At 47.1% G+C, this 115,343-nt stretch carries 70 protein-coding genes and 3 pseudogenes (1 of these 73 running past the window's edge); 2 read left to right on the top strand and 71 right to left on the bottom strand.

All coding sequences use genetic code 11. The annotated features are described in order from the left end of the window. The 13 genes from AR442_RS10895 to AR442_RS20740 form a co-directional block, all read right to left on the bottom strand. Positions 1–907: condensation domain-containing protein (locus tag AR442_RS10895; protein WP_157843474.1), on the bottom strand; the 907-nt coding region annotated here is incomplete at its 3' end. Beyond that, positions 897–11,432, bottom strand: a complete 10,536-nt coding sequence (locus AR442_RS10900; RefSeq protein WP_053284977.1) for a type I polyketide synthase — start codon at positions 11,430–11,432, stop codon at positions 897–899. The genes AR442_RS10895 and AR442_RS10900, both read right to left, overlap by 11 nt. 17 nt (positions 11,433–11,449) lie before the next feature. Continuing rightward, positions 11,450–24,862, bottom strand: a complete 13,413-nt coding sequence (locus AR442_RS10905) for a type I polyketide synthase (RefSeq protein WP_053284978.1) — start codon at positions 24,860–24,862, stop codon at positions 11,450–11,452. 1 nt (position 24,863) lies between these two features. Then, on the bottom strand, positions 24,864–39,809 hold the full coding sequence (locus tag AR442_RS10910) for a non-ribosomal peptide synthetase (protein WP_053284979.1): 14,946 nt from the start codon (positions 39,807–39,809) through the stop codon (positions 24,864–24,866). A 39-nt stretch (positions 39,810–39,848) separates the two neighbouring features. After that, positions 39,849–40,598, bottom strand: a complete 750-nt coding sequence (locus AR442_RS10915; protein WP_003154094.1) for a polyketide synthase — start codon at positions 40,596–40,598, stop codon at positions 39,849–39,851. Between the two features lie 9 nt (positions 40,599–40,607). After that, on the bottom strand, positions 40,608–41,381 hold the full coding sequence (locus tag AR442_RS10920) for an enoyl-CoA hydratase/isomerase (protein WP_014417819.1): 774 nt from the start codon (positions 41,379–41,381) through the stop codon (positions 40,608–40,610). Then, entirely contained in the window at positions 41,378–42,640 is a 1,263-nt protein-coding gene (locus AR442_RS10925) for a hydroxymethylglutaryl-CoA synthase family protein (protein ID WP_053284980.1), read from the bottom strand. Before AR442_RS10925 ends, AR442_RS10920 begins: the two co-directional genes overlap by 4 nt. A 51-nt stretch (positions 42,641–42,691) precedes the next feature. Beyond that, complete coding sequence (locus tag AR442_RS10930; RefSeq protein ID WP_014417817.1) at positions 42,692–42,940, bottom strand: acyl carrier protein; 249 nt, start codon at positions 42,938–42,940, stop codon at positions 42,692–42,694. Positions 42,941–43,005: 65 nt separating this feature from the next. Beyond that, on the bottom strand, positions 43,006–45,246 hold the full coding sequence (gene fabD, locus AR442_RS10935; RefSeq protein WP_053284981.1) for an ACP S-malonyltransferase: 2,241 nt from the start codon (positions 45,244–45,246) through the stop codon (positions 43,006–43,008). A gap of 1 nt (position 45,247) precedes the next feature. After that, positions 45,248–46,222, bottom strand: a complete 975-nt coding sequence (locus AR442_RS10940) for an acyltransferase domain-containing protein (RefSeq protein WP_017417808.1) — start codon at positions 46,220–46,222, stop codon at positions 45,248–45,250. 136 nt (positions 46,223–46,358) lie between these two features. After that, positions 46,359–47,228, bottom strand: coding sequence for an ACP S-malonyltransferase (fabD, locus tag AR442_RS10945; protein WP_015417505.1), 870 nt, complete (start codon positions 47,226–47,228; stop codon positions 46,359–46,361). Between the two features lie 314 nt (positions 47,229–47,542). Further along, the gene (locus AR442_RS10950; protein ID WP_053284982.1) at positions 47,543–48,220 is read right to left on the bottom strand and encodes an MBL fold metallo-hydrolase; all 678 of its coding nucleotides are present in this window, start codon (positions 48,218–48,220) and stop codon (positions 47,543–47,545) included. Continuing rightward, a complete protein-coding gene (locus tag AR442_RS20740) occupies positions 48,204–48,353 on the bottom strand; it encodes a hypothetical protein (protein ID WP_223255065.1) in 150 nt (49 codons plus the stop codon). Before AR442_RS20740 ends, AR442_RS10950 begins: the two co-directional genes overlap by 17 nt. A 583-nt stretch (positions 48,354–48,936) precedes the next feature. On the opposite strand from AR442_RS20740, the gene AR442_RS10955 reads away from it, so the two are divergent. Together AR442_RS10955 and AR442_RS10960 are read left to right on the top strand one after the other, a co-directional pair. After that, positions 48,937–49,146 carry a hypothetical protein gene (locus tag AR442_RS10955; protein ID WP_029973446.1) on the top strand — a complete coding sequence of 70 codons (210 nt, stop codon included), beginning with the start codon at positions 48,937–48,939 and terminating at the stop codon, positions 49,144–49,146. A 293-nt stretch (positions 49,147–49,439) separates the two neighbouring features. Next, positions 49,440–50,255 carry a hypothetical protein gene (locus AR442_RS10960; RefSeq protein WP_053284983.1) on the top strand — a complete coding sequence of 272 codons (816 nt, stop codon included), beginning with the start codon at positions 49,440–49,442 and terminating at the stop codon, positions 50,253–50,255. Positions 50,256–50,472: 217 nt separating this feature from the next. Here AR442_RS10960 and AR442_RS20855 read toward each other — a convergent pair. From AR442_RS20855 to dxr, 58 genes and pseudogenes are all read right to left on the bottom strand, one after another. Next, positions 50,473–50,807 (bottom strand): annotated as a pseudogene (locus AR442_RS20855) (HNH endonuclease). Positions 50,808–51,126: 319 nt separating this feature from the next. After that, a complete protein-coding gene (locus AR442_RS10965) occupies positions 51,127–51,789 on the bottom strand; it encodes a hypothetical protein (protein WP_053284984.1) in 663 nt (220 codons plus the stop codon). 18 nt (positions 51,790–51,807) lie between these two features. Beyond that, the gene (locus tag AR442_RS10970) at positions 51,808–52,692 is read right to left on the bottom strand and encodes a hypothetical protein (RefSeq protein ID WP_053284985.1); all 885 of its coding nucleotides are present in this window, start codon (positions 52,690–52,692) and stop codon (positions 51,808–51,810) included. A gap of 378 nt (positions 52,693–53,070) precedes the next feature. After that, positions 53,071–53,415, bottom strand: a complete 345-nt coding sequence (locus AR442_RS10975) for a hypothetical protein (protein ID WP_053284986.1) — start codon at positions 53,413–53,415, stop codon at positions 53,071–53,073. Between the two features lie 162 nt (positions 53,416–53,577). Then, entirely contained in the window at positions 53,578–53,766 is a 189-nt protein-coding gene (locus AR442_RS10980; RefSeq protein WP_053284987.1) for a hypothetical protein, read from the bottom strand. 487 nt (positions 53,767–54,253) lie between these two features. After that, positions 54,254–54,795 (bottom strand): annotated as a pseudogene (locus tag AR442_RS10985) (tyrosine-type recombinase/integrase). Position 54,796: 1 nt separating this feature from the next. After that, positions 54,797–54,922, bottom strand: a pseudogene (locus tag AR442_RS20860) (ArpU family phage packaging/lysis transcriptional regulator); the annotation flags it as partial. A gap of 52 nt (positions 54,923–54,974) precedes the next feature. Further along, positions 54,975–56,849, bottom strand: a complete 1,875-nt coding sequence (gene mutL, locus AR442_RS10990) for a DNA mismatch repair endonuclease MutL (RefSeq protein WP_014417807.1) — start codon at positions 56,847–56,849, stop codon at positions 54,975–54,977. Between the two features lie 15 nt (positions 56,850–56,864). Further along, on the bottom strand, positions 56,865–59,450 hold the full coding sequence (mutS, locus tag AR442_RS10995; protein ID WP_053285095.1) for a DNA mismatch repair protein MutS: 2,586 nt from the start codon (positions 59,448–59,450) through the stop codon (positions 56,865–56,867). Positions 59,451–59,568: 118 nt separating this feature from the next. Beyond that, positions 59,569–60,114, bottom strand: a complete 546-nt coding sequence (cotE, locus tag AR442_RS11000) for an outer spore coat protein CotE (RefSeq protein ID WP_003154111.1) — start codon at positions 60,112–60,114, stop codon at positions 59,569–59,571. Between the two features lie 252 nt (positions 60,115–60,366). Next, entirely contained in the window at positions 60,367–60,798 is a 432-nt protein-coding gene (ricA, locus tag AR442_RS11005; RefSeq protein WP_003154113.1) for a regulatory iron-sulfur-containing complex subunit RicA, read from the bottom strand. 2 nt (positions 60,799–60,800) lie between these two features. Further along, the gene (gene miaB, locus AR442_RS11010; protein ID WP_014417805.1) at positions 60,801–62,330 is read right to left on the bottom strand and encodes a tRNA (N6-isopentenyl adenosine(37)-C2)-methylthiotransferase MiaB; all 1,530 of its coding nucleotides are present in this window, start codon (positions 62,328–62,330) and stop codon (positions 60,801–60,803) included. A gap of 143 nt (positions 62,331–62,473) precedes the next feature. Continuing rightward, positions 62,474–63,652: a glycine C-acetyltransferase gene (locus AR442_RS11015; RefSeq protein ID WP_029325912.1), complete on the bottom strand. Its 1,179-nt coding sequence runs from the start codon at positions 63,650–63,652 to the stop codon at positions 62,474–62,476. A 12-nt stretch (positions 63,653–63,664) separates the two neighbouring features. Then, a complete protein-coding gene (gene tdh, locus AR442_RS11020) occupies positions 63,665–64,711 on the bottom strand; it encodes an L-threonine 3-dehydrogenase (protein ID WP_014417804.1) in 1,047 nt (348 codons plus the stop codon). A gap of 257 nt (positions 64,712–64,968) precedes the next feature. After that, a complete protein-coding gene (spoVS, locus tag AR442_RS11025; protein ID WP_003154135.1) occupies positions 64,969–65,229 on the bottom strand; it encodes a stage V sporulation protein SpoVS in 261 nt (86 codons plus the stop codon). A 199-nt stretch (positions 65,230–65,428) separates the two neighbouring features. Continuing rightward, positions 65,429–66,223 carry a TIGR00282 family metallophosphoesterase gene (locus AR442_RS11030; RefSeq protein ID WP_003154137.1) on the bottom strand — a complete coding sequence of 265 codons (795 nt, stop codon included), beginning with the start codon at positions 66,221–66,223 and terminating at the stop codon, positions 65,429–65,431. 60 nt (positions 66,224–66,283) lie between these two features. Beyond that, positions 66,284–67,843: a ribonuclease Y gene (gene rny, locus AR442_RS11035; protein ID WP_003154140.1), complete on the bottom strand. Its 1,560-nt coding sequence runs from the start codon at positions 67,841–67,843 to the stop codon at positions 66,284–66,286. 292 nt (positions 67,844–68,135) lie between these two features. Beyond that, the gene (locus tag AR442_RS11040; protein ID WP_017417799.1) at positions 68,136–69,317 is read right to left on the bottom strand and encodes a serine hydrolase domain-containing protein; all 1,182 of its coding nucleotides are present in this window, start codon (positions 69,315–69,317) and stop codon (positions 68,136–68,138) included. Positions 69,318–69,483: 166 nt separating this feature from the next. Further along, entirely contained in the window at positions 69,484–70,527 is a 1,044-nt protein-coding gene (recA, locus tag AR442_RS11045; protein WP_053284988.1) for a recombinase RecA, read from the bottom strand. 170 nt (positions 70,528–70,697) lie between these two features. Beyond that, positions 70,698–71,948: a competence/damage-inducible protein A gene (locus AR442_RS11050; protein WP_029973453.1), complete on the bottom strand. Its 1,251-nt coding sequence runs from the start codon at positions 71,946–71,948 to the stop codon at positions 70,698–70,700. A gap of 17 nt (positions 71,949–71,965) precedes the next feature. Continuing rightward, a complete protein-coding gene (pgsA, locus tag AR442_RS11055; RefSeq protein WP_007409821.1) occupies positions 71,966–72,547 on the bottom strand; it encodes a CDP-diacylglycerol--glycerol-3-phosphate 3-phosphatidyltransferase in 582 nt (193 codons plus the stop codon). 73 nt (positions 72,548–72,620) lie between these two features. Next, positions 72,621–73,520 (bottom strand): helix-turn-helix domain-containing protein, encoded by a 900-nt coding sequence (locus AR442_RS11060; protein WP_053284989.1) that lies wholly within the window; start codon positions 73,518–73,520, stop codon positions 72,621–72,623. A gap of 18 nt (positions 73,521–73,538) precedes the next feature. After that, positions 73,539–74,330: a DUF3388 domain-containing protein gene (locus AR442_RS11065; protein WP_003154149.1), complete on the bottom strand. Its 792-nt coding sequence runs from the start codon at positions 74,328–74,330 to the stop codon at positions 73,539–73,541. A gap of 128 nt (positions 74,331–74,458) precedes the next feature. Then, entirely contained in the window at positions 74,459–74,716 is a 258-nt protein-coding gene (locus AR442_RS11070) for a DUF3243 domain-containing protein (protein ID WP_003154150.1), read from the bottom strand. Between the two features lie 75 nt (positions 74,717–74,791). Further along, positions 74,792–75,520 carry an elongation factor P 5-aminopentanone reductase gene (gene ymfI, locus AR442_RS11075; RefSeq protein ID WP_053284990.1) on the bottom strand — a complete coding sequence of 243 codons (729 nt, stop codon included), beginning with the start codon at positions 75,518–75,520 and terminating at the stop codon, positions 74,792–74,794. Between the two features lie 59 nt (positions 75,521–75,579). After that, positions 75,580–76,866: an EF-P 5-aminopentanol modification-associated protein YfmH gene (gene yfmH, locus AR442_RS11080; RefSeq protein WP_014417799.1), complete on the bottom strand. Its 1,287-nt coding sequence runs from the start codon at positions 76,864–76,866 to the stop codon at positions 75,580–75,582. Further along, complete coding sequence (gene yfmF, locus AR442_RS11085; RefSeq protein ID WP_012117578.1) at positions 76,863–78,143, bottom strand: EF-P 5-aminopentanol modification-associated protein YfmF; 1,281 nt, start codon at positions 78,141–78,143, stop codon at positions 76,863–76,865. Before yfmF ends, yfmH begins: the two co-directional genes overlap by 4 nt. 151 nt (positions 78,144–78,294) lie before the next feature. After that, positions 78,295–81,414 (bottom strand): MMPL family transporter, encoded by a 3,120-nt coding sequence (locus tag AR442_RS11090; RefSeq protein ID WP_014417798.1) that lies wholly within the window; start codon positions 81,412–81,414, stop codon positions 78,295–78,297. After that, on the bottom strand, positions 81,414–81,869 hold the full coding sequence (locus AR442_RS11095) for a MarR family winged helix-turn-helix transcriptional regulator (RefSeq protein ID WP_003154157.1): 456 nt from the start codon (positions 81,867–81,869) through the stop codon (positions 81,414–81,416). Before AR442_RS11095 ends, AR442_RS11090 begins: the two co-directional genes overlap by 1 nt. Before the next feature lie 106 nt (positions 81,870–81,975). Further along, positions 81,976–83,205: a bacillibactin exporter BcbE gene (gene bcbE / locus AR442_RS11100; protein WP_014417797.1), complete on the bottom strand. Its 1,230-nt coding sequence runs from the start codon at positions 83,203–83,205 to the stop codon at positions 81,976–81,978. Between the two features lie 111 nt (positions 83,206–83,316). Next, on the bottom strand, positions 83,317–84,042 hold the full coding sequence (locus AR442_RS11105) for a GntR family transcriptional regulator (RefSeq protein ID WP_007409813.1): 726 nt from the start codon (positions 84,040–84,042) through the stop codon (positions 83,317–83,319). Between the two features lie 124 nt (positions 84,043–84,166). Beyond that, the gene (locus tag AR442_RS11110) at positions 84,167–86,527 is read right to left on the bottom strand and encodes an FtsK/SpoIIIE family DNA translocase (protein ID WP_032863740.1); all 2,361 of its coding nucleotides are present in this window, start codon (positions 86,525–86,527) and stop codon (positions 84,167–84,169) included. A 134-nt stretch (positions 86,528–86,661) separates the two neighbouring features. Beyond that, a complete protein-coding gene (locus AR442_RS11115) occupies positions 86,662–86,871 on the bottom strand; it encodes a YlzJ-like family protein (protein WP_003154161.1) in 210 nt (69 codons plus the stop codon). Further along, positions 86,868–87,605: a ClpP family protease gene (locus AR442_RS11120; RefSeq protein ID WP_003154162.1), complete on the bottom strand. Its 738-nt coding sequence runs from the start codon at positions 87,603–87,605 to the stop codon at positions 86,868–86,870. Before AR442_RS11120 ends, AR442_RS11115 begins: the two co-directional genes overlap by 4 nt. Positions 87,606–87,720: 115 nt before the next feature. Beyond that, positions 87,721–89,388 carry a ribonuclease J2 gene (gene rnjB, locus AR442_RS11125; protein ID WP_021493672.1) on the bottom strand — a complete coding sequence of 556 codons (1,668 nt, stop codon included), beginning with the start codon at positions 89,386–89,388 and terminating at the stop codon, positions 87,721–87,723. Between the two features lie 178 nt (positions 89,389–89,566). Further along, a complete protein-coding gene (gene dapA, locus AR442_RS11130; protein WP_003154166.1) occupies positions 89,567–90,436 on the bottom strand; it encodes a 4-hydroxy-tetrahydrodipicolinate synthase in 870 nt (289 codons plus the stop codon). Between the two features lie 30 nt (positions 90,437–90,466). After that, positions 90,467–91,681 (bottom strand): aspartate kinase, encoded by a 1,215-nt coding sequence (dapG, locus tag AR442_RS11135; protein ID WP_003154168.1) that lies wholly within the window; start codon positions 91,679–91,681, stop codon positions 90,467–90,469. Between the two features lie 88 nt (positions 91,682–91,769). Beyond that, positions 91,770–92,810 carry an aspartate-semialdehyde dehydrogenase gene (asd, locus tag AR442_RS11140; RefSeq protein WP_014417793.1) on the bottom strand — a complete coding sequence of 347 codons (1,041 nt, stop codon included), beginning with the start codon at positions 92,808–92,810 and terminating at the stop codon, positions 91,770–91,772. 124 nt (positions 92,811–92,934) lie between these two features. Then, the gene (gene dpaB / locus AR442_RS11145; RefSeq protein ID WP_007409809.1) at positions 92,935–93,525 is read right to left on the bottom strand and encodes a dipicolinate synthase subunit B; all 591 of its coding nucleotides are present in this window, start codon (positions 93,523–93,525) and stop codon (positions 92,935–92,937) included. 2 nt (positions 93,526–93,527) lie between these two features. Further along, positions 93,528–94,418 carry a dipicolinic acid synthetase subunit A gene (gene dpaA / locus AR442_RS11150; RefSeq protein WP_014417792.1) on the bottom strand — a complete coding sequence of 297 codons (891 nt, stop codon included), beginning with the start codon at positions 94,416–94,418 and terminating at the stop codon, positions 93,528–93,530. A gap of 156 nt (positions 94,419–94,574) precedes the next feature. Next, the gene (locus AR442_RS11155) at positions 94,575–94,832 is read right to left on the bottom strand and encodes a YlmC/YmxH family sporulation protein (protein WP_003154176.1); all 258 of its coding nucleotides are present in this window, start codon (positions 94,830–94,832) and stop codon (positions 94,575–94,577) included. Positions 94,833–94,910: 78 nt separating this feature from the next. Further along, positions 94,911–96,146, bottom strand: a complete 1,236-nt coding sequence (locus tag AR442_RS11160) for a M16 family metallopeptidase (RefSeq protein WP_014417791.1) — start codon at positions 96,144–96,146, stop codon at positions 94,911–94,913. A gap of 40 nt (positions 96,147–96,186) precedes the next feature. Further along, a complete protein-coding gene (locus tag AR442_RS11165) occupies positions 96,187–97,146 on the bottom strand; it encodes a polysaccharide deacetylase family protein (protein WP_003154180.1) in 960 nt (319 codons plus the stop codon). Positions 97,147–97,258: 112 nt separating this feature from the next. Beyond that, a complete protein-coding gene (gene pnp / locus AR442_RS11170; protein WP_007611468.1) occupies positions 97,259–99,382 on the bottom strand; it encodes a polyribonucleotide nucleotidyltransferase in 2,124 nt (707 codons plus the stop codon). A 174-nt stretch (positions 99,383–99,556) separates the two neighbouring features. Then, positions 99,557–99,826 carry a 30S ribosomal protein S15 gene (rpsO, locus tag AR442_RS11175; RefSeq protein WP_003154182.1) on the bottom strand — a complete coding sequence of 90 codons (270 nt, stop codon included), beginning with the start codon at positions 99,824–99,826 and terminating at the stop codon, positions 99,557–99,559. Positions 99,827–99,991: 165 nt separating this feature from the next. Next, entirely contained in the window at positions 99,992–100,933 is a 942-nt protein-coding gene (gene ribF, locus AR442_RS11180; protein WP_021493677.1) for a bifunctional riboflavin kinase/FAD synthetase, read from the bottom strand. A gap of 19 nt (positions 100,934–100,952) precedes the next feature. Beyond that, positions 100,953–101,882: a tRNA pseudouridine(55) synthase TruB gene (gene truB, locus AR442_RS11185; protein ID WP_012117567.1), complete on the bottom strand. Its 930-nt coding sequence runs from the start codon at positions 101,880–101,882 to the stop codon at positions 100,953–100,955. Between the two features lie 84 nt (positions 101,883–101,966). Beyond that, the gene (rbfA, locus tag AR442_RS11190; RefSeq protein WP_003154185.1) at positions 101,967–102,320 is read right to left on the bottom strand and encodes a 30S ribosome-binding factor RbfA; all 354 of its coding nucleotides are present in this window, start codon (positions 102,318–102,320) and stop codon (positions 101,967–101,969) included. A gap of 16 nt (positions 102,321–102,336) precedes the next feature. Beyond that, positions 102,337–102,615, bottom strand: a complete 279-nt coding sequence (locus tag AR442_RS11195) for a DUF503 domain-containing protein (protein WP_003154188.1) — start codon at positions 102,613–102,615, stop codon at positions 102,337–102,339. After that, positions 102,612–104,762, bottom strand: coding sequence for a translation initiation factor IF-2 (gene infB, locus AR442_RS11200; protein WP_053284991.1), 2,151 nt, complete (start codon positions 104,760–104,762; stop codon positions 102,612–102,614). The genes AR442_RS11195 and infB overlap by 4 nt, the downstream gene beginning before the upstream one ends. A gap of 19 nt (positions 104,763–104,781) precedes the next feature. Beyond that, on the bottom strand, positions 104,782–105,084 hold the full coding sequence (locus tag AR442_RS11205) for a YlxQ family RNA-binding protein (RefSeq protein ID WP_003154192.1): 303 nt from the start codon (positions 105,082–105,084) through the stop codon (positions 104,782–104,784). A gap of 1 nt (position 105,085) precedes the next feature. Next, on the bottom strand, positions 105,086–105,361 hold the full coding sequence (gene rulR, locus AR442_RS11210) for a glucose-induced regulator RulR (RefSeq protein WP_003154193.1): 276 nt from the start codon (positions 105,359–105,361) through the stop codon (positions 105,086–105,088). Between the two features lie 13 nt (positions 105,362–105,374). After that, entirely contained in the window at positions 105,375–106,496 is a 1,122-nt protein-coding gene (nusA, locus tag AR442_RS11215; protein ID WP_003154195.1) for a transcription termination factor NusA, read from the bottom strand. A 39-nt stretch (positions 106,497–106,535) separates the two neighbouring features. Then, positions 106,536–107,006 (bottom strand): ribosome maturation factor RimP, encoded by a 471-nt coding sequence (rimP, locus tag AR442_RS11220; protein ID WP_014417787.1) that lies wholly within the window; start codon positions 107,004–107,006, stop codon positions 106,536–106,538. 239 nt (positions 107,007–107,245) lie between these two features. Next, positions 107,246–111,559 (bottom strand): PolC-type DNA polymerase III, encoded by a 4,314-nt coding sequence (locus tag AR442_RS11225; protein ID WP_014417786.1) that lies wholly within the window; start codon positions 111,557–111,559, stop codon positions 107,246–107,248. A 111-nt stretch (positions 111,560–111,670) separates the two neighbouring features. Next, the gene (gene proS, locus AR442_RS11230) at positions 111,671–113,365 is read right to left on the bottom strand and encodes a proline--tRNA ligase (RefSeq protein ID WP_014417785.1); all 1,695 of its coding nucleotides are present in this window, start codon (positions 113,363–113,365) and stop codon (positions 111,671–111,673) included. Between the two features lie 32 nt (positions 113,366–113,397). Then, positions 113,398–114,666: an RIP metalloprotease RseP gene (gene rseP, locus AR442_RS11235; RefSeq protein ID WP_014721183.1), complete on the bottom strand. Its 1,269-nt coding sequence runs from the start codon at positions 114,664–114,666 to the stop codon at positions 113,398–113,400. Positions 114,667–114,672: 6 nt separating this feature from the next. Beyond that, positions 114,673–115,343 carry the 3' portion of a 1-deoxy-D-xylulose-5-phosphate reductoisomerase gene (dxr, locus tag AR442_RS11240; RefSeq protein WP_003154208.1) on the bottom strand. The gene runs 481 nt beyond the window's last position, so only the last 671 of its 1,152 coding nucleotides appear in the window; the start codon falls outside the window, past its right edge; it ends in the stop codon at positions 114,673–114,675.

A 115,343-nucleotide genomic window follows, 5' to 3' on the forward strand; every position in this document is an offset into this window, starting at 1 on the left:
TCGTCGGCATGCCGACGATGACATCTTCCTGATTCGTATATTGATAGAGCAGTCCTTTGAAAATAGCGAGATACACAACGGATTCATTGACATTATTTTTTTGGGCGCAAACTTTAATCTGCCGGTTCAGTTCATCAGGAAGCAAGCGCTGATACGCCTGCCCCCTGCAAGTTTGAACCGATGATCTCGGATAATCCGACGGAAGCTCAAGCACCGGCAGCGGTCCTTTTAGCTGCTTTTTCCAATAAGACAGATGCGTTTTTCCCGCTTCGCTTTCCAGCAGCTCTTTTTCCCATTTCACAAAGTCATGATAATCTGCGGCCTGCTGAAGCATGACAGGTTCTTTGCCTTCACTTGCTTTTACATAAGCGTCCAGCAGCGCCGACATAAACGTCATAAGAGAGACGCCGTCAAAAATGATATGGTGAATGGTAATTAACACAATCGGCTCCCGCTTCGCCCGCCGGAATACTTGAACACGCAGGAGCGGCCCGGTTTCAAGCGAGAACGGTGCTTTTGCTTTTTCTTTAATAAACGAAAGAGCGTCACGCCCGCTTAATTCGGAAAGATCCATTTCTTCAATCGGAAAATGCCGATCCGTATCTTCTATCTGATACGGAAGGCCGTTTTCCTCTTTTATCACACTGGTCAAAATAGGGTGCTGGCGCTGCACGGACAAAAGGGCGTTTTTGAATGTCTCGACATCCAGCTTTTGAAAACGAAAGCATAACGGAATGTTATATGCGCTCATCTCCGGAAACATTTTCTGAAGCATCCACAAACCTTTCTGGCCTTCTGAAAGCGGACGTTTTGCAGTTGTCCGCTTAGAAGCCTGAAGCTTTTGTTCTACTTCAGCGATGGTGAGCGTTCCTGATCTGTAGGCATCGAGAAGTTCTTTATGATTCATAGGTCTTACTCCCTTCTATGATGTCTTGCACTCTTTTAAAATCTAATGTCCCCTCAGAGACCTGTTTCATCATGGCGATGATCTCCTGATCCGTATACTCCTTGTTATCCGGAGCGGCGGCTTCTGTTTCGGTTTCTTCCGTTCGGTAAAACGTTTCGATCGTTTCTTTATGTTCTGTCAGGTAATAGCTGATGACGTCTCCGAGCGTGGCATAGCTGTAAAATAACGCCGGAGTGACTTCAATGCCGTAATGACTCGACAAAAGAGCGGCAAATTTGGCTAAATAGATGGAATCAAATCCGAATTCCGCCCAGTTTTTATGCAGGACGAGTTTATCTTTAGATATTTTCAGCAGACTGTGTATCAGCTCTTTCAAATCCGCTTCGAGCCGTTTTTCCGCGCTTTCTTCCGAGATGCGGCGGCTCACGGTTTCCAAAAGCGCATCCGTTTTTAATGAATCGTCCCGCCGTATGCCTAAAAATCGTTCGGCACGGCTTCTTTCGCCGGCAATGACAAGGCACTGGGTGTTGTCTTGAGAAATGATGCGCTCAAAAAGCTCAATGCCTTCATCTGTTTCTAACAGGCGCTGACCGCTTGATTTCAGGTACATGCCCGTCGTCTCTTCACCGCCGACGGCCATTCCGCCGTTTTTCCAGACCGGCCAGTTTATGACAAAAGCGTTTCCGCTTTCTGATTGTTCGTTTTTATAGCGGGCATACGCCATTTGGAACCTGTTCGCGACCGCATAATCACAGCAGCCGAAATCTCCTAAAACAGCAGATGTGGATGAAAAGTAGCAGATGAAATCAGGCGTTTCGTTTTTCAGCCACTCGTCAAGAAGCAGGCTTCCGTTTATTTTCGGTTCAAGCGTACTGCGGAAATTCCCGATTTCATTTTCAAAGACGGATGTTCTGCTTTCGATGCCCGCCGCATGAATGACGCCGTGAATGGCTCCGAATCGTTCTTTCGCGCGCTTGATGCAGTCGCCCATTCCGATCGGATCACAAACATCGGCTTCGGCGTAAAGAACACCCGCACCGAGATTTTCCAGGTCTTTCATTTTTTCTTTCTTTTCTTCATTGATCGGCGACCGCCCCGTGAGAATGACATTTGCCTGGTAGTTCCGGGCCAGATGGCGGGCAAATAAGTAGCCGAGCCCTCCTAATCCGCCTGTAATGAGATATGTTCCGCCGGTTCTGATCCTGCTGTTTTCTTTCGTTAGTCCGGTTGGTTCGATGTGATAGACATATCGTTTTCCCTCTTCCAAGAAAACAGTATGGTCTGTTTCAGCTTTCAGCTCGTCCCAAATGGTTCTCACCCAGTCCGTTATGGCCGCACCGGCTTTTCTGAAGTGGCCGGTAACACTTGTTTTCGGGAGAACAATGCCGAGCGAACGCTCAAAGCCGATCCATGATTCCAAGTAGCACCTTTCCAGACCGGATGCATATTCCCCCGCCAATAACAGCCTTTCCGGCTGCAGACCGGTCTCAGCCATTGCTTTGAGAATATGGACGATACATGAATAATCTTCGATGCAGCTTTTATCTTCAAGCGCCCATAAATACAAAATGGCAGAAGCCTCACCGTACTCTTTTTGAATATCCGCAAAAGCGTTCACATATGATTGCGGATCTTCCCGCACCACTTGGCAGCGGCCGGCGGACAGAGCCTCATACCGGTCTCCCTGAGCGATAAAAATAACGTCAATGTCACTGTCATACGATTTGACCACAGAGACGGCTTCCTGCTGCTTCTTCTGATCAGATAAGAAAGAAATCACCGTTTTGACTTGCTTTTCTCCGGCTGCCGGCAGAGCCTGTTCTTTAAGAACTTCTCTAAAAGTCATTACTTCAAATTGTTCCGCCGGATCATTTTCGTCAGCCGGCGCGTTAACGGGCGCGGCCTTGCTTTGTACAGGCTGCTGATGCCAGAAGCGTTCTTTCGCAAACGGATAAGCAGGCAGGCTGATGCGGGCCGGAGGACGGTCTCCGTATAATTTCGCCCAATCGATGTCCAATCCTTTTACCCAAAGCTCAAGCAGCTTAGAATATTTCCGTTTGCTGATCCAAGCGTCTATGATTGTTTCCATATCATCATCCGCCGAAAATACGGCAAGCATCCGTTTGTTTTCTTCCGTGCCGTCACGGTGCAGTCCGGCGCTGTTTTGTCCGGCGATAAATCCATTCAGTTTTTCCTCAAGTTCATGAAGTGAATGAACGATAAAGCCGAGACGCTCTTCCATCGGCACCCGGCCAGTCTGGAGAGTAAAGGCTATGCTCATAAGGTCGCTGCCGCTGTATCTTTTTTCACGGATGGCGTCTCTGAGCTGTTTTGCTTTTTCAGTGAGCCGTTCGCTGTTTTTCGCGGACAGGACGATGATGGCGGACTGATCTGCCGGCGTTTCATCAGGCTCTTTGTCTGCCGTATATTCTTCTATGACGAGGTGGGCGTTTGCTCCTCCCGCGCCGAAGCTGCTTAACCCCGCCCTTCTCGGAAGCTCTCTGCCGCCGATGACGGGACGTTTCCACTCACCGAGCTCCTGCTGAACGGCAAACGGCGTATACGCGAAATCAATATTCGGATTCAGCTGTTCCGCGTGCAGGGACGGCGCAATTTGGCGGTCTTTGAGCTGGAATAATATTTTTGTCAGACCCGCAATGCCCGCGGCGCTCTCACAATGGCCGATATTTGATTTTGCGGAGCCGATGGCGCAAAACTGTTTGTCTGTTGTATCCTCTTCAAATGCTTTCATTAATCCGGCGATTTCAATCGGATCTCCTAATGCGGTGCCCGTACCGTGGGCTTCAATATAACTGACGGTGCGCGCCGGGACGTTTGCTCTTTCGAAAGCTTCTTTTATTAAGGCGGCCTGCGCATTCGGATTCGGAACGGTGTATCCGTTCGTTTTGCCTCCGCTGTTAATGGTGCTTCCTTTAATCACACCGTAAATGTGATCGTTATCGGCAATCGCTCGGTCTAACGGCTTTAACACGACCGCTCCTACCCCTTCTCCGTCGACAAAACCATCCGCGCGGTCTCCGAACGATTTGCACGTGTCGCCTGCGGAAAGCATGTTCATGACTGACAGATTCATATAATGGATCGGGTCGGTCACTATGTTTACGCCACCGGCAATCGCGCATTCGCTTGAACCGCTGTATATGCTCTCAAGCGCCAGATGAATAGCCGTCAAAGAAGAGGAGCAGGCTGTATCAACGGCAATGCTCGGCCCTTGGAAATCAAAAAGGTAAGATACCCTGTTGGCAATGGACCAATAGCCGTAGCCTGTCGGGTAGTTTTTGTTCATCGCGCCGGCAAAAACACCGATTTTTCTGCTTTGGCACAGGTTGTCAGGCGTATAGCCGGCATCCTCGATACTCGCATACGCCGTTTCTAAAAATAATCGCTCCTGCGGGTCCATTCGCTCTGCTTCCAAAGGAGAAATCTGAAAGAACAGCGGATCAAACTTGTCCATATCCTCAATGAAGCCGCCCCATTTCGTATAAATAGAGCCTTCTTTACCTTTCTCTTCATCGTAGTAATCCCGCCAGTTCCAGCGTTCCCGCGGGATTTCTTCTATGCAGTTTTTTCCTTTTTTAATATTAGCCCAAAGCTCAGCCGCTGTTTTTGCCTGCGGGTAGCGTCCTGAAACACCGATGATGGCCACGTCGCGAACCGAACTTTGCCGGACCGTCTCTTTGGCTGCCCGTTTTTCCCTCCGCCGCCAGTCAGTGCGAAGCGGCTTAGCCGGCTGTACAGCCTGCGGTTCTGGTGATGCCTTCCGTTCTTCCTGAACAGGCGTTTGTCCCGTCAGTTTGATCATCGCGTCTTTTTTCGTTTTGATTAAGTGAGCGACGAGCGCCTCAATCGTCTGATATTCAAAAAATAAAGTGCTGCTGACTTGGTCCAATACATTTCGTAACGCGTTTGTCAGCTGTACGACGACGATAGAATCAATTCCGTATTTTTCAAGCGGCGCTTTCGGATCAATTTGAGCCGGCGGAATTTTTAATGTTTCTCCGATTAACGTTTTCAAGTACTCGGTGCTTTTTTCTGTTAAAGACGTGTCGCCTTTTTGCACCGTTGTTTGCGCCTGAAGTTCCGGCGCTTGCGCTGCTTTTGGCGGTGCGGTCCGTTTTTCGGCCCCTGATTTAAGCGTTTTTTGGCGAACAATGCCGTTGCTTTTTGCCGCTATAATCTGATGGCTTAATTCATGTGCCGCTTCCGCCGGGAAGAAGACAGAATGCCAGCCTTCACTTTCTAACACGCGTTTCCAGCTTTCCGGATACAAGCCCGGGCACCCCGGAATACGAAGGGCAGAATCTTCATGCAGCCACCAGCCTTCAAGCAGTCCGAAAGTAATATGCGGGAACAGGCTGTTTCCCGCCATTTCATTTAAGAGCAGCAAACCGTTGTCTTTTAAAACGGCTTTGGCGTTTCTCAGCGTCTGGCGGATGTCTTTCGTCGCGTGAAGCACATTGGCCGCAACGACGATGTCGTATGCGCCCGGCTCTATATCCTGGCCGGCAAGCGGCACTTCTGCGTTAAAAAGCTGATACGTCAGATAAGGATTCCGTTTGCCGTATTCCGTCTCCGCATGCACGAGAAAAGCTTTCGATACATCGGTGTAACAGTATTCCTTTATATGGTTTTGATACGGCCTAAGCTTTTCAAATATGCCTGCGCTTGTGCCGCCTGTGCCCGCTCCGATTTCCAGGATGCGGATCTCGGCTTTTGAATGTTTGCTGATGTTTTCTTTCACATAAGCCGTTAATGTATCTGACAGGGCGCTGTTAAAGTAATCCGCGACTTGGTTGTGCTTATAAATTCCTTCAACAAGTTCCATTGAAGAGTGCGGAAACATGATGTCTGTCGCCGGCACTTCTTCCCGCAGAATGTCCGGCAGTGCTTTAAGCATCGTCTCGGCTAAAACAGTCATCGCTTTTGTATCGGCGTTATTGAGCCATTCCTCTTTTTCCCGCTCCCATTTTTGCCATAGCGAGGCGGTTGTGTTTTCGGCTCGCGCCGACAGTTTATATGAATCCGCATTCCCTTCCAGATAGCCATGTTCCAGAAGGAAAGCGATCGTTTGATTGAGCCATTTTTTAAAGTATTCGTGTTCGGGCTCATACGCTTTAAGGCTTTGCGGCGTCAGCAAGTCTGCTTCTTTAAGCTGGGCGATCAAAAGCTGATACAGAAAATCATCGAGCTCCTGATGTTCAGCCTCTCTAACAAGACGTGCGCCGGGCGGAGCGACCTTCGGCTGTTGTGAAAAGAAAAGCGGCTGAGGCGGATAAACGGAAATCTTTTCTCTTTCATTCATCCCTTCGACTGCGACCGGTTTGGTCGTATGAATGAAGGCCGCCTGATCAATCGGCAGCGTCATAAGGGTTTCAAGCGCCTCCATTGCAGCGTCCGGTTCGATCAATCCCAATCCGATCTGATCCATCAGCTGAATAAAATCATCGTCTTCAGCCGCTTCGCTGTTGCCCCAATAGCCCCAGTTCATCACTTTGACCGGACAATTCCATGTCTGATCAAGTTCCTTCGCAAATGCGTCACTGAAAGCGCATCCTGCGGCATAATGGCTTTGTTTCACGTTATGAATAAATGCCACAAGCGAGGAGAAGAAGAGCGCAAAGTCAAGCGGCTCCCGTCCAAATACCTCCGCCATGGACACACTTACATCGGCTTTTGCCCGCAGCACCGATTTGAACTCTTCTGTCTTCATATTATTTAAGCTTTGCTCAGACAGATCCATTGCCGAGTGGATGATTCCGTTCATTTTTGTGTGGCGCTCTTTTATGAACTGATAAGCCAACTCTAAGGAAGCACTGTCGGCGGCATCGGCGGAAACATATTCAGGCGCCGGGCCGAATGCGCTGAGCCGGTCGAGTTTCGCCTGTATGGAATCATTCAGTGTGCTTCTTCCGATCCAAATGATGCGTGCTTTGTAGCGGCGGATCATGTATTCACTCCATGCCTCGCCAAGATATCCGGCGCCTCCGATCACGGCATAAACCCCGCCTGTTTGGTACAGCGTGCCGTTTTTCGGCATATTGTCAAGCGGTATCAGCTGCCGCTCAAACAGCTGCTGATTGCGGTACGCCCAAATTTGACCGTTTTTCCCGGCAGAAAGACTGAGCGCCTCTTCGATCGGCCAGCTGCCGTCCGTTTCTGTGTCAATCATGCGGATATGCCAATGCGGATATTCTTTCGCCATTGTTCCGGCAAGTCCGCTGACTGCGGCTTGTGACGGGTCGGCGCTGTCTTGATCCGAAAACGGCTGGGCATTTGCTGTGACGATGCACCAGTCCAAACGTTTTTCTCCGTACCCTAAGGCAAGTAATGCTTTCATCAGCTTGAACACATGAAGGACGTTCCTTTCCTGTTCCTTGAGGCTGTCCGCACTCTCAGCCTGCGGAGCAAGCCAAATGATTTGCTTCAGTTCTTTTTGTCCTTCAAGCATGTGCGTAAGAGATGTGATATCATCCGTACCTCTGATCGGATAATAGGAAGCGTTCGGCAGATGTTCTTTTATGCGCGTATGTCTCGAATCCGTTCCGCCGAATACTGCCGTCTGCTTATCCACCGCTGCTTCCCCGGCTTTTTCAAGCGCAACAGGCTCCCAAGCCGGAATCAGCATCGTATGGCCGACAGGCGCCTCCGCGGTTTCTCCGCCCGCTGTTTGGCTTGTGTCAAGCGCCCGGACGGACGCGCCTTTCATCCGGACATAAACCGTACCGGCATCATCACACATATCAATGTCAAATTTTCTTACGCTGTCATCTGCTTTGCTGCCTTCTGTGTACCGGATATATGACCAGATATGTTCAGGGCACGGCCCGAACACTTCCACTTCCTTCATCGCAAACGGCAAAGAAAGCTCGTGGCTGTCTGCATCGTCATGTATTGAGCGGACAAGCAGACCGACGGAAGCGTGAAAAGCGGCGTCCATCATACTCGGGTGAAGCGTATACTGTTCTTTTTTGTCATGTACGGCAGCCGGGAGTGAAATACGGGCCAATAATCGGTCTTCTCCAAGCAGCAACTGCTGTACGCCCCTGTATGCCTCTCCGTAATCCAGACCGATCTTCTCAAAAGCACCGTAACATTCTTCCGCAGTCACGATTCCTAAATTGCAGGAAGCTTTGACAGACTCGATATCTATCTGGGCGCTGCCCTGTTCGGTAATGATCGCTTCACCCTGGCTGTGAATAACCGGTTCCTCGCCGTTTTCTGCCTCACTGTATATTTCATAGGTAATCTCACCATTATCTTCTGGGTAAAGGACAATATGTATTTCTTTCGGTTTATCTTCAATCATGACCGGACGGACCCAAACAACCTGTCTGAGTGTGACGCTATGGCCTTTTTCCGTCACGGCAGCGGCCTTTTTGACCGCCTCTGCGGCCATTTCCAAATAGGCGACACCCGGCAGTATTTTTTGTCCGTTGACGACATGGTCAGATAGGAAAAATTCATCTCCCGTAAAAAGAGACGTGAAGCGCTGCTGCGAAAAATCTGACGTATTTTCTTGTAAAAGCGGATGCAGCACTGTGCCTGACGGGCTTTTCTCCTGTTTTTTCTGCTGCGGAATCCAATAGCGTTCTTTTGCAAACGGATACGTCGGAACGCTTGTTTTACGCGGTTTATATGAACCGTACAGCTTATTCCAATCTACTGTTTTCCCTTCTGCCCATAACTCGGCAAGCCGTATCGGATCATCCGTCTCGGGAGCGGGTTCGCTCAGTTCCGGCAGCTCGGCTTGTCCGCGCCAAAGACCGGGGATGTTTTCGTTTCCTTTTACGAAATCATTCAGCTTTTCTTTCAAGTCGCGGGTGTCATTTACAAGGAAGACAGCTCTCTCCTCCATTGCTTCACGTCCTGTCTGAAGAGTATAAGCCAGTTCAGACAGCACCGTCTTTTCTGAAAGCGATCGGGCTAGTTTTTCCGCATAGGCCAGAAGCCTGTCTTTATTTCTTGCTGACAGCGGGATGAGTTTTGCTGCCTCGTTCTCAGGTGCTGGCGCTTTTTGTTCAGGCTGAATGTATTCTTCTAAAATGATATGGGCATTCGAACCTGATGCACCGAAGGAACTGAGTCCGGCCCGGCGCGGATAATGTGTGACTTTACCGTTTTCTTCGGCTGCCGGCTGCTTCCACGGAGCAGTCTGCTGCTGTACGTAAAAAGGAGATCCCTCAAATTTCAGGTAAGGATTTAATTCCGCAGAATGCAGTGATTTGACAAGCGTTTTGTGATGAAGCTGCAGCGCCGCTTTTGTTAACCCGCTGATTCCCGCCGCTGATTCTGCGTGGCCGATATTTGATTTGACCGAACCGATGGAACAAAATTGCTGATCCTGCGTCCCTTGGCTGAACGCTTTTGACAGACCTTCAATTTCAATCGGGTCTCCTAACGAGGTACCCGTGCCATGGGCTTCCACATAGCTGACGGTCCGCGGGCTGATACCTGCTTTTTTCAGACAGGCCTTAATGACTTCTGCCTGTGCAGCAGGACTCGGGACGGTAATTCCGCTTACTTTCCCGACGTGGTTAACGGCGCTTCCTTTAATGACCGCGTAAATGCGGTCGCCGTCTTGTTCGGCTTTTTCCAGCGGCTTGAGCAAGACCGCACCGACTCCTTCTCCGGAAACGTAGCCGTCCCCGCCCTCGCCGAATGTACGGCAGCGGCCGTCACTTGAGTGCATGCCCACGCTCCCGTAGCTGAGATATTTCGCCGGGTGCAGCGACAAGTTCACCCCTCCCGCAAGCGCGGCTTCACATTCGCCGCGGCGGATGCTTTCAATGGCCAGATGAACGGCGGTCAATGATGAGGAACAAACGGTATCCACCGCGATGCTCGGCCCGTGGAAGTCACAATAATAGGACACTCTGTTGGCGATCTGCGCATAATTCAGTGAAACCGGAAACGGATCAGTCTCAGATAATTGTTCTGCGCCGATTAAGGAATAATCTTTATGCATCACCCCTGCAAATACGCCGATCGGATGCTGTTTCTCTCCTTTATTCCCCAGCGTTTCAGACGTATACCCCGCATCTTCAATCGTTTCCCAGCATGTTTCTAAAAACAGACGCTCCTGCGGGTCCATCATTTCCGCCTCACGCGGTGAGATTCTGAAAAACTGCGGATCGAAGCAGTCGGCATCGTCAATAAAACCGCCCCATTTTGATACTGTTTTTCCTGACGGGGACGTTACGTTTTGATATGTTTTCCAATCCCAGCGGGACTTCGGAACTTCAGTGATGCAATCCGCGCCTGCCTTCAGGTTATCCCAAAACTCCGCCACACTTTTCGCTTTCGGATAGCGGCCGGCCATTCCGATAATCGCGATGTCTCCGGTGTTTTTATGATGTTCTGGCGCGTCCGGTGCTTCAGCTTCAAACCGTGATGGTTCGGCTGCACGTTCCGCACATTCAAATGAAACGGTCTTTTTCAAAAAGGCTGCGAGTTCTTTTATATTTGTATATTCAAAGAGAAGAGTGGGCGCGAGGTCCGCACCCGTCTTTTTACTGATATCCTGTACAATCTCAAGCAAAGAAGATGAATCCAGCCCAAGCTCATAGTAGCCGGCAAGAACGTCCAGCGTCTCCCAGGGCTGACCAAGCTTATCAGCCAAAAGCTTCTTTAAAAACAGAATGATGTCTTTTTCATCTGCGCTTTCCGGCTCAGCTGCAGCCTGTTGATTCTGTTCGGCTGTATTCGCGTCTTCTTCGAGCCGAACCGCTTTTCCCGTAATGTTTTTAAGCTCCGCCACCTTTTGTCCAGATCGGCTGAAGTACTCGATTGTCATCGTTGTGAGTTCTTTTTCCTGACGGACGCCGGAAGCGGCGATACGCGCCGTGCACTCTGATTGCAGCCTGTCGGCGGCCGTGAACGATTCATAATATAAAGGCAGATGAAGCCGGTTTGTTTCAGAAAGCAAACCGCTCGCCCCGATTCCGCTCGCATCCAAAAGGGCCGGATGGAATAAAAAGAAATCCTTTCCTTCTTCGCAAGAAAGCTCAGCCAGCATGCCGCCTTCTGTTTCGTACAATCGTCCGTTCGATTTCATCATGCCGGAATGAACCAAGTCATGATCCAGGCAGCGGTTATACATGTCATCAAGATTCAGAGATCTGCCTGACTGCTTTACATCGCCGAAATCAATGGTTTCGTCAAATGTCACAGCGTCTCTTTTCACCATTTCAGCCGTCGCATATTGTATATTGTCTGACAGCTCGTCACCTTGCTGTTTCTGCCCTGAAAGGGAGATGAGCCACTTTCCATCTCCGCTATCAGAACATTGAATGGTCAGAATGATTGCAGCCGTTTCACTGACGGTTAAAGGCTGATAAATCGTAACGTGCTTCAATTCGAGCTCATTGTATACATAACCGTGTTCCTGAAAAACCTGATAAATCAAATCGATATAAGCAAGACCGGGCAATACCGCTTCACCAAAGACCCTATGGCCCTTCATGATGGGATGATCCAGTGAGATATTGATTTTTTCGGATATCATTCCTTCCCACTCCTCTCTCATTTAAATGCTTTCCAGAACATTTTTTTCGCAGGAAGCTCTTGTTTCTCCGCCGGTGCGTCAGGCTCTTTTACCAGAGCCTTACGTCTTAATGACGGTACCGGCAGCGGCTTTCTTTTCATTCGGGTATCTTTTTCTTCCCAAGCTTCCAGAATGACGTGGGCGTTCGTTCCGCCGTCGGCAAAGCAGTTGATGGCTGCTGACGGTCTGGCTGCATCCCATTCGCCGGCTGTTTTATGGAAATGAAAATCTGTCTTTGTTATATCAAAATGCGGCATCGGTTCGTCTCCTGAGAGAAACGGAACCGTTTGTTTATGCTTCAGCATTAATACGACTTTAATGAAGCTTGCGATGCCTTCTGCGCAAAGCGGATGCCCGATGTTCGGCTTGATTGACCCGATGCCGAGCGGAACATGCTGGCCAGAGCGGTATACGGATTGAATCGCCTTCAGCTCAAGCAAATCAGTTACAGCGGAACCCGATCCGTTTGCTTCGATATAACTGATGTCTTCCGGCTTTTTGCCGCTTTTGAAAAGCGCGCTTTGCATAACGTCTTTTTGCGCCTGCATATTAGGGGCTGACGGGCCTGCCGTTCTGCCGTCATTGTTCATGGCGGCGGCCTTAATGACCGCGTATATCGTGTCGCCGTCTTTTTGCGCCTGGCTTACTGTTTTTAACAGCACCATGCCGACGCCTTCACCGAGGACGACTCCGCCTGAACGCTTGTCAAATACGTGAAATGCCGGTTGTTCGTTTAACAGTCCGCGCTCTTGGAACATCCGGTGCGCCGCATCCGTGTTCAGCAGGCTGACACCGCCAACTACCGCCGCTTTGATATCGCCGCTTCTCAGTGCCTGAACGGCCATGTTCATTCCTGTCAAAGCCGATGAACAAGCCGTATCAAGCACGATGCTCGGCCCGCGCAGATCAAAAAATTGCGAAACGTTTGCCGCTAAATAATTCTGCCCGCCCGCAACGATCGGATTGCGGGTATTCGCAAGACTTTCAGGATCAGGCTGGTGCTGGCTGCGGCCTCCGATATACACACCGGCTTCTATGCCCTTGATTTCTTCACGGGTATAGCCGGCATGGCACCAAAGTTTCAAGCTCTCTTCCAACACCGCCAACGCCTGAGGGTCCATCGCTTTCGCGTCGTTTTCCGGAATGAAAAAGAATTCGGAATCAAAGTGATCCATATTGTCAATCAATCCCGCAACGTATTGATTTGCATATCCGAAACGTTCCGCCGGGACGGAGCCGATTGCGGACCTGCCGCTTCTCAGCAAGTCCCAATATTGGTCTAACGATTCCGCTCCCGGAAAACGGCAGCTCATTCCGACGACAGCAATGTCTTCAGTTACGGCATCACGCTTTTGTTCAGTGTGAACCGTTTGTACGGCAGCCGGAACCAAGATTTCTGTATCAGGTTCCTCCCTTTCTGCAAGCAGCGGCTGCCCATTGGATACAAGCCATTCGGCAAACGCGTCGATCGTCGGATGTTCATATAAAACAGACGGATCTAAGTCCTCTTTGAGCGCTTGATTCATTTGCTGTAAAAGCTGCGCTAAAATGATCGAATCAACCCCGTAATCCTGAAACGGTTCGTCTGTTTCCAGTTCTTCCGGAGCGATTTTCAGCTCATCGGAAAACAATTTCACAAGCCACGCCTTCGTATCAAGAAGCAGGTCTCTGTCTGAATGTTTTTCCGCGGCTTTGCCGTTTATTTCGGCTTTTTGTGTTTTCACTTGACAGAGCAGCCTGTCAGGATGCCATTCGCTCCGATCAACGATAGCCGGCAGAACGGACGGGCGGATGTTTTCAGATAAAATGCGGTCCAGCAAGTCAAGTCCTTCCGCGTTGGACAGTCCCAGCAGCCCGGTCTGCTTCAGGCTTTCTGTGCGGACTTCACCTAATCCGGTTTCCTTCCAGTTCGGCCATTGAATGCTGACCAGCGGATATTGATGCTGATGAGCCGCCGCGAAATAATCCATGTACGCATTTGCCATCGCATAATCCGACTGTCCCGCCGCGAGCGCCGGAACGACTGCAGATACTGAAGAAAATAAGACAAAAAATTGCAAAGGATCATTTGTGAAAAGGCTGCTTAATGTTTGAAGCCCGGCGACTTTCGGTTCAAGCACTTCTTGTATGTCGTCGGCAGTCTTTCTGATAAACGCCGGATTTACTGAATTAACCGATCCCGCACAGTGAATGACGCCGCCTATCGGTCCCATCGTGCGCCGGATCGTTTCAATTTCCGCTGCCGCCGCATCATGATCAGACAATTTCAGACTGATCACCGCCACTTGCACTCCTTTTGCTTCAAGCTCTTCAATCGCCCGTATCTTCTCTTTCAGCCTTGTATTAACGGCTGACCGTTCATGGCGGGGAGGAATCGGCTCCCTGCCTGTCAGCACTACTTTTTTCACGCCGTGTTTTTCTGTGAAATGGCGGGCGCATAAGAGACCCAGTCCCCTCGTTCCTCCGGTAATGAAAAGCACATGGTCTTCAGGAAACGGTGCGGGCTTATGTTCTGCTCGCTTCCCGCTTGGAATCTCCCTGAATAAAGCACGGTATCTCTGTCCGTTTCGGCGGCAGATTTCCGGTTCTGTGCTGTCCGCCGAAAATTCATCTGCAATCTGTTTGGCAAGCGTCTGCTGATCCGTATCTGTATCGGCATCCATGTGTCTTGACGTCACGTTTTGATACTCATTTTGAAGCATTCTGTACAGGCCGCTTTTTGCCGCTCCTGCAAGATGAATCGTTTTCTGCTGAAATGGCTCCAATCCTTTTGTTACATATAGCAGCGTCAGCGGCCGCGCTTGCCGGCGGCTTGTATCAATCAGAGTCTGGAGCCGGCTGATCCCTTTCAGTGAAGGGTCTTCGTCTCCGCATCCCGTCAGATCGATTGCGCCATCTATGTGATTCCAATCGCTAGCTGCAGTATCAGCAGAATCGACCGGGAGAATGAACGAGTCAGTGAAATGCTTCGCAGTCTCTTCGGCTAGCTCCGCTGTTCTTTCATCAGCCAGAATCATGACCGTCCTGCCGCTTTTCTCACCGGCCGAATCGATCTCACACGGAACCCATTGCTTTTCTAAAAGCACAGCCTTGCGCCGGTCTTCTGTTTCCTGCGGTACGGCTTTCGGCTCAGGCAGCCAGTACGGCTCCTTCGCAAATGGGTAAGCCGGCAGACTGATTCTGCGGGGTTTTTCGCCTTGATAGAGTCTGTCCCAGTCCATCTGAAGCCCTTTAGCCCACAATTCCGCTATTTTGGCGTATTTTTTCTTATTGAACCATGACCTGACAAGCTGCTTCAGGTCATCGTCCGTTTCAAATGCTTTAATTTCTTTTTTAGCCGTTTTGATATGGGCTTCATATATCCCTTCACCCGTATTTCCGTTTACAAAATCGGTTAAACGGCTGATCAGTTCTTCTCTCGAACCGGCTGTAACCGCAAGACGGTAATCCTTCGCATCACGCCCGGTTTGAAGCGTGTACGCCATATCTGAAAGATTGATATTCTGATTGGCTTTTGCAAATTCGATCACAGACTCGGCATAGGTTTTTACCTGGGGCGCTTTTTTCGCCGACAGCACAAAAATGTTTGTCTCATCAGGCTTACGGCTTCCCCGGTCTTTCGGCTGATACTCTTCGATAACGAGATGAGCGTTTGTGCCGCTGTAGCCGAATGAGCTGACACAGGCCCGCCGCGGTGCTCCGCCTGTTTCCCAAGGTTTGAGTTCGGTATTGACAAATAAAGGCGAGTCATCGAAATCAAAATGTTCATTCGGCGTGCTGAAATGAAGGGTCGGCACAAGCTGCTGATGCTTCATCGACAGCAGAACCTTCTGGACGCTTGCTACACCTGCCGCCGCCGACGTATGCCCAATATTCGATTTAACCGAACCGATGGCGCAAAATTGTTTGCGGTCCGTTTTTTCCTTAAATACAGAAGACAGGGCTTCTAATTCAATCGGATCCCCCTGCTTTGTGCCGGTGCCGTGCATTTCCGCATAGGTGATGCTCTCAGGGTGGATGTTGTGCGCTTCATACACTTGGCGCTCTAAATCCATTTGGCTTTTCGCGCTTGGTGCGGTAATGCCGTTGGTTTTTCCGTCCTGGTTAATTCCAGATCCGATAATGACTCCGTAAATATGGTCTTGATCGGCTTCCGCATCTTTCAGCCTCTTCAAAACGAGCGCCCCCGCGCCTTCGCCGGGCACAAATCCGTTCGCACTGTTATCAAATGCTTTACATTGGCCGTCAGGAGACAGCATTCCGGCTTCACACATGCTGATGTATGATTCAGGCGTTAAATACAAGGTGACGCCGCCGACAAGCGCCATGTCAATTTCATGATTCAACAGCGCCTGACGCGCCAAATGAGTCCCGACAAGAGATGAAGAGCATGCCGTATCGATCGGAATGGCCGGACCTTTCAAATTGAGATAATAAGGCAGGCGGGCCGCCGCGATGCTGAAACTGTTGCCCGTCGCACTTCCTCCTGTCTGATGTTTGTTTAACATCATGCCGTATTCATTGTTCATAATCCCCAAATAAACGCCGCAATTTTTCCCGTTTAATTCTTTTGAACTGTAACCCGCATCTTCAAAGGCTTTAAAACCTTCCTGTAAAAATATCCGGTGCTGCGGGTCCATAAGTTCCGCTTCAGACGGAGAAATATTAAAGAACAGCGGATCAAATTCTTCAATGCCGTCAAGCATACCGATTGATCTGCAGTATACTTTGCCCTTCTTGTTTAAGGCCGGATCATAGTATTTGTCTACATCCCAGCGGGAAAGCGGGATGTCGCGAATGGCATTTTTCGCACGGGCTAAGTTGTCCCAATACGTCTTTAGGTCCGGCGCATCCGGGTACTTGCCCGACATGCCGACGATGGCTATCGCGTCCGCTATCTCGTCTTTAGGCTCCCGTTTGGCCTGCACCGGTTCAGGTTCCTTTTGAACCGTTAATCTCTCAGGCTCGGCAGGTGTTTTCTCCTGCAGGGCGTGTTGCTGTGTAAGCGGCTTTGGACGTACGGGAACCGCCTGTTTTTTTCTGCCGCGGACGGACGGCTGCGTACGCAGAAAATCGGCAAATTGGCGGATTGTCGGATAATCATACACTTTCGTTACGTTACAGTCCGTGCCGTACCGTTTATTGACGGCCTTTATCCATTCAAGACCGGTAATCGAATCCATACCCAAGTCAATAAAGGCCTCATCAATATCTACTTCATGACGCTCCATGTACAATACATCAGCCAGTGCTTTTGATAACTCGTCATGCACTGCTTCAATCGGTTCTTCCGGTTCGGCGGAAGCTGCCGTTTCAGACATCGCCTCCAGAATATCCGCTTCTGCTTGTGTCACATGCTGCTTATGAGCGTTTAAAGGCTGCAGCATTATGTTTGACGGTTTTTTCACGGCCTCTGTTTTCTGCGGTTCGGTTGCTTCCTCAAGGATCGGTTCTGTCCCGAGCTCTTTTTGCAAGAAAGCCGCAAACTGGCGAATTGTCGGATAATCATATACTTTCGTCACCGTAAGGGACGTGCCGTATGCTTTATTAACAGCCTTTATCCATTCAAGACCGGTGATTGAATCCATGCCGATATCAATAAATGTGTCGTCTGCGTCGATATCGTCGGCATCCATATATAAAACGTCTGCCAAACTTTCGGTCAATACGGCACTTACTTTTTCAACGGAAACCGCCGGACGGGAAACAGACTGTACGGTTCTTTTCGGTTTCGCGCCGCTCAAAGGCTGCAATGAAATGTTTGACGGTTTTTCTTTGGCAGTCTCCTCGTGAAGAGTTGTTACTTCAATGACCGGTTCCGGGGCGGCCGCCGGTGCGATCGGCGCAGACTGTGTTTCGCCCGGTCTTTTGACAGCTGCATCTGCTGATATGTCGATCCAATAACGGTCTTTTGCAAACGGGTAGGCCGGGAGACTGATTTTTTGCGGTCTGCCCATTTGATACAACTTATCCCAATTCAGCGGAAGACCCTTCACCCAAAGCTCTAATACCTTTGCGGCTTTGCCTTTTTCAAGCCACGCCTCAATGGTTTTTTCCATGTCCTCATCAGCCGCAAACAGCGCCATCGTGTCTTTATTCTGTTTGACTTGTCCGCGGTAGAGCTGGTCAATTGACTCCTTGCCGCCCGTAAATTCGTCAAGCTTTTCTTCAAGCTCGCGCAAATTGCTGACAATCATTCCGAGACGCTCTTCCATCGGTTCACGGCCGATTTGAAGCGTATATGCGATCCGGCTCAGATCCGCTTCCCGGTAACGCCCGCTCCGCAGCGCATCAAGAAGACGTTCCGCCCGTTTTTGAAGCCGTTTCTCATTTTTCGCGGAAAGGACGATCATCGACGGATGAGGCGCGGCAAAAGCCGTCTCCTTATCCTCATCAGCTGAATATTCTTCGATGACGATATGAGCGTTGACACCGCCGGCTCCGAATGAGGAAAGCCCCGCGGTTCTCGGCAATTCTTTATTTATTCCGTTTTCATTTATGACCGGTCTTTTCCACTCTTCAAGCGTCTGCTGCACTTTAAACGGCGTAGCGAGAAAATCAATATTAGGGTTAAGCGTCCGGGAATGCAGTGACGGTGCGAGCTGCTTATGTTTCATTTGCAGGAGCACCTTCGTCAGACCCGCGATGCCCGCCGCGCTTTCACAGTGCCCGATATTGGATTTCGCTGAGCCGATGGCGCAAAACTGTTTATCTTGTGTTTGTTCTGAAAAGACTTTTGTCAGACCCGTGATTTCAATCGGATCGCCGAGTGAAGTTCCGGTGCCGTGGGCTTCGATGTAGCTGACCGCCCTCGGATCGGTTCCCGCGTCTTTTAACGCCTGTTTGATCACCGCGGCTTGGGCGTTCGGATTCGGTACGGAATACCCGTTTGTTTTTCCATCATGGTTCACGGCCGTTCCTTTGATCAGGCCGTAAATATGATCACCGTCCGCTTTTGCTTTAGAAAGCGGCTTAAGGAGTACGGCTCCCACTCCTTCACCGGGCACATAACCGTCCCCGCCTTCTCCGAAACTTTCACATCTGCCTTTGCTTGATAAAAATCTGTTCTGGCCGAGCATCAAATATTTATTCGGATGAACGGATACATTGACGCCCCCGGCAAATGCTGCTTCGCATTCCCCGTTCCGCAAGCTTTGGCATGCCAGATGAATGGCTGTTAAAGAGGAAGAGCACATCGTATCCAGAGCCATGCTCGGACCGTTAAAACCGAATACATAGGAAGCCCTGTTCGCAATTGATGACGGATTTCCGGTCAGCGCAAGCGATTTTCCGCGCGCCTGTTCTTCGGCTCCGTAAAGCTGATATTCCTCATACATGACGCCGACGTAAACACCGACATTGGCGCCAAGCAAATCACCCGATTTTTCCGTGAGCTTTTTGCGCGTGTAACCGGCATCTTCCATCGTTTCGTAGACACACTGCAGGAATAACCGCTCCTGCGGGTCCATCAATTTTGCATCCCGGGGCGAAATAGAGAAGAATTGCGGATCAAATTTGTCCACGTCTTTCAAAAATCCTCCCCATTTTCCGTACGTCTTGCCTTCTTTATCTTTATCAGCGTCGTAATAAAGACTGTGATCCCAGCGATCGTTTGGAATTTCGGTTATGCAGTCAGTGCCTTCACTCAAGTTCTTCCAAAATTCCTGAAGATTTTCGGCCTGCGGATATCGTCCTGACATACCGATAATCGCGATATCTTCACGCTCCGTCACTGGATTTTCCCGCGTGTCTGGACGGACTTGCGCAAAGCCTTTTTTGCCTTCATTCCGTTTGAAAACGGGCTTTACTTTCGCTTTCTCAGACAGCGCCGGTTTGGCTGCAGGGGTTTCTTCTGTTTTCATCCCGGTCACTTCCAGCAGCGTGTCCCGGTGTGCTTTCATAAAATACTGCGCCAGCGATTCGATATTCTGATATTCGAAAAACAATGTTTTTGACAATGAACCGAAGCTCTTTTCCAGCCGGCCCGTCAAATGCATAATCATAATCGAATCAATACCGTAGTCTTCCATAGGCGCCTTGGCGTCAATTTTGCCGACAGGAAGTTTGGTCACTTCCGAAAACACTTGTTTCAAGAAATGCTCCGTTTTTTCTGCAAGCATGTTCTCTCCGCCCGCTGTAAGACCTGCCGTTTCTTCGGTTTCGCTGCCCTTATCCGGCTGTTCCGCTGATTTTTTCAGAAACGCCCGGATTTTTGCGGCGTAGCCTTCCGTCACCATGACTTGGGATGTGTTTGCCGCCCACCCGCGGTACAAAGCCTGAATGCCGTTTTCTGTTTGCATAGGGACCATGCCGCTTTCTTTTGTCAGCATGGCTTCCGTTTCAGCATCAACCGTCATGCCGCCATCTTTCCAAAGCGGCCAGCAGATTGAAAGGGTGTGTCCATAGCGTTCATTTCGGGCTTTTTTACGGTTTCTTTTTTCACTGAAGGCGTTCATAAACGCATTGGCCATCGCATAATCAGCCTGACCCGCGCTTCCGGCGCTTCCGGCTCCGGAAGAGAAAAGAATCAGAAAATCCAGCTCAATGTCCTTTGCCGCTTCATCCAGATGAACCAGTCCGGAGACTTTCGGCGCCAGTACATCACGGATCTCATCTTTGTGCTTTTTCAGAATATAGTTGTCTTTTATCGTTCCGGCGCTGTGTATGATACCGTTTAATCCGCCGTACTGCCGACAGATGTCCGCTATGAGCGATTGAACTTCTTGTTTTTCCGTCATGTCCGTTTGTTTGTACACGGCTTGCGCGCCGAGATCGGACAGTTCTTGAAGCTGGGTTTTTTTACGGTTATCCAACAGAGAACGCCCCGTTAAAATAAGAACGGCGTCTTTTGCATGCCGGGCGATTTCTTTGGCGAATAAAAATCCTAGACCGCCCGCACCGCCTGTGATCAGATAAACACCTTTATCCTTCCACGGCTTTTCGGCGCCGAACTGTTCCAGCCCTGTTTCCTGCCATTGTGCCGTATAGCGATTGCCGTTTTCATAGCGAATATGCTTGTCATCAGGATGAGCGCTGCATTCTTTTACATATCGGGACAGCGTGTCTGCCTTGACGTCCGGCTCCGCTTCAATCAGCTGGCCGGTCAGGTTCGGGTTTTCAAGCGCCGCTGTTTTCAAAAGCCCCGTTAAGCCGCAAAGGAGCTGCGTATCCGCTTCTTGAGGCACGACAATCTGAATGAGCTCGCGCCCGCCGGAATTTGAAGCGAGGATTTTCTTCACTTCTTCGAACGCCTGAAGCGCACAAGCTTCAAACCGTTCGTCTTCACTCTTATGCTGATCACGGAGCACATGACAGCTGAAGTCTGTCTGTATGCTGTTCATTTGGTCCGTAAACCGGTCAGATATCATCACGTGACGGGCTTTGAAATGGATCGGCGCTTTTTCATGTACAGCGGCCTTCTCTTCCCATACGTGTTCAAAAAATAGTGTATCTGTTTTATCCGTTTCAATTTCCCGTGCGGAATAACCAGTCATTTTCACACATACATTGCCTTGTTCGTCACACAAATCAATATCCAGCTTCTGCACAGCATCTTCAGGCTTGCTTTCGCCGCTGTACGCAATGGATACCCACATATCACTTTTACAGCTTTTCAACACATCAATCTGTTCGAGAGCAAACGGCAGCATCGGCCGTATGTCAGTCCCGTCTCTGTCAAGCATTAACCCGATTGTCGCGTGGAAGGCCGCATCCAAAAGGCTCGGATGGAGGACAAACTGATCTTTTGTATGAGAAATAGATGACGGGAGTGAGAGCTTTGCGAGCACTTTGCTGTCGTTTGCATAGATTTCCGTGACCGCTTTGTGAGCATCCCCGTATTCAATCCCCATCTGTTTGTATGCCTGATAGCAAGCGTCAGGTGTGATCAGACGGCGTGACTCTCTTAATTTGTCAATCTCGATTTTGGCCGGTTCGCCCGCTCGGACAAATGCCGCGCTTCCTTGCGCATAGAGAACGGGCTCTTCTTCCGAGGAAGCCGATTCACTGTAAACCGTAAATCCCATCTCCCCATTTTCTTCGTCATAAAGGCGGAGATACAGTTCCGCGGACTCATCCGCCGCTGTAAACGGACGTATCCATACGACATGTTTCAGACGGACTGTTCCTTCTTCCTTCGTTTCTGCCGCGTGTTCAACGGCCGCCCGGACCATTTCCAGATAAGCCGCGCCCGGTAACGTCCGCTCGTTTTTGACGACGTGATCTTTCAGGAAAAATTCTCCGCCGCTAAAAGAGGACCGAAAACGGACGCCTGACATGTTTGATATATTTTCATGAAGGAGCGGATGCAGCATGCCTGCCCTTTTTTGCGGCAGCGATTCTCTTTTCTCCGCCTTCGGCACCCAATACCGGATTTTTTCAAACGGATATGTCGGCAGGCTGATCCGATTCGGTTTGTTTTCACCGTACAAGAGATTCCAATCCATCGTTCCTCCGCCGGCCCACTTTTCGGCAATCATCCCCAGACTCCCGGAGGAAAGCCATTTATGTATCAAGTCCGGAGCAAGCTCTGCCTGTTTGCTTTTATCGGCTCGGTTCCGCCAGCACCCGCTGACCGTTTTACCCGCCAGAAAGCCCTCCAGCCGCTCTTTGAGCTGTGTCATATTCTGAGCGGTGAACGCAACCCGCTCCTCCATCTGTTCACGGCCGATCTGAAGTGTATACGCCGCATCCTCAAGCGGCAGGCCGGGATGAATAAATGCAGACAGCTTCGCAACATACTCTTTTAGCCGTTCTTCATTCCGGGCTGAAACCGGAAAAATGAATGTCTGTTCTTCTGCCGGTTCAGCCACTGTTCCGTGTGATTCTTCAGGGATAAATTCCTCCAGAATGAGATGCACGTTTGAACCTGTCGCCCCGAAAGAACTGATGCCTGCACGCCGGGGATATACGGTCTCATTTCCGTTTTCCGTCACTGAGGGCTGATGCCATTCTTCGGTATGATGCTGGACGTAAAACGGTGATTGTTCAAAATCTAAATACGGATTCAGCTCCTCGGAATGAAGAGACGGCACCAAAGTTTTATGGTGAAGCTGCAGGGCAACCTTGCTTAAGCCGCTGATGCCCGCCGCCGATTCCGCATGGCCGATATTGGACTTCACTGATCCGATCGAACAGAACTGTTTGTCCTGTGTGTACTGGCGGAACGCCTTGACAAGGCCTTGAACCTCAATCGGATCGCCGAGAGAAGTTCCCGTCCCGTGCGCCTCAATATAACTGACCGTGCGCGGATCGATGCCCGCTTTGTCCAGGCATTCTTCAATCAAATCAGCCTGCGCGACAGGGCTCGGCACGGAAATTCCGCTCACTGTCCCCACGTGATTGACGGCACTGCCCTTTATCACCGCATAAATCCGGTCTCCGTCTTTTACCGCCTCTCGCAGCGGTTTTAATAAAACGGCACCGATTCCTTCAGCCGGTACATAGCCGTCTCCGTCTTTCCCGAATGTATGACAAACCCCGTCTGTTGAAAACATGTCCCATAAACCGTATGTCAGATATTTATTCGGATGCAGCGACAAGTTGACGCCTCCGGCAACCGCCGATTCACATTCCCCGCGCCGAATGCTTTCCGCAGCAAGGTGAACCGCAGTCAGCGAAGATGAACAGACCGTATCGACCGCCATGCTCGGCCCGTGAAAATTGCAAAAATATGAAACTCTGTTTGCGATTTGCGCATAATTAAGAGAAAGCGGGAATACATGATCTTCAGAAGAAGCTTCAGCCCCGACCAACGTATAATCCTTATGCATCACCCCTGCGAAGACGCCGACGCGCTGTCTCTTATTCCGTCCGCGCGCCTCTGCGAGCGACTTCGGCGTATATCCGGCATCCTCAATCGTTTCCCAGCATGTTTGTAAAAACAGCCGTTCCTGAGGGTCCATTGTTTCAGCTTCCCGCGGCGTAATCCGGAAAAATTGGGGATCAAAGCAATCCGGATCATCAATAAATCCGCCCCATTTTGAAATGCTCTTTCCGGAAGGCGACTTTACATTTTCAAACCGGCGCCAGTCCCAGCGAGACTCCGGAATTTCGGTGACACAGTTTTTTCCTTCTTTCAGGTTTTCCCAGAATTCATGAATATTTTCGGCCTGCGGATAGCGGCCGGCCATGCCGATAATGGCGATATCTTCATCTTGCGGAACACTGCTTTTCCGTCTTCTCTCTGTTTGCGTCTCAACCGGCTTCTCCATTTTTGCCGGAGGCGCGCTGAAATGGCTCCCGTACTGCTCAGTCAGGAAAGCTGCCAGCTCTGCTGCCGTCGTATATTCAAACAGCAAAGTCGGAGAAAGGGTTTCGCCGATTTTTTCGCTGATCGTTTCGACGACGTCAAGCAGTCCGGACGATGTCAGCCCCATTTCATAGTAGCCGACTTGAGAATCAATCTGTTCAAGCGGCTTGCCGATTTTTTCAGCCATCAGATTCATGACATACCGTTCTGCTTCCTCATGCGGGTGTCCGCCTTCAAGCGATGCCGCAACTTCCGGTAAACCGGCTTTTTCAGGAGACTTCTCAGCAGGCTTACGGTCTGTATTGATCAGCTCGGCATCCCGCACGAGCTTGCTTGTGAAATCTTTCAGCTCGGCTACTTTCCGGCCGGATGCGTTAAAAAACTCCAGTGTAATGTAAATGAGCTCCTTTTCCTGCCGAAGCGACGAACGTTTGATTCTCGTGATGCAGCCGGCCTGCAAAGGTTCGGAAGCTGTAAAAGATTCGTAGAAAAGAGGCAGAAACAGCCTCTTTTCCCCATTTAACAGCGATGAGATCAATAGGTTTGCGCCGACGCCGCTTCCGTCAAGAAGAGTCGGATGGAACAAAAACCCCCCGGCCTGTCCCATCGCGTCTTTTCCGAGCGATACATCAAAGGTGACGCCGTCCCGCTCCTCAAACACTTCTCCTTCTGCTTTCATATATCCGCTGTGAACCAATTCCTGGCTTCTGCATTGTGCATACAGCTCATTTAAATCGATGGTGCGTTCCGCCTCGCGTTTGACAGAGTCAAGATCAAGCGTGTCACTGAAAACTGCGGGTGCCGTCTCGTGCATTTCCGCTTTGACGTAAATACGTTCTTCCGGCTGTACGCGTCCGCCGCTGACCTCAGCCCCTTTTGCGGTAAGTTTCCAGCGCCCTTCTTTTACCTTTGTACATTCAACCGTAAGCTTGACGGCGCTATCTTCTTTCGCAATAAGCGGCTGATATATGGATAAATGGCGCAGCTGAAGCCCGTCGTATGAATAGCCGCGCTCTTTGAAAATCTGATAAAACATATCAATATAAGCCAATCCCGGAAGGACTTTTTGTCCGTAAACGTCATGATGTAAAATAAACGGATTTTTCAGCGATAAAGTGATTTGCTTATTGAAGTTCTTCACGTTAAACCTCCACTTCATAGGTATCCCAGATGTTTGCCGCAGCTTTTTCGTTCGTTTCTTCTTTGCTGTCCGGCGAAATCAGCCGCTTATTTAATGCAGGCGGTGTTAAAGGGTGGCGCTTGATTGGGCGCCCTTCGTCTTCCTGCCACGCTTCCACAATGACGTGGGCGTTTGTTCCGCCGTCGGCAAAGCAGTTAATTCCTGCCGCCGGTATTGGTGACGGCCAGTCTGCCAGAGTGCGGCTGAACTGAATATTGGCCTTTTCTCTATCAAAATGTGTATTTTCATGCTCGCCTGATAAAAACGGGATAAAGCTCTTTTCTTTCAGCATGAGAACAACTTTTATGAAACTTGCAATTCCTTCCGCGCAAAGCGGGTGCCCGATGTTCGGTTTCACAGATCCGATTCCGAGCGGGCCGGCGTCTTTTGAACGGTAGACGGATTGAATGGCCTTCAGTTCTAACAGATCCGTCACGACCGTGCCTGAACCGTTCGCTTCAATATGAGTAATGTCTTCCGGCTGTTTTCCGCTTTTTTCAAGAGCCTTCTTCATGACGGATTTTTGCGCTTCCAGACTCGGCGTAGCCGGGCCTGCCGTTCTTCCGTCATTATTGACGGATGCCGCCTTCACTACGGCATAAATAGAATCTCCGTCTTCAATCGCCTGAGACACGGTTTTTAAAAGAACCATTCCGACACCCTCGCCCAGCACGACTCCATCGGCGCGTTCGTCAAATACATGGAACGACTGCGCTTTACTTAATATGCCGCGCTGTTCAAATAATTTATGGGTTTCTTCTGATTCAAACAGGCTCACCCCGCCGACGACGGCCGCTTTTATTTCTCCTGTTACAAGAGCCTGCACGGCCATATTCATGCCGACTAAAGCAGAAGAACAAGCCGTATCGAGGACAACACTCGGGCCGCGCATATCAAAATATTGAGAGAGATTTGCGGCCAAATAATTCTGGCCCAGCGCGACGATCGGGTTTTTCGCATCCAGCAGTTTCTCTTCACCCGGTTTGTGACGGCTGCGTCCGCCGAGATACACACCTATTGCTTCTCCCTTTATCTCATCCGGCGTATAGCCAGCGTGATACCACAGGTTAAGGCATTCTTCCAGAGCGGCCAAAGCTTGAGGGTCCATTGCCTTTACATCTTCTTCAGCCAGTAAAAAGAAGTCCGGATCAAATTGATGAATTCCATCAAGCATTCCCGCGTAATAAGGCGTCTTCAAACCCCATCGCTCAGCCGGAACAGGACCGATAGCCGAACGGCCTTCAGCCAAGAGCGACCAGTACGCCTCTAAAGAATCCGCCCCCGGAAACCGGCAGGACATGCCGACGACCGCGATATCTTCCCGGTGAATCTGTTTTCCGGCCGGCTCTTCTTGCACCTTAACGGCTTGTGTTTCAATCACCGGCTCAGCCGGCTTCTTCTTAACAGGCTCCGCCGCCAAATCAAACCGTTCTGACAAAACTTCTGTATATCCTTCGAGAAGCCAATTTGCGAAAGATTGAATCGTCGGATATTCATACAGAATGGACGGGTCAAGCGATGCCGAGAGATTCCGGTTGATCCGCTGCAGAAGCTGAGCAAGGATAATGGAGTCCACTCCGTAATCTTGGAATAATACGTCTGTCTCAAGCTGATCCTGGTCAATCCGCAGCTCTTCAGAAAATAATTCTATCAGCCATTCTTCTGTTTTCCTTGTTAATTGAGCGTTGTCTGCGGCATAAGCGGTTTTTTCCGCCGGTTTTACCATAGCCGGACTCATTGGCTGATCCTGCCTGCTCCGCCGCAGGAATCGCTCCGGCTTCCACAGCTTAGGATTCAGAACGGCCGGCAGCACCGGGCCCCTTGCTGATTCAAGAAGTAGACCGTCAAGGAGCTGTAATCCTTCTGCATTCGTGATGCTGTATAGCCCGCTCTCTTTATAAGCTTTGTTCGTTACTTCGCCCATTCCGGTTTCTTTCCAGTTCGGCCACTGAATGCTTACGATCGGCAGCTGCTCTTTGTATGAGTTTGCAAAATAGTCCATATACGCATTGGCCATGGCATAGTCGGCCTGTCCTGCCGAAAGCGCCGGTATCGCAGCTGACACGGAAGAGAACAAGACGAAAAACTTCAGCGGCTCTTCGCTGAGCACACTGTATAACGCCTGAAGCCCGTCTACTTTCGGCTCGAGCACGCGCTGTATGTCTTCATCGGTTTTTCTGATGAATGCGAGCGTCTCTTTATCGGTCACACCCGCGCAGTGAATCACGCCGCCGATAGGTCCGAGCGTCTGTTTTATCTGACTCAGTTCCTGTCTCAGCCCGGCTTCATCAGCTAACGGGACTGACAATACCTTCACTTGTACACCTTTGGATTCCAAGTCGAGAACAGCTTCAATTTTCGCTTTTACAGAAGCCGTCACCCCATTCAGTCCGCCCGTCCACTCACTTCGCGGCGGAAGGGTCTCACGGCCTGTAAGCACCAGTTTTTTCACTCCGTAATGTTCGGCAAAATGGCGTGCGCATAAAAGGCCGATCCCCCTCGTACCCCCGGTGATCAGAAGCACATGGTTGTCCGGAAAATCAATTCTTTCACCTTTCATATCCATGTTTTCTGAGCCGCTTAATACAGCACGGTAACGCAAGCCGTCCCTCCGGCAAACTTCCGCGTCATCAGTACGGGCATGAAACTCATCGGCAATCTGCTTCGCCAGTTTGTCATCAGAAAGCCCTCCTTCAAGGTCGAGATGCCTTGAAGACAGATGACCGTACTCGCATGCCAGCATTCTGTACAGACCGGCCCGTTTTGCTCCTGTTGTTTGATTGGCCTCTTTATTTAATGACTCAAGGTCTTTCGTGACACAAAGCAGTGTCATCCCTTCTTTATGCCCATGCTCAATCAATTGCTGAAGCCATTTGATACCGGCCATGTCTTGAGAATCTTCTTTCGCTGCGCCGAGGAGGTCGATGACTCCGCCAAACGCCTGCCAGTCATATTCACCGGCAAGGTCTGATCCTGTGATGATACGGTGATTCGGCATATGCGCTGCGATCTCTTCTGCGAGATTGACCGTGTCCCCGCCTGTCAAAATCGCAACGGTACGTGCACACGGTTCACCCAGTTCGAGCGGGCTCGGTTCCCATTGTTTCGTCAGAATACGTTTCATCCGTTCCTCTGTATGGACCTTCTTTTTGTCAGGATTCTCAGGCACCCAATACGTGTCTTTTGCGAACGGATAAGACGGAAGACTGAGTAAACGCGGCGTACCCTTTTCATACAGCCGGTTCCAATTCAATACGCCGCCTTTCACCCATACCTCTGCCAGCTTGGCGAATTTGCCTTTTTTAATCCAGGCGTCAATGACGATGTCCATATCTTCATCTGCCGTGAACAAGGCAAACGTATCTTTATTGCGGTGAGACTGGCCGGTATACAGCCCGGCGATGTTTTTCTCATTTTTCGTAAATGCTTCCAGCTTTGTTTCCAATTCCGCCATCGTCGCTGCAAGAATGGCCAAGCGCTCTTCCATTTCGTCCCTTCCGGTTTGCAGCGTATAAGCGACGCCCGCCAAGTCTTGATCTGTATACGGCGTTTGACGGATCGCTTTTTGCAGCTGCTGCGCCTGTTCAAACAATTTTTCTTTTGATTTGGCGGACAAAAGGATGATTGCCGGATTTTCCGGACTGTGCTCAGGCTGAGCGGCTGCTTTCGGGACATACTCTTCAATGACGATATGGGCGTTGACCCCGCCGATGCCAAATGAGCTGACCCCGGCCCGGCGCGGAATGGCATTTCCGTTTCTATCTTTTGCTGCCGTCCATTCCTGATTTTCCCGCACGATGTAGAAAGGACTGTCATCGAGCTGAATGTACGGATTGATCGTCTCGCAATGCAGGCTTTTCACCAGCGTTTTGTGCTTCATTTGCAAAAGCACTTTCATGACGCCTGATACTCCCGCGGCAAGCTCTAAATGGCCGATATTGCTTTTGACCGAACCGATGCCGCAGCGGTGACCGAAGACTTCAGGCTCTTGATTTGTTTTCGCCAGCTCGTGAAACGCCGCTTTCAAACCGTTTATTTCAATCGGGTCGCCCAATTCCGTTCCTGTACCGTGCGCTTCAATATACGTGACGGTGCTCGGGTCCACTCCCGCTTTCCGGTATGCTTTCACCAATAAATCAGCCTGCAGTTTCGGATTCGGCGAGGTTAACGTATTCGCCCGGCCGCCGTGGTTTTCAGCCGTACCGCGGATCACGCCGTAAATCGGATTGCCGTCACGTTCTGCATCTGTCAGTTTCTTCAGCATCAGAATTCCCGCGCCTTCACCTCTGACATACCCGTTGGCATCTTTGGAGAAGGTTTTGCATTTTCCGTCTTTGCTGAGCATGCCTGCTTTGCTGTAGCTGATATGCGCTTCTTCCGTCAGAATCGTGTTGATTCCTCCGGCAATCGCCATGTCGCATTCTCCGTTTTCTATAGCGGATACCGCCCGGTGAATCGCCACAAGCGAGCTTGAACATGCCGTTTCAATCGGCTCGCTCGGCCCGTGAAGATTTAACAAATAGCTCAAACGGTTCGGACCTATGGAAGGAATCATGCTGCCTGTCGCCGCATGTCCTTCCGCCGCAAGACCTGCCCTTGTGAACAAATCTTTATAACCGGTATTTCCGGTGCCGATAAAGACGCCCGTATTTGTGCCGGAAAGGCTTTCCGGCTTACAGCCCGCATCTTCTATCGCCCGCCATGCATAAGTCAATAACAGCCGCTGCTGCGGATCTAAATATTGGGCTTCCCGCGGTGAAATCCCAAAGAACAGCGGATCAAATTCAGCTATTCCGTCGATAAAGCCGCCCCACTTGATATTCGTTTTGTTCCCTTCAAGATTCGGGTCGCCATCAAACGCTTCCCAATCCCAGCGTTCTTTCGGAATGGTTGTGATCGAATCCTTTCCTTCTTTCAAATTGCGCCAAAATTCCTCTATATCCTTCGCGCCCGGGAATCGGCCGCTGATTCCGACAATGGCAACCGTATCCAAGCGGCGCGGCTCTTGTGTCGCTGCCGCAGCGTTCATTACCGTTGCGAAGCGCTTTTTCCGCTGCATTTTCGATTTTTGGGCTTTTGGCTGCTCTTTTTTCGGAGACTCTTTCTTCTTTTCGCCGAAACGGCCCGGATGCTCTTTTGCCAAATATCCGGCGAGACCGCTGATCGTTCCGTACTCAAAGAAAATCGTCGGCGCCAGCTCCAGCTGATACGCTTCATTTAATTGATTCGTAAAGACGGTAAACGATACGGAATCAAAACCGTATTCACTCAATTCCGTATCTGTCTCAATGTCCTCACGGTCAACTTTTAAAATGCCGCTTACCATGGCTGTCAAAGCGGTGTGAAGCGTTTGAAGAGATTCTTCTGCATCGTGTTTTTCTTCCGGCTGAGAAGGAAGGCCGGCTTCTGCCTCATCCGTCAAATACTCTGCTAAACTGCGGATCGTCCCGTGTTCGAAGAAGATCGTCGGCGCCAGTTCCAGCTGATACGCTTCATTTAATTGATTCGTAAAGACGGTAAACGATACGGAATCAAAACCGTATTCACTCAGTTCCGTATCAATATCAATCTCGTCTTGGCCGACTTTTAAAATTGAACTGACCAATCGGATAAGCGCACCGTGCCATTTGTCTCCCGAAACGGCGGATACAGGCTCTATTTTCTCCACCTGCGGCTTTTCAGTTTCAGAAACGGATAGGAAGGACTGTTTTAATTTTGCTGCGTGTCCTTCAGCTGCTAAAAGCTGCGGCTTTTCCTGAGCCATTCCTTCATAAAAAGCAGCCAGGCCTGACGCCTTTTGAAGCGGAACCATGCCGAAAGCTTTTTTCATCATTCTCTCCGTCTCGTCTCCCGCCTGCATACCGCCATCTTTCCACAGCGTCCAGTTAAAGGCGACCGTTTTTCCGTGCCGAAGGCCATTCTCCGTAAGGGATTGCCTGTAAGCGGCGTACGCATCCATAAACGCGTTGCCGGCGGCATAATCAGCCTGCCCGACATTGCCGAGAACGCCGGAAACACTGGAGAACAATACGAAAAAGTCAAGATTGCAGTCTTTGCTGGCTTCATCTAAATAAGCGGTTCCGATCACTTTCGGATCAAGCACTTCCCTGAACTCTTCCTTCGTTTTTTGCAGCAGGAAGCGGTCTTGTATCACTCCCGCAGCGTGAATAATTCCGTTAAGCTTTCCGAAATCCGCCGTAACCTCTTTTATCAGCGCTTCATTTTCCCGCCGGTCTGCCGCATTCATCTTTTTGTAGACGACATTTGCGCCTGAGTGCTGAAGCATAGCAAGCTCACGCTGTTTGGCTTCTGCCAGATTTGAGCGGCCGGTCAGAATGATTTTCGGGTGTTTAACGCGACCTGCGATTTCTTTTGCGAACATCAACCCCAGGCTTCCTGTCCCTCCGGTTATCAGATATACGCCTTCGTCCTTCCAGACGGCGCCGCCCCCTGCGGGATGCATTTCTTCCCAAGCCTTCACATACCGTTTGTCTCCTTTATAACGGATATGTTTATCATGCGGCCGATGACTGTCGTTTTTCAGTTTTTGAGCGACAGCCGGCATTTCACCGATTGATTCCATTTCGATGAGCTGACAGTCAAGTTTTCCGTATTCCAGCTCGGCTGTTTTTAACAAACCTGTTAACCCCGCAAACAATTGCTGGCTGCCGTCTGCTGAAATAACAGTCTGAATCAGAATGCGGCCCTGCCTTTTTTCGCTGATGATCCGCCGGATGTGTTCAGCGATTGTCTGCGCGTAGCTTTGGAAGCGTTCAGCGGCTGTTTCACCCTCACCTTCTGCAATCAGCAGTTCGGCGTCTTTCAGGCCGGATGCCGCTTCATCTTTTATACGGCAGGCATCTTCACAAAGTATGATCAAATGCTCATCAGCATGGACAGAGGCTTTCTCGGATGCGGCGGCTTCTTTCCAGACCGGTGCAAACAAGACCTTTTCCGAGCCTGATAGCCGCTGAGCCGATTCTGCATCGCCTTCAAGCACTCTCGTAGAAAATCCTCTCACCTTCACGCAAAGCGCTCCTGTTTCGTCGAACAGGTCAATGTCGGCTTTCTGCACGGAATCACCGGTTTGATATCCTTCGCTGAAGCGTGCATGCGCCCGCATAGTCGGCGTGCATGCTTTGACGACTTCAAGATATTCCAGCGCAAACGGCAGAATCAGCTTTTGTCCGGGAAACTCCTGCATAATGCAGATCGTTGCCGTCTGAATAGCTGAATCAATGATGCTCGGATGAAGCGTAAATTGTCCGTTCGTGTGAGAAACAGAATCCGGAAGCTGTATGTCCGAAAGCACTTCTTTCTCGCCGATAAAGGCGGACGTAATGCCTTGGAAGGCTTTTCCGTGGAACATCCCCCTGCTCCGGCCTTCCCGATAAAAGGCCGCCGGATCAAGAATGTCCGCTGTGCATCTGTTTTGTATGGCAGAAAGGTCGGCCTCAGGCTCTCGTTCAGCCTTTATGATTTCGGCCCGCCCTTGGCTGTGCAGCACTTCTTCGCCGTCAGCGTTTACGCTGTAAATGTCATATGAGATGATGCCGTCCTCTTCAGGGAACAGCGCAATATGGACCTGGCGCTCTTGTTCGTGAACGACGATCGGTTTCATCCAGACGGTATGATGGAGCGTTATTCTGTCTTGGTCTTTTAATAAGCCGCCAAGCGCCCGTTTTACCGCTTCATATGACATTTCCAAATATGCCGCTCCCGGCAGCACAGCTTTTTCCCTGACCACATGATCCTTCAGGAAAAATTCTGAGCCTGTAAACCGTGAGCTGAACCGCTGAACGGCCAAATCTGACGTATTTTGCTGCACGAGCGGGTGTAAAACTGAGACTCCGGTGTGTGCGGCAGATGTTTTCTTTTCTGCTTTTTTCGGCCAGTACGGCTCCTTTGCAAACGGGTAGACCGGCACGCTGATTCGTTTCGGATGCTTGTCTTTGTAAAGCTTGTGCCAATTAATGGTGACACCTTTACTCCACATTTCACAGAGCTTCGTTCCTTTTCCTTTCGCAAGCCATTTCTCAATGAGTTCAGCGCTGTCATCATCATCAGAAAGCCAGGCAATATCTTTCGCCTGCTGTTTTTCTCCTCTGAAGCAGCCTGTTACAGCCGGCTTATCATTGATAAAATCGGCAAGCTGCCGCTTCAGCTCCGCAATGCCGCTTGTGATAAAGGCCGCGCGCTCTTCCATCGCTTCCCTTCCGACTTGGAACGTGTAGGCAAGATCAGCGAGGTCGGCGTCCGTTTTTCTTTCCAGAAAAGCCAGCAGCTGTTTTGCGTACTCCTTCAGACGATCTTTTTTTCTGGCAGACAACGGAATGATGAAAGGACCGGCAGCGTCTGCTGCCTCAGATGCATCCGGATATTGTTCAAAAATCGCGTGTGTGTTTGTTCCGCCAAGACCGAAAGAGCTTAAAGCCATGCGGTGCGCTCTGTTCTCACGGGTTAACTCTTTCTTTTCTTCCGCTACGTAAAACGGAGAGTCTTCTAAATGAAGATTCGGGTTCGGCTCTTTGTAATTGATGCTCGGCGCGATTTCCTGATGATATAAGCTCATGACAACCTTGATGCAGCCCGCCATTCCGGCCGCTGTATCCAAATGCCCGAGATTTGTTTTGACTGAACCGATGCCGCAGTATTGTTTTTTATCTGTATATCGGCCGTACACCGATTGAAGTGCGGACAATTCGATCGGATCGCCGAGTTTTGTTCCCGTGCCGTGAGCTTCGACGTACGCAATCGTTTCGGGATGGATGCCCGTCTGATCAATGACCTTCTGAATGACCTCAGCTTGTCCTTTGACGCTCGGCGCATAAAATCCGACCTTATCCGCTCCGTCATTATTGACGCCGATTCCGCGCAGCAGCGCATAAATATGGTCGCCGTCCTTAACGGCATCAGACGCTTTTTTTAAGAGCACGGCGCCGGCTCCCTCACCGCCGATCATTCCGTCAGCATCCGCGTCAAACGCTTTAATATGCCCGTCGCTTGAAAAATTCAGCCCCGGCTGATGAACATATCCGGCGCTTGATTCCGTATGAAGGGTCGCACCGCCGACAAGGGCGTACTTGGCTTCGCCGGACTGCAGGCTTTGAAAAGCCGAATGCAGGCCGATTAACGAAGATGAGCAGTTGGCATGGACAAAATAGCTCGGCCCTTTCAACCCGAGTTTATGAGAAATCATCGTCGGAATCGTACCGCTTTGGGCAAGCACCCATGACACGTAGCCATCCGGCGTTTCCAGCTGTGCTGTCGTCTCCTCCGGCAGCAGGCTGCGGTAAGAGTTAGTGCTGGCAGACATATACACGCTTGTTTCCGGAATTTCTTTGGAGATATATCCCGCATCCTCGATTGCCTTCCATGAATGGAGCAAAAGCATTCTCAGCTGAGGGTCCATATATTCCGCATCTTTCGGTGAAAAGCCGAAGAAACCGGGATCAAACATTTCTTTCCCCTCTAAAACTGATTTAGCCGGAACGAAGCCGGGATGATCAGCCAGTTCTTCAGAAATACCGAATCGGCGGAGCTCTTCTTTTGAAAAGAAGGTGATGCTTTCTTTGCCTTCTTTGATGTTATTCCAAAATTCATAATGATCTTTCGCTCCCGGAAACTCACAGGATATACCGATAACCGCAAGGCTGTCCTCGTAATAATCGGGAAATTCTCCCGCTGGGTGTTCCCGGTCTTCTGTATTCACTTTCTTTTGCGGCACAGGAGCCAAAACGGCTTCTTTCGGTTTTTGTTCTATGATGTACCGGCTGATGTCTTTTACCGTCGCGTATTCAAACAGCTCCGTTACGCTGAATTCACAATCCAGTTCCTGCGTCATCCGGTCAGTGACAGTCACGGCAAGAAGCGAATCTCCCCCCGCATCAAAAAAGCGGTCATCAAGCTCTATATCTTTGCTTTTCAATACATCCTGCCAAATCGCCAGCACCGCCTGCTGGATATGAGATGATGAAAATGTTTGTGTGTCCGGCTGCTTTTCCGTCAGATCGCGCGCAGCAAGAAGCTTGCGGTCCACTTTTCCGTTCGGTGTGAGCGGAAGCTCTTCAAGACGGATAAAAGAAGCTGGCGTCATATAGGCCGGCAGCGCTTGTTTCAAATGATTGCGCAATTCCTTTGCAGACGGAAGCGGCTCTCCGTTTTTCAGAATATAAAACGCGCAAAGCTTTTCATTTCCGGAGTGATTGTTCACAACCACTACGCTTTCCTGTACGGCCGGATGGGCATTCAGCCGGCTCTCAATATCTCCGGGTTCAATCCGGTAGCCGCGGATTTTGACTTGGGTGTCCATCCGTCCCATGTATTCAATGCGGCCGCCGGGGAGAAAACGCGCCATATCGCCTGTTTTATAAAGCTTTGATCCCAGTTCGAGCCGGTGGCTGACGAAAACTTTATCTGTCAGCTCAGGCTTGTTGAAATACCCTCTTGCCAATCCGTCTCCCGCAATACAAAGTTCTCCCGGCACCCCTTCTAAAACAGGGTTGAGACCGGAATCCATAATATACACACGGGTATTGGCGATCGGGCGCCCGATCGTAAGCGCGCTCTCATTTTCCGTGATACGCTGCACCGCGGACCAGATTGTCGTCTCTGTCGGCCCGAACATATTCCAAGCCTCACTTTTCGTATCGAGAAACTGCTGCTTCAATTGTTCGCTGAGCGCCTCTCCGCCGCAAAGGATTTTCACTTTTTCTTCATTTGACCATCCGGAATGAAAAAGCATTTTCCATGTAAACGGCGTCGCCTGCATGATCGTCGGTTTGTACTCTTGAATCAGCTCTTTCAGCTTCCGTGCGTCTTTTGTGACTTCTGTCTTACAGATGTTGCACTCCGCTCCTTTGATTAAAGGAAGGTACAGCTCCAGTGCCGCGATGTCAAAGCAATATGTCGTGACGGCAAGCAGTTTGTCTTCGGACGAAAGCCCCGGTTCATGCGCCATCGAGATTAAGAAGTTGGTCAGCGCCCGGTGCGGAATCATGACACCTTTTGGTTTGCCCGTGCTGCCCGACGTGTAAATGACATACGCCAGATCGTCAGGTGTCACTAACCGCTTCAGCGACGTTCTTTCCGCGGCTGTACTTTCAATATGAGACCAATCGCGGTCAATGGCAGTTGTCTGCACGCCTCCCCAGTTCAAAGAGTGCTCTAAATCAGCTGTCGTCAGGCACATTGAAATCCTGCTGTCGGTGATCATATATTCCAATCTGTCAGCGGGATAAGAAGGATCAAGCGGCACATACGCTCCCCCGGCTTTTAAAATGCCGAGAAGGCCGACAGCCATATGCAATGAACGGTCTGTATAAATGCCGATGAGATCATCAGGGCCTGCACCGTGCGCCTGCAAATAGAGCGCCAGCTTCGTGCTTTTTTCATCAAGCTCACGGTACGTCAGCCTTTGCTGTTCATACACGACCGCACAAGCGTCCGGTGTTTCTGCCGCCTGACGTTCGAATAATTCATGGAAGCAGGCATCCGGATATTCACGGCTTGTCTCATTCCAAGTCTTAAGAATCATGTGCTCCTCTCTTTTTGTCATGAGAGAAACGTTCTCAAGCGGCATATCCGGATTCGCCGTCAAAGCTTCAGCAGCCTGTACAAATTGGCTGAAAAGCCTGGCCGCCCCTGCTTCGTCGAATAATTCGGTGCTGTATTTAATCGTAAGATCCATGCCTGATGCTGCTTCCCACATTTCAAAAACAAGATCATATTCCCCCTCCTGATGAATGTCTTTTACAAACTCACAGGAGAATTCCTTGTATTCATCAAGCATCGATTGATAGCTCGAATGCTGCAGAAAGTTCTGATAGAAAAAGGTATTGCTGAAAACAGGCGAACCGTTCTGCCGGGGTTTCGCATGCACATCACGCACCATTTTCGGAAACGGATAAAATGAGTGATCCAGTCCGTCCAGAACGGCATCCTGCACCTTTTGAACAAAGTCAGCAAATGTTTCTTTTCGTCCGGCTCTGTTCCGTATGGGAAGCATGTTGAGGAAATGGCCGACCACTCCGTCAAAGCGTTCTTCGGGTCTGACCATTGCAGGCATGCCTGTCACAATATCTTCCTTATCCGTATATTTGCTTAAAAGCACCATGTAACAGCTCAGCATGACGGTAGACAAATGAATCGAACGGGATGCGGCAAACGCCGTTATATTATTCAGCAGCCGTTCGGGAAGACGGCGTGTCAGCGTATCTTCTGTAAACTCCGGAACACTGCTGTCCGTGCGCATCGGCGGAAGCTGAAGGTCAGGCAGATCGCCCCCGAGCTGTTTCATCCAGTAAGCGCGGGCAGCTTTGCTTTCTTCCCCCGCTAAATACCGCTTTTCCCAAGCCGCGAAATCGGGATGAATGCCGGGAACGGCGGCCGTAAACTCTTCTTTTCCCTCCAGCAGCGCCTGATAATGATCCAGCAGACTGTGAATAAATGTAATGGATGAAATGCCGTCAAACACGATGTGGTGAATGACCGTCAAAAGATAATGTTCCGCGGCGGATTTTGAAAGCAGCTGCACGCGCAGCAAAGGCCCGCCTTCTTTGACAAACGGCTCTTTCACTTTTTTCCGTATCAGAGCGGATATTTGTGATTCATTGACGTCAGAAATATCTTCTTCCGAGAATACAAAAGGATTTGCCGCTTCTATGAAATAAAACCCGCCATCTGTTTCATTCACCGCGCTTTTGAGCATCGGATGCTGCTTTAATACGAACTGAAACGCCTGTTTCAGTTTCTCTTTGTCGATTCCGGATGTGAATCGGAAACAGAGCGGGACATGGTATGCAGTCGTTTCAGGCGACATTTTATGCAATGTCCACAGCCCTTTTTGGACTTCTGAAAGCGCTGGCGCCATTTGCCGTCTCTCCCGTTCTGCCGGCGGTTCGGCTTTTTGGGGATGATGCTCCGCTGACATGTTTGCCGCTTTTTCTGCAGTATAAGCCGCTAAAGCGCCAATCGTCGGGTTTTTGTGCAGCTCTCTTGCCGTCAGCCGGATGTGATACGTTTTTTCAATTGATCTGGCGAGTTTCATCATCTTGATGGAATTGACGCCAAGACTTTGAAACGGCGTATTTGGATCAACGAGCTCATCTGCGATGGAAAGTTCCTCTTTCAGAAAACGGATAAAATCCCGTTCAATATCTTTCTCTGCAGAAGCCGTGTCTGAATTGCCGCCTTCTTGCCTGCTATTATGTAATGAATCAAATTGCCCTTGTTCGAATGAATGTTTCAGCTGAGTGCGCTGGATTTTCCCGATCGCCGTCTTAGGAATGTCTTCTTTTGCGACCGGAAGCAGATAATCAGGGGTAACGCCGATTCTCTGTGTCACGTGCTGGTGAATGTGATGAAGAAGCTTCGTCATGCGGTTCTCATCCAACGGAACAGATGTCACAAAGAAAATCGCCAGCTCATCTGTCGTGCTTTGATTCGGCCGGACGGCGCATGCCGCTGTATAAGATGTTTCAATTTCCGGCAATTCCTCAACGGCTGATTCAATGGCGTGGCTGTAATAATTAACACCGTTGATAATGATGGCATCTTTCGTGCGCCCCGTTATCGTCAGGCGGCCTTCACGCAGAAATCCGAGATCTCCCGTTTCAAACCAGCCGTCTTCTGTAAAGACACTGTCATTTAAGTCCGGGCGCTCATAATATCCGCTCGTTACAGTCAGACCGGACACTTGGAAGCGGCCGATTTCTCCTTCCTCCACCACTTGATTGCGGTCATCCGTAATTCTCATATTAAATCCCGGGATCGGCAGACCGATCTCGACGAAACGATCGTCGTCACTCGTGTTTTCCAATGTAAACTCATCTGAGAAAATAACGCCCGAAGACGTTTCGGACATTCCCCATGCGGGACGGATGGCATTAGCCGGCAGACCGTGCGGCTCTAAAAGCTCCATAATTCTGCGTCCGACTTTCGCAACCGCGGCCTCCCCGCCGTTCAGCATGTAACGCATGGAAGATAAGTCCCATTTCCGCGTTTGAATCTCTTCTGCAAAATCGGCAAGCAGTCCGAAGGCAAAATTGGGGGCCCACGTGACCGAAGCGCGGTAATGATCAATCAGGTCGAGCCATTTTAAAGGGTCCATCAAAATGGATTCGCTCGGTATGTTGATTTCCTCACATCCGAGATAAACATCACGCAGATGAAGCATTCCGATGCCGCCGACGTGGTCAAAAGGCATCCAGTTAAACGTGACATCCTCACTTGTATAGCCCTGCATCTGAATATTTCCTTTGACCATGCAGACGATGTTTTCATGGCTGAGCATCACGGCTTTCGGCGTGCCCGTGCTTCCCGAGGTCAAAAGCAGCATCGCCAAATCTTCCGGACGGGGATGATGACAGTCCGTGTCCATTTCATGCGCACTGAGATCTTCTGCCGCCAAAGCGCAAAACCCGGAAAGCTCCTGCTCCTTCGCCCATTCAGTCATCTCCGGCAGCACGTCACGGCTTGTGATGACATACGGCTGATTCAACAGCATCCAGGCGTCTTTCAGTTTTTGCGTCCCGCTGTTCATTTCTGTATAAGCCGGAGCGGCCGCAAGCGGAACCGGGATCGCTCCTAAAAAAACACAGCCCCAAAAAGCAGGAATCAGCTGGGAATTGTCACTGAGCTGTAATATGACTTCATCCTGAGCCTTCACTCCTGATTGGCGGAGCCCTTTCACAATCGAAAGAGCGATCTTTTTCAGGCCGCTGTAAGTCTGGTACACTTTGGTGCCGTCAGGCTGTATATATGTGATGCCCTTTTGATCTCCCGCTGCCGCGGCGGTTTTGTGCAGGACTTCAGGAATCGTCATCGGCTGATCCGCTGAAAGCCGCAATGATTTTCCATAGCTGACAGATGGCTTGAGTAACCCGCTTGCCTTCATATCACTTTTCATAGAGCTGCCTCCATTTCATCTGTATGTAAGATGTATGTCTTATACTCCGTACATCGTCGTGATTCGTTTTTTCACTTCATCATCATGAAACGTCTCATCGTGCATGATTAACTCCTTCTCAATGACGGCCGGAAGCTGCTCGCGAAACGGCGTCACCAAGTGCCTTTTCAATGTAATTAAAGAGTTTCTCGGTTTTTCCGCAAGCTCACGGGCCAATTCCTGCGCATAGTCTAGTACTTCCTGCCGCGGAAGCACCGGAAAAGGCACCCCTCTTTTCTCCAAGTCACCGCCGCGGTAGTGGCCGCCGTTTAACAGCATTTCATGGCCGAGGCTTGCCCCAAGCTTCTCCGGAACGATAAAGGTAGCGCCCATTCCGGGGGTGAAACCGTATTTCATAAAGTTTGCGGTATACACGCTTTCTTTGCTTAAAATGACAAAATCACTGAAAAGCCCCATGACAAACCCGCCTCCGATTCCGTGGCCCTGCATGGCGGAAATGACGGGGATATCACATTCCAGCGCCAAAGAGTACATGCGGTCTTCCGTAAACTTCGTGATACCCTGCTGAATCCTGAGCAGGCCTTCCTGTGTGCCTCCGGAAGCAAAGTAATGGCCGTATCCTGTTAAAATCACAGCTTTATAGACTGACGATTTTTTTATACGGGTGAATGCTTCCATCAATCCATCCGTCAGTTCTTTGGAGAAGGCGTTTTTATGGGCTTTATCCTGCATTGTCACTTGGATAATATCCGGTTCAATTTCGAGCAGTTCAACTGCGGCGTTCGGCATGATATCCTCCTAACTGTTCTCCGTTTCCCAAGGAAGCCGCCCCGTTTCTGCATAACGGAAGATGGCTGATTGGTTATCCGGATCTGAAAACATCGCTTGATTTTCGGCTAGAGCAATGGATTTCGAACGATGAACAAGGTCGTTTAAGGAATCTATGTATTTTTTATAGCGGATGACTGCTTTTTTCGACAGCGGACGAAGGCGCAGCAAATGCTTTCTCAGCTCTGTTGCTGAGTCCGGGACGCATACGTCACAAAGTCCCCATTCAAGCGCCTGGCGTGCCGGCACGGGCTTTGTCATGATCGTCATATAATGCGCCTTTTGAAATCCGATTCTTTGAATTAAAAACGGCAGAACGCAGGCCGGATAAAGTCCGAATAACAGTTCAGATAAACTGAACGAAGCACTCTCCTCTGCAATGACGATATCGCACGCGGCGGCAAAACCGACACCTCCCGCATTTACTTTTCCGCGGACGCGGGCGATTGTGATGTACGGCCCGGATTTTAATGCCAGCCACAAACGGTAAAGCGGCTCCTGCGATTCAGCATGCTGCATTCCCTGCCTCATTTTCCGGTACATCTCATCAAAATCCGCCCCGAAACAAAATACCTCCGGCTGCCCTTCAAGCACTACGGAGGTCACGGAGTCTTCACATTCAGAAAGAACGTGCAGGCATTCCTCCACTAAACGCTCATTAATCGTATTGTTGGCTTCAGGCCGATCAAAGGTGATGAAGCAGACATTTTGCTGAAAACGGACGTTTATCGTTTCATAGGTCACGATATCCACCTGTATTTCCGATGAAATTCCGTGATTTCTTCCAAATACAAACGAGAGCTTCCTGTATGATGGTCTAAAATGTTCGGAATCATATTCATATCCAATTTGACATTCCGGGTTCCAAACTTCACCAAACCGCTGCCTTTAAACAGTTCTTCATACTCTTCCATGGACAGCCTGTATCTGTTGTTCAGATGCTCTTCTATTTTGAAAGAATGCTGCCGCGTTTGTCCTTCAGGCGTCACAACGCCGCTGTAAAATTCTGAACAGCACCCGGAGCCGTACGAAAAACAGCCGATCCGCTTAGAAGTGTCGAATGCCCCTTGGTCAATCGTGCTTGCAAGAGCCAATAAAGAGGCTGCTCCCATAATATTTCCGACTCTTTGGCAATAGCGGAGCCCCGGCTCTACCCTGGTTTGAAAATCCTGTTCGATTTCAGCGTTTTTCGCTTTTGCAAGCTTGCGCATCATCGTCCGGTGGGCTCCTTTGACCATGCCGCCAAACGGTGTATGGAAGGCAAGATAGTGAAACGTCTCTTTGTAGTCAGCGCCCGGCACACGGTTTTTGTACTCGCGAAATGTCTGTTCACAGCAATCGAGGTAAGACATCAATGACAAATCGGCATCACCGGCTTCACTGTCCGGGATCGGACGGCATGTATCCATCACCTCATAGCCGTAATAGCCGTTGGCGCCCGCATCCGCCTGAAATACGATTGGATTTTCACCGATCAATAAGGCGACGGCACCCGCTCCGGCGCTCGGTTCTGCGTAAGACCAATCCTCGCTTAACGCATCGCCGCCTTCGGCAATTAAAAACCGGGAAATATCCGTCGCGACGACAAGCGCCTTCGCTCCGGGGGATGTCTGCGACAAAATAAAATTAAGCGCCATCTGCAAGCCCGCCGTTCCTGAATAACAGGCTTGCTTCAGTTCAAATAAACGGCAGTTCCGGTTGAGGCCTAAGTAATCATGAATATATGTACTGAGTGATTTTCCGAAATCGATGCCGGACTCCGAGCAGGTAATCAGCAGCTCGATTCTGTCTTTTTCAGCCTCTGTCAATCGGTCGATAATCGGCTTTGCCGCGTTAACGCCGAATGTGACGGGGTCTTCGTACGGAAGAGCCACCGCTTTTTCTTTCATCAGTAAATTCTCAAATCTGGCAGGGTCTAAGTTTCTGTACTCCGCCAGCTGCATGACATCAAGGTATGCTGTCCCGCCAAACACATTTATCGCTTCTATTCCGGCAGCCGCCATGAACTTCGCCTCCAATATGAATTTTGAGTTTCCGATTATTTCACCGTTTTATCAGACAGCCTGTACCTTTTCATAAAGCTTTGCCGCCAATTCGCCGATGTTTGACACTCCCGTCAGCTCAACACGCGGGATCTGCAATGATAATTCTTCAAGCATCATCGTGATAATTTCGGCGCGGTCCACTGAATCCGCCCCCAGATCAACTAACCGGTCTTCCTGTGAAAGCTGTTCGCCTTCTAAATCAGGCAAAACCTCGTAGATTGTGTTCTGCAGCAATTCAAAGATTTTTTCTTTACTCATTGTCAGTTCCTCCCTGTTTCATCTTTTATGAATATTCCATGTTTTCAATCTATCATTTCGTCTTGTCAACACGTTTGCAAAAATGAACCTAACTTCTGATTCAAAAGCGAGGCCGTCTCTTCCATAAGCCGCATGCCGATATCATCGGCATGGCGGTTTTTCCAGGACTCCAGCTCCGTACCTTTCACCCATTGATTAAAGGCGCCTAATGCCGGGCCGCAATGAATCTGGAAGTCTACCTTGGCATCCGGGTCTCCTTTAATCGCCGAAGCAGAACTTTGCCTGAAATACCATTTGAATATGAGCGCCATTTTCTGTTTCGGATTCCGTTCGGCTTTTGAAATGTCTTCATTCGAATAATGAGCCTTCACTTTGTCATAAATACTGCTTACACTTGCCTTAAAATACTTCTCTTCTATTTGTCTGAGTGTCTTTTCATCAATTTCTTCAATTGAGCGATGACGCTGATACAGTTCATGCAGCTTAGAGGCGCGGGTCGGAAAGAACAGCCCTTTCTTTAATACCTGCACCTTGCTGCCTGATTCAAACATATCGCCGGCCGGCGCGTAGGCCGTATCCTGTACATTCATCTGCTGCAGGAGGTCCTTTACGAGGCCGCTCGTCGCTGCCTCAACGGTGCATTGGTTAATAGATCCGGTCACAATAAAATCAGCGCCGAGCATAAATGCGGCCATGGCAGCCTCAGGCGTTCCGATTCCCCCTGCGGCTCCGATGCGGACGGTTTTGCCGTATCGGTATTTTTTCATCATGTCATCTCGTAAACGGATGATCGCCGGCATGAGGCTGTAAGCAACTCCGCCGTCAGTGTGGCCGCCTGAGTCAGCCTCTACGCAGATGTCGTGCGCAACGGGTATTTCTCTCATCAGACTTGCTTCTTCAGCGGTAATTTTGTTTTCGGCTGCAAGTTTCTGCAGAATGTGATCAGGCGCCGGGCTGAGAAACGCTTCCGCTACTTCCGGACGGGAAAGCTTGGCGATAATCCGCTGACGCGCTATTATTTGCCCGCCGGCACCGCGTTTTAACCCCTTAGCGCGAAACCTTACTAAAGCGGGAGTAACCGTTAAAAACGCTGATGCTTCCAAGTTCTGAACCCCATGCTTCAATAAAAGATCAATCATTTTTTCTTCTGAATCTGTATGTTTCATGTTATGTACAACATTTATGCCGAAGGAACCGCCGTCACGAAGCTCATGCTGAATTGACAAAATGGCGTCCTCAACGTGCGCGATGTTCAAACCGCCCGTTCCGAAAAAGCCCATCATTCCTTTTTCGGCCAGTTTGACGACCATTTCCTTCGAAGAAATTCCGCGGTACATGCCGCCGGCCAAGTAGGCGTATTTCAATTGATAATCGCGCTTAAACTCTTCATTTCCTAAAGACGCCGCCGTAATTGAGCTTTTTCCAGTCTCAGCCGGGACTTTGATTTCATCTGTTATCGGCTCCGCTTCAGCCGTAATTCTTTGAATCAGCCCCGTCAGCACTTTTCCGGGACCGATTTCCTCAAAGCTCATGTTCTTTCTTCCCATTAAGAAACGGATACTGTCAGTCCAGTTCACCGATCCCGTTATTTGTCCGGTGAGTGTCTCTTTCAACTCTCTCTGCTCATAGGGTCTTGCCGTCACATTTGAAATGACCGGAATGGACAGCGGCTTAAAATGGAAAGACTCGATAAACCGTGAAAATTCCTCCTTCGCTTCCAGCATGTATCTGGAATGAAAGGCGCCGCTGACATTTAAGCGGTGAACCATTTTTACGCCGTTTACGGCTTCAAAAACGGATGCGGCTTTTTCAATATCTTCTTTAAATCCGGAAATGACAATTTGCTGCGGTGTGTTCATGTTGGCGATATCAATCATATCCAAGTGATTTTCTCTTAAAACATCCGTCACCTGCTCATGAGTCAGGCCGATCACCGCTGCCATGCCGCCTCCTTTTGCGCGGCTCATCAGTTCGCCCCTTTTTTTGACCAGCTGTAAGCCTTCTTCGAAATCAAAGGCGCCCGAAGCGTATAACGCGTTATATTCGCCTAAACTGTGTCCGGCGGTAAAATCCGGTTTCAAGCCGGTTTCTTCTGTTTTTTTCAAATAACTGAGGGCATTGACGACATAGAGCGCCGGCTGAGTGAACTGAGTCTGATTGAGACGTTCTCCATCCCGGCACAGCTCCTGAATGGAATATCCGAGAATGTGATCGGCCTTTGCGGTTAATTCAGGATAGCGGCCGAACAGGTCCTCTCCCATCCCGATTTTTTGCGAGCCTTGGCCTGGAAAAACAAAGCTGATCATCTTACAGTCTCCTTCCGGGCGGTGATAAAATGCTGTCTTCTATTTGCTGCAAATGTGTTTGTTCTTTATGAAACGGCGTCATAATGGCACGGATGCGTTCAGCCGATCCTGCAGGAAGAATCTGTTTGGCAAATGCGGCCAATGTTCCGGAAGGCCCGGCATCGATATACAATCCTTTTTGGCGGCTGTCTGCGAATTGAAGCGCTTCGCGGAATCGAATCGGCTTTCTTACGATATCCCAGAAAAAGTCCGCTTGTATATCGGTCTCAGCCTCTCCTGTCGCACTGGAGATGTACGGTATAAATGGAGTCCGGATTGATTTCTGAGCTAAAAAGCGCTTGTACGGCTGTTCCGCCTGATCAACCAGCGCTGAGTGAAACCCGTAAGATACCGGCAATAGCTGATGAGGAATCTGCTTTTCTCTCAGATCGTCCATGATCCTTTTGATATGCTCCCGCTCTCCTGAGATGACAAAGTGAGAATGATAGTTTACAGATGCCAATTCACTATGTTCGCCGAGCAGCGGATCATCTTGATATAAAGCCGGATCACCCAGTATCGCAAGCATGCTGCCGTTACGGCAAGTTTCCGTAACGATTCGGGCCTGTTCCAGCACGCAATCTAAAGCATCCTCGGCGCTCAGCACGCCCGACACAGCGGCCGCTGCATACTCTCCGAGGCTTGCTCCGATCACATAATCGGGACGTATGCCTCTTTGCTCCAAAGCATATGCAAGTGCGTACTCAGCCATAAAAATGGCAGGATGGCTGAAAAGAAGGCGGTCAAATGGATCAGACAGACGATTGCCTGTATGATACATCTCTTTAAGGACAGAGTAACCGAAACGGCTGACTGCAAAATCGTCCAAGTCAAGCATTTTCTGCCGAAAAGCGGCGTTATGTGCAAACAGCTCTTTCCCCATTTGATAGTATTGGGAACCCTGTCCAGAAAACATGAAAACAATTGGCTGGTTCATTTGTTCTCCTTTTTGCTGCTTATTTTTTTAAAATATTGATTTGTGAGTTTTTCGTGATGTCGTGTGCAGGTGAAGTGGTCGTGATGTTGTATGGCTGGCACTATTGTGTGAGATAAGAATTTTGACTTGCGTTCCGCTACATGGCGGGTGAAGCTTCAGTTTCTTTTTTGATGCGGTGAATAAGCCCTGTCAGCACATGGCCCGGGCCGACTTCTTCAAATTCCATCCGCCCTTTGTCCAGCAGATAGCGGATGCTGTCGTTCCATCGCACTGAATGGTCGATCTGATCGGCCAGAACGGAGTGGATTCCGTCTTGCTCATAAGGTCTGGCATGCACATTAGAAATGACGGGAATTGATATAGCAGAAAAATGAAATGACTGTAAAAATTTTTCGAACTCTTGTTTTGCTTCACTCATATATCTCGAGTGAAAAGCGCCGCTTACGTTTAACGGATGAAACATCGTAACGTCTTTTAATCCTTCGAATACGCTTTTGGCTCTTTCAATGTCTTCTTTGCGTCCGGATATGACAACTTGGTGAGGAGAATTCATATTGGCAATATCAATCGTATGTAATCCGTGCGTTTGAAGGGCGTCTGACACTTGAGCTGCAGTTAACCCCATAACGGCGGCCATTTTTCCGTCAGTGGCCATACTCATTAATTCGCCTCTTTTACGGACAAGCTGCAGGCCGGTAATAAAATCAAAAGCACCTGCTGCAAACAGCGCATTATATTCTCCCAAACTGTGGCCGGCCACATAATCCGGCTTTATGTCATTGTCTTGGATTTTTTTCAAATAGCTTAACGCGTTTACAACATATAAAGCGGGCTGGGTGAACTGAGTCTTATGAAGATTGGAATACGGATTCTCAAGACAAAGCCGTTTCATGGAATATCCGAGTGTTTCATCAGCCTGCTCCGTTAAGTCTTTAAATTCATCAAACAATGAGCTCCCCATTCCCTGCTTTTGAGAACCTTGTCCGGGGAATAAGTATGTGATCATTTTCTCAGCCATCCTTTCTCGGATTCAGATAAGAAGCATGTTCAAGTTGATAGTAACTTCACAAAAATACCATGTCAAGTTAATTTATCCTATGCGAACTCCTGAATAATGCCTATTTTTCCCTGCCGGAAGTCGGGCTCAGGGCTTTCGGAACAGGCGTAAGCAGAATGTCCCATCCGGCCTGCCCGGCGTTCTCTTCCGCAAACTCCCGTTACTCAGCCATTCATCACCAGAAATCTAGTAATAACTACCATTCCATTTCAGAAGTTCCTTGCCTCAAAAGGAAAGCTAGTTAGATAGAACTAAATTACTCATTACTTAAAATGAAACAGCCCTTTTTGATTTTTTCTGTTGCGAAAATTCACGAAATGTTCTTTTTTTTCAATCTGAAAGTAAATATTGTTTTTCAAAAGACTCTCCATTTTTTGACCCGGCTTCTCCCCGAAGGAGTGCCCCGGATACACACGCACATGCGGCGGAATGGAGGCTTTGATCCTCTGTATACTGTGAAACATATCTTCAGCTGAGCTGCCCCTGTCCTCACATATACCGCACCCTTCTGTAAACACGGTGTCACCGGTAAAAAGATGATCAGATAGCAAATAGCACATTCCCCCGGCCGTATGTCCCGGGGTCAGTATACTTCTGATGATAAACCCTCCGGCCGCAAAGGTTTGGCCGTCTTCAAGCGCTATTAAGTTTCTGCACCGGAATTGATAGAAATCGATTTCCGCCGACGACATGTATATATCAGAATGATAGATTTGCTGAAGCGGCTCCGCCAAGTTTACATGGTCATAATGCGAATGTGTTAATAAAATAGCTGATAATTCAACATCCAATTCATGCAGTTTATCGGTTATTTTATCGATTTCCCAGGACGGGTCCACCGCTATCGCAGATTTTTTTGAGCGGTCTGCGATAATATAACAATAGTTGGACCACATCTGGTGATAAGTTTTGATTTGATGCACTTCATATGTATGATCCATTGTCACCATTCCCATTTAAAAGATCCGGGCAGACTGCTGCCGCCGCCCAGCCGACTGTAACCACTTTACCAGATGACACCACGTTTTTCCATGGATTTTCCGGTAAAGATAAAAAACTGTTCAAATCAACCAAAAGAACCAGCCTCCGGTTTTTAAAATTTGTTATCGTAATATATAAGGAAATAAGAATATTCATTTACATGAATACTTTAGGAGATTTTATTCAGAAAATGGAGAATGGTATAATTTTCGGATAAAAAGAAAGAAAAACAAATCGAGTTTTTATTTTGAAAAGAATTGTCGAAGTAGCCTGAGAGGATACTCAGTCTTTAAATGACATTCAATCTAGATTCTTATTTCAATCCTTTTCTTCAAGATAACCTAAACCCATACGGCTTCCTCAAAATATATCAGAATACCTTAGCTCCTTACACCGAATTTCAATGTTATGCTTATGTGTTGGCATTAACACACAATTCAAAATTAGAAAAATACGACGTAATTCACACACAATGATGTTGTTTCTTCACTTTCTTGGAACAGCCGGAGCATTCTCCCCTGAGTAATCTTTTATGCTAGAGTAAAGCATCTTCTGGACCAAACGGCACGTACGCCGCTTATTGGATTACTTAAACTCTTATGTTTCCTCTTTAAACGGGACTATTGTTGGTGATTATCAAATTTAACCTGTGTTAAACTTTAGACGGGAGGTAATTATGGAAAATAAAAGAAACGCTGAACCGAGCCCAAAAGCTATAAGAATTCTAACTTACATCATTCCTATAGTTTTAATAGGGCTTATCCTTGTTCTTAAGAATATTAATACCGCAGCAGCAGAAATTTCATTTTATATTGTTGCTGTCGGTGTGGTTCTCTTAGTGGTTTTCAGTTTGATCAAAAATAGAAAAAACCGCAGGAAGAACTAAATGTAAGGGGGGCTAATTACTAGTCCCCCTTGATTCTTGCACATTGTCCACTCACCAAATTCCAATTTTATTTAAATTCTTCCCCCATCTCTTCCCATGAGAATCATCTTGCTCTTTAAGAGATTTTTCACTAGTAACATTCAATGAAAAATTCGGGACCATACAAAAAGACCCCTTGCTTTTTTATTGTGCTTCCAGGTTCATCTTCAGTGACAGCAAACTCTTGCAAGTATGGAAATCCTTCCTCTTTTGTTTTAAGATGTTTATGTTCAAGGATAGGAGAGGAGATCATTATGGCTTTATTTATTGCATTGTTTGGTGGTTTCATGGTTATAGGGGCATTTATTGGGGTAATATTGCTGGTTCCGGGAAAAACAAGAAGAACTGGACTTCGGCTGTCTCTTACATGTATCGTTATATTACTTTCAATAGGGTTCATTAATAAGCATTTTCTTAAATATGAAGATGAACCTATTGCGACCATTACGCCAGGCGAATATAAAAAAATAAGAGAAGATATGACTTATGATGAAGTCAAAAAAATTGTTGGCGGCAAAGCGAAATCTGAATATAAAATTAATAAATATTCATCACCAGATTATGATTTTGATGGAGAGGACGGCTTGGAAAATGATGCAACGGTATCTCTTCATTTTGTTGATGGTAAGTTAAGCGTCAAAAGTGAATATGGGTTAATTACTAAAAGTGATCAATCAGAATTAGATGACTCACCGTATGTGGATGTAACGGAAAATCCCGAAAATAAAATTAAAGAATTAGTAAATGAACACCTACATAACGTTTCTGTCGAAGATATTGAAGTCAATCAGGATCTTGGAACTAAAGAAAACGGTCAAAACATTGCACTGGTTCACTTGTCCTTTGATTTAAAAAATTCATTAGCAAGAACTAAGAAAATGATTGAATTATATAGTGATGATTTAGCTGCTCGCACAGCAATAGAAGACAAAAGCGTTAGTGAAATCTCTGTATTTTGGAAAGCTCCATACATAGACGAAAACGAAACCTTAGCAAAAGTCTCTTACAAAAGATCCGGTGAAAAGATGAAGGTCAGTGCGAGAAACTATTCTCAATCTTTAAGTTATTAATCAATTTAAATGAAAAAAGCCCTCTCATTAAGGGAGGATTTCATTCCTTCGTGTTACGATGAAATCAACAACAAAACCAGTCGTACCAAGCCCTCTCGGCAGATTTGCTGAGGGGGCTTTCTGCTGTTTTCGGAACTTTGAAAAGCGGTGTTTGTTTGCAGAAGGGAGATCGCCGTTCTCCGTTCGTTTCCCTTTCAAAGATTTGTTAGCGGGAGGGTCACTTGCCCTTGCTGCCGTGAGCCTTGTTGTGACACGCGTTACACAGCTTTCAAGGTTCTTCATGTCTAATCGTTTCGACCAATCTTTCTTTACTTCCACAATGTGATGCACCATGTCAGCCGGAGTGAAGCAATGATCTTTCAAACAACACTGACAGAGATAATTGTCTCGTATCATGCAAGTTGTCTTGTTCGTTTCCAATCTGTTGATTTATAAAAACTTGTTATTGTTTTGTTTCCTCCTGCTGAGCGTTTCTGTGGTCTGGACAATATCCCTCCCTGGTAATTGCCTTACACCACTGGCTTTACATTCCCTCAATGGCTTAAGCGGTATTGGAATCACCTTTTCTTTTTTTCATCAACGTAAAGAGTACAAATACGTCTAAATCCTCCACTATTGTACATGCATAAAATCCTCCTAAAAAGTGGCAGGATTTAATACGAACATACGTTAGTTAAATATTAGGAGTTAGCTGACATGTATCAGTCTGTATATAGTACATTGATCACTGGCACCGTGTGGCGCGAACATCCTCCGTCCCCGACAATTCTCCTCATCACTTTCTCAACTTAATCTATATCCTATCTACCCTTCATTCCTCTCAGCTCCTTTTAAAATAAAAAGACATCCGTTATGGATGTCATAAAAGTGATTATTTATCTTTTTCTTCTTTCTCAATTTCACTTTTTAAAAAGTTTATACCATTAGATGAGGCATTAGTAACGAAAACTTGAAACAAGTTATAAATAACACTTTTCAGCTCAATTAAAAAATTCAATATAAAAGTGATGTAAAAACTAATCAACAACGCAGATATTAATTCATTGGTTTCCTTACTCAAATAGATAAAATACCAATTACTGGATAAATATTTAAAAATAATCATCAACAAAAAATTAATGATTATTATAATTAAATAAAATACTCCCACACCCAAAAAATACAAATTGTATATTTTAAATTTGCTACTGTGCTCTTTATGTTTTACTGCAATTAAGGTTATCATGGTCTGGTCGTTAGCTAGTGCTTGAAAGATAGCATAACCTGTAACAATAATTGTGAAAATAGGGATTATGATCGTATTAACATTTACTGTTATGTCCGATATGATATCAATTGCACTAGCTACATTAAATAGAACAAAATTAAGGAATATGAATACAGCCACAAATATTAAAATCAAAAAGCACAATCTTATGTAAGATAATTTAAAAAGACCGACACTTTCTAAAAATATTTGATTAGAGCTCATTCTTTTGTATTTAAGTAAATCTTTAATATGCTCCTTTATCTGCTCTTTTTTTCCCTCATCCATTTAATCACCTTTTAAAAGCTATTTTTTAAATAATTTATTGTATGCATTTTCAAGTTTTGTATACATTCTATCGTATATTGACCTATTTTCTTCACTAGTTTCATTAAATTCCGTTTTATTTATAACTTTACCAGTAATCTCATCAATATTCTGATTGAAAGTTTCTTCTTCATCTAAAGGTATATTCATTACCTCTGTAAATGAATCATCCTTTAAAGTCCCTGAAGTTCCATTATTAAATTTTACTCTTATTGTAGGTTTCATTAAACCCTTTGTGTCTTTAATAATCGATACCACATTATCTTTATTATCTGGTGTATTGTATGTTATATTCCCTGTTTTTGAACCTAGTTTTTCTAAAGACTCGGTTAAATAATCGACTGTTTCATTGTCAATGATATCACCATTTAAAGGGTAAAATCTTAAGGTTACATTCTTGATTTTTTTTACTTTCTTTAACTCTTCCTCGATTGCTCCTTTAAAAGGGATAGCTACCACATTCAAATTAACATTAGGTAATCTTTCTTCCCTAACTTTATTCTCTTCCCTAATGAAGGTTTTAATTTTATCCCTAGCTGTTACTGAAAAATTCTTTAAAGTTGGACTTCCTTTTTGATTTTTAACTAAAACCATGCGATGGTTTTTTAAATTTATTAAGAAATAAGAGTAAGGATCCGAAGGATATACTTCATTTGTCCTTACTAATTCACCATTGATGATTCTCGACTTCACTTTTAAAGTAGTACTTCTAACAATTAAACCAGCAAGGACAAATTCACCTTTTACATTAGTCAGTTTAACATCGCGGAAAAAGAAGTCAGCATCCTTTTTTTCACTTCCTTTTTTTTGATCTTCTTCTTTTAAAAAAGCCGGTAGTATAATTTCAAAAAAGTAATCCAACATAGGTTGGTTTTATTTTCCAAAAGTACAATTGAAATTTGCAATATAAGATTGTTTGTCTTCTAACAATGAATATTTCCCCCTTTTTATATTTCCAACTCATAGAATTCAACAAAAATAGGGGAATTCCTGCTACTATTTACTCATCATTAATAATACTCGAACAAACGTTCTTGGTCAAGACTTCATTAAGAGAACTTAAATAGGCAATGCAATTAATTAATAAAGAATTTTATCTACATGGTACAAGTTGGGAAATCAATTGGTATATTCTTTCTAAACTACCCCCGTACTCAAGCTGATTCACGCCGATTGTCCATCCTGAGAATTACCGGACGAGTTTACAGAGAACATAAAAAAGCACCCCGTAGGATGCTCTAATTATTTCTTAAATAGTTGTTGATATTTAAGCATATCACCGTATAACTTCTCAAATACTTCTTGCCATCTACCAGAATCAAAAAGCTCTTTGGCTAAAAATTCAACAAAGTGATAATTGCCATTTTGCTCAGGAACAATTTCATACAAAGCTTGTTCAAAGGAACCGTGGTGTACATCCATCTTATTCTCAATACGGGTTCGGTAGTCATCAAAAAGATCATAGATTTGATCTACTTGTTCTTCTGTTATTTTATATTCAAAAAACAAACGTGAAACAGGATCGTCCCGAAATAACAATTCCTGTCTGAATTCAATAAACTTCAATCTTTTCTCTAAATCAGTCATTCTATCACCTCCCACCTTATTATCGGTGAAAGAGCGTAATGAAGGAACTGTTTGCAAAATTTGTCGAACGATTCACTAGAGTTGTTTGCAGAGAACATAAAAAGCGCCCCCCTTATTGGGCGGCGCTTAATTCTCGAAATGAACATTTAGTACACAATTCATTTAGTTATCAAACTGATCATACCCTCTTATGCTGTAACAAATGTCGCCGTGCTTGTTGTATTCATTCTTTAAAGAGGGTTCTTCTTTAGTTGACTTGACTTCTAATATTTGACCAGCGTTAAGAATTTGTTTGATTTTGTCCAGAGCCGCTTCCTTGCAATGTGTGTCCCGCATTACTAAATTCTTCAATGAAATCCCCCCAATAGAAAAAGCGCCCTCCCGATTGGGAAAGCGCCTGCCTGTTTATTACCTATTACCATAATACCTTATCTAAAACAAAATGATGTGCCGTTATCGTGCCATCTTTCTGCCAAAATCTTTTTAGTACATTCCTTTTTGCTCTGCTGCAGTCATCCCGCTCACCCCTTCATTACTTGGTATCGTTCTATCAAACCATGCCTTTCTCTTCTAACGCTGAACCTGTTGCGCCTCGACTCATGCCGCTCACCTCCTGTAACACGATAATATCACGAAAAACGCCCAAATTTTCCATTTATCCACAATATCCACGAATTACCCATGTGTTATATACTGTGCAACTGCCCGAAGTGCCGTCAGCTCTTGCCACCCTTGTTTTCAAGCAATATCCCTAAAATGAATTCCACGTTTGCTTTTTGAAGGGAATCAATAAAAATATACAGAAAAAAGACTCATCTTGTTTATGAGATGAGCCTATTTATATTTTGGATTTCTTCCTGGCGTTGTTCATGGTATCGGTTAATTCCAATGTATCGAAGGGTTGTCCGCTGGTCAGAGTGGTTGAAAATCTCCTGCAGCATATCAACGTCTTTTGCTTGCTTGTAAAAATGGTACCCGAATGTTTTCCTCAGCGTGTGCGTGCCTATATCATCCAAATTGACATACTCAGCAGCAGTCCTCAGCATCTTATAAGCCATCGACCCGGGAAATGGGCTTGTTGATCCCTTCGCGGCTTTTGAAAAGATATTCGTGATCTTCTTTCCCCTCAATATACGCCTTTAATTCTTTTTGAAGAGCCGGCGTCATGTCAATTCTCTTTTTCTTTTTGGTTTTCTTCTCTATAAGGTTGAAATACGGCCGCTTGGCGTCTCTTACTCTCAGCTCCAGTATATCTGATATACGAAGGCCTGAGTTTATACCAGTGACAAATAGCATGTAATTCCGTTCGCTCTGTTCTTTTAAGAACCGTTTGATATAGAAAATGCATTCCGGATCTCTTATCAGCTGAACAAAATTCATTCATTTGCCGCTCCTTTTGAGAAGGCCGGTTAACCGCTCTTTGTATTCTCTTTAAAAACCGTTCCCTTTCAATCTCCCAACCCATGCGTTTTAATGCTGCGTCTTCGGTGAAGGAATGAAGTTCATTCAGATATCAAATTTGCAAGTGAACGACGGGGCACATCCCACACAGAACCCTTCTACATCACACGCTTAAACATCTTCTCCATCTCATACGTGCTGTGGTGGATAATGATCGGCCGGCCGTGCGGGCATGTGAACGGGTCTGTCGTTCGGCGCAGGTCGTCCAAGAGCGCTTTGATTTCGTCGTTTCGCAAATGGCGGTTCGCTTTGATTGAGCCTTTGCAGCTCATCATAATGGCCGCTTCCTCCCGCAGTTTCTTAATATCGATCTGCTTGGCGTCAAGCACCTGCTGAATGATTTCTTCAATCAGTTCAGCTTCTTCCCCTTTTGGAAACCAGGCCGGATGGCAGCGGACGATGTAGCTGTTCGTGCCGAATGCTTCTAAAAATACTCCGACACTTTCAAGCTCATGCTGATGCTGGTCAATGATCAGCGCTTCGTTTGCCGCGTAATGAAAGGTGAGCGGCACGATCATGTCCTGTACTTCAGGCTCGACCTGCCCGACTTTCTCCCGGAAATATTCGTATTTAATCCGTTCTTGTGCCGCATGCTGGTCAATGATATACAAGCCGTTTTCGTTTTGGGCTAAAATATATGTCCCGTGCATTTGGCCGATCGGATACATCACCGGAACTCTTTCTTCCCGTATTTCTTCAGAGACAGCTTCCGGTTCCGGAGTATCGGAAACAGGCGCTGCCGTTTCCGCCATGCCGAGCTCCGGCGGCACTTCGTGATCCGCTTCATTCGGGAGAATCTCTTCTTCTATTATTACCGGCTCAGGCTCTTTTACGACCGAACTCAGCTTCATTGGTGAGTAAGACGGCTCCGGCGTTTTTTCAGGAAGTTTCCGCTCAGGCGCGCTTTCCTCGAATGTCATAAATTGCTGTTCGTTTTTGGCCGGTGCCGGCGCTGATTTTTTCGGGAGCTGGGCGCTCGGAATAAGCCGCTGCTTTTGAAACACTTCCTTTATCCCGTCACGGATCAGCTCATGCAGCTCCGTCTCTTTGCTGAGGCGGACTTCAAGCTTTGAGGGATGTACATTGACATCGACCAAAATCGGGTCCATCGTAATTTCGATAAACGTAATCGGATGGCGGCCGATCGGCAGAAGTGTGTGATAGCCCTCATGCACCGCTTTTACAAGCGGGAAATTCTTAATGTATCTTCCGTTAATGACAGATGACATGTAGTTTCTGGATGCACGCGTGATTTCCGGAAGCGCAATGTAGCCCTTGACTTCAAAATCAAGCGAGCTGACATGGAGCGGTATCATTTTTTTCGCAACCGCCGTCCCGTAAATTGCGGCCAGCACATGGCGCACGTCCCCGTTACCGTTTGTCTGCAGCAGATTTTTCCCCTGATGACGGAGACGGATCGATACTTCCGGATGCGCAAGAGCGATCCGGTTAACAACATCCGTAATATTGCCGAGCTCCGTATGCACGGTTTTCATATATTTCAATCTGGCGGGTGTATTGAAAAACAGGTTGGTAACGATAATCTCCGTTCCTTTTCTGCTGGAGGATTTCTGTTCAGAAATGATATTCCCGCCCTGAAGAATGAGATGGGTGCCCGCTCCCTCGCCGATGCTCGTTTTGATTTCCAGATGAGAAACAGACGCGATACTTGGCAAAGCTTCTCCGCGGAAACCGAGTGTTCTCACCCGGAACAGGTCGTTTTCATCTTTGATTTTACTGGTCGCGTGGCGGCGGAAAGCCCGCTTGCAATCATCGGTTTCCATCCCTTCGCCGTTATCGAGCACCCGAATCGACGAAAGCCCCGCTTCCTCTATGTCGATTTCAATGACTGTGCTGTTTGCGTCGATGGCGTTTTCCACCAATTCTTTAACGACTGAGGCAGGCCGTTCGACCACCTCGCCGGCCGCTATTTTATTTGAAAGTTCATCTGAGAGCTGGATGACTTTTGCCAAGTCCGTCACCTCTTTCTATTTTAATTTTTTTTGCAGCTTGTACATTTCGTTCATCGCTTCAAGCGGCGTCATATCGAGAATATTGATTGACTTAAAGGCTTCAAGCACTTGTTTTTCTTTATTAGAAACAGCCGGTGCCTTCTGTTCTTTTTCACCGTCAGCAAAAAAGGACAGCTGTGCCGGTTCTTCTCTGACGGCAGACTTTTTCTCAGATACCGCCGGAAGCTCCGGTTTATCTCCCGTCTGCTCAAGCTGTTTTAAGATCTCCTGCGCGCGGCTGATCAGATCATCCGGGAGCTCGGCAAGCTGGGCGACATGAATGCCGTAACTTTTATCTGCGGCTCCTTCTTTGATTTGATGGAGAAACACGACCGTTCCGTTATATTCCTCTGCGCGCACATGAACGTTTTTCAGCTGAGGAAGCTTATCTTCAAGCACCGTCAGCTCATGATAATGCGTGCTGAACAGTGTTTTAGCGCCGATATAATCGTGAACATATTCAATAATCGCCTGTGCCAGCGCCATTCCGTCGTACGTTGATGTCCCGCGGCCGATTTCATCAAACAGGATCAGGCTGTCTTTTGTGGCGTTCACAATCGCGTTTTTCGCTTCCAGCATTTCCACCATAAAGGTGCTTTGTCCGGAAATCAAATCATCCGCTGCCCCGATTCTCGTGAAGATTTGATCAAAAATCGGCAGAACCGCTTCTTTTGCGGGCACAAAACAGCCGATCTGGGCCATGATCGATAAAAGTGCGATCTGTCTCATGTACGTGCTTTTACCTGACATATTCGGACCCGTAATCAGGAGCATTTCCCGCGAATCGCCCATCAGGCAGTTGTTCGGCACGTATTCTTGACTGTCCATCACCTTTTCAACGACGGGGTGTCTCCCTTCAATGACTTTTACTTCATTATCAGAAAAGACGGGCTTTGTGTAATGCCTGTTTTCACTGATCGTAGCAAAGCATTGCAGTGCGTCCAGCTCACTCATTTGTTTGGCAAGACGCTGCAAGCGCGGAATAAATTGTTTCACCTTTTCACGCAGTCCGGCAAAAAGCTCATATTCCAGCTCGCAGATGTTGTTTTCCGCTTCTAAAATAAGCGCTTCTTTTTCCTTCAATTCCGGCGTAATGTACCGTTCGGCGTTTGTGAGGGTCTGCTTCCGCTCATACCGTCCGTCTTCAAGCAGATGAAGGTTTGCTTTTGTGACTTCAATATAATAGCCGAACACTTTATTGAAACCGACCTTTAATGAACGGATGCCCGTATAAGCGCGTTCCTGCTGCTCCAGTCTGGCAATCCAGTCTTTACCGTTTTTGCTGGCGTCACGGTACTCATCGAGCTTCTGATGATAGCCGTCTTTAATTAAATTGCCTTCTTTTAACGATAACGGCGGGTTTTCATGAAGGGCTTCTTCTAACAGGTCAAGCAAATCTCCGCACGGATCAATCAAGCCGGCGCGTTCTTTTGCTTTTTTATGGTTAAGAGACCCTACAAGCTCTTTGATGCTCGGCACTTGTTTTAAAGATTCTTTCAGCTGGATTAAATCCCTTGCGTTGACGTTTCCGAATGCGACCCGGCCCGCCAGACGTTCTAAATCGTATACTTCCTTCAGGCGCTCTCGCAGATCTTCACGCTCAAACAGATGATTGATCAGCGTCTCGACCATTTCCTGGCGTTCTTCGATTTGGGATGCCCTGATCAGCGGGCGGTCAATCCATTGTTTGAGAAGCCGGCCGCCCATTGCTGTTTTCGTCTCGTCTAAAAGCCAAAGCAATGACCCTTTTTTGCTTTTCGAACGGATCGTTTCCGTCAGCTCAAGATTCCGTTTTGAATACAGGTCAATTTTCATCGCTTCTTCCAATTCATATACTTGAACCGGCTGCAGATGATCCAGGCTCCGTTTTTGCGTTTTCTGCAAATACGTATATAAACGCATAAACGTCTCTGTCAGCTCTTCGCCCGGCAAGTGCTTTGCGATTTCAATGCGTTCTGTTATTTCCCCGTCTTCGATGGAAATCGTGGCGCCGCACCGTTCTTTCAGCTGAGCAGCTGTATGTTCGTTAAACTTGCTTGATACGACAATTTCCTTTGCGCCGACTGAGTAAATTTCTGACATGACATCTTCAATCCGCTCAATAAATACGGCCAGGTTTTCTCCGGTCGTTAAGTCCGATAAAGCGAGACCGTATCCGTTACGAAATTCGGAAACGGAAGCGATAAAGTTGTTTTCCGATTCATGGATGCCTTTTCCATCCATCACGGTTCCCGGTGTGATCAGCTGGACGACTTCTCTTTTCACAACGCCTTTAGCCGCCTTCGGATCTTCCGTCTGTTCACAGATCGCCACTTTATAGCCCTTTTTAATCAGCTGTTCAATATAAGCCGCCGCGGAATGATACGGCACGCCGCACATCGGAATTTTATCAGCCGAACCTCCGTCTCTGCTTGTCAGTGTAATTTCAAGCTCTTGTGAAGCTTTTTTTGCATCTTCAAAAAACATTTCATAAAAGTCACCAAGCCGAAAAAATAAAAAGGCATCTTGGTGCTCTGCCTTTATCTTCAAGTATTGCTGTATCATAGGCGTGTAACTAGCCATCATTTAATCCCTCACTATGTATCTTCTCTTATCCGAATCCCATTATAACATAAACAAAAGAGTGATATCTTTATATATAAAAAAGAGACTTGGGGTGTTAAACTCCCCTAGCCTCAACTTATTCTTCAGGATCTCCGACTAAAAATTCAGGGTTAATGTCCTCTAATTCTTCATCAAGATCGTCTTCCCAATCATCATCATCGTCTTCTTCCCAGTCAGGATTGACTTCGACGACGACTTTCGTTTCACCGACCACTTCTGCTAAAAATTCTCTCTCTGCCTGAACCACGATTTTATTTCCGTTAGGAGAAATGGTGACTTCAAGACAATTCGGCTGCTGCAGCACTTTGGCAATGACTTCGTGTTCGTCATCTAAGTAATTTGTGTCTCTGTATCTGAGTTTAATCACATCGACATACTTTACTCTCTCGGTTACAACTTCCGTTTTTGTATTATCGGCGTAAGAGTACCAGACGTTTATATCATAATACCCTTCAATTTCTACAGTCTTCCCGATCTTTTCGGCATCGTACTTGTGGTTGATAATCCAGCCGCCCAATATACTTGACGGTTTTTCTCCAGGTGAGATCGTGTTGGTGCATTGGGTGAATTTTCTTCCTTTCGCAACTACCGCTTTCGTAATAATTTCCCTGTATTCAGACATTCCGGCAGGCCTCCTTGTTCTTCTTCGTGTTATCTTATGCTGGGCATTTGTCTCATGTGCATTTTTATAATAAAAATATAAAAATACAAAGTTTCTGTTTCATTGTATGCAGCCCTGCCCAGAAACTTTACTTTTAAGTATGATAAAACTTTCCAGTAAAATGGGACAAAACGGTGAGTCAATGAAAATTTAGTGCATATTACAATTAGTTCTCAAACAGCAAAAAAACACGGGCCGATGAAGGCCCCGTGTTTAAATAGAACAGCTGTTATTCGAATGTTTTACTTTTGAACCGGTTTCTCCCGTCAGCAGGTTGCCTCCGGTAGATGTAATGATTTCGTTTGTCACCTGATTTGAGATCGTATGTGCGACAAGCTGAAGAAGGTCATTGACCTCAATCTGGGAATCTCTGAATTCCTGAATGATCGGAATCCCTTCAAGCTCTTCCTGCAGGGCGTCAATTTTACTTTCCACTTGTTTCAGCGCTTCAAGCTTTTCGTAGTGCTTCAGGTTAACGGCTTGCTTTTGCAGGGTTTTAATCTGATTAATAATCGCAGAGACTTTTTCATTTTCGTTAATCTGCGCCTCAGCGCGTTTGAAAAAATCAACTTCTTCTGTTTCAGAAATCATTTTCGCAAGGTTCCTAGCCTGCTGTACAATGTCTTTCTTAGAGTAAAGCGTCATTATTATTTCACCTCGATTGCTTCTCCTGCCATCACACCGTCAAGCGACCATGTTTTCGCCTGTTCGATTTTGACGCGTACAATCTTGCCGATGGCGTCTTTCGGCCCTTTGAAGTTGACGAGCTTGCTTTTTTCCGTATAGCCGGCAAGAATGTCAGGGTTATTTTTGCTTTCTCCCTCAACTAATACTTCGACAGTCCTGCCTTCATATTCCTTCATTTTTTTGGCTGAAATTTCTTTCACCAAATCATTGAGGCGCTGAAGACGTTCTTTCTTGACCCTCATCGGAACATTGTCTTTCATCTTCGCTGCCGGCGTGCCTTCACGCGGAGAGTAAATAAACGTATATGCGCTGTCAAATTCCACTTCGCGATATAACGAAAGCGTTTCTTCAAATTGTTCATCGGTTTCATTCGGGAAACCGACAATAATATCGGTCGTCAGTGAAGCGTTCGGCATCGCCGCTTTAATTTTTCCGACAAGCTCCAGATAGCGTTCTCTGTCATATTTGCGCGCCATCATTTTTAACATCGCTGAGCTTCCTGATTGAACCGGAAGATGGATATGATCAAGAAGGTTGCCGCCTTTGGCGAGCACTTCGATCAGACGATCATCAAAGTCACGCGGATGACTCGTCGTGAATCGGATTCTCGGAATATCAATTTTACGCAGTTCGTCCATTAAATCACCGAGACCGTACGTCATATCATCAAAATCTTTTCCGTACGCATTCACGTTTTGACCGAGCAGCGTGATTTCTTTATAGCCTTCGCTTGCAAGTCTTCTGACTTCCTGGATAATTTCCTCAGGACGGCGGCTTCGTTCTTTTCCGCGGGTATACGGTACGATGCAGTATGTGCAGAACTTGTCACAGCCGTACATAATGTTGACCCAGCCTTTAATTTTTCCGTTGCGGACTTTCGGAAGGTTTTCAATGACATCCCCTTCCTTCGACCACACTTCAATGACCATCTCTTTTGATAAATATGCCTCTGATAAAAGTTCCGGCAGACGGTGAATGTTGTGCGTGCCGAAAATCATATCGACAAACGGGTGCTTCTTAAGGATGCGGTTTACGACTGATTCTTCCTGTGACATGCAGCCGCAGACACCGAGAATCAAGTCCGGGTTATTTTTTTTGAGCGCCTTTAAATGGCCGAGCTCGCCGAACACTTTGTTTTCAGCGTTTTCCCGGATAGCGCAAGTGTTTAATAAAATAACGTTCGCGTCATCAACCGAATTTGTCGCTTCATAACCGAGCGCCATAAAAATACCCGCCATGACTTCCGTATCATGCTCGTTCATTTGGCATCCGTACGTGCGGATATAAAATTTCCTGCCTTCACCGAGGCCTTTAAATTCTTCTGAGATTTTAAAATCGTTATGATATTGAACGGATTCTTTGCCCCGTTTTTTCGCATCTTTTAAAGAAGGCGGAATATAAACGGCTTCAAAATACTTGCTGTAATCCTTTTCGGATTTTTTGTCCGCCGGATTCACTTGTCCGCTTTCCTGCTTTTGCTTTTCATTCATGTTCGAATGTCTCCTTTCAACCGAAACTTCCACCCTCAAGTATACTGGTTAAAAGCGTTTGGCACAACCGCCAGCCTATTATTGTACACCTTATTGAGAATAAGAATCAATAAGAAATAAAAAAGAGGGAATCATTTCCCCCCTTACACAAGCTGCAGCTCTTTTGCGGCTGAACGGATTACTTCCAGTGCCCGGTCAAGCTCCTCTTTTGTATGCTCCGCCGTAATAATGGTGCGGATTCTCGCTTTTCCTTGGGCGACCGTCGGATACACGATGCTTTGTGCAAAGACGCCGCGGGTCAATAAAAGGTCTGATAATGCCTGGGCTTTTTCTTCCTCCCCTATTAATATCGGCACGATCGGTGTTTCGCTTTTTGTGAGGGTCAGCCCCATTTGAACCAGTTTGTCTTTGAAATACGCCGTGTTTTCCCATAGCTTTTCCATATGCTCCGGCTCTTCCAGCAGGACGTCAATGGCTTCTATGCATGCGGCCGTTACCGCAGGCGGATGAGAAGTGCTGAATAAGAAAGGACGCCCTTTATGGCGCAGGTAATCGATCAGAACCTGCGACCCTGCGGCGTAACCGCCAAGCACTCCGATGGCTTTGCTTAATGTGCCCACCTGTATGTGGACTCTTCCGTCAAGCCCGAAGTGATTAACCGTTCCCCTTCCGTTTTTTCCGAGTACGCCGGAAGCATGCGCGTCGTCGACCATCACAAAGGCATCGTACGCCTCTGCAAGTTTGACGATGTCAGGCAAAGGAGCGATGTTGCCGTCCATTGAGAATACGCCGTCGGTGACGATCAGGCGCATGCGGTAATTCATTGATTTTTTCAGCACCCTTTCCAAATCGTCCATATCAACATGGCGGTACACCTTTTTATCTGCTTTTGTGAGCCTGATTCCGTCAATGATGGAAGCATGGTTCAGTTCGTCAGAGATCACGATATCCTCTTTTGTAAGAATGCTTGATAGGACGCCCTGATTCGTTGTGAACCCCGATTGAAAAACAAGTGCCGCTTCTGTTTTTTTAAAGTTTGCCAATTTCTTCTCCAGCTCATTGTGCATTGTGAATGTTCCGGCGATTGTCCGGACGGACCCCGTACCCGCTCCGAATTCTTCCGCGGCGCGTTTGGCCGCTTCGACAAGCCTTGGATGCGACGTCAAACCGAGATAATTGTTCGATGAAAGCTGTATCACGTTTTCCCCTTTGACTTCCACCGACGGACCCTGCTTCGTTTCAATTTGTTTCATTTGCTGCCACGTTTTATTTTCTTTCATTTTATCAAGCTCGGCTTTTAGAAATTCAAATTCTTTCATTATAGAACCCTCCCCTTATGGAATCAAAATGACTTTGCCGCACCGGCCCTTTCTCATCAGGTCAAACCCTTTTTCAAAGTCTTCAAGCGGAAACTGATGCGTGATCACCGGCGTCAGATCAACAAGGCCGGATTCAAGCAGGTGCGATACCTGCCGCCAAGTTTCAAACATTTTTCTGCCTGTGATGCCTTGGACGGTAAGTCCTTTAAACACCACGTCATTTGTCAGGTCAACCGTCACCGGACGTTCCGGCAGACTCAGCATGTGGAACCTTCCCCCGTTGGCCGCCATCTTTAATCCTTGTGTTATGGCTGTCGGGTGGCCGGACATTTCACAGACAAGGTCGATTCCTTCTCCGCCTGTTAAGGTGTCGATCACCTCAAGCGGATCTTCCTCGTCAGCTGGAATGGTGATCGTGGCTCCCAATTTCTTCGCAAGAGCCAGCCTGTAATCATTTTTATCAATGGCCGCAATACGGGACGCACCGGCCGCTTTAGCCACCGCCACCGCCATCAGTCCGATCGGTCCGCAACCGATAATTGCAGCGGAACCGCCCGCAAGCTGGCTGTTTTCCAGCACCGTATGCACCGCGTTGCCAAGCGGCTCTTGAACAGAAGCGACGGCGGGGTCCATATCAGCGGGATTTTTCCAAACATTTCGAGCCGGCACTTTGACATATTCAGCGAAGGAACCGGCTGTATCTACGCCGAGGATCTTTGTATGGGTGCACACATGATGTTTTCCTGTTAAACAAGGGACACAAGTACCGCAGACGAAGTGGGTTTCAGCCGAAACGTAGTCACCTATTTTGACATTTGTGACGTGTTTGCCCGTTTCCGCTACGATACCGCTGAATTCATGTCCGAATACTTGAGGTGTTTTGATTCGTTTCTGCGCCCATTGATCCCAATTATAAATATGCACATCTGTACCGCATATAGATGCGGCCTGTACTTTAATGAGAACTTCATTCTCATTAATGGAAGGTATGGGAATTTCTTTCAGAGTTGCTCCGAAAGCGTTTTCATTTTTGACGATAGCTTTCATCTTTCCTCCCAACATGTACACTCCTCCTCGAAAAAACACTGTAATAACTGGATTGTAACACGAGATAAAAAGGAGGTAAATACCAGTGTCCACTCCAAGAAAACAACTGCTTCCGTCCGGAAAAATGGGCGGGATTTTTTTTGAATATTATATGAATAAAGCCATTTATCATCTCTTCGTACTATCAATATAATATTGTGAGAAAATATGACAACAATAAAAACAACCCGCTCGCCTTACGCAAGCAGGTTGAGAATGTCGTGTTTTTGTTTTTAACGGGGTTCGACGATTAACTTAATCGCCGTTCTTTCTTCTCCGTCAATCTGTATATCTGTAAAAGCCGGAATACAAATCAAATCTACGCCGCTTGGCGCGACAAAGCCTCTGGCAATCGCAACCGCTTTAACAGCCTGGTTTAAGGCACCCGCCCCAATTGCTTGAATTTCGGCGGCTCCGCGTTCCCTCAATACACCGGCAAGCGCGCCTGCTACTGAATTTGGACTTGATTTTGCTGAAACTTTTAAGATTTCCATTTCTGCTCCCCCTTAGTTTTACAATGGATAAGTGAGTGTTCATTAGAACAATCATTATTAGATGTTGCTATCCAAAAAGCCATCCCCACAATGCTTTTCAAAAATAGCGGGCTACCTTCCATTTCTACTATATTCACTAAGAAGTTGCTATATTCCTGCTTTTCCTTTTAATATTTTTATAAAATAAACACATGATCACCTATTCAAAGAACATATGGTCATCATTGATTAATATCCGTTCGATATTTACGGCCTTTTTCGTTTGATCGTCGATGTCAATGAGCACTCCGCTCAGCGTAGTTTTACCTTCCGCCACCGTAAACCGGACGGGAAGATTGGTTTTAAACCGCTTGATGACCGTTTCTCTGTCCATACCGAGAATTCCGTCGTACGGACCCGTCATGCCTACATCAGTAATATATGCCGTTCCTTTCGGTAAAATGCGGTTATCTGCCGTTTGCACGTGTGTATGGGTGCCTACCACGGCAGAGGCTCTTCCGTCTGTGTACCAGCCGATCGCAATTTTTTCGCTTGTCGCTTCGGCGTGAAAATCAATAAAAATGTACGGCGTGCGCTTTTTCGCTTCTTCTATTAATTCATCCGCTTTAGCAAACGGATCATCAAGCGGCGGAAGAAACGTCCGCCCCTGTAAATTAATGACGGCAAGCTCTTTTCCGTTCGATTTAATATAGGTAATGCCTTTGCCCGGTGTACCTTCCGGGAAGTTCGCCGGGCGGACAAGATGCGGCACATCATCAATAAAGTCGAAGATCTCTCTTTTATCCCACGTATGGTTTCCCATTGTAATGGCATCGGCTCCCGCTTCCATCAGGCTGTGGTAGATCTTTTCTGTCAGTCCTTTTCCGTGTGCTGCATTTTCTCCGTTAATAATTGTAAAATGCGGTTTATGTTTCGCTTTCAGTTTCGGGACATATTCTTTTACCATGTCGCGGCCCGGGGAACCGACAACATCTCCGATAAATAAAATTCTCATACATTCCATTCCTTCCTTTTCAGGGACTCAAAAAAATAAAGTGATGCGCTAAGCATCACTTTATTTTGCATACTCTACGGCTCGAGTTTCTCTGATTACGGTCACTTTAATGTGGCCCGGATAATCAAGCTCGTCCTCAATTCGTTTACGGATATCACGTGCCAAACGATGGGCTTCTAAATCATTAATGGAGTCCGGCTTCACCATGATGCGAACTTCACGGCCGGCCTGAATCGCAAATGATTTTTCAACACCTTCGTAAGACTCGGAGATTTCTTCAAGCTTTTCAAGTCTGCGGATATAGTTTTCGAGCGTTTCACTTCTCGCGCCCGGTCTTGCGGCTGACAGTGCATCAGCGGCAGCGACCAGAACGGCGATAATGGAAGTCGGCTCTTCGTCTCCGTGGTGTGACGCAATACTGTTAATGACGACTGGATGCTCTTTATATTTGGTCGCAAGCTCCACTCCGATTTCCACGTGGCTTCCTTCCACTTCATGGTCAATTGCTTTTCCGATATCATGCAGAAGACCGGCCCGCTTGGCAAGCTTTGCATCTTCTCCAAGCTCGGAAGCCATTAAACCGGCTAAAAACGCAACTTCCATAGAATGTTTCAGTACGTTCTGCCCGTAGCTTGTACGGAATTTCAACCGGCCGAGGATCTTGATCAGATCCGGATGGAGTCCGTGAACGCCGACTTCAAACGTCGTCTGCTCACCCATTTCCCGGATATAGTCATCAACCTCACGGCGGGATTTTTCAACCATTTCTTCAATGCGCGCCGGGTGAATACGGCCATCCTGAACGAGTTTATCAAGAGCGATTCTTGCCGTCTCCCGTCTGATCGGATCAAATCCGGAAAGAATGACTGCTTCAGGTGTGTCATCAATAATCAGGTCAATACCTGTAAGCGTTTCAAGCGTACGAATGTTACGCCCTTCACGGCCGATGATACGTCCTTTCATCTCATCATTCGGAAGATTGACGACCGATACCGTCGTTTCGGCAACATGATCTGCTGCACAGCGCTGCAAAGCAAGCGACAGAATGTTTTTCGCCTTTTTATCTGCCTCTTCTTTCGCACGGTTTTCGGTTTCTTTTGTCATGATGGCGATGTCATGTGAAAGCTCATTTTCAACCCGGTCAAGAATGATTTGTTTCGCTTCATCCCGTGTCAGGCTCGAAATGCGTTCGAGTTCTGACTGCTGCATACGAATCATCTCATCCACTTTGCTTTCCATCTCTTCAATATGTTGTTGTCGTTCATTCAGAGAATGATCTTTCTTCTCCAACATCGCTTCCCGTTTATCAATTCCTTCATGTTTACGGTCAAGATTTTCTTCTTTTTGAAGTAAACGGTTTTCTTGTTTTTGAAGCTCATTTCGTCTTTCACGAACTTCCTGTTCAGCATCTATTCGAAGTGTATGGATTTCGTCCTTTGCTTCAAGCAGAGCTTCTTTTTTCAGTGCTTCAGCATCACGCTTTGCATCTTCAAGGATTTGCTCGGCAGCACCGCGTGCGCCCGCAATCTTTGCTTCGGCAATGGTTTTACGAACATAGTAGCCAACAACTAAACCGAGCAGAGTCAGCAAAATGGAGATGAGAACCGTCATTGGGGTCATACTTTCACCTCCTCTTGCTATGAACTTGGTTTTTGCTTAAATAAGTGCCGGCATGTACATTGTTTGATTTTCTCAACATACAGAACCTTCACAGGGAATGAGTCTCTCATGCCCTTGTCAAGTTTAAATGGTTTAACAATCATGTTAAAAAAACAAATGTTACAACTTCATTGTAATTGTGTCGGAAATACTTGTCAAGCTTGCCAGCTTAACGATTCGCCTTCAGCTCGGAATCTTCGCCATGTATATATCATACCATACCTAGATCTGCTTTTCGTGAATGACGGCTCTGTCAGTCCGCCTGGTTAAGCAATTGATAAATTCTATTGTTTACCTGTCCCAATTTGGCGTTATTCTGAATGTTTGACAGTAATATGACATATTTGCTTGCCGAATGGCTGAAGCTGTTCAAAATGTTGTAACCGGGCATAACACCGTGATTGGAATAGCTTCCCGGATCAATGTAAAACCCCATGCCGTAAGCGGCACTGCTTCCTGCTGTAAACATTTTTGTGAAGCTTGCTTTTGAAAGGAGCGTGTTGTTTACGATCGCTTTATCAAATTTATAGAGATCTTCAGCGCTCATATACATGTCGCCTGCCCCGTACAGCTGCGATAAGTCCAAAAGGTGCGGCGTTACAAGACTGCCGCTCTCATCGACTTTGTAGCCGACGGCAGGATATTTGGCTTTGGCAAATGTTTTGTAAAATCCGGCATGCTTCATTCCGGCCGGTTTGAACACGTGTTCTTTTATATATTGTTCATAAGGCTCCCCGCTGACCTGAGATACGATATAAGCAAGCACTGAATAGTTGGAATCCCTGTAATCCCAAACCCCGGGCTGCCGTTTAATTCCGCGGTTTTCTATATCCTTGATTAAATCAATTGGAGAAATCGGTCCCTGACCCTCAATATGCCCGTTTATGCCGGACGTATGATTGAGCAGGTTTTTCAATGTAATGCGCGTGCCGTTAGGAAAATTCGGCAAGTATGTACTGACGGGGTCACTCGTCTGCAGCAGCCCTTTTTCTTCAAGCTGCAGGACAGCCGTCGCGATTAACGCTTTTTGTGAAGAACCGATATAATATGATGTCTCCGGATTGTTTTTAATTTTTTGTTTTCGGTCCGCATAGCCAAAGCCTTTTTTCAGCACAACTTTTCCATCTTTTACGATCATTGCTGTGCCGCTGAACCCGATCTGTTGCAAGTAATTGCTGATCTGTTTATTGTGATCGATTGATTTAGGTGTTTTCTCTTTTTGCGTCTTTTCTTTTTTCTGTTGAGTCTGGTCTTTTGAAGTATCAGATTGAGCGGCGGGAGCGCTTTTAACGGATTCCTTCTCCCGGTGATGCGCTGTGACGGTCCAGATCATAATAAAAACAGTGACAAGCAGCAGAAAAAGAAACAGCCCTCCCGTTTTCATCAGCTTCTTCTTTCTTTTTTTATTTATTCTTGTGCGGCGGGGGCTCGTCATCTTTTTTCCTCCTCAGATATAATTTCAACTTTCGCCATGATGTTAGACGAGTGAAGGGTGAAAAAAGTTGTAACATTCCAGATAAAATTTTCCGAAACAGCCAGTGTTTTTTGAAACACACAAAAAAAGAGCGGAAATTGCTTATTCCGCTCTTTTGATCGTGTTTTTATTCTTCTAATTCCATCTCTTCCTGAACTTCTTCCGCTTTGTCCGTTACACCGTTATTGTCCAAACCGTAATATTCACGGATTTGTTCCTGAATCATCAGCATGATGTCTTTATTTTCCTTTAAGAACTGCTTGGCGTTTTCACGGCCCTGGCCGAGGCGTTCTTCTTCATAAGAATACCACGAACCGCTTTTTTGGACGATATCCAGTTCAGTTCCAAGGTCGACGATTTCCCCTTCTTTGGAGATTCCTTCACCGTACATAATGTCCACTTCAGCCGTACGGAACGGAGGAGCGACTTTGTTTTTTACGACTTTAATTCTCGTTTTATTCCCCATGACGTCGTTGCCCTGCTTTAATTGCTCGGCACGGCGCACTTCAAGGCGCACGGAAGAATAGAATTTCAGCGCGCGGCCCCCCGGTGTCGTCTCCGGATTTCCGAACATAACGCCGACTTTTTCACGAATCTGGTTAATAAAGATTGCGATTGTTTTAGATTTATTGATGGCGCCGGAAAGCTTACGGAGCGCCTGAGACATGAGACGCGCCTGTAAACCGACGTGTGAATCACCCATGTCACCTTCAATTTCAGCTTTTGGAACAAGCGCCGCAACAGAGTCAACGACTACGATATCAACAGCTCCGCTTCGCACCAGCGCTTCAGCAATCTCTAGCGCCTGCTCTCCCGTATCCGGCTGAGAAAGCAGAAGCTCTTCGATATTGACACCGAGCTTTTGCGCGTAAACAGGATCAAGAGCATGCTCAGCATCAATAAATGCTGCCTGTCCGCCTTTTTCCTGAACCTCAGCGATTGCGTGAAGCGCTACAGTCGTTTTACCTGAGCTTTCAGGTCCATATACTTCAATAATCCGTCCGCGCGGGTATCCGCCTATTCCGAGAGCGGTATCAAGTGCAAGGGAACCGCTTGGCACCGTTGAAATTCTTGTATCCGTTTTTTCTCCGAGCTTCATGATGGAACCTTTGCCGAATTGTTTTTCTATTTGCTTAAGAGCCATATCTAAGGCTGCCTGACGATCACTCATTTATTTTTTCCTCCTTTATCTTGCCACTACATATACTATACCTTGTTTACTGGCATTTGCCAAGAAAAAAGCGAACGCATATTCGGATTTTTTCCGCGTTCGCTTTTCTGCAAAAGAGCATAATTTCCCTTATAAAACTTAAAAATCAGAGAAAACGGCTCTTTAAAACTTTATTTTTGATCCAGCATTTTCAAAATGAGATGGCAGCCGTATTTAGCGGCGCGCTTTCTGATTCCGGTTCTTGAGCCGGCAAAGTTAAATTCGTGCACCTCTTCTTTTCCTTCCGCTGAAATGCCGATAAAGACGCGGCCCGGAGCATGCCCTTCCTGCGGGTCGGGACCCGCAACCCCGGTAAAGCTGATGCCGATATCGCTTCCGGTCAGCTTTCTCACACCGGCTGCAAGCTCTTTCGCACACTCTTTGCTGACCGCTCCGCTTTCTGCGAGCGTCTCAGCTTTCACGCCGAGCACATGCTGTTTCACGCTGTCGGAATAACAGACAACGCCCCCTGCAAATAGTTGAGACGCACCGCTTAAATCAGTCACCCACTCTGAAAACAGGCCGCCTGTAAAGCTTTCGGCAGAAGAAATCGTGATTTTGTTTTGTCTGCATGCTTTTGAAAGCTCCTTCACCAGAGACGTATCATCATATCCGTAGAAAAATTCACCGACACGTTCTAAAATGGCGGCTTCCGTTTCTTTTAAAAGCCGTTCTGTTTCTTTTTCGTCAGCATGTTTCGCCGTTAAACGCAGCGTGACCTCTCCGTCAGCAGCAAGCGGCGCAATCGTCGGGTTCGTCTGCGCATCAATGATATCTTCTAAATCAGCTTCAAGCTGGGATTCACCGATTCCGAAAAACCGCAGCACGGTTGAAACGATTTTCTCATTAGAACCGAGCTTTTTAAGAAGCAGCGGCTTCGCTTCATTTTCAAACATCGGACGCAGCTCGCTCGGCGGCCCGGGAAGCAGCATATAAAGCCTTGAGCCGTGCTCTGCAAGCATTCCCGGCGCCATGCCGAAATGATTCGCCAAAACGTCTGAGCCCTCAATGACGAGCGCCTGTTTGCGGTTATTCGGCGACATGGTCCGTTTTGTTTTCACGAAATATTCTTCGATCGACCGGAATGCTTCGTCATTCAGAACGAGCGGGCGCCCCAGTGTGTTTGCAATGGTTTCTTTCGTTAAATCGTCCTTGGTCGGCCCGAGGCCGCCTGAAAAAATAATCAGGTCTGAGCGCTCTTCGGCAATGCGGATGACTTGCTTAAGCCGCTCCGGATTGTCACCGACAGCGGTATGATAAAACACGTTTACACCGATTTCCGCCAGCTCTTTACTGATAAACTGCGCGTTCGTATTGGCGATCTGGCCGAGCAGAAGCTCCGAGCCGACTGCAATGATTTCTGCTTTTTTTGCTATTTCCATCTTTAAGTCCTTCTTTCTTAGTTAGATGTTTTTAACGCATCCCAGTTCTTCGCAAAATAATCCCAGCCGGAAATGACTGTGAAGAGCACAGCTACCCATAAAGCGATATCGCCGAACGGGAAAGAAACGAGCTCAAACGGAAGATTATGCAGCAAAAGCGCGGCAACAGCGATGATCTGAGCCCATGTTTTAATTTTCCCCAGCATATTGGCGGCTACAACTTCCCCCGTTCCCGCCAGCACAAGTCTTAATCCCGTTACGGCAAATTCGCGGCTGATGATGATGATGACCATCCACGCCGGCGCAAGGTCAAACTGCACAAGCGTAATTAATGCCGCGGATACCAGCAGTTTGTCAGCCAGCGGATCTAAAAATTTCCCGAAGTTTGTCACGAGGTTCAGTTTTCTGGCGTAGTAGCCATCCACCCAGTCAGTCGTTGATGCGATAATGAATAAAACAGCTCCCGTAAGATGCGCTACCGGAATCGATTCATCCCCTATATGAACGCTGCCCCACTGAAAAGGAACAAGCATGATAATCATAAATACAGGAATTAAAGCGATTCTTGCCAGTGTGATTTTATTCGGTAAGTTAAACATAAAGCCCCTCCAATAATATGTACTCGGACGTGAAGAAAAAGTCATCTTAATCGTTCAGATGACTTTTCCCCTTTTATTTTTTCATCTTGATTGTGATGGTCTGCGCCATCACATCATGCGGATTGAGTTCATAGGACAGAACCTCTCCGTTGATTTTAATTTTCAGGTTAGGGGCATAGCCCGTGCGGATTTCAATCTGCTTTTGATCCGTGACGTCTTTTTTAAAGGTTTCGCCCTTTTGCAGCGTTCCTTCTTTTAAAGAATCGCCGCTGTCATCACGGACGCGGATCCATGCGCTGTCAGAAGCAATCAGTTCAAGCTTATACTTATCTGCCCCGGAGACGTTGTATGAAGAAGCCGAGCCTTCCGTTCCGGCCGCTTTGATCTCCGTCTTTTCACTGCTTTTTTCTTTCTTTTTCTGCTCTGATGCTTTTGTGTCCTTTTTATCTTTCTTGCTGTCAGATTGCGCTTCGTCATTTGTATTGCCGTCGTTTTTCAGCGCAGAATCCTTAGGAATCTCATACTTGCTCTCACTTTGGGTGACGGCTTTATCTCCGTCTGTCTGTCCGGATTTGCTCATTCCGAGCTGAATAATCGCATAAATGATCGCGATGACGATAATGACACCGATGACGACAAGGACGGTCGGAAGCCATTCCGCCGCCTTTGAAGCGGACTTAGGAAGCTCCCTTTGCATGGCAAGACCGGAAATTTTTTCCGACACATCGTCATGGTACGTGTTAGGGATGTCTTTTTTATATTCTTCAAATAACTGATCTGAATCAAGCCCGACAGCTTCAGCGTATTGCTTGATAAACGCCCGCACATAAAAATTGCCGGGAATGACGTCATAATTGCCTTCTTCCAGAGCGGTTAAGTATCTTTTCTGAATTTTCGTCGCCGCCTGGAGTTCATCCAATGACATCCCTTTTTCCTCTCTGGCTTCTTTAAGCCGGATTGCTAATTCTGTCACAACAAACACCTTCCAATATTAAAAATCAAAGCTTGAAAAACCGGTCTGATCAAACATTTGCGGTTCTTCTGCATGTTCATATGTAATGACTTCGTCAGGATCATTTCTGAGTTCGATAATATAATCGAAATCATCGAGCGTATACTCCGAATTTTGAACAAAAATATCGGGGTGCTCCACGACCTTTGTCGCCGGAAGCCGCATAATTTCACTGACGAGCTGAAGATGGCGCTCAGATCCCCGTCTTGTCGAAACGATGCCGTCGAGGATAAACACGTTTTCCGTGCTGTATTCATCGGCAACCAGCTGGCTCCGGATCGTTTGTTTTAGCAACGTTGATGATACGAAAAGCCATCTTTTGCTGGCACAAACGCTTGACGCAACGATGGACTCTGTTTTTCCGACCCTCGGCATTCCCCGGATTCCGATCAGTTTGTGCCCTTCTTTTTTAAACAGCTCAGCCATAAAGTCAACCAGAAGGCCGAGCTCGTCCCTTTCAAAACGGAAGGTTTTTTTGTCATCGGCATCACGCTGAATGTATCTTCCGTGGCGGACTGCGAGACGGTCGCGAAGCCTCGGTTCTCTCAGCTTCGTTACTTTAATGGTCTCCATTGTTTTTAAAATTGATTCCAATCGTTTAATTTGATCTATATGCCGGCATCTGAGCAGCATTCCCCTTCTGGAAAGGTCGACACCGTTAATTGTGACAATATTAATTGACAGCATCCCGAGAAGAGATGAAATATCCCCGAGCAGGCCGGGGCGGTTCACTTGAATTTCATATTCAAAATACCATTCGAGCTTTGCCAAATGATATACCCCCTCCATTGTGGCAAATTTTTACCTTCCTTTATCATAAAACATTTTTCTCTAATTAGAAAGAAGAATGTTGCTCTATAGAGGAAAACATAAAAAAAGAGAGGAGAAATCCCCCCCTCTTAATGAGTGCTGTTATTTTCAACAAGCTTCACCATCATATTTGCGATGGCGCGCTGTTCATCTTCAGAAGCAACGCTCCAAAGATCAGCAAGCACTTTTTCCTGATGGTTTTTCGAGTCGACTTCGTTCGCAAGGTAACCGCCGATTTCTGTAGCGAGGTCAGTGATCGTTTCATCACTCATCCCTTTTTCCTGCGCATAGTTCAATCTGTCGCCAAGGAAATTCTTCCAATTATCCCAGTTTTCTAATACTGACATGTTGGGTTCCTCCATTTCATCTGTTGTTACAAAATTATTTTGTCCGTGCAGATGCAAACTATACACACATTTTTTTCAGCAGTGCCAGCCGCCGTTTACGGATAATATATGCCCCGTAATATAGGAAGCCTTGTCCGATAATAAAAAGGCCACCGCTTCGGCGATTTCCTCCGGCTTTGCCAGCCGGCCCGCGGGAATTTCCTCTGCCAACGCTTCTTTTTCATCAGACGTGAACTGATCAAGCATATTTGTATCAACGGCACCCGGCGAGACTGCATTCACGCGGACGCCGCTCGGAGCAAGCTCTTTGGCAAGCGCTTTGACGAACGAATGCTGCGCTCCCTTGACCATGCTGTATAATACCTCGCACGATGCGCCTGTTTCTCCCCAGACGGAACCGATCGCGACGATGCCCCCGCTTTTTTCCCGGATCATGCCGGGCACCAGATTACGCGCCAAAAGAAACGGACTCGTCACATGCAGCTGCACCATCTCCCGCGCCATGTCATCCGTAACGTCCGTAATCAGGCCGAAATGACTTTTGCCGCTGTTTAGTATCAGGGCGTCCACAGGCTGCTTAACGGAACGGCTGAGTGTCTCCGCGCCATCCGGTGAGGACAGATCCGCCTGAATAACGGAGGCTTTTACGCCGAATGATGCGCTCAGCCTTTCCGCAAGCCTGTGTGCGGCTTCCTTATTAGAATGATAATGCAAAAGGACGTCATATCCGTTTTTTGCGAGGACTTCACTTATACTTTGTCCGATTCCGCCGCTTGCTCCGGTTACGAGCGCTGTCTGTTTCATCAATCAATACTCCTTCTTTCCCCAGAAAAACATCCCTCAGGGCGTGAGGGATGTTTTTGTTATGATTTTGGCACGACTTTGCAGACTGTCAGCCTGTCTTCTGATATTTCTTCTTTAATGACCCGCTTTACGTCTTCCAGCGTAATCTGCTCCAGTACGGTTACGACATCAAACAGACTCATATCTAAAAAGGCGTAGCGTGTAAATTGGTTGGCGATATATTCAGGCGAATTGAGCGCTTTTAAGAATGACCCGATCTTCTTTTTTCTCGCAAGATCAAGTTTTTCCGCAGTCACGGCTGATTCCGCATCAAGCAGCATGTGTTTTAATTCGTCAGCGAGCTTATCCGGCTCCGGTGTATCTCCTCCGACAGAGGCAAAACCGAATCCGTATTCAGCCGTGTAATCAAAGCTGAAGGTTTCATCAATGTAGCCTTTGTCGTACAAGTCACCGTAATGCGGTGAGCTTTTTCCGAAGAGACATTCAAGCATGAGGTTCATGCTGAGCTCGTGCTTCAACAGCTCCTGCCCCGTTTTATAAGGGTCTTTCGCCTTTAAGCCGACAAGACATTTTGAGCCTTGCACGTTCATTTTTAACTCCTGCTCCCGGCGGAAAACCGCTTCCTGCTCCTGAACTTCTTCACGTTTGATTTCGGGCTGGTCTGTAAAAGGCTTTTTCTCCTGGTTTTTCCGCACCTGGCTGATGACCGCTTCAGGATCTGCGGGACCGACGATAAAGAGCAGCATATTGCTCGGGTGATAAAACGTTTCGTAGCACTCATACAGCAGATCTTTCGTAATATGTGAGATGCTCTCCACCGTTCCGGCAATGTCAATTTTCACGGGGTGGTCTTTATACATATTTTCGATAAGACCGAAAAACAGCCGCCAATCCGGATTATCATCATACATATTGATTTCCTGGCCGATGATGCCTTTTTCTTTTTCAACTGATTTTTCCGTGAAATACGGGTCCTGAACAAAATCCACGAGTGTTTCCAGGTTTTTCTCCACATTAGAAGTGCTGGAGAACAGATAAGCGGTTCGTGTAAATGATGTAAAGGCATTTGCCGACGCCCCCTGCTTACTGAAGTCCTGAAACACGTCGCCGTCCGCTTTTTCAAACAGTTTATGCTCCAGAAAATGCGCGATTCCGTCAGGGACGTGTACCATTTCTTCCTTATTTAAAGGAACGAATTGATTGTCAATGGAACCGTACTTTGTCGTAAACACGGCGTATGTTTTATTAAAGCCCTGTTTCGGCAGCACATAGACATCAAGGCCGTTTGCCATTTTTTCATGATACAGCGTTTCCTGAAGCTGTTCGAAGTTTATCGGTTTAGTCAAGATGCTCCCCCCGTCCCTTTTAAGAAATAAGTCGTATCCAGCTTAATGTTCTTTCCGACATTGATAATGTCCTCTTTTGTCACTTTCTCGATATTGTCAAGGAACCTTTCGATCGGTATCTCTACTTGGGCTGAGGCCTGCTGATACAGAAATTCCGCTAAACCGTATGCCGTATCAATCGTTTCTAATACTTGATTTTTAATAACGGCTTTCGTTTGGGCGATATCATCTTCTGAAAAGTCACCGTTCTGCATAGCCTGAAACTGTTCTTCAATGATGGTGACGGCCTGCTTGTAATTTTTCACCTCAATGCCCGACATGACCATCAAAAGCCCTTTGAAGCTTTCCACCCTTGAGGCTGCATAATAGGCGAGGCTCGCTTTTTCACGGACATTTATAAACAGCTTTGAATGAGAGAAACCTCCGAACAGCCCGTTAAACACCTGCAATGCCGGATAATCCGGATCTGTATATGTCGTATTGGTCCGGAATCCGATATTCAGCTTGCCCTGCTTGACGTCCTCTTCATCAATGACTTCCTTCGGATCGGGCTGTTCATTCGCCGCGCTTCTTTCAAAAGGCTGCAGCTCCCGTTCTTCCGTTTTAAAATACGTATCAACGGCCGTTTTCACCTGATCTGTATCAACATCGCCGATGACGTACAGGTCCAGCTGGTCTTCGCGTATGGCTTTTTGATAGGCTTCATACAAATCTTGCGGTGTAATGTGTTCAACATCATCGAACTCGCCGTTGACGTGAAGCGCATACGGTTCGCTTTTGCACATTTCCTGAACGAGACGCAGATTAGAATATCTCATCTTATCATCATATACGGCTTGAATCCGCTGTTTCAGCGTCCGTTTTTCCTGCGTGACATAAAGGGGCAGGAAGGCGCCGTTTTCCAAAGCGGGCGAAAAGACAAGCTCTGATAAAAGCTGAAGACCTTTTTCCAATAACGGTGTGCGGTCCTTCAGATACTTTTCATTAGGAATCTCAAGTCTGAACGTAATGACATGACGTTCTCCCTTTTTTGTCAGATCAGCTGAAACGGATGTGCCGTACAGCTCATCAAAATAAGACCGCAGATCAGCGGTTTTCGGGCGGCTTTCTGTTCCGCGCAGAAGCACATGCGGAAACAGCGCCCTTTTTGTTACGAGCTCTTTCGTTAAAGGAGCCAGCATTTTAAACGTCAGCGAAACGGTTTTAAATTTCTCGGTCTTTACGATGTGGGCGGTGATCCCGCCGTGCTTTGACTTCATTTCATTTACGTAAGTCATGTGAAACCTCCTTCGTTCATTCTTTCATAGTATGTATTATGACCAAATTTCAGCATTCGCAAAAAAGAGTACGCAGATGTAATTATATCAACTGGAGGATTTATAAGGAAACAAAAAACCTCTGCCCGAAAACAGGCAGAGGCATTGAACGTTATTTTTTCAAATTGAAAGGCCACCAGTTGGCTCTTCCGAATATTTTCACCATGACCGGTACAAAAAACGGAAGGACGACAATTGCGTACATGAGAAGGCCTGTTAATACCACGGTTGCAATCTGTAATAAGGAAAGAACGCCTGACGGCAGCATGGCCGCAAAGGTTCCCGCTAAAATAATCGCCGCAGAAATGATGACGGAACCCATATTTTTCATACTGCTGATCATTGCGGGTTCCGTTCCTTCTTTTTTAAGCTCATTAAAGCGGTCCATTAAAAAGATGGAATAATCCACACCAAGAGCCATCAAAATGACAAAGCCGAAGAACGGCACGGCCCAGTTTACGCCCGGATACCCGAAGAAGTGTGTAAAGATGTATTCCGTCACGCCGATGGATGCGAAATACGTCAGTACGAGCGACGCCACTAAATAAACAGGCATAATGAGGGAGCGCAGCATCACGATGAGAATCAGAAAAATTCCCGCCAGCATAAACATTGCCGTCCGTTTGAAGTCTGAATCCGATACTTCCTTCAGATCGGCATTCATGCTGGAGACTCCCGAAACGCCGAAGGAAGCATTCTTCAGATCCGTGTTCGGAATGGCCCTTTTTACGCTCGCTTTGATCGCTTGAATATCTTGAATGGCCGTATTTGAGTAAGGATTGTTATCAAGAACGACGGTCAATTCTGTCGTTTTTCTGTCATCTGACATGTACGTATTAAACACGCTTGTGAAATCACTGTTTGTCAACGCGTCTTTCGGCACAAACCAGCCTGTCATTTCTTTGTCTGACGCCTTGTGAAGCTCACCCAGGTAATCATTAGCCCCCATCATGCCGCTTGATACTTTCTTAAGCCCTTTTACACTGTCGTTAAGGCCGGAAGAAAGATCGCTGAGCCGGGAAGAAAAATCACCGAGACCGCTCTTCATTTTTTTCTGGCCCTCCGCGAGCTGTCCTGCCGCCGATTCAAGGCGCGGCATTTGTCCTGCGAGAGCCCCCTGTCCGTCTGACACTTGCTGCAGACCGTTTTCAATACTGGTCAAACCGTTGATCATTGCGTTAATTTGAGTGTCAATCTTCTTCTGAGCGGCTGCCAGCCGGGCAAATTGTTTTTCCGCTTGCTGCAGATGATCCTTTTGACTGTCGACCTGTTTAGAAAAAGCTTCTGCATCCGCGTTTGCCTTGGAAACGGCTGACTGTACACCCGTAAAGGCCGATTTGATTTCTTGGTAAGAGGGATCGGTTTTGACTGACGGTATTGACGCTTCCAATTTTGCAAACGGCAGCCGGGCAAGCTGCTTGTTCAAATCGGCAAGCTGTCTGCTGGCTTCATCTTTCATCGGCAGGACGGTTTTTACCAATTTTAAAGCGTTTTGCGTTTCTGAAGCGAGACCGCTGTTTTGGCTGAGCTGTGAAGTCAGCATTTGTTTTTGCTCTTCAATCTGCTTTCTCATCTGGGCGACGCCGGCTTTATTCTCGTTCACGCCAGCCTGCAGTTTATTCAGGTTTTCTCCTATATCAGAAAGCCCGGATTTCAGAGACAATGTTCCGTCAATAAGCTGATTGACGCTTTTCCCCGACTCTTCGATCTGCGGCTGTGAATCAGCTAACGACTTTGCGGCATGCCCTAATCCGTCCGTAATTTTTTCAAGTCCTGTATTGCCTTTATCAAGCCCTTCTTGAAGCTGCTTTGCCTGATTTGTGACAAATAATTGATTCAATCCGTTTCCGGCAGGGCGCGTGGCGCTTCTGACCGTTTTTACACCCTCTGTTTTTTCAAGTTCTCTGCTGATTTTTTCGATATCAATCAGGTGTTTTTCGGTATTTAGAGTCTCATCATTTTTGATGACGACTGTGGCCGGAAGAAGTTCTCCCGGGCCGAATGCGTCTGAAATCGTATTAAACGCGCGGACGGATTCATATTTATCCCCGATTTCGTCAAGACTGTTGTAAGATAGCGACCCTTTGTAAAGAAGGATAGGCGGGACGGTGAATACCGCAACGATTGCAAGACTGATGAGCGGCCTTTTAAATGAAAACCGCCCTGACGTTTCCCATGCTTTGCTTTGAGGATGGGAAATATCGCCCTTAACAGGCCAAAACAGTCTTTTTCCTAAAACAGCCATAAAAAACGGCACGATCGTCATGAGCGCAAGCAGCAGCACCGCGACACCGACCGCAACGGCGGCTGCCGACTGATACAGCTTAAATGTCGCAAATCCGATGCAGGCAAATCCGATCAGCACCGCACCGCCGCTGTACAAAACCGTCTTTCCGGCCGTTTTGTAAGTCACGACGATCGCTTCTCTTATATCAGCGCCATGCGACAGTTCTTCTTTAAACCGGCTGAGAAGCAGAATGCAGTAGTCTGTGCCGATTCCGAACATAATCGCAACCATAAAAATCTGAGTAAAAGTTGAGAGCGGAAAATTCAGCTGATCGACTAAAAATGCGACAATCGACTGGCTGACTAAATAAGATATCAATACTGATAAAAGCGGCACGAACGGAGCGACCACTGACCGAAATACAAGAATCAGCACGATCAGGATAAAAGCGACCGTTATATATTCAGTCTTTTTCAAGCCGTCCTGTGAGCTTTTTAACACATCTTCGTCGATCAGCGATTGGCCTGTAATGCCGTATGATACGCCGTACGGTTTCAGCTCTTTATCAATTTTATTTTTTATTTCGATGATATCGTTTTTGGATGTATCAAGCTGCAGCTGAACGAGCATCGTTTGTCTGTCTTTTGACAGCAGCTGTTTTTTGATGTCGTCATTTTTCTCCCCGAAGTATGAAGTCACCGTTTTAATCTGAAGCGCTTTTTTATGTTCAGACAAAGTGCTGACGGCTTCTTCCAGACGATCTTTTTTGTCTGTCATTAAGCCTTTTTCGTGAAATACGATGACGGCAGAAGAAGACGGTGCATCTGAATCAGACATTTCATCAAGCAATTCATGGGCGTAAGAAGAGGAATATCCGTCCGGTACGGAGATCTGCCCTTTCTCCCGTGTCAATTCAGCCATATCAGGCGCTGTAAGCATAAATATCACCGTTGCGGCGACCCATACCGCGGCGATGATCCAGCGGGCTCGGATAATGTTTTTCATTATGTCTGCTGATCCTCCTCTGTCATCATCAATCGATATAATTTTTCATATGTATTCACGAACATCTCCGCCTCGTCTTCATCAAAATACATAATATATGAACGGACGAGTTCCTCAATCCGCCGCTCCACACGGTGAAATACTTCCGTTCCCTTTTCCGTGACATTTAAAAGTATGCTCCGGCGGTCGCTTTGGCTGCGTTCTCTATTGATGTAGCCTTTTTCATACAGGCGGTTCGTCATAGATGTAATGGCGCTTTTATTGACGTGGCACACCGCGGCCAGTTCAATTGATTTGCAATCGGGATTGAGCATAATATAGCGGAGGATGTAATATTGATCCAATGTCAGCTCTTTGTTCACTTTTTCAGCGATAATGCTGTCAATTTTTTTTAAGACGTGCAGGTATACATCGGAATAACGCTGAATCAGCTGCTTTACTTTTTCTTCATGCACCTTTTCCCCCTCCTTCCAATAGTTAATATGTTTAACTATTAAAAAGAATAACGACTTGACGGTATCATGTCAATCTTCAAAATAAAATAAAAAAAGACAGTGCAGATTACACCGTCTTTAATGATTCCTTCTTTTCTTTTGCTTGTGATGAGATATTTAACAGCGCTAAAAATACAGATACAATGCCGCAAAAAGCGGATAAAATAAAAATCAGCCAGCCTGCATTTGACATCAGGGCAGCAAAGATCGGCGGTCCCGCCGCTACTCCGATAAACCGCATGCTGTTATAAAATGAGGTGATGGTTCCCGATTCCTCGTTGTCTACGCCTTCTGTGATGACAGCGTCTAAAGCCGGCAATGCCATTCCGATACCGATACCGCTGACACACAAAAAGATAAATAATAAATAAAAACTGTGATTCCACCATAGGCCGATAAACGACAGTGTCACGGCACTCATTCCGAAAACGATGCAAAACTTCATTTTGCCTTGGTCTTTTCCGATTTTTCGGCCTGATATATATGAACTGACGGATAGAAATAAAAGCGGGATTGCCAAAAGCGCTCCTTTAGCCACACCGTCAATTCCGTATTTCTTCTCCAGTGAGTCTGATAAATAAAAAAGAACCCCGAACAGCAAAAACATAATCACGCAGCCGATGATAAAAACCGTAAAGAGCCAGCGTCCGTCACGCTTAAATATGCGGCCGACATTTTTCACAAATTCGGAAATAGAAGGCGCTTCTTTTTTTTCCTCCGGCTTTGCCACCAAAAACAATACGAGAAAAAAGCTGATGAGCGAAAAAAACGGAATGAACCAAAACGGCATAAACCAAAACCATGCAGCCAAGAGCGACCCGAGAATCGGGCTTATTACTTTCCCGGCAGTGTTAGACGTCTCAATATCGCCGAGTCCCGCGGTAATCCGCTCATCATCCCCTTTGAATAAATCACCGATAAACGGCATCACTACAGGAGCCGCTCCTGCCGAACCGATTCCCTGCAGCACCCGCCCCGCCAAGATAATGGGATAAGGATGCTTGAACGCGGTGGAAGCTATCGCGGCAAGCGCTCCGCCCGCACCGGCTATGAGAAGACAAGGCAGAAGAACCTTTTTTCTTCCGAATTTATCGGACAGATATCCGGCAATCGGAATACAAATAATCGCCACAATCGAATAGACCGTTATAATTAACGATACTTGAAAAGACGATATGGACAGCTTCTTTTCAATCATCGGAAGCACAGGAATCAGCATGGAATTCCCGAGTGTCATCACGAGCGGTACAGAAGCCAGAGCAATGATATTTTTCGTTCCATTTTTCTTCTTACTCAACTTATTCACCCATTCACTATACTTGGTTGTTTCCTGTTTTATTGTGCCTTGCAGAAAACAAAGTATGTACTGAAACGGCAAATAAAAAAACAGACACATGACGCGTCTGTCTTAAAAACGTTTTCTTACAACATGAAAACTGAACTTATCAGCCCGGAAATAATTTAATGAATACAGCACAGGTTCATCATTCTGATTATAGTGGGTTTGCTTCAGCAATAAAAGCGCCGTCTCCGGCTCGCATTCCAAAACCGGTGAAATCGTATCGTGATATCCGATCGGTTCGATATCAGCAACGGCATAGCTGATCACAGACCCGGAGTTTTTTTCCAAAAGATCAAAAATAGACTCCTGTTCATGACAGAAAGAATTCGGCAGAATGTGCATCGGAATCGTATCTAAACAGTAAACGACCGGAGTGCCGCTTGCCGTTCTCACGCGTTCCAAATAAAAAAGCTCCTGCTCAGGCTCAAGCCGGAATCTAGCGATATCTTCATCAGACGGCGTGATGACCTGAGACGACAAAAAAATCGTACCCGGCACCATGTTCGCCTGCTGAATCGTTTTCGTCACGCTGTTGAGCTGTTCAATACCTGAAAGAAACAGCGGTTTTGTATGGACGAAAGTGCCCACACCGTGCCTTCTGATAATCACATGCTCCTCTTCAAGGATACGCAAAGCTTCACGCAGAGTTGCCCGGCTGACACCCATTGATTTTGAAAGCTCAAATTCAGAAGGAAGCTTTTCCTTTTCGGTGTAAATTCCGTTTTGTATATCCTCTTTGATTCGCTCAATCACTTTTAGATACAAGTGACGATTGTCAGCTTTTGTAGACATGTTTCCCCTCCGTAAACCACTTTCATAAATTATTGAACAATTGGGACAACTATATCATGTTTTGATAAAAAAATAAATAGGAATGATTTTGGTGATAACATTTTCAGTGAAAACTCTCTCCTTTTTAAGAAGAGAGCTCATCATATTGTTCCTTAGATAATAGTACTTCCCTCGGTTTGCTTCCTTCATACGGCCCGACGACGCCCCGTTCCTCCATTGCGTCAATCAGACGGGCAGCTCTCGTATATCCGATTCTGAACCGCCTTTGAAGCATGGAGACTGATGCCGTCTGCATGCCGATAATCAAATCGACCGCTTCGTCATAGAGATCATCCGTTACTTCACTGTGTGTTTCCGAAACTTCTTCCGGAATCATCTCTTCTTGATACTGCGCTTTTTGCTGCGTAATGACATGATCGACGACATGCTCAACCTCTTCATCGGATAAAAATGCCCCTTGCACACGCACCGGCTTATTTGCGCCTACAGGCAGAAACAGCATGTCTCCGCGCCCCAGAAGCTTTTCAGCGCCGCCCATGTCTAAAATCGTCCGTGAATCGGTCTGAGATGAGACACTGAAAGCGATTCTTGACGGGATGTTGGCTTTAATAACACCGGTAATAACGTCGACTGAAGGCCTCTGTGTCGCGATAATCAAATGAATTCCCGCCGCTCGCGCCATCTGTGAAAGTCTCGTAATTGAATCTTCCACGTCGGAAGAAGCGACCATCATCAGATCGGCAAGCTCGTCAACGATGACGACGATGTATGGCAGCTCAGGCTGCTTGACTTCTTCTTCGGCATTTGACCGCTTAATATGGTCGTTATAGCCTTCTATATTTCTCGTACCCGTATGGGAGAACAGCTCATAGCGGCGCTCCATCTCATTGACGACCTTTTTCAAAGCCTGCGAGGCCTTTTTCGGATCTGTCACGACCGGCGCAAGCAGATGAGGAATGCCGTTATACACATTCAGTTCAACCATTTTCGGGTCAATCATCATCATCTTCACTTCATGCGGTTTAGCCCTCATCAGAATGCTCGTAATAATACCGTTGACACAGACGCTTTTTCCGCTTCCCGTTGCCCCCGCTACGAGCAGGTGGGGCATTTTGTTCAGTTCGGCAAGCACGGCTTCCCCGGAAATATTTCGTCCCAAGCCGATCAGAAGCTTCGCGTCCGGCTTGTCATTGAGCTTGGATTCAAGCACTTCTTTTAACGAAACCATCGCCACTTCAGCATTGGGCACCTCGATGCCGATTGCCGATTTGCCCGGAATCGGCGCTTCGATCCGGATATCCTTCGCGGCAAGCGCGAGCGCGAGGTCATCGCTCAGATTCACGATTTTACTGACTTTGACCCCGACGTCCGGATACACCTCATATTTTGTGACCGCCGGACCGAGATGAACCTGCGTCACTTTCGCCTTTACGCCGAAGCTTTGAAAAGTCCGTTCGAGTTTTCTTGCATTCTCGTAAATGTTTTTCTTATCGGTGTGCTGGCCTGTATGTTTCGGGTCAGCCAGTATGTCCAATGAAGGCATTTGATAATCTTTATTTTCAAGCTCTGTAAACGTCATCGGCGGAGCCGCAGCCGTTTCGCCACTGTCTTGAGCGCCGCCGGAAGGCTCAACTTTTGCCGCTTGTGCAGCCTCCTGCGTTTTTTCCGGAATCAGCGGTTCGGCGGGCTCTTCCTGACGGTCTGAAAAGCTTGAAATAATCGGCTCTGAATGGATGATCGGCGAAATGATTTCCTCATCCTCTTCCTCCGGTTCAGGCTCTTCTTTTTTCTTTTGAACCCGTTTTTGTTTTTTGCCCGATTTTGTTTTTGTTTTCGGCGAAGACATATTCGTTCTGACCGTCTTCATATCCTCAAGAAATGCCTGCCACTGGCCGCGGATAAACCGGCCGACGGGGCTCGTCCACTTTTTGAGCGTTTCCTGCAGTGAACGGCCCGTTACAAGAATCAGCCCCATTAAGATCAGCACGATCGCCATGATTTGTGAACCCGTTGATGCAAATAGAAAGTGGGAAGCTGCAAACAGTACCGCGCCGATCATGCCGCCGCCCAAATCAGGGGAAGCAGCCTGCTGTTTCATGTCAATCATAAACAGCTCCCACGTGTTGCCGATGACACTTGCCGAACGAATCGACCCGTGATGAGACAGATTTTTAAAGAGCTGCACGTGAGACAGCAGCAATATACTGGCGATAATACAGTACAACCCTGCCTTTCTTCTCGTTAAAAGGCTTGGACTCTTCTTTTTCCAAAACAGCGAAATTCCGAGAAGGAAGAGCGCAATTAAGCATAAAATAAACCACTCTCCGGCAAAAAAACGGAACAAGTACACAAATGTCTGTCCCACAACGCCGAGCTGCAAAACAGCAATAATTGAGATTGCAACACAGAGCAGTCCGCTTAGTTCGTATTTTAGATTGAGCTTACTCTCTTGTTTCTTTTTAGATTTCCGTTTTTTCTTTGCCACACTCATCACCTTACTGCGTTAAAAAATGTAAAATCATACATCATGAAGAAAAGCAGCCTTTTGCCGGCTGCATTTTTCTGTAGGATTCCCCTATTATAGCATATTTTGCCCCCGAGAAACGGACTGAATGCCGGTTAGATTTTCAGCTTGATTTTTTGTCCCGGAGCGATGTCAGGATTCAGAAAATCCATCGGGTTCGTACTTAAAATCTGTACGACTTCAGCTTCATTTCCCTTCATCTCAACTAGCAGCGGCACGCCGGCGTAATCTACCTGTTCATGCACGCTTTGCTCTATATCCTGACCATAAACGACTTCTTGGGGCATGACGGTATAAAGGATCATTGAATCATCCTTCCTTCCTCGCCCTTTCGTTCCTCAATCAGCTGATTCAGCTTTTTTATCGCCTGTCCGACGCCGCCCACGGCATCAATTAATCCGTAATCAGCCGCATCTTTCCCGACTACGTTCGTCCCGATGTCCCTGGTTAAGTTTCCTTTTGAAAACATCAGCTCTTTGAATTTTTCTTCAGAAATATTTGAATGATGGGTCACAAAGTTGACGACCCGCTCCTGCATTTTATCCAAGTATTCAAACGTTTGCGGAACCCCGATAACCAGACCTGTAAGCCGAACGGGGTGAATGGTCATTGTCGCTGTCTCCGCGATAAAACTATGATCACATGACACGGCGATCGGCACACCTATCGAGTGGCCCCCGCCGAGTACGATTGAGACGGTCGGTTTTGATAAGGATGCGAGCATTTCCGCAATCGCAAGCCCCGCTTCCACATCGCCTCCGACGGTGTTTAAGATGATCAGAAGTCCTTCGATTTTCGGATTTTGCTCAATCGCGACGATTTGCGGAATGACGTGTTCATATTTGGTTGTTTTATTTTGCGGCGGGAGCTGGACGTGCCCCTCAATTTGGCCGATGATCGTCAGGCAGTGAATATTGGTATCTTGGGACATTTGCGGCAGAGATGTCTCTCCCAGCTGCTGAATTTTGCTCATAATGCTGTCTTTCGCATCTGATTTTTCGGGCTGCTGTTCTTCGGTGTTTTCCATACGATGATCCATTTTATCTTTCACCCTTTCCGAATGTCTCTTTGTATTATGAACAAAGATGATGATTTCCATCCGGGACATGAACAAAAACAAAGCCGGAGCATCATGCGCTCCGGCTTTGTATACATTATACTTCCATAATGATCGGAATGATCATCGGCTTGCGTTTTGTTTTTTCATAAAGGAATTGATTCAGCGCATCACGCATTGCTTGTTTCAGCGTGGACCATTCTACGGCAGATGTTTCCGTCGCTTCAGTCACGATAGAGCGGACGAGCTCAGTAGCTTGTACAATTAAACCTTCTGATTCTCTGACATACACGAAACCGCGCGTAATGATCTCAGGACCTGATACGAGGTTCTTTTTCTGCTTATCGAGTGAGATCACGACGATGAGAATGCCGTCTTGTGATAATAAGCGGCGGTCTCTCAGCACGATGTTGCCGATGTCGCCGACTCCGAGGCCGTCAATCAGAACGTTTCCGTACGTGACTTTATCCCCGATTTTCACATTCTGACCGCGGAATTCAACGACGTCACCTTTTTCAATCAAGAAAATGTCGCTGCGTTTCATGCCGATCTCTTCTGCGATTTTGGAATGCGCTTTTTGCATTCTGAATTCACCGTTAACCGGAATTAAATATTTCGGTTTCAGCAAATTAAGCATGAGTTTCAATTCTTCCTGCGAACCGTGACCGGACACATGCACGCGTTTTTGGGCGAAAATGACTTGAGCGCCGGCGCGGGCAAGCAGGTTGACGGTTTTGGAATATATCAATTCATGCCCCGGAATCGGTGTTGATGCAATGACAACGGTGTCTCCTTCTTCAATGTTAAGCTGCTTGTGCGCCTGCTTGGCCATCCGCGTAAGAGCGGCCAGCGGCTCACCATGGCTTCCGGCTGTAACAATTGCCACTTCCCGCTTCGGATATTTTTTCACATCCTGTACAGGAATAAACATTTCATCTTCGGCTTCAATATAGCCGAGCTTTCGCCCAAGCTGAAGCACGTTTTGCAGATTTTTTCCGGCGATTGCAAGTTTGCGGCCGTTCTGGACGGCAGCCTGTATCACTTGCTGGATCCGGTTGATATTAGACGCGAATACAGCAATGATGACACGGTTTTCTGAACTGTTCATCGCATCGGAAATTTCACCGCTTACATATGCTTCTGACGGAGTATACCCCGGGCGCTCCGCATTGGCGCTGTCAGAAAGCAGGGCGAGCACGCCGCTGTTTCCGATTTTGGCAATTTCGCCAATATCACATGATTGGTGATAAGCAGGCGTCTGGTCAAATTTAAAGTCTCCCGTGCATACAATAGAGCCAAGTGATGTTTTGAAGCTGACTCCCACTGAATCCGGAATACTGTGAATCGTTTTAAAGAACGATACTTTCGTTGATTCAAATGTAATGACTGATTTAGAGTGAACTTCACGTAAATCAGCTTTTCGATTATGCCCGTACTGCTTGAGTTTTTCTCTCAGTAATGCAAGCGTAAGCTTCGTTCCGTATACCGGCACCGACAGCTTGTTCAATAAATAAAAGACGCCTCCGATGTTTTCATCGTGCCCGTGTGTCAGAAAGATGGCCTTCACGCGGTCAGCCCGTTCTACTAAGTAGGAAATATCCGGAATGACGACATCAATACCGAGCATTTCATTTTCAGGGTGCATCAGCCCTGCATCCACTACAAATATGTCTGAGTCAATTTCAATGACATATAGGTTCTTCCCAATTTCTCCGACGCCGCCAAGGGCGATAATTCTGACGTTTTCTGTATTTTTCTTTTTCAAAATCTGTATCCTCCTAGTCTCATACCCGTCCATCATCACTTGTTCCTATTATAACTGATATCAATTTTAGAAAACAAGAAGAAGCGGAAGGTTTAGGGAAAACCAATATGTATACAAAACGGTCAAACTCACGATAAAAATGAGAATGACCGCGTATTTTAACTGTATAAATTTTTTCTTACAGTTCGCTGATGACGCTGCTCAGGCTCAGACGTTCATCTTCATTCAGCGGGATAAGAGGAAGACGCACAGATCCGACATCAAGGCCTTTCAGCTGTAGCGCCGTTTTGACCGGAGCCGGATTAGGCGCTTTAAAGAGCTCCTTCATGATCGGCAGAAGCTTCTGATGAATCAGCGCCGCGGTTGCCGTCTGCCCGTTCGTATAGTTTTTAATCATCTGCTGCATGTCAGAACCTACGATATGGCTGGCCACTGACACGACTCCTCTTCCGCCGACTGCGAGAATAGGAAGCGTTAACCCGTCATCACCTGAATAGACGTAAAAATCTTCCGGTGTTTCGGCAATGATTTTCGTAATGGCATCAAGATCGCCGCTCGCTTCTTTAATCGCAGAGATATTCGGAATCTCCGCAAGTCTGATGGCCGTTTCCGGCGCAAGTGAAGCGACCGTTCTGCCCGGCACGTTGTAAAGCATCACAGGAAGAGACGTTTCTTCCGCAATGGCTTTAAAATGACGGTACATGCCCTCTTGGGAAGGCTTATTATAATACGGCGTGACAAGCATAACGCAATCGACGCCGGCTTCTTCAGCTTTTTTTGTCAGTTTAATGGAATCTTTCGTATTGTTGCTTCCCGTACCCGCAATAACAGGCACGCGTCCGTTCACTTCTTTGACTGTAAATTCAAAGAGTGCAATTTTTTCTTCCGTTGAAAGTGTCGGAGATTCGCCGGTCGTGCCTGCGACGACTAAAGAATCCGTGCCGTTTTTCAACAAATAGTCGATTAATGTAGACAGTTTTTGAAAGTCTACATTCCCTTTACTGTCAAAGGGGGTAATCATCGCTGTAGATATATTTCCGACATTCATTTTTTTCACCTCATCATGATTCAATCACATTTACTTTGAAAGTTCAAACACTTCATGCAGCGCATTTACGGCCGTTACCATATCTTTTTCATGAACGAGCACCCAGATCGTCGTATGGCTGTCGGCAGATTGCAGAATCGGAATGCCTTTATCAGAAAGTGCGGAGACGATTTTTGACGTGACACCCGGAACACCCATTATCCCGGCGCCGACCGCTGACACTTTCGCACAGCTCTCCGTCACTGTCGGCTCATATCCTAATTCAGCCAAAATGCTGCGCGCGGCTTCCGTTTTACTGCCGGCTACGGTATATACGATTTCACTCGGCGTAATGTTAAAGAAATCTACGCTGATTCCGGCATTTGCCATCGCTTTAAAGACTTCAGTCTGAACGTTGTATTGCCCCATTTTGGCGGGAACCTTAAATTGCGTCACATCTTTCACATGGGCGATCCCCGTGATCAGCCGTTCGAATACATCGCTGCCGATGTTAGACGAATGATGGGACGTCACCAAAGTGCCTTTGTCTTTTGAATAAGTGGAGCGCACGCGGATCGGCACCTTTGCCTGCATGGCGATTTCCACCGCGCGCGGATGAATGACTTTCGCGCCTTGATAGGCAAGGTTGCAGATTTCCGTATATGTGACGTTCGGAAGCGGCTTAGCATTTTCCACGATTCTCGGATCGGCTGTCATAACGCCTTCCACGTCCGTAAAAATGTCGATAAACTCAGCATCTACCGCCGCGCCGAGCGCCGCTGCTGAAGTATCGCTTCCTCCTCTGCCGATCGTCGTCGTGTCGCCTTTTTCAGTCGCTCCCTGAAATCCTGCGACAACGACAGCGTCATGGCTGGCGAGTGCAGCGAAAAGCCGCTCTGTTTTCATTTCTATAATTTTGGCGTCAGTATGCTGGGCATTGGTTAAAAAGCCGGCTTGGGCTCCTGTTAAAGCTGCGGCTTTTATGCCGTTTTCCTTCAGCATGCTGGAAAAAACAACGGACGAAATCGTTTCTCCGCAAGACAGAAGCATATCCTGCTCTCTCGGAGAAATGTCGGACTGGCTGCCGTAAAGGAGCCCGATTAAAGAATCTGTCGCGTACGGGTCTCCTTTTCTTCCCATCGCCGATACGACAACGACAACTTTATAACCTTCACTGATGGCATCTTTAATGTGTGCTAGCGCAAGCTTGCGGCCTTTGTCATCTTTTACGGATGTTCCGCCGAATTTTTGAACAATGATCTTCACTATTTTCACTCCAAATTAGTCTGACGTAACAGAAGAGAGCAGGCAGAGCCTTACTCTCTTCTATTCGCCTATAGAAAATACGTTTGTTTTATACGAGGTTCAGTTTTTGCAGGCTTTCCGCGATTTGGACTGAGTTCCAAGCGGCGCCTTTTAACAGGTTATCAGAAACAACCCACAAATGAAAACCGTTTGCTCTGTCCAAATCTTTCCGGATTCTTCCTACAAATACATCGCGTTTGCCGACGCAATCAGCAGGCATCGGGTAAAGCTGCTCCGCCGGATCATCCTGAAGCGTAACACCCGGAGCTTCTTTTAAAAGCTGTTTAATATCTTCAACGGTTGCGTCATCACGGTCAAGCTCAATGTAAACAGATTCTGAGTGCCCTGTTTCAATCGGCAGTCTGACACATGTCGCAGCCACTTCCAGCTTCGGCATATGCATGATTTTTTTCGTTTCATTAATCATTTTCATTTCCTCAAACGTATAGCCGTTGTCTTGGAATTTATCAATTTGCGGAATGGCGTTAAATGCGATTTGATAATGCTTTTTGTCGCCTTTAACCGGCATAATGGACGGTTCTGCGGGTTCATTGTTTAAAATCGCCTTTGTCTGGCTGTACAATTCTTTCGCCGCTTCATTGCCGGCCCCGGACACAGCTTGGTAAGTAGATACAATGACTTTTTTCAAACCGTACGCTTTGCGGATCGGTTCAAGCGCAGCCACCATCTGAATCGTTGAACAGTTAGGGTTGGCGATAATGCCGTTATGTTTGTGCAGATCACCTTCGTTCACCTCAGGCACCACGAGCGGTGTATTTTCGTCCATCCGGAATGCGCTGGTATTGTCAATCACGATGGCTCCCCGTTTTACAGCCTCAGGCGCCAAGCTTTGTGATACGCTTCCGCCGGCGCTGAATAACGCGATATGAACGCCTTCGAAGCTTTCAGGAACAGCTTCCTGCACTGTATATTCTTCGCCTTTAAACATTACTTTCGTACCAGCAGAACGCTTTGAGGATAGTAGTGTGAGTGTTTCGATTTCAAAGTTTCTGTCTTCCAGTGTTTTCAGCATTTGCTGTCCTACGGCTCCCGTCGCTCCGACAACTGCTACGTGTAATCCTCTTCCCATCTGTAAAACTCCTTCCGCCAATTAAGCATCATTTATTGAATTGACTTTGCATTTTACGTTTTATTTTACCATAGAATAGTCACGGATTGACCGAATTTTTTTATTCCGGAATGATTTTCTGTCATCATTCATGATGGTGTACGAGCACCGGCTGAACCTGCTGGTGCAAAAGAGCTTTTTCTACCGTAATCGGAAGAAGATCCATTCTTGCGACGAGCGATGTCGGTTTTTTCACGTGGTCATCCTGGCCGAACGGGATGAAATATATGTTTTTTGCGGACATCAGCCTCATTAAATTCGTTCCGTTTAAACCGAGTCCGTCGTTTGTCGAAATTCCGAGCACGACCGGGCGGCCGTTGCGGATCGTGGCTTTCGCAGCCATAAGGACGGGGCTGTCAGTCATCGCATTTGCGAGTTTGCTCATTGAATTTCCGGTTAAAGGGGCGATGACCATGCAGTCGAGCGGAAGTTTCGGCCCGAGAGGCTCCGCTTTTACGATGGAATCAATCGCCTCAAAGCCTGTTGCTTCTTCAATTTTTCTGACCCAATCTCCCCCCTCCCCAAAGCGGGTATCGGTCGATTGAACGGTTGACGTCACGACCGGCCGGACTTCAGCTCCTTGACTGATAAGCGCCTCTATTTGCGGAAAAACTTCCTCATATGTGCAGTGCGAGCCGGTTAATCCGAATCCGATTCTTTTCCCTTTCAGAGACATGGTTATTCCCCCTCTTTCTTTAAGTCTTCCAAAAGCTTGCTCAATACGTTCGCAATAATCTGTCCGGCTGTTTTCGGGGCCACAATTCCCGGAAGACCCGGAGCAAGCAGCGCTTTAATGCCTTGTTTTTCAGCATATTTGAAATCCGTTCCGCCCGGACGGGATGCTAAATCCAAAATCAAGGTCTTCGGCGTCATGCGCGATAAAACGCTTTGATTCAGAATCAAGCTCGGTACGGTGTTAATGCAGATATCAATATCATTTACATGTTCAGTAAGCTCTTCAAGTTGAAAAGGAGAAAGCCCCATTTCCGTTATACGGGCCAAATGAGCCGAACTCCGCGCGCCCACTTTTACCTTCGCCCCTAACGCCGCAAACGTCCGGGCGATCGTCATACCGGTGCGCCCCATGCCGAGAACGGCGACATTTGATCCGTGAATGGTATAATCCGTATGCTGAATCGCCATCATGATTGTTCCTTCAACAGTGGGAATCGAGTTGAATATCGCGATATCGTCCCGTTCAAATAATTTCACAAGTTTGCGGCCCGCTTCGCTGGCGATCCCCTCAAGATACGCGTTGGAGATGCCTGAATAAATGACGCAATGCTCCGGTGTCCGCTCAAGATAGCTCTGCTTTAATATCACTTCTTCATTTGAAAAAACCGTGGAAACAACGCCTTCTCCGGTCGTTGCCGATACGGGCAGGATGATACTGTCTATTTTTTGAAAGGGAATCTCATCGATTTTGCATTTGACGGTTCCTGTAAAACCGTCATCCAATTGGTCAAACCCTGCAAGATAAATATCGGCATGCTGTTCTGTCAGCTTTCTTATAATCTCTAGCTGTCTTGCGTCACCGCCAATGATCGCAATTGTCAATCCGGTTAACATCTGAAACGTTCACCTTCTTTACAGTTACTGGATCTTTTAAGTGTCATCCTCCTCTTCATCGTATGTGCGAAGAGAAAGGGCGGTGAATGTACAGCGTCTTTTTCATAAAAAAAGCACCGGCTGTATGAGCCGGTGCTTGCAACAATTGAATAAGATCTACTCTTCGGGAGGCGTGATCTCCCCCGGAACATCTAAAATGATCATGTCTGACCCGATTTTTTGGATATGGTTCCAGGGGACGCGGATGTCGTGGCCTTGTTTTCGCAATCCGAACCATTTTACCGTCGGTATCAACAGCGCGGTAATTTGTCCGTCCTGTTCATTAATTTCCAAATCGGTCTGGCCGAGCACGCCGAGCCGCTCTGCCCGTTTAATGTCCACAATTTCTTTACCTGACAGTTCACTGAGCCTCATGATAGCCACCCCCTTGTACTATATGACCCGGAGCAAAAAAAAATGCCTGCCCCGTATAGAGGCAGACTGCTTTGCCGATTAAGACGAGGCCGGCATATTGCCGGTCGGGCTGATGAGCGATAGTGCGTAATCATCCGTAAATAAGCGGCGGCTGAGGCCGTTGACGCTTTCCAGGCTGACCGCATTTAATTCAGTGATAATTTCATCCATGGTCTTATGCTTTCCGAGCAGGAGTTCGTTTTTCCCGTTCCGGCTCATTTTGCTGTTTGTGCTCTCTAAGCTGAGCATTAAGCTCCCCTTCATTTGCTCTTTGCTGTTTTCCAGCTCTTTCGGGGTGATACCGTCACGTTTTAGAACCGATAACGTTTCCTGAATAGTTTCAGACAGAAGTCCGAGCTGATTCGCGCCGGTGCCTCCGTAAATCGTCAGCATACCGCTGTCTTCATAGGAACTGTGGTAGCTGTATACAGAATAGGCCAGTCCTTTATCTTCGCGCACATCCTGGAAAAGACGGCTGCTCATGCTTCCGCCCAGCACGTTGTTTAAGACGATCAAATCGTAAATGTCCGCATCTCCGACTTTCAGGCCTTTGAAACCGAGACAGAGATGCGCCTGTTCGGTGTCTTTTTTTCTGGTCAGCTTTTCATAATGAAACTCAGGCTCGCTGATGCCGCTTGCTTTGCCCTTCGCTTCGTATGTACCGAACCATTTCTCCACGTCTTTAATGAATTGTTCTGTTACATTTCCGGCGACAGAAATGACGACGCGGTCCGGCGTGTAAAAGTCATCCATATGCTGTCTGAGAGAATCGCCGTTAAATGACGAAAGCGTTTCCTCCGTCCCGAGAATCGGGTAGCCGAGCGAATGATTGCCGTATGTCGCTTTGCTCAGCAGATCGTGGACAATGTCATCCGGCGCGTCTTCATACATTTTGATTTCTTCATATACGACGTTCTTTTCTTTTTTGAGCTCATCTTCGTCAAAAGCAGAATGAAAGAACATATCAGCCAGCACATCAAGTGCGTAGTTTGCATGCTCATCCAGAACTTTGGCGTAATAGCACGTATATTCTTTTGAAGTGAAGGCATTCACTTGGCCGCCTATCCGATCGAAGGATTCTGCGATTTCCCGTGCGGACCTGGTATTTGTTCCTTTAAAAAACATATGCTCAAGAAAGTGCGAAATACCGTTTGTCTCCGGCGTTTCATGACGTGACCCCGTCCCGATCCAGACGCCGATTGCCACAGACCGCACCGTTGGATTATTTTCAAGCACAACTCTTACACCGTTTTGGCATGTATAGCGTTTTATCAAGTCTGTTCCTCCTATTCAAAGACAGGCAAACTGCCGCCTGCTACTTCATCAGCCTGTTTTCATCCATTAAGTCAGACACTGAGCCGAGCGCGTAGCCTTTTTCTTTGATTTTTGCAATCAGTGTATCCAGGCTTTTCGCAGTCGGATCAGTCGGATGCATTAAAATCATGGCTCCGTTATGTATTTTGCTCAACACCCTTGTTTGTAAAACAGCCGGAGACGGTTTTTGCCAGTCAATGGTGTCAACGGTCCACATGATGGTGCCCATTCCTTTTTCCGCCGCAAGGTCGACCACCGCTTTTCTGAAGCTGCCGCTTGGCGGCGCAAACCATTTCGGCTTCATGCCGAGCGTCTCGCTGATTTGTGCATTGGTTTTGTCAAGCTGTTCGGAAATGCTTCCTGAAGTCAGTTTGCTCATATCAGGGTGATTGTATGAATGATTTCCGATTTCATGTCCGTCTGCCGCTATTTTTTTCCCAAGTTCCTGATTGTTTTTCAGCCATTTCCCTTCAAGAAAGAAAGTTGCTTTGACCTGGTGCTGCTTCAGAATAGGCAGCATTTGCTCCACGTATTCGTTTCCCCAGGCGACATTTATCAGGAAAGCGACCATCGGTTTGTCGGGATTTCCTTTATAAATGGGTTCGGGCGCGAGAGAATCAAGATGGACTTTCGGTTTCACCTGCTCATAGACAAGGTCGTCTTCGTGAAATTCTCCGTCCTTTTTCATTTGCTTATAGGATTTTTCCACATTGACTTTTAAACCGTTATATCCCGGTATACTCTTCCATATTTTATCAATCCGCGCGTCTTGCGGCTTCACTTCATACTCTGACGCTTTTTGCAGTAATTCTTCATAGAGCGGATCTTTTGATGCTGACACAGTTACAGCGTCTTTTTTCATTGCGTCTATGTAATCAACTGTATACGGATTTTTTAACATTTCAAACGAAACAAAAAAAAGAAATAAAAAAACGGCAAACGGCACGAATTTTTTCAACATGTCCTTCCCCCCTCATCACACATTATGTATGAGGAGGACAAGGTAGAACCCGTCTGTTGTCTTTCTCAAAATAAAGAAGCCGGGTCTCCCAGGCTCCTTGTTAGGTTTTCATTTAAGATTGTTGTTGTTCCTGTTCTTTTTCTTTCTCTTCACGCAGCACTGCTTTACGCGACAGATTCACTCGTCCCTGTTTGTCAATTTCGGTTACCTTCACAAGGATTTCGTCACCGATTTTCACAACATCCTCAACCTTGCCGACCCGTTCGAGCGCTAGTTCAGAGATGTGAACGAGACCGTCTTTTCCGCTGAAGATTTCAACGAAAGCGCCGAATTTCTCAATCCGTTTGACTTTACCGAGGTAAAGCTGGCCGACTTCGACTTCTCTGACAAGATCTTCGATGATTTTTTTCGCTTTTTGGTTGCTGCTTTCATCAGTAGAAGAAATAAAGATGGTGCCGTCTTGTTCAATGTCAATTTTAACACCGGTATCTTCAATGATTTTGTTGATTTGTTTACCGCTCGGTCCGATAACGTCACGGATTTTATCCGGATTAATGTTCATCGTTAAAATTTTCGGCGCATATTGAGAAAGTTCTTTTCTTGATTCACCAAGCGTGCTGAGCATGCTGTTCAAGATTTCCATTCTTCCTTTTTTCGCCTGCTGAAGCGCTTCTTCAAGAATTTCTCTTGAAAGGCCTTCAATTTTAATGTCCATTTGCAGCGCTGTCACGCCTTTTTCCGTGCCGGCTACTTTAAAGTCCATGTCACCGAGGGCGTCTTCCATCCCTTGAATATCCGTTAATACCGTATAGTACTCGCCTGATTTCACAAGTCCCATCGCGATACCTGCAACAGGGGCTTTAATCGGAACACCTGCGTCCATCATGGCAAGCGTGCTCGCGCAAATGCTGGCCTGTGAAGTGGAACCGTTTGATTCAAGCACTTCGGATACGAGGCGGACCGTATACGGGAAGTCTTTTTCATTCGGAATGACCGGCTCAAGCGCACGCTCTCCAAGAGCGCCGTGACCGATCTCACGGCGTCCTGGTCCGCGCATCGGGCCTGTCTCCCCAACGCTGAACTGCGGGAAGTTATAATGATGCATAAAGCGTTTTGATTCTTCCACGCCTAAACCGTCAAGAATCTGAACGTCCCCAAGGGCGCCTAATGTACAAACGCTGAGCGCCTGCGTCTGTCCTCTCGTAAACAGGCCGGAGCCATGCGTTCTCGGCAGAAGGCCGACTTCTGAAGAAAGCGGGCGGATCTGATCAACGCCGCGGCCGTCCGGACGGACTTTTTCTTCTGTGATCAAACGGCGCACTTCGTTTTTCACGAGTTTAGACAGTGTCTGTTTCACTTTTTTAATCGTATCTTCATCATGCTCTTCTTCTTCGAATTTCGCGACAACTGCATTTTTCACTTCATTGATCGCGTCTTCGCGAGCATGTTTTTCGTGAACCTGAATGGCGCTGAGAAGATCCGGCTCCGCAAGGCTTTTTACTTTTTCGCTGAGCTCTTCGTCAATTTCATACAGTTCGATTTCTGTTTTTTCTTTGCCGACTGCTGCGACGATTTCTTCTTGGAATGCGATCAGGCGCTTAATTTCTTCGTGACCGAACATAATCGCCTCAAGCATGATTTCTTCAGGAACTTCATCCGCTCCGGCTTCCACCATGTTGATGGCGTCTTTTGTGCCTGCAACGATGAGGTTGATATCACTTTTTTCAAGCTGGTCAACCGTCGGATTGATGACGAATTTCCCGTCAATGCGGCCTACCGTCACACCCGCGATCGGGCCTTCAAACGGGATATCGGAAACGCAAAGAGCGAGTGATGAACCGAACATTGCAGCCATTTCAGATGAGCAGTCCTGATCAACACTCATGACAATGCTGATGACCTGTACTTCGTTACGGAATCCGTCTGCGAAAAGCGGGCGGATCGGACGGTCGATCAGACGGCTGGCTAAAACGGCCTTTTCACTTGGACGGCCTTCTCTTTTAATAAAACCGCCCGGAATTTTACCTACTGCGTATAATCTTTCTTCATAGTTAACGGTAAGCGGGAAAAAATCTAGCGGTTTCGGTTCTTTTGATGCGGTTGCTGTGCTGAGCACTGCAGTATCGCCGTAGCGGACCATGACAGCGCCGTTTGCCTGTTTGGCAAGCTGGCCGGCTTCTACTGTAAGCTGTCTGCCGGCCCAATCTATGGTAAAGACATGTTTCTCTTGTCCCATTCGATTACGAGCTCCTCTCTTAATGTGTGAAATAATCAATTACTCCTATTATGAACGAAATGAATTGAACATATCAATGTCAAAGTAGTATGTAAAAGGATTTCATTGTTTTTTTATCATTATTTTTTTCGCTTTAATACGATAAAAAAGCGGGAATCCTCCCGCTTTTTACGATTATCGACGTAAGCCTAGTTTGTTAATTAACTCACGGTAACGAGTTACGTCTTTATTACGCAGATACGTAAGAAGATTACGACGTTTACCTACCATTTTAAGAAGACCGCGACGTGAGTGGTGATCTTTCTTGTGAGTACGCAAATGCTCGTTCAAGTTGTTAATTGAGTCTGTTAGGATAGCGATCTGAACTTCTGGAGATCCAGTATCAGATTCGTGTGTTTTGAACTCGCTGATGAGTTGATTTTTACGCTCTTGAGTAATTGCCATCCTGTTTCACCTCCATATCATAATTAGCCCCAGTTACCTAGCAACCGTCGGTGACTTCGGATTGCCAAGCAATGGTTTTAAGACTACGAAACATATGATACTAAAAATCGCGCCCATATGCAAATCTTTTAGAAGAAAATTTGTGTACTTTTGATGTTTTTTCCGTTATTTGCTGAAAAAACGGATCGCTTCTTGTTTGTCTTTCCCGATCTGAGCCGTCAGTTCATCGATGCCGTTAAACTTCCGTTCGCTTCGGATTCGTTTGTACCACTCGATTTTAACGTCTTCTCCGTATACATCCTGTTGAAAATTAAACAAATGTACTTCAATTGACGGCTGATCGGGACGCTTTTCATAAAAGGTCGGTTTGTAGCCGATGTTGCAGACGCCTTCATACACCTCGCTTTTTATTTCGGCTTTCACTGCATACACGCCTGTCGGCGGCACGATATAACTGTTGTGCAGGCCGACATTCGCGGTCGGAAAACCGATGGTGCGGCCTCTTTTGTCTCCGTGAATCACAGTGCCCCGGATAAAATACGGCTGGCCGAGAAGAGTGTGCGCCAGTTCAACGTCACCATCCTGCAGCGCTGACCGGATATAAGTAGAGCTGATCTTTCTGTCCTGCTCGGTCTGTTTCTCGACAGTCGTGCATCCGGCCTTGCCGTTTAAATCGTCCGGCAGCGTCTCCATCGTACCTTTTCCGTATTTTCCGTACGTAAAATCGAAGCCTCCCACAGCGTGCCGCGCGTTTAACCCTAAAATATACTCCTCGGCAAACTGTTTTGGAGAAAGAGACGCAAACGCTTCATCAAACTTTACGACATACAGCACATCAGCGCCTAAACGTCCGATCTGGCTGATTTTATCTTCAAGCGGCGTAATCAGATCCTTTGGCTCTTTGTCCCTGCCCAACACATGGGAAGGGTGAGGATGAAACGTCATAACGGCCAGCGACAGGCCTTTTTCTTCGGCAATTTGTCTGGCTGTTCCGATTACTTTCCGGTGTCCCAAATGAACGCCGTCAAAGTAGCCGAGCGCCATGACAGACGCCGGCTGCTCTTCTTTTTGTAAATGATGCGGATGAGAAATATGTATCGTCTTCACAGAACGGTCACCTTTTTTCTTATTGTTCGCTTTTTTGCATGAGCACTTTAGCCGGTTTCAGCAGTCCTTTTTTTGAAGGATGCGGCATATAAATGGCCACACATTCTCCGTCTTCAGTACAGACCGCTATACGGGCGTCAGCTGTCATTGCAGAAAATTCCGCCGGGATGTCAAACACTGACCCGTTTTCAGCTTTCTTAGCTAATGTATCACTTATGACCCATTTCGGCAAATGATTGAGCGCTCTATCGATCGGCACGGCATGCTCTGCAACCGTTCCGTCTGAAACCTGCTGTTCAAGTTCCTCAAACGTGAAACACTCATCAAGGCTGAAATCGCCGGAAGCGGTGCGGATGAGATGCGACATATGCGCGGGATAGCCGAGTTTTTCACCGATTGTCACCGCCAATGTTCTGACGTAAGTGCCCTTTGAGCACGTGACTGTAAAGCGGAATGATGCTGTGTCTTCGTTATAAGTGACAGGGGAAGTGAGCGCGATATCTTCAATCGTGATATTCCGCTTCGGCCGCTCCACTTCAATACCCGCCCTGGCGTATTCATAGAGCTTTTTTCCGTTGACCTTTACAGCGGAATACATCGGCGGCACTTGCTCCTGCGGTCCCTTCAGTTCGTCTAAAACGGCTTTGATATCCGCTTCTTTCAGCGGCTCCTTGACAGGTTTTACGCTGACCGTTTCTCCCGTCTGGTCTTCGGTCGATGTGGAGAAGCCGAGAGTGATCTCAGCATCGTACGTTTTTGACTTGTCGGTGACGTACTCAACGATCTTTGTAGCCCGTCCGACACAGATCGGCAGTACGCCTGACACTTCCGGATCAAGCGTTCCCGTATGCCCGACTTTCTTTGTTTTTAACAGTTTTCTTATTTTCATTACACAGTCGTGAGAAGTCATGCCGACCGGTTTATGTAAAAGGAGAACTCCGTTAACCATCTGTCTTTCGCTCCTTTGTTATCAATTGTATCCCGTAAAACGCAGAAAAGAGGACAGACGACACTCGCCCATCCTCTTTCCTTGTTATTCAGACGGTTTATCTGAATGCAGTTCGTGAATCAATGTTTCAATACGGTTGCCGTACTCAATTGATTCATCAAATTCAAATTCAAGCTCAGGCGTTTTGCGGAGTCTGATTCGGCTGCCGATTTCGGAACGGATAAATCCTTTCGCTTTCTCAAGCCCTTTCAGCGCCTCCTCTTTCTTTTTCTCTCCGCCGAGAACGGAGATATACACCTTCGCTATTTGTAAATCACCTGAAACACGTACGTCTGTTACAGTGAGAAATCCGATTCTCGGGTCTTTCAGCTTTCGGCTGATAATATCCCCGAGCTCTTTTTTCATCTGCTCGCCGACACGGTTTGCTCTCATACTCAATTCAATCACCTCTAAGTTAAAACCACTCTGTTCTAGTGATCGTCCGTTCTATTTCGGGAAAGGAGTCAATAAACGCGAGTACGCGCTGGATCTCCTTTTCCGCCTGAACGTGAGAGGAGGAGACGACGGCGATTCCGAAGCTGGTCCGCTGCCAAGTGTCCTGATAGCCGATTTCTGCAGCCGACACGTTGAACTTATTCTGAACCCTCGTTATAATCCGCTTCAGAACGGCTCGTTTCTCCTTTAATGATCCCGCATCATAAATGATGCATTCACATTCCGCAAATCCGATCACTTTCTTTCGATTTCCTGCATGACATACGCTTCAAGGATGTCGCCTTCGCGAATGTCATTGTATTTCTTAATTGTAATACCACATTCATATCCTTGTGAAACTTCTTTCACATCATCTTTGAAGCGTTTCAAAACGTCTACTTCCCCTTCGAAGATGACCACGCCGTCACGGATCAGGCGGAGTCCGCTGTCACGTGTAATGTGGCCGTCTGTTACATATCCGCCGGCAATCGTGCCGATTTTCGACACTTTGAATGTTTGGCGCACTTCAACCTGGCCGATGACTTTTTCTTCGTATTCAGGATCAAGCATTCCTTTCATCGCCGCTTCAATTTCTTCGATGACTTTGTAAATGATACGGTGAAGACGGATATCTACATTTTCAGCTTCAGCCGTGCTCTTAGCATTTCCGTCTGGGCGCACATTAAACCCGATAACGATTGCATTTGAAGCAGATGCGAGAATGATGTCTGATTCCGTAATCGCACCGACGCCTGTGTGAATGATTTTCACTTTTACGCCTTCTACTTCAATTTTTTGAAGAGCGGCTGTTAACGCTTCGGCTGAACCTTGAACGTCAGCTTTTACGATTAAATTGATGTCTTTGACATCGCCTTGTTTAATTTGTTCAAACAGATCATCGAGGCTCAGCTTCGCTTTGTCGCTGCGCTGTTCTTCCAGTTGCTTGGAAGCGCGTGCTTCACCGACAGAACGGGCTGTTTTTTCGTCTTTAAAGACGAGGAATTGATCGCCAGCCTGCGGTACGTCGTTTAAGCCCGTGATTTCTACAGGTGTGGACGGTCCGGCTGTTTTCACGCGGCGGCCGAGATCATTAACCATGGCCCGCACGCGGCCGAATGTATTTCCGACAACGATCGGATCTCCGACATTCAATGTTCCCGTTTGAACGAGAAGTGTCGCGACAGATCCTCTTCCTTTATCGAGCTCAGCTTCAATAACCGTTCCTTTTGCCTGACGGTTCGGATTGGCTTTCAGCTCTTCCACTTCACTGACAAGCAGAATCATTTCGACAAGCTCGTCAATTCCCTTGCCTGTAAGAGCGGACAGAGGAACGAAAATCGTTTCTCCTCCCCATGCTTCAGGAACGAGTCCGTATTCAGTCAGCTCCTGCATGACACGGTCAGGGTTCGCGCTTTCTTTATCCACTTTATTCACGGCAACGATAATCGGAACCTCAGCCGCTTTCGCATGGTTGATGGCTTCGACTGTCTGCGGCATAACGCCGTCATCGGCCGCTACGACTAAAATGGTAATATCAGTTACTTCCGCACCGCGCGCCCGCATTGTTGTAAACGCCGCGTGTCCCGGAGTATCTAAGAACGTGATTTTTTTGCCGTTTTCTTCGATCTGGTAAGCCCCGATATGCTGGGTGATTCCGCCGGCTTCTCCTTCAACAACTTTTGTTTTTCTGATGCTGTCAAGGAGGGTCGTTTTCCCGTGGTCAACGTGGCCCATGATCGTCACGACAGGCGGACGGATTTGAAGATCTTCTTCTTTGTCAGCCTCTTCATATTTTTCAAGCTCAGTTTCTTCAAGCACAATCACTTCTTCTGTTTCTACACCGTATTCAGATGCGATCAGTTCGATTGTGTCTTTGTCAAGCTCCTGGTTAATGGTAGCCATTACGCCCAGAAGCATCAGTTTTTTAATGAGTTCAGACGGCTCTTTGCCCAGTTCCTCGGCTAAAGCTCCGACTGTTAAAGAGCCGGAAAACGTAATTTTCTCAGGAAGCTCTTTTTTCGGCTTCAGCGGTTTTTGCTGATACTGATTTTTGTTGTTATGATTGCGTTTGTTTTTGTTTTTGTTGTTGTTGTTATTCTTCTTGTTTTTGTTAAATTGATTATTCTGCACGTCATTCTTCTTTCCGTCTCGAATTTTGTTTGGTTGATTCCCAGCAGGCTGCTGATTAATCCCTTGCGGCTTGTTTTTGTTCGTTTCCGCAGGCTTCTGAGATGTAACGCCGGCGCCGCCTTTTTTAAATTTCGCATCAAGCTGCTTAATGATCTTTTCTTCAAGCATTGCCATATGGTTATTTACTACTATATCCATGTTTTTCAGCGCAGTCAAAATTTCCTTGCTTGAAACATTGATGGCTTTTGCATATTCGTAAACTCTCATTTTAGCCATTCGTTCACCCCCAAAAATATTAATCGAGCAAGCTGATCAGCTTATTCGCAAAACCTTGGTCAGTGACGGCGACAACGACACGTGATTCCTTGCCGATAGAGCGGCCGAGATCCGCGCGGCTTTCGACTTTTTTATAAGGCACTTTATAATAATTGCATTTATCGGATACTTTTTTTGCAGTATTCGCAGATGCATCTTCTGTCAGCAGAACAAGTTTTGCACGCGCATTTCTAATTTCTTTTATAACCAAGTCCTCGCCCGACACGACCTTACGAGCTCGATTGGCCAGACCCAGCAAGGGAAACCATTCCATTCCAGACATGTTATTTTTTCACCTTTTCCGCCAGTTCCAGCAATTCTTCGAAAATCTGGTCATCGATTTGTGATTGAAATTGATTTTGCAATGTGTTTTTCTTTTTCGCAGCTAAGATGCATTCTTTCTCAAGGGTGATATAGGCACCCCGCCCGTTCTTCTTTCCGGTCGGATCGACTGAAATCTCTCCTTCTTTAGAACGGACAATTCGGATCAGTTCCTTTTTAGGCTTCATTTCCCCCGTTACCACGCATTTGCGCAGAGGAATTTTTTTTCGCTTATTCACCTAAAGTCACCTCTTATTCATCCGATTCGGCTGTTTCAGGCTCCATAAAGAGCGGCTCTAAATCGTCATCTTCTTCATGCTCTCTCGGATAGATGCCAAGGTCTCTTGCATCCGTTTCACTTTTGATATCGATTTTCCAGCCTGTCAGTTTCGCAGCTAAGCGGGCGTTTTGCCCTCTTTTTCCGATTGCCAGAGAAAGCTGGTAATCAGGAACGATGACAGTCGTGGCTTTTTCTTCTTCGCTGACGATGACATCCAGCACTTTAGACGGGCTGAGCGCATTGGCAACAAATTCAACCGGATCATCAGACCAGTTGACGATATCAATTTTTTCGCCTTTCAGTTCATTGACGATCGCCTGCACGCGCTGGCCTTTAGGACCCACGCATGAACCGACCGGATCAACGTCAGGATCATCAGTGCGGACGGAAATTTTAGAGCGGTCGCCCGCTTCTCTGGCAACGGATTTCAGTTCGACCGTTCCGTCATAAATTTCCGGCACTTCGATTTCAAAAAGACGCTTCAACAGACCGGGATGCGTTCTTGATACATAGATCTGCGGCCCTTTTGTCGTTTTTTCGACTTTTGTGATAAATACTTTAATCCGATCGTGCGGTTTATAGCTCTCATTCGGCATTTGTTCATTGACGGGCAGCAGCGCTTCAATCTTGCCGAGAGACACGTAAATAAACTTGCTGTCTAAGCGCTGTACAATTCCCGTCATAATGTCTTCTTCACGATCGATAAATTCTGAGTAAATCACGCCGCGCTCAGCTTCACGGACACGCTGCGTCACCACTTGTTTCGCCGTCTGCGCAGCAATGCGGCCGAAGTCTTTCGGCGTTACTTCTATTTCAACGACATCTCCGACAAGGTAGTTCGGATGGATGTGCTGGGCGTCGTCAAGCGAGATTTCAAGTCTTGAATCGTATACCTCGTCTACGACATCCTTTCTTGCGAACACGCGGATCGTGCCCGTCTCACGGTTCAGATCGACCCGTACGTTTTGCGCCTGGTTAAAATTTCGCTTATACGCGGAAATTAAGGCAGCTTCAATTGCTTCGATGATAATGTCTTTACTGATGCCTTTTTCTTTTTCAAGAATAGTGAGAGCATCTAATAGTTCACTGCTCATGTTAGCGGTCTCCCCCCTTAAACACTAATACTTCATTCATTAAAATGTTACAGCTAATCTTGCGTTAGCTATTTTTTCATACGGAATATTGACCCGTTTCTTTCTTGTTTTGACCGTCATCTCTATTGTAACAGTTTGTCCATCAAATTCAGCCAATTTGCCTTCAAACACTTTTAAACCGTCAATCGGTTCGTACGTTTTCATGTACACATTTTTGCCCAGTGATTTTTCGAAGTCGGCTTTTTTCTTTAATGGACGCTCGGCTCCAGGAGAAGATACTTCAAGAAAGTAGTTCTGGGTGATCGGATCGGCCTCATCCAGCTTTTCGCTTAACGCTTCGCTGACTTTGGCGCACTCCTCAATATCAACACCGTTCTCGGAATCAATAAACACGCGAAGGAACCAGTTTTGACCCTCTTTGACAAATTCAATGTCTACGAGTTCAAGGTGAAGGTCATCCAGTATGGGCTGAGCCATTTCTTGAACGGTATCAGTCACTTTTTTGCTCATGTTTTTCCTCCTTGTGCTGTCGATATCATATCAGCCGTTCCTCTGCATAAAAACCCTGCTTCAAAAGAGCAGGGGCATTGAGAAAACGATGGACATGTCGAGGCAAAATTGCCTGTTCAATACAAAAGAGCGGGTTTCCCCACTCTTTGCCTCGGTAATCGTTAGCATTTCCAATAAAACTATACCATAACCATATATTTAATGCAAATCAAACTCCGCTCGGCGGCTGTGCACAAAGCTTAAAACAGAGACAGCTGGTTTTGGTCCGGAAGCGACTCAAGACAGCCGTGACGGTCTAAATACTCTAAAATGGTTTTTGACACTTTTCCGCGTTTTTGAAGATCCTCTTTTGAAAGGAACTCCCCTTCTTCCCGCGCTTTCACAATATTGAGAGCGGCGTTGGTTCCGAGTCCCGGAATTGAGTTGAACGGCGGGATGAGACTGTTGCCGTCAATGATAAATTCCGAAGCGCTCGAACGGTATAGATCGACCTTCTGGAAGGAATAGCCGCGCTCACACATTTCAAGCGCAAGCTCTAATACGGTAAGGAGGTTTTTCTCCTTCGGCGAAGCATCAAGCCCTTTAGAGCTGATATCATCCATCACCGCTCTGATGGCGGTCGAGCCTTTAATCATTGTATCAATGTCAAAGTCATCTGCGCGCACGGTAAAATACGCAGCATAATATAAAAGCGCGTGATGCACTTTAAAGTATGCAATCCGCACCGCCATCAGCACGTATGCGGCGGCGTGGGCTTTCGGGAACATGTATTTGATTTTTTTGCATGAATCAATATACCAGTTCGGCACATTGTTCTTTTTCATTTCTTCTTCCCATTCCGGCGTCAGGCCTTTGCCTTTACGGACGAATTCCATGATTTTAAAGGCCAGTGAAGGCTCAAGGCCCTGATAGATCAAGTAAACCATAATGTCATCACGGCAGCCGATCACTTCGCTCAGTTCACACGTATTGTTGTGTATCAGTTCCTGCGCATTGCCGAGCCATACGTCCGTTCCGTGGGAAAGCCCGGAAATCTGGACAAGCTCGGAGAACGTCGTCGGCTTCGTATCCTCAAGCATCTGCCGCACAAATCGCGTCCCGAATTCAGGAATGCCGAGCGTTCCCGTTTTACAGCCGATCTGCTCTTCAGTGACGCCGAGCGATTCTGTGCCTTGGAAAATCTTCATCACTTCCGGATCATCTGTCGGAATCGTCTTCGGATCAATTCCGCTTAAATCCTGGAGCATCCGGATGACTGTCGGATCATCGTGCCCCAATATATCAAGCTTCAGCAGGTTGTCATGAATGGAGTGGAAGTCAAAATGAGTCGTTTTCCATTCAGACCCCGTCGCATCTGCCGGGAATTGTATCGGTGAAAAATCGTAAATATCCATGTAATCCGGGACAACGATAATCCCCCCCGGGTGCTGGCCGGTCGTTCTCTTAACGCCGGTGCAGCCTTGCACCAGACGGTCGATCTCCGCGCCGCGCATGTGTAGGTTGTGATCGCCAGCATAGCCTTTCACATATCCGTAAGCCGTCTTTTCCGCGACGGTGCCGATCGTTCCCGCGCGATACACGTTATCTTCACCGAACAATACTTTCGTGTAGTTATGGGCATGGGGCTGGTACTCACCTGAGAAGTTCAAGTCGATATCGGGTACTTTGTCACCTTTAAAGCCTAAGAACGTTTCAAACGGAATATCATGTCCGTCCTTTTTCAAAGGTGTGCCGCAAGACGGGCAGCTTTTATCCGGAAGGTCAAAACCGGAACCGACTGATCCGTCATTAAAGAATTCGGAATATCGGCAGCTCGGGCACACGTAGTGCGGAGCGAGCGGGTTCACTTCAGTGATTTCCGTTAAGGTCGCCACAAGCGATGAACCGACGGACCCCCGGGAGCCGACGAGATAACCGTCATCCAGAGACCGTTTTACAAGCTTATGAGAGATCAGATAAATAACGGCGAATCCATGACCGATAATACTTTTTAATTCTTTTTCTATTCTCGCCTCCACAATTTCGGGAAGCTCTTCACCGTAAATGCTTCTGGCGCGCTGATAGCTCATTTCACGGATTTCTTCATCGGCTCCGTCAATTTTCGGCGTGTACAGATCGTCTTTGATCGGTTTGATCTCATCGATCATCGAAGCGACTTTCTGCGTATTGTCAACCACGATTTCTTTCGCTTTTTCTGCACCAAGGAAGGAGAAAGCCTCCAGCATTTCATCTGTCGTTCTGAAGTGCACTTTGGGCAGTTCGTGTCTGTTTAACGGGTTGGCGCCGCCTTGGGAAGATATTAAGATCTTCCGGTAAATTTTATCCTCATCGTTTAAATAGTGGACATTTCCAGTGGCGACGACCGGCTTATTCAATTTTTCCCCGAGCTTCGTGATGTTGGTGATGATTTCTTTCAGCGCTTTTTCATCCCGGACGAGCTCAAGCTGCAGAAGGTGTCTGTATACTTCGGGCGGCTGCACTTCAAGATAGTCATAGAAGGATGCGATATCTTCAACCTCTTCAGGAGATTTTTGCATCATGCCTTCAAAGACCTCACCCCTGTCACAGGCAGAACCGATTAACAGACCTTCTCTGTATTTATTAAGCTGCGACCTCGGAATGCGCGGCACTCTGTAGAAATATTGAATATGAGAAATGGACACGAGCTTAAACAGATTTTTAAGGCCAGTTTCATTTACGGCAAGCAATGTAGCGTGATAAGGCCTTGATCTTTGATAAGCATTGGATTGTCCCATATTCTCATTCAGCTGATCATGATAAAAAATGTCTTTTTCAGCGGCATCTTTGAGCATTTTCAACAGCAGGTAGCCCGTTGCTTCAGCGTCAAAGACCGCTCGGTGATGCTGGGTTAATTCGATATCAAACTTCTTACATAACGTATTTAAGCGGTGATTTTTAAACTCAGGATACAGGAAACGCGCGAGTTCCAGCGTATCAATGACCGGATTTTTCGCTTTTTCCGTTTTCAAAAGACGCTTGTACGCCACATTTAAAAATCCCATATCAAAGCTGGCGTTATGAGCCACAAGCACGTCATCGCCGATCCATTCTTTAAAATCCCGGACGACGTCAACGACATCGGGAGCGTCGCGGACCATGTCATCCGTAATCCCGGTAAGCTCTATCGTCGTTGCTGACAGCGGATGGTGCGGATTGGCGAACGCTTCGAATTTATCGATGATTTCTCCGCCTCTTATTTTGACTGCGGCAAGCTCAATGATGGTGTCATACACTGCGGACAGACCTGTCGTTTCAACGTCAAAGACGACGTATGTGTCTTCTTCCAGGAGACGGTGAGCTGGATTGTATGCGATCGGAACGCCGTCATCTACGATATTGGCTTCCATTCCGTAAATCATTTTAATGCCGTGTTTTTTCGCGGCGGAATAGGCATCCGGGAAAGACTGCACAACGGCATGATCAGTTAACGCAATCGCTTCATGTCCCCATTTTTTCGCCTGTTCGACAAGCTTTCCGATGCCCGTTACAGCATCCATTTGGCTCATCGGAGAATGCAGATGAAGCTCAACCCGTTTTTCGCCTTCAGGAGCGGTGTCTTCACGGGTTTTGGCTTTTATTTCATTCACGTCATTTGCAATCATGACGAGGTCTCTGACGAATGTATCGTTTTGAATGCTTCCCCGCGCCTTCACCCACATGCCTTTTTTCAGCGTTTTCATCAAAGCGGCGTCTTCTTTTTCTCGGGCGAACATTTTTACTAAAATGCTGTTTGTATAGTCCGTGATTTTGAAAATGCAGAGCGTGCGTCCGCTTTTCAGCTCGCGTGTTTCAGCATCAAACACAAACCCCTGCACTGTAATTCTTCTTTCTTCATCCATGATGCTGTCAAGCGTCCGGATTTCTTCGTTCTCTTTAATTTGATAGCCGATGACAAGCGGTCCGGACGGTGCCTGATCCTCATCGCCCTCTTTTTCCTTCTTCTCCATCTCGATAAGCGCCTGCATCGCCCGCTCCTGATCTTCAGCAAGCTTTTGCTCGCGGAATTTCTGGACTTCTTGGTCAGATACGAAAATTTCGGTATCCAGCTGCAGTTCCGGAAAGCCGAATTGGCGATAGCTGTGCTGAATCAGTGCGCTGTATTTATTTTTGAGCGCAGATGCTTCTGTATCTGTTTTTGTTTTCACGATCAGCTTGTTTCCCTTGAGCTTCGGCTTCTGCTGATTCAAAAGAGCCACCATCGGCGGCGAGGTTCCTTCAAGCTCTTCAATACAGCGTGTCCAATAATCCTGTACAAGCTCCTCTGTCACTGTAGGGTCAATGACCTGAACAGACGATGTGACACGGGCGATGTGAGCAAACGATTGTGTTAACCTCATCATGAATGAATCATATATTTGATACGGCAAAAGAGCCTTAAAGCGAAATTGAAAATGCCAGGCTTTTTCTGCTTTATGGATTGTCAGTTTATCAATCTCTCCGTCTTCAAAGTATGTCATGAAGGTATCATCTGTCATATTAAGCTGCTGCAGAAGAATCTGAAACTGTCTTCTGTTTACTGATAACTGTTCCATTCAGACAGTATCCCTCCCTTAAAACATCATAAGTGAAGGTACCTCCGCAGGTGATGAGGTACCTTCTTTTTTCTCTATTTTAACATGATTTTGTACGATTCGTTATGGTGATTACTTCGTCTTGATAAATTCAGAAAGCTCATCCACTGAAACTTCGGCAGATTCACCGGTTTTGCGGATTTTCACTTCTACGATGCCTTCGTCGGCACGTTTTCCGACAGTAATGCGGATCGGAAGGCCGATCAGATCAGAATCAGCAAACTTCACGCCTGCGCGTTCAGCGCGGTCATCGTATAATACCTCATAACCTTCCGCCTGGAATTTGCCGTAAAGCTGTTCAGCAAGCTCTTTTTGCGCTTCGTTTTTCATATTCAGCGCCAAAATATGAAGATCATACGGAGCAACGCTTTTCGGCCAGATCAAGCCTTTTTCGTCGTGATGCTGTTCAGCGATGGCTGAAAGCGTTCTGGACACGCCGATTCCGTAACATCCCATCAGCATCGGCTGCGCACGCCCGTTTTCATCAAGGTATGTCGCATTCATCGCTTCAGAGTAACGCGTACCGAGTTTAAAGACTTGTCCGACCTCAATCCCTTCAGCGAAACGGATCGTGCCTTTTCCGTCAGGTGACGGATCGCCTTCCTGAATGATTCGAAGATCGGCATACGCTTTTACTGACGCGTCACGTTCGATGTTTACGTTTCGGTAATGACGGTCTTTTTCATTCGCGCCGCTAACAGCGTTTACCATTACTTTCACGGCTTGGTCGGCATAAATCTCAATGTCGCCGGCAGCGCCGATCGGCCCCGCAAATCCCGGCTCCGTGCCAAGTTTCTCCGCTACTTCTTCATGAGACGCAAGCTCAACCACTTCCGCGTTCAGAAGGTTTTTCACTTTCACGTCATTGACCTCATGATCGCCTCTTACTAACACGAGAACAAATCGGTCATCAGCTTTAAACAGCATTGATTTGATGCAGGCGCTCGGCTCGATCTGCAAGAACGAAGCGAGCTCTTCAATGCTTTTGACATTCGGCGTATCAATTTTCTCCAATGTCTCGGGTGTTTCATCTGACGGCTCGCTGTTCATGACAACTTCCGCCATTTCTGTATTGGCTGCGTAAGAGGATCCATCGGAATAAGCGATGGTATCTTCCCCTATTTCAGAAAGAGCCATAAATTCATGCGTATCTTTTCCGCCCATCGCGCCCGAGTCGGCAATAACGGGACGGACGTTTAATTCACAGCGTGCGAAAATGCTGCTGTATGCGCCGTACATGTTTTGGTATGTTTCCTCCAGACTTTCTTCAGAAGCATGGAAAGAATACGCATCTTTCATGATGAATTCGCGTCCGCGCAATAACCCGAAACGCGGGCGTTTTTCATCTCTGAATTTAGACTGGATCTGGTAAAGAGTGAGCGGCAGACGCTTATAAGATTTCACCTCATCGCGCACGAGAGAAGTAATGACTTCTTCATGTGTCGCGCCTAAAGCAAATTCACGGCCGTGGCGGTCTTTCAGACGCATTAATTCAGGCCCGTACGTATACCATCTGCCTGATTCCTGCCATGTTTCAGCCTGCTGAAGGGCCGGCATCAGCATTTCCACCGCGTTGATTTTTTCCATTTCTTCACGCACGATCTTCTGAATGTTTTGAATGACCCTGTAAGCCAGGGGCATGTAGCTGTAAACCCCGCTCGTATTTTGTCTGATAAATCCCGCTCTCAGCAGAAGCTTATGGCTTTTTGCTTCAGCATCAGCCGGCACTTCTCTCAGGGTCGGAATAAGCGTCAAACTTTGTCTCATGTCTTCGCACCTCTGATTTTTTTACTAGTCAATTATAAGAATAAACGCTGGATATCGTTCCATGTGACAACCAGCATAAGAAGCATTAAGAAAGCTACGCCGATAAATACGACAAATGCTTCCTTGTCGCGGTTAATCGGCTTGCCGCGGATCGCTTCAATGAATAAAAACAGCAGCCGTCCGCCGTCAAGCGCCGGTATCGGCAGCAGGTTGACGATTCCCAGGTTGATGCTTAAAAACGCCGCAAACCGCAATAAGTTGATGATGCCGGTTTTTGCAACTTGATCCGTCATATCATAAATGCCGACAGGACCCGAAAGCATATCAAGCTTAAACTGGCCTGTCACAATTTTGCCCAGATTGGTCAGAATCGCTTTTGTGACATCAACGGTAGATGTCGCGCCGTAGGCGATCGCTGCAAGCGCGCCTTTTTCAGTCGGCGCATAAGAGCCGAAGCGGCCGATTGTTTTTTTATTTTCATCTTTTACAGCTTCAGGTGTAACCGAGATATGAAACGATTTGCCGTCCCGTTTGACGGCGACATCGATTTTTTTCCCGGGATTTTCTTTTACCGCTGTCACGATGTCGGTCCATGACCTCATTTTTTCACCGTTAATGCTCTGGATATAGTCGCCTTCTTTTAGACCGGCAGCCGCTGCGCGTCCATTGTCTGTCAGCTTCCCGAGCTCAGGCTGATTCGAAGGCACGCCTTGAATGAATCCAAGCATGACGAGAATGACATACGCTAAGATGAAGTTCATTATCGGACCGGCAGCAATCGCCTTAATCCGCTTCCATACGGGTTTAGACCCGAATTGTCGATTGTAAGGCGCAATCTGCACTTCTTCTCCGTCTACGATAAAAAAAGAGGTCTGACTGACAGTAAAGCCCGCCAGTTCATCTTCTTTCCCCTGCTCGTACCCGGTAATCTTCATTTCGTGCTCAAGATCAGCCGTCTCCACCTCGATAATTAAAGCGTCAGGATATTTTTCCTTTTGATTAATGATGACTTTTTCCACTTCGTCATCTTTATTAAAAAGAAGCCCGACGGTATAACCGGGTTTGACTTCGATCATCTCCGGGTCTTCACCGGCCATACGGACGAACCCGCCGACCGGAAGGAGTCTGATCGTATACACGGTTTCATTCTTTTTAAATGAAAAGATTTTAGGGCCGAAGCCGATCGCAAATTCACGGCAAAGGATTCCCGCTCTTTGGGCGAGCAATAAATGCCCGAGCTCATGGAAAAAAACGAGCGTTCCGAAAATAATAATAAACGCGATAACTGTATTCACGAACATACCACCTTATGTGAGTATTGAATTAACGTATCCCCGGGTGTCTTTGTCCACTTCTTGGATATCCGCAAGACTCGGATCCTGAATTACGCTGTGGCGGTCCAATGCTTTTTCAATCAGGTCCTCAATCGATAAGAATGAAATCCGGCCGGCAAGAAAAGCGGCAACGGCTTCTTCGTTGGCCGCATTTAAAACCGTCGGCATTGTTCCCCCTATTTTACCTGATTCAAAGGCAAATTGTAAGCAGCGGAACCTTTCAAAGTCAGCTTTCGCAAAATGAAGGCTTCCGATCTCCCATAATTCAAGCCTTTTTGTTTCAGGCAGAGGCAGCCGGTCTGGATATGTCAGCGCATATTGAATCGGCACCCTCATGTCCGGATTTCCGAGCTGGGCGATGACGCTTCTGTCGTGAAATTCAACCATCGAATGAATGATGCTCTCCTTATGTAATACAACGTCAATCTGTTCATACGGAATGTCAAACAGCCAATGCGCCTCAATAACTTCAAGTCCTTTATTCATCATTGTAGCCGAGTCAATCGTAATTTTTGCGCCCATCGACCAGTTCGGGTGGTTAAGGGCGTCGGCAATCGTTACAGACTCAAGCTCCTGCCGCGTTTTATCTCTGAAACTGCCGCCGGATGCCGTAATGATCAGGCGCTCGATATTTTTGCTCTGTT

This window comes from Bacillus velezensis (assembly GCF_001461825.1).
GTDB lineage: Bacteria > Bacillota > Bacilli > Bacillales > Bacillaceae > Bacillus > Bacillus velezensis.

What these genes read in the sequence shown, in the direction of transcription:
- AR442_RS10900 (WP_053284977.1), bottom strand. Translation starts at nt 11,432, where the DNA reads ATGATATCCGAAAAAATCAATATCTCACTGGATCATCCCATCATGAAG.
- AR442_RS10910 (WP_053284979.1), bottom strand. Translation starts at nt 39,809, where the DNA reads ATGAAAAGTGATATGAAGGCAAGCGGGTTACTCAAGCCATCTGTCAGC.
- AR442_RS10915 (WP_003154094.1), bottom strand. Translation starts at nt 40,598, where the DNA reads ATGCCGAACGCCGCAGTTGAACTGCTCGAAATTGAACCGGATATTATC.
- AR442_RS10925 (WP_053284980.1), bottom strand. Translation starts at nt 42,640, where the DNA reads ATGGCGGCTGCCGGAATAGAAGCGATAAATGTGTTTGGCGGGACAGCA.
- AR442_RS10930 (WP_014417817.1), bottom strand. Translation starts at nt 42,940, where the DNA reads ATGAGTAAAGAAAAAATCTTTGAATTGCTGCAGAACACAATCTACGAG.
- fabD (WP_053284981.1), bottom strand. Translation starts at nt 45,246, where the DNA reads ATGATCAGCTTTGTTTTTCCAGGCCAAGGCTCGCAAAAAATCGGGATG.
- AR442_RS10940 (WP_017417808.1), bottom strand. Translation starts at nt 46,222, where the DNA reads ATGAACCAGCCAATTGTTTTCATGTTTTCTGGACAGGGTTCCCAATAC.
- fabD (WP_015417505.1), bottom strand. Translation starts at nt 47,228, where the DNA reads ATGATCACATACTTATTCCCCGGACAAGGTTCTCAAAAGCAGGGAATG.
- AR442_RS10950 (WP_053284982.1), bottom strand. Translation starts at nt 48,220, where the DNA reads ATGGATCATACATATGAAGTGCATCAAATCAAAACTTATCACCAGATG.
- AR442_RS10955 (WP_029973446.1), top strand. Translation starts at nt 48,937, where the DNA reads ATGGAAAATAAAAGAAACGCTGAACCGAGCCCAAAAGCTATAAGAATT.
- AR442_RS10960 (WP_053284983.1), top strand. Translation starts at nt 49,440, where the DNA reads ATGGCTTTATTTATTGCATTGTTTGGTGGTTTCATGGTTATAGGGGCA.
- AR442_RS10965 (WP_053284984.1), bottom strand. Translation starts at nt 51,789, where the DNA reads ATGGATGAGGGAAAAAAAGAGCAGATAAAGGAGCATATTAAAGATTTA.
- AR442_RS10970 (WP_053284985.1), bottom strand. Translation starts at nt 52,692, where the DNA reads ATGTTGGATTACTTTTTTGAAATTATACTACCGGCTTTTTTAAAAGAA.
- AR442_RS10975 (WP_053284986.1), bottom strand. Translation starts at nt 53,415, where the DNA reads ATGACTGATTTAGAGAAAAGATTGAAGTTTATTGAATTCAGACAGGAA.
- mutS (WP_053285095.1), bottom strand. Translation starts at nt 59,450, where the DNA reads ATGGCTAGTTACACGCCTATGATACAGCAATACTTGAAGATAAAGGCA.
- cotE (WP_003154111.1), bottom strand. Translation starts at nt 60,114, where the DNA reads ATGTCTGAATACAGGGAAATTATTACGAAAGCGGTAGTTGCGAAAGGA.
- ricA (WP_003154113.1), bottom strand. Translation starts at nt 60,798, where the DNA reads ATGACGCTTTACTCTAAGAAAGACATTGTACAGCAGGCTAGGAACCTT.
- miaB (WP_014417805.1), bottom strand. Translation starts at nt 62,330, where the DNA reads ATGAATGAAAAGCAAAAGCAGGAAAGCGGACAAGTGAATCCGGCGGAC.
- tdh (WP_014417804.1), bottom strand. Translation starts at nt 64,711, where the DNA reads ATGTTGGGAGGAAAGATGAAAGCTATCGTCAAAAATGAAAACGCTTTC.
- spoVS (WP_003154135.1), bottom strand. Translation starts at nt 65,229, where the DNA reads ATGGAAATCTTAAAAGTTTCAGCAAAATCAAGTCCAAATTCAGTAGCA.
- AR442_RS11030 (WP_003154137.1), bottom strand. Translation starts at nt 66,223, where the DNA reads ATGAGAATTTTATTTATCGGAGATGTTGTCGGTTCCCCGGGCCGCGAC.
- rny (WP_003154140.1), bottom strand. Translation starts at nt 67,843, where the DNA reads ATGACCCCAATGACGGTTCTCATCTCCATTTTGCTGACTCTGCTCGGT.
- AR442_RS11040 (WP_017417799.1), bottom strand. Translation starts at nt 69,317, where the DNA reads ATGACGAGCCCCCGCCGCACAAGAATAAATAAAAAAAGAAAGAAGAAG.
- recA (WP_053284988.1), bottom strand. Translation starts at nt 70,527, where the DNA reads ATGAGTGATCGTCAGGCAGCCTTAGATATGGCTCTTAAGCAAATAGAA.
- AR442_RS11050 (WP_029973453.1), bottom strand. Translation starts at nt 71,948, where the DNA reads ATGGAAATAGCAAAAAAAGCAGAAATCATTGCAGTCGGCTCGGAGCTT.
- pgsA (WP_007409821.1), bottom strand. Translation starts at nt 72,547, where the DNA reads ATGTTTAACTTACCGAATAAAATCACACTGGCAAGAATCGCTTTAATT.
- AR442_RS11070 (WP_003154150.1), bottom strand. Translation starts at nt 74,716, where the DNA reads ATGTCAGTATTAGAAAACTGGGATAATTGGAAGAATTTCCTTGGCGAC.
- ymfI (WP_053284990.1), bottom strand. Translation starts at nt 75,520, where the DNA reads ATGAAACAGACAGCGCTCGTAACCGGAGCAAGCGGCGGAATCGGACAA.
- yfmF (WP_012117578.1), bottom strand. Translation starts at nt 78,143, where the DNA reads ATGACTTACGTAAATGAAATGAAGTCAAAGCACGGCGGGATCACCGCC.
- AR442_RS11090 (WP_014417798.1), bottom strand. Translation starts at nt 81,414, where the DNA reads ATGAAAAACATTATCCGAGCCCGCTGGATCATCGCCGCGGTATGGGTC.
- AR442_RS11105 (WP_007409813.1), bottom strand. Translation starts at nt 84,042, where the DNA reads ATGTCTACAAAAGCTGACAATCGTCACTTGTATCTAAAAGTGATTGAG.
- AR442_RS11115 (WP_003154161.1), bottom strand. Translation starts at nt 86,871, where the DNA reads ATGATCCTTTATACCGTCATGCCCCAAGAAGTCGTTTATGGTCAGGAT.
- AR442_RS11120 (WP_003154162.1), bottom strand. Translation starts at nt 87,605, where the DNA reads ATGGATCATCGTATGGAAAACACCGAAGAACAGCAGCCCGAAAAATCA.
- dapA (WP_003154166.1), bottom strand. Translation starts at nt 90,436, where the DNA reads ATGAATGTCGGAAATATATCTACAGCGATGATTACCCCCTTTGACAGT.
- asd (WP_014417793.1), bottom strand. Translation starts at nt 92,810, where the DNA reads ATGGGAAGAGGATTACACGTAGCAGTTGTCGGAGCGACGGGAGCCGTA.
- dpaB (WP_007409809.1), bottom strand. Translation starts at nt 93,525, where the DNA reads ATGTCTCTGAAAGGGAAAAGAATCGGATTCGGATTAACCGGCTCGCAC.
- dpaA (WP_014417792.1), bottom strand. Translation starts at nt 94,418, where the DNA reads ATGTTAACCGGATTGACAATTGCGATCATTGGCGGTGACGCAAGACAG.
- AR442_RS11155 (WP_003154176.1), bottom strand. Translation starts at nt 94,832, where the DNA reads ATGAGGCTCAGTGAACTGTCAGGTAAAGAAATTGTGGACATTAAACGG.
- AR442_RS11165 (WP_003154180.1), bottom strand. Translation starts at nt 97,146, where the DNA reads ATGTTGAAAAAATTCGTGCCGTTTGCCGTTTTTTTATTTCTTTTTTTT.
- pnp (WP_007611468.1), bottom strand. Translation starts at nt 99,382, where the DNA reads ATGGGACAAGAGAAACATGTCTTTACCATAGATTGGGCCGGCAGACAG.
- rpsO (WP_003154182.1), bottom strand. Translation starts at nt 99,826, where the DNA reads ATGGCAATTACTCAAGAGCGTAAAAATCAACTCATCAGCGAGTTCAAA.
- truB (WP_012117567.1), bottom strand. Translation starts at nt 101,882, where the DNA reads ATGGTTAACGGAGTTCTCCTTTTACATAAACCGGTCGGCATGACTTCT.
- infB (WP_053284991.1), bottom strand. Translation starts at nt 104,762, where the DNA reads ATGGCTAAAATGAGAGTTTACGAATATGCAAAAGCCATCAATGTTTCA.
- AR442_RS11205 (WP_003154192.1), bottom strand. Translation starts at nt 105,084, where the DNA reads ATGTCTGGAATGGAATGGTTTCCCTTGCTGGGTCTGGCCAATCGAGCT.
- nusA (WP_003154195.1), bottom strand. Translation starts at nt 106,496, where the DNA reads ATGAGCAGTGAACTATTAGATGCTCTCACTATTCTTGAAAAAGAAAAA.
- rimP (WP_014417787.1), bottom strand. Translation starts at nt 107,006, where the DNA reads ATGAGCAAAAAAGTGACTGATACCGTTCAAGAAATGGCTCAGCCCATA.
- AR442_RS11225 (WP_014417786.1), bottom strand. Translation starts at nt 111,559, where the DNA reads ATGGAACAGTTATCAGTAAACAGAAGACAGTTTCAGATTCTTCTGCAG.
- proS (WP_014417785.1), bottom strand. Translation starts at nt 113,365, where the DNA reads ATGAGACAAAGTTTGACGCTTATTCCGACCCTGAGAGAAGTGCCGGCT.
- rseP (WP_014721183.1), bottom strand. Translation starts at nt 114,666, where the DNA reads ATGTTCGTGAATACAGTTATCGCGTTTATTATTATTTTCGGAACGCTC.